The organism is Gryllotalpicola protaetiae (assembly GCF_003627055.1).
GTDB classification, from domain to species: Bacteria; Actinomycetota; Actinomycetes; order Actinomycetales; family Microbacteriaceae; genus Gryllotalpicola; species Gryllotalpicola protaetiae.
In genome coordinates this window covers 1,411,072-1,524,953 of record NZ_CP032624.1, presented here as the reverse complement: position 1 = coordinate 1,524,953, position 113,882 = coordinate 1,411,072, and the positions used below count along the sequence as shown (strand labels likewise).

At 69.9% G+C, this 113,882-nt stretch carries 101 protein-coding genes, 1 tRNA gene and 2 pseudogenes (2 of these 104 only partly in view); 53 read left to right on the top strand and 51 right to left on the bottom strand.

The annotated features are described in order from the left end of the window. On the top strand, positions 1-1,548 hold the 3' portion of the coding sequence (locus D7I44_RS07420) for a GAF domain-containing sensor histidine kinase (protein ID WP_120788909.1). Its footprint begins 99 nt before the window's first position; 1,548 of the gene's 1,647 nt are visible here — the last part of the coding sequence; its start codon lies off the left edge, out of view; the stop codon is at positions 1,546-1,548. A gap of 86 nt (positions 1,549-1,634) precedes the next feature. Here D7I44_RS07420 and D7I44_RS07415 read toward each other — a convergent pair whose 3' ends face one another. After that, entirely contained in the window at positions 1,635-3,086 is a 1,452-nt protein-coding gene (locus tag D7I44_RS07415) for an MDR family MFS transporter (protein ID WP_120788908.1), read from the bottom strand. Positions 3,087-3,146: 60 nt separating this feature from the next. Here D7I44_RS07415 and D7I44_RS07410 point away from each other — a divergent pair, with 60 nt between their 5' ends. Genes D7I44_RS07410 through D7I44_RS07400 form a run of 3 tightly spaced genes read left to right on the top strand, consistent with a single transcriptional unit; the run spans position 3,147 to position 4,904 of the window. Then, positions 3,147-3,746, top strand: a complete 600-nt coding sequence (locus D7I44_RS07410) for a TetR/AcrR family transcriptional regulator (protein WP_120788907.1) — start codon at positions 3,147-3,149, stop codon at positions 3,744-3,746. 16 nt (positions 3,747-3,762) lie between these two features. Then, positions 3,763-4,377, top strand: a complete 615-nt coding sequence (gene dcd / locus D7I44_RS07405; RefSeq protein WP_120788906.1) for a dCTP deaminase — start codon at positions 3,763-3,765, stop codon at positions 4,375-4,377. 20 nt (positions 4,378-4,397) lie between these two features. Then, the gene (locus D7I44_RS07400) at positions 4,398-4,904 is read left to right on the top strand and encodes a hypothetical protein (protein WP_120788905.1); all 507 of its coding nucleotides are present in this window, start codon (positions 4,398-4,400) and stop codon (positions 4,902-4,904) included. Between the two features lie 132 nt (positions 4,905-5,036). Here the strand turns inward: D7I44_RS07400 and D7I44_RS07395 are convergent, their stop codons facing one another. Together D7I44_RS07395 and D7I44_RS07390 are read right to left on the bottom strand one after the other, a co-directional pair. Then, positions 5,037-5,795, bottom strand: coding sequence for an SDR family NAD(P)-dependent oxidoreductase (locus tag D7I44_RS07395; protein WP_120788904.1), 759 nt, complete (start codon positions 5,793-5,795; stop codon positions 5,037-5,039). Then, entirely contained in the window at positions 5,792-6,667 is an 876-nt protein-coding gene (locus D7I44_RS07390) for a fumarylacetoacetate hydrolase family protein (RefSeq protein WP_120788903.1), read from the bottom strand. The genes D7I44_RS07395 and D7I44_RS07390 overlap by 4 nt, the downstream gene beginning before the upstream one ends. A 126-nt stretch (positions 6,668-6,793) precedes the next feature. On the opposite strand from D7I44_RS07390, the gene D7I44_RS07385 reads away from it, so the two are divergent. Beyond that, entirely contained in the window at positions 6,794-8,074 is a 1,281-nt protein-coding gene (locus D7I44_RS07385; protein ID WP_162940115.1) for an L-fuconate dehydratase, read from the top strand. Positions 8,075-8,224: 150 nt separating this feature from the next. Here D7I44_RS07385 and D7I44_RS07380 read toward each other — a convergent pair whose 3' ends face one another. Further along, positions 8,225-8,902: a FadR/GntR family transcriptional regulator gene (locus D7I44_RS07380; RefSeq protein ID WP_120788902.1), complete on the bottom strand. Its 678-nt coding sequence runs from the start codon at positions 8,900-8,902 to the stop codon at positions 8,225-8,227. Between the two features lie 116 nt (positions 8,903-9,018). Between D7I44_RS07380 and D7I44_RS07375 the strand changes: the two genes are divergently transcribed. Beyond that, positions 9,019-15,909, top strand: coding sequence for a hypothetical protein (locus tag D7I44_RS07375; protein WP_120788901.1), 6,891 nt, complete (start codon positions 9,019-9,021; stop codon positions 15,907-15,909). Then, positions 15,909-19,691 carry a hypothetical protein gene (locus D7I44_RS07370; RefSeq protein ID WP_120788900.1) on the top strand — a complete coding sequence of 1,261 codons (3,783 nt, stop codon included), beginning with the start codon at positions 15,909-15,911 and terminating at the stop codon, positions 19,689-19,691. Before D7I44_RS07375 ends, D7I44_RS07370 begins: the two co-directional genes overlap by 1 nt. 19 nt (positions 19,692-19,710) lie before the next feature. Here the strand turns inward: D7I44_RS07370 and D7I44_RS07365 are convergent, their stop codons facing one another. Further along, entirely contained in the window at positions 19,711-20,298 is a 588-nt protein-coding gene (locus D7I44_RS07365) for a GTP pyrophosphokinase (protein WP_181445622.1), read from the bottom strand. A gap of 200 nt (positions 20,299-20,498) precedes the next feature. Further along, positions 20,499-21,833, bottom strand: coding sequence for an MFS transporter (locus tag D7I44_RS07360; RefSeq protein ID WP_181445608.1), 1,335 nt, complete (start codon positions 21,831-21,833; stop codon positions 20,499-20,501). 22 nt (positions 21,834-21,855) lie between these two features. On the opposite strand from D7I44_RS07360, the gene D7I44_RS07355 reads away from it, so the two are divergent. The 4 genes and pseudogenes from D7I44_RS07355 to D7I44_RS07330 all read left to right on the top strand — a co-directional run bounded on the left by D7I44_RS07355 (position 21,856) and on the right by D7I44_RS07330 (position 25,773). Then, the gene (locus tag D7I44_RS07355) at positions 21,856-22,662 is read left to right on the top strand and encodes a class I SAM-dependent methyltransferase (RefSeq protein ID WP_120788898.1); all 807 of its coding nucleotides are present in this window, start codon (positions 21,856-21,858) and stop codon (positions 22,660-22,662) included. A 19-nt stretch (positions 22,663-22,681) separates the two neighbouring features. Beyond that, positions 22,682-24,085, top strand: coding sequence for an MFS transporter (locus tag D7I44_RS07350; protein WP_162940114.1), 1,404 nt, complete (start codon positions 22,682-22,684; stop codon positions 24,083-24,085). Between the two features lie 52 nt (positions 24,086-24,137). After that, positions 24,138-25,033, top strand: a pseudogene (locus tag D7I44_RS18730) (IS701 family transposase); the annotation flags it as partial. A 119-nt stretch (positions 25,034-25,152) separates the two neighbouring features. After that, positions 25,153-25,773 (top strand): hypothetical protein, encoded by a 621-nt coding sequence (locus D7I44_RS07330; protein ID WP_120788893.1) that lies wholly within the window; start codon positions 25,153-25,155, stop codon positions 25,771-25,773. A gap of 845 nt (positions 25,774-26,618) precedes the next feature. On the opposite strand, the gene D7I44_RS07325 is transcribed toward D7I44_RS07330, so the two are convergent. Continuing rightward, complete coding sequence (locus D7I44_RS07325; protein WP_120788892.1) at positions 26,619-27,158, bottom strand: NUDIX domain-containing protein; 540 nt, start codon at positions 27,156-27,158, stop codon at positions 26,619-26,621. A gap of 111 nt (positions 27,159-27,269) precedes the next feature. On the opposite strand from D7I44_RS07325, the gene mscL reads away from it, so the two are divergent. The 3 genes from mscL (at position 27,270) to D7I44_RS07310 (ending at position 29,879) form a co-directional block, all read left to right on the top strand. Beyond that, positions 27,270-27,707 (top strand): large conductance mechanosensitive channel protein MscL, encoded by a 438-nt coding sequence (gene mscL / locus D7I44_RS07320; RefSeq protein WP_120788891.1) that lies wholly within the window; start codon positions 27,270-27,272, stop codon positions 27,705-27,707. Positions 27,708-27,862: 155 nt separating this feature from the next. Further along, positions 27,863-28,189, top strand: coding sequence for a hypothetical protein (locus D7I44_RS07315; RefSeq protein WP_120788890.1), 327 nt, complete (start codon positions 27,863-27,865; stop codon positions 28,187-28,189). Between the two features lie 82 nt (positions 28,190-28,271). Further along, positions 28,272-29,879, top strand: coding sequence for a sigma-70 family RNA polymerase sigma factor (locus D7I44_RS07310; protein ID WP_120788889.1), 1,608 nt, complete (start codon positions 28,272-28,274; stop codon positions 29,877-29,879). 108 nt (positions 29,880-29,987) lie between these two features. On the opposite strand, the gene D7I44_RS07305 is transcribed toward D7I44_RS07310, so the two are convergent. The 4 genes from D7I44_RS07305 to D7I44_RS07290 all read right to left on the bottom strand — a co-directional run bounded on the left by D7I44_RS07305 (position 29,988) and on the right by D7I44_RS07290 (position 33,671). Next, positions 29,988-30,716: a hypothetical protein gene (locus tag D7I44_RS07305; protein WP_120788888.1), complete on the bottom strand. Its 729-nt coding sequence runs from the start codon at positions 30,714-30,716 to the stop codon at positions 29,988-29,990. Between the two features lie 144 nt (positions 30,717-30,860). Then, entirely contained in the window at positions 30,861-31,865 is a 1,005-nt protein-coding gene (locus D7I44_RS07300; RefSeq protein ID WP_120788887.1) for a magnesium transporter CorA family protein, read from the bottom strand. A 49-nt stretch (positions 31,866-31,914) separates the two neighbouring features. Next, entirely contained in the window at positions 31,915-33,264 is a 1,350-nt protein-coding gene (locus tag D7I44_RS07295) for a permease prefix domain 1-containing protein (RefSeq protein WP_120788886.1), read from the bottom strand. Then, a complete protein-coding gene (locus D7I44_RS07290; protein WP_120788885.1) occupies positions 33,258-33,671 on the bottom strand; it encodes a PadR family transcriptional regulator in 414 nt (137 codons plus the stop codon). Before D7I44_RS07290 ends, D7I44_RS07295 begins: the two co-directional genes overlap by 7 nt. Positions 33,672-33,860: 189 nt before the next feature. Between D7I44_RS07290 and dnaK the strand changes: the two genes are divergently transcribed. The 8 genes from dnaK (at position 33,861) to D7I44_RS07250 (ending at position 43,265) form a co-directional block, all read left to right on the top strand. Beyond that, complete coding sequence (dnaK, locus tag D7I44_RS07285; RefSeq protein WP_120788884.1) at positions 33,861-35,723, top strand: molecular chaperone DnaK; 1,863 nt, start codon at positions 33,861-33,863, stop codon at positions 35,721-35,723. Between the two features lie 4 nt (positions 35,724-35,727). Continuing rightward, entirely contained in the window at positions 35,728-36,324 is a 597-nt protein-coding gene (locus D7I44_RS07280; protein WP_120788883.1) for a nucleotide exchange factor GrpE, read from the top strand. Positions 36,325-36,391: 67 nt separating this feature from the next. After that, the gene (locus D7I44_RS07275) at positions 36,392-37,387 is read left to right on the top strand and encodes a DnaJ C-terminal domain-containing protein (RefSeq protein ID WP_120788882.1); all 996 of its coding nucleotides are present in this window, start codon (positions 36,392-36,394) and stop codon (positions 37,385-37,387) included. Between the two features lie 94 nt (positions 37,388-37,481). After that, positions 37,482-37,925, top strand: a complete 444-nt coding sequence (locus D7I44_RS07270; RefSeq protein WP_425459324.1) for a heat shock protein transcriptional repressor HspR — start codon at positions 37,482-37,484, stop codon at positions 37,923-37,925. Between the two features lie 9 nt (positions 37,926-37,934). Beyond that, positions 37,935-38,399, top strand: coding sequence for a hypothetical protein (locus D7I44_RS07265; protein WP_120788880.1), 465 nt, complete (start codon positions 37,935-37,937; stop codon positions 38,397-38,399). Between the two features lie 117 nt (positions 38,400-38,516). Next, positions 38,517-41,267, top strand: a complete 2,751-nt coding sequence (locus tag D7I44_RS07260) for a DEAD/DEAH box helicase (protein ID WP_120788879.1) — start codon at positions 38,517-38,519, stop codon at positions 41,265-41,267. Continuing rightward, entirely contained in the window at positions 41,264-42,463 is a 1,200-nt protein-coding gene (locus D7I44_RS07255) for a class I SAM-dependent methyltransferase (RefSeq protein WP_120788878.1), read from the top strand. The genes D7I44_RS07260 and D7I44_RS07255 overlap by 4 nt, the downstream gene beginning before the upstream one ends. A 31-nt stretch (positions 42,464-42,494) precedes the next feature. After that, on the top strand, positions 42,495-43,265 hold the full coding sequence (locus tag D7I44_RS07250) for an NAD(P)H-hydrate epimerase (protein ID WP_120788877.1): 771 nt from the start codon (positions 42,495-42,497) through the stop codon (positions 43,263-43,265). A 58-nt stretch (positions 43,266-43,323) separates the two neighbouring features. On the opposite strand, the pseudogene D7I44_RS07245 reads toward D7I44_RS07250, so the two are convergent. Next, a pseudogene (locus D7I44_RS07245) lies at positions 43,324-44,380 on the bottom strand (zinc-dependent alcohol dehydrogenase family protein). Between the two features lie 102 nt (positions 44,381-44,482). On the opposite strand from D7I44_RS07245, the gene D7I44_RS07240 reads away from it, so the two are divergent. Next, a complete protein-coding gene (locus D7I44_RS07240; RefSeq protein WP_120788876.1) occupies positions 44,483-44,782 on the top strand; it encodes a hypothetical protein in 300 nt (99 codons plus the stop codon). Here D7I44_RS07240 and D7I44_RS07235 read toward each other — a convergent pair. Genes D7I44_RS07235 through D7I44_RS07225 form a run of 3 tightly spaced genes read right to left on the bottom strand, consistent with a single transcriptional unit; the run spans position 44,775 to position 47,995 of the window. Then, complete coding sequence (locus D7I44_RS07235) at positions 44,775-45,692, bottom strand: carbohydrate ABC transporter permease (protein WP_120788875.1); 918 nt, start codon at positions 45,690-45,692, stop codon at positions 44,775-44,777. The genes D7I44_RS07240 and D7I44_RS07235 overlap by 8 nt on opposite strands. Continuing rightward, the gene (locus tag D7I44_RS07230) at positions 45,689-46,624 is read right to left on the bottom strand and encodes a carbohydrate ABC transporter permease (protein WP_120788874.1); all 936 of its coding nucleotides are present in this window, start codon (positions 46,622-46,624) and stop codon (positions 45,689-45,691) included. Before D7I44_RS07230 ends, D7I44_RS07235 begins: the two co-directional genes overlap by 4 nt. Before the next feature lie 9 nt (positions 46,625-46,633). Further along, the gene (locus D7I44_RS07225; protein WP_120788873.1) at positions 46,634-47,995 is read right to left on the bottom strand and encodes an ABC transporter substrate-binding protein; all 1,362 of its coding nucleotides are present in this window, start codon (positions 47,993-47,995) and stop codon (positions 46,634-46,636) included. A gap of 189 nt (positions 47,996-48,184) precedes the next feature. Here D7I44_RS07225 and D7I44_RS07220 point away from each other — a divergent pair, with 189 nt between their 5' ends. Beyond that, positions 48,185-49,672 (top strand): mannitol dehydrogenase family protein, encoded by a 1,488-nt coding sequence (locus D7I44_RS07220; protein WP_120788872.1) that lies wholly within the window; start codon positions 48,185-48,187, stop codon positions 49,670-49,672. 176 nt (positions 49,673-49,848) lie between these two features. Here the strand turns inward: D7I44_RS07220 and D7I44_RS07215 are convergent, their stop codons facing one another. The 3 genes from D7I44_RS07215 to D7I44_RS07205 all read right to left on the bottom strand — a co-directional run bounded on the left by D7I44_RS07215 (position 49,849) and on the right by D7I44_RS07205 (position 52,202). Beyond that, a complete protein-coding gene (locus D7I44_RS07215) occupies positions 49,849-50,616 on the bottom strand; it encodes a DeoR/GlpR family DNA-binding transcription regulator (protein WP_120788871.1) in 768 nt (255 codons plus the stop codon). Positions 50,617-50,671: 55 nt separating this feature from the next. Beyond that, on the bottom strand, positions 50,672-51,550 hold the full coding sequence (locus D7I44_RS07210; protein WP_162940111.1) for a hypothetical protein: 879 nt from the start codon (positions 51,548-51,550) through the stop codon (positions 50,672-50,674). 61 nt (positions 51,551-51,611) lie between these two features. Then, positions 51,612-52,202: a winged helix-turn-helix domain-containing protein gene (locus D7I44_RS07205; protein WP_120788869.1), complete on the bottom strand. Its 591-nt coding sequence runs from the start codon at positions 52,200-52,202 to the stop codon at positions 51,612-51,614. 80 nt (positions 52,203-52,282) lie between these two features. Between D7I44_RS07205 and D7I44_RS07200 the strand changes: the two genes are divergently transcribed. Then, positions 52,283-53,554: an MFS transporter gene (locus D7I44_RS07200; RefSeq protein WP_120788868.1), complete on the top strand. Its 1,272-nt coding sequence runs from the start codon at positions 52,283-52,285 to the stop codon at positions 53,552-53,554. On the opposite strand, the gene D7I44_RS07195 is transcribed toward D7I44_RS07200, so the two are convergent. Together D7I44_RS07195 and D7I44_RS07190 are read right to left on the bottom strand one after the other, a co-directional pair. Next, positions 53,551-55,086, bottom strand: a complete 1,536-nt coding sequence (locus D7I44_RS07195; protein ID WP_120788867.1) for a sensor histidine kinase — start codon at positions 55,084-55,086, stop codon at positions 53,551-53,553. The two genes, D7I44_RS07200 and D7I44_RS07195, sit on opposite strands and share 4 nt — an antisense overlap. Before the next feature lie 121 nt (positions 55,087-55,207). Then, positions 55,208-55,948, bottom strand: a complete 741-nt coding sequence (locus D7I44_RS07190; protein ID WP_120788866.1) for a response regulator transcription factor — start codon at positions 55,946-55,948, stop codon at positions 55,208-55,210. Between the two features lie 85 nt (positions 55,949-56,033). Between D7I44_RS07190 and D7I44_RS07185 the strand changes: the two genes are divergently transcribed. From D7I44_RS07185 to D7I44_RS07175, 3 genes are all read left to right on the top strand, one after another. Then, the gene (locus D7I44_RS07185; RefSeq protein WP_120788865.1) at positions 56,034-57,614 is read left to right on the top strand and encodes a cation:proton antiporter; all 1,581 of its coding nucleotides are present in this window, start codon (positions 56,034-56,036) and stop codon (positions 57,612-57,614) included. A 337-nt stretch (positions 57,615-57,951) separates the two neighbouring features. Then, on the top strand, positions 57,952-58,197 hold the full coding sequence (locus tag D7I44_RS07180; protein ID WP_120788864.1) for a hypothetical protein: 246 nt from the start codon (positions 57,952-57,954) through the stop codon (positions 58,195-58,197). A 95-nt stretch (positions 58,198-58,292) separates the two neighbouring features. Continuing rightward, positions 58,293-59,321 carry a hypothetical protein gene (locus tag D7I44_RS07175; RefSeq protein WP_120788863.1) on the top strand — a complete coding sequence of 343 codons (1,029 nt, stop codon included), beginning with the start codon at positions 58,293-58,295 and terminating at the stop codon, positions 59,319-59,321. 94 nt (positions 59,322-59,415) lie between these two features. Here the strand turns inward: D7I44_RS07175 and D7I44_RS07170 are convergent, their stop codons facing one another. The 3 genes from D7I44_RS07170 to D7I44_RS07160 are packed head-to-tail and all read right to left on the bottom strand — an operon-like array spanning position 59,416 to position 61,984. Next, positions 59,416-60,417: an LLM class flavin-dependent oxidoreductase gene (locus D7I44_RS07170; RefSeq protein ID WP_181445607.1), complete on the bottom strand. Its 1,002-nt coding sequence runs from the start codon at positions 60,415-60,417 to the stop codon at positions 59,416-59,418. Next, on the bottom strand, positions 60,414-60,986 hold the full coding sequence (locus D7I44_RS07165) for a flavin reductase family protein (protein WP_120788861.1): 573 nt from the start codon (positions 60,984-60,986) through the stop codon (positions 60,414-60,416). Before D7I44_RS07165 ends, D7I44_RS07170 begins: the two co-directional genes overlap by 4 nt. A gap of 35 nt (positions 60,987-61,021) precedes the next feature. After that, positions 61,022-61,984, bottom strand: a complete 963-nt coding sequence (locus D7I44_RS07160; RefSeq protein ID WP_162940110.1) for a DMT family transporter — start codon at positions 61,982-61,984, stop codon at positions 61,022-61,024. Positions 61,985-62,146: 162 nt separating this feature from the next. Between D7I44_RS07160 and D7I44_RS07155 the strand changes: the two genes are divergently transcribed. Further along, positions 62,147-62,220 (top strand) — tRNA-Met (locus tag D7I44_RS07155). Between the two features lie 30 nt (positions 62,221-62,250). Then, positions 62,251-63,078 (top strand): oxidoreductase, encoded by an 828-nt coding sequence (locus tag D7I44_RS07150; RefSeq protein ID WP_120788859.1) that lies wholly within the window; start codon positions 62,251-62,253, stop codon positions 63,076-63,078. A gap of 105 nt (positions 63,079-63,183) precedes the next feature. Here the strand turns inward: D7I44_RS07150 and D7I44_RS07145 are convergent, their stop codons facing one another. Continuing rightward, complete coding sequence (locus D7I44_RS07145) at positions 63,184-63,732, bottom strand: TetR/AcrR family transcriptional regulator (protein ID WP_120788858.1); 549 nt, start codon at positions 63,730-63,732, stop codon at positions 63,184-63,186. Positions 63,733-63,815: 83 nt separating this feature from the next. Between D7I44_RS07145 and D7I44_RS07140 the strand changes: the two genes are divergently transcribed. Then, positions 63,816-64,508 (top strand): SDR family oxidoreductase, encoded by a 693-nt coding sequence (locus D7I44_RS07140; protein ID WP_120788857.1) that lies wholly within the window; start codon positions 63,816-63,818, stop codon positions 64,506-64,508. Between the two features lie 16 nt (positions 64,509-64,524). Here D7I44_RS07140 and D7I44_RS07135 read toward each other — a convergent pair whose 3' ends face one another. From D7I44_RS07135 to D7I44_RS07125, 3 genes are read right to left on the bottom strand one after another with little or no spacing between them, the layout of a single operon-like run. Then, the gene (locus D7I44_RS07135; protein ID WP_120788856.1) at positions 64,525-64,893 is read right to left on the bottom strand and encodes a type II toxin-antitoxin system VapC family toxin; all 369 of its coding nucleotides are present in this window, start codon (positions 64,891-64,893) and stop codon (positions 64,525-64,527) included. Next, the gene (locus tag D7I44_RS07130) at positions 64,890-65,093 is read right to left on the bottom strand and encodes a type II toxin-antitoxin system VapB family antitoxin (protein WP_245980100.1); all 204 of its coding nucleotides are present in this window, start codon (positions 65,091-65,093) and stop codon (positions 64,890-64,892) included. The genes D7I44_RS07135 and D7I44_RS07130 overlap by 4 nt, the downstream gene beginning before the upstream one ends. Positions 65,094-65,114: 21 nt before the next feature. Further along, on the bottom strand, positions 65,115-66,338 hold the full coding sequence (locus D7I44_RS07125; protein WP_120788855.1) for an MFS transporter: 1,224 nt from the start codon (positions 66,336-66,338) through the stop codon (positions 65,115-65,117). 86 nt (positions 66,339-66,424) lie between these two features. On the opposite strand from D7I44_RS07125, the gene D7I44_RS18100 reads away from it, so the two are divergent. Together D7I44_RS18100 and D7I44_RS07110 are read left to right on the top strand one after the other, a co-directional pair. Continuing rightward, positions 66,425-67,078, top strand: a complete 654-nt coding sequence (locus tag D7I44_RS18100; RefSeq protein ID WP_162940109.1) for a GntR family transcriptional regulator — start codon at positions 66,425-66,427, stop codon at positions 67,076-67,078. Then, positions 67,075-68,325 carry an MFS transporter gene (locus tag D7I44_RS07110; RefSeq protein ID WP_220093844.1) on the top strand — a complete coding sequence of 417 codons (1,251 nt, stop codon included), beginning with the start codon at positions 67,075-67,077 and terminating at the stop codon, positions 68,323-68,325. Before D7I44_RS18100 ends, D7I44_RS07110 begins: the two co-directional genes overlap by 4 nt. Positions 68,326-68,334: 9 nt before the next feature. On the opposite strand, the gene D7I44_RS07105 is transcribed toward D7I44_RS07110, so the two are convergent. Then, on the bottom strand, positions 68,335-69,108 hold the full coding sequence (locus D7I44_RS07105) for a helix-turn-helix transcriptional regulator (RefSeq protein ID WP_162940108.1): 774 nt from the start codon (positions 69,106-69,108) through the stop codon (positions 68,335-68,337). Between the two features lie 126 nt (positions 69,109-69,234). Between D7I44_RS07105 and D7I44_RS07100 the strand changes: the two genes are divergently transcribed. Beyond that, complete coding sequence (locus tag D7I44_RS07100; RefSeq protein ID WP_120788853.1) at positions 69,235-70,029, top strand: class I SAM-dependent methyltransferase; 795 nt, start codon at positions 69,235-69,237, stop codon at positions 70,027-70,029. A gap of 123 nt (positions 70,030-70,152) precedes the next feature. After that, positions 70,153-70,920 carry a hypothetical protein gene (locus D7I44_RS07095; RefSeq protein WP_120788852.1) on the top strand — a complete coding sequence of 256 codons (768 nt, stop codon included), beginning with the start codon at positions 70,153-70,155 and terminating at the stop codon, positions 70,918-70,920. Positions 70,921-70,971: 51 nt separating this feature from the next. On the opposite strand, the gene D7I44_RS07090 is transcribed toward D7I44_RS07095, so the two are convergent. The 7 genes from D7I44_RS07090 to D7I44_RS18095 all read right to left on the bottom strand — a co-directional run bounded on the left by D7I44_RS07090 (position 70,972) and on the right by D7I44_RS18095 (position 74,237). Then, on the bottom strand, positions 70,972-71,169 hold the full coding sequence (locus D7I44_RS07090) for a HigA family addiction module antitoxin (protein ID WP_120788851.1): 198 nt from the start codon (positions 71,167-71,169) through the stop codon (positions 70,972-70,974). Between the two features lie 49 nt (positions 71,170-71,218). Beyond that, positions 71,219-72,061, bottom strand: coding sequence for an aminoglycoside phosphotransferase family protein (locus D7I44_RS07085; RefSeq protein ID WP_120788850.1), 843 nt, complete (start codon positions 72,059-72,061; stop codon positions 71,219-71,221). Positions 72,062-72,236: 175 nt separating this feature from the next. Beyond that, the gene (locus D7I44_RS07080) at positions 72,237-72,905 is read right to left on the bottom strand and encodes a cation efflux transmembrane domain-containing protein (RefSeq protein ID WP_120790837.1); all 669 of its coding nucleotides are present in this window, start codon (positions 72,903-72,905) and stop codon (positions 72,237-72,239) included. After that, a complete protein-coding gene (gene cmtR / locus D7I44_RS07075) occupies positions 72,902-73,276 on the bottom strand; it encodes a Cd(II)/Pb(II)-sensing metalloregulatory transcriptional regulator CmtR (RefSeq protein WP_120788849.1) in 375 nt (124 codons plus the stop codon). Before cmtR ends, D7I44_RS07080 begins: the two co-directional genes overlap by 4 nt. A 44-nt stretch (positions 73,277-73,320) precedes the next feature. Beyond that, positions 73,321-73,761, bottom strand: coding sequence for a PIN domain-containing protein (locus tag D7I44_RS07070; RefSeq protein ID WP_162940107.1), 441 nt, complete (start codon positions 73,759-73,761; stop codon positions 73,321-73,323). After that, positions 73,758-73,964 carry a type II toxin-antitoxin system VapB family antitoxin gene (locus tag D7I44_RS07065; RefSeq protein ID WP_120788847.1) on the bottom strand — a complete coding sequence of 69 codons (207 nt, stop codon included), beginning with the start codon at positions 73,962-73,964 and terminating at the stop codon, positions 73,758-73,760. The genes D7I44_RS07070 and D7I44_RS07065 overlap by 4 nt, the downstream gene beginning before the upstream one ends. 15 nt (positions 73,965-73,979) lie before the next feature. Further along, entirely contained in the window at positions 73,980-74,237 is a 258-nt protein-coding gene (locus D7I44_RS18095; RefSeq protein WP_162940106.1) for a hypothetical protein, read from the bottom strand. A 120-nt stretch (positions 74,238-74,357) separates the two neighbouring features. Between D7I44_RS18095 and D7I44_RS07060 the strand changes: the two genes are divergently transcribed. Together D7I44_RS07060 and D7I44_RS07055 are read left to right on the top strand one after the other, a co-directional pair. Continuing rightward, a complete protein-coding gene (locus tag D7I44_RS07060) occupies positions 74,358-75,050 on the top strand; it encodes a helix-turn-helix transcriptional regulator (protein WP_120788846.1) in 693 nt (230 codons plus the stop codon). A gap of 58 nt (positions 75,051-75,108) precedes the next feature. Beyond that, the gene (locus tag D7I44_RS07055; protein WP_120788845.1) at positions 75,109-75,483 is read left to right on the top strand and encodes a VOC family protein; all 375 of its coding nucleotides are present in this window, start codon (positions 75,109-75,111) and stop codon (positions 75,481-75,483) included. Here D7I44_RS07055 and D7I44_RS07050 read toward each other — a convergent pair. After that, on the bottom strand, positions 75,464-76,954 hold the full coding sequence (locus D7I44_RS07050) for an MFS transporter (protein WP_220093843.1): 1,491 nt from the start codon (positions 76,952-76,954) through the stop codon (positions 75,464-75,466). The two genes, D7I44_RS07055 and D7I44_RS07050, sit on opposite strands and share 20 nt — an antisense overlap. 182 nt (positions 76,955-77,136) lie before the next feature. Here D7I44_RS07050 and D7I44_RS07045 point away from each other — a divergent pair, with 182 nt between their 5' ends. The 3 genes from D7I44_RS07045 (at position 77,137) to D7I44_RS07035 (ending at position 80,808) form a co-directional block, all read left to right on the top strand. After that, entirely contained in the window at positions 77,137-77,736 is a 600-nt protein-coding gene (locus tag D7I44_RS07045) for a TetR/AcrR family transcriptional regulator (protein ID WP_120788843.1), read from the top strand. 162 nt (positions 77,737-77,898) lie between these two features. Further along, complete coding sequence (locus D7I44_RS07040; RefSeq protein WP_120788842.1) at positions 77,899-80,097, top strand: ATP-dependent Clp protease ATP-binding subunit; 2,199 nt, start codon at positions 77,899-77,901, stop codon at positions 80,095-80,097. Between the two features lie 84 nt (positions 80,098-80,181). Then, positions 80,182-80,808, top strand: a complete 627-nt coding sequence (locus D7I44_RS07035) for a DUF2076 family protein (protein ID WP_120788841.1) — start codon at positions 80,182-80,184, stop codon at positions 80,806-80,808. Between the two features lie 6 nt (positions 80,809-80,814). Here the strand turns inward: D7I44_RS07035 and D7I44_RS07030 are convergent, their stop codons facing one another. Continuing rightward, on the bottom strand, positions 80,815-82,689 hold the full coding sequence (locus D7I44_RS07030; RefSeq protein ID WP_120788840.1) for a gamma-glutamyltransferase family protein: 1,875 nt from the start codon (positions 82,687-82,689) through the stop codon (positions 80,815-80,817). 109 nt (positions 82,690-82,798) lie between these two features. Here D7I44_RS07030 and D7I44_RS07025 point away from each other — a divergent pair, with 109 nt between their 5' ends. Next, positions 82,799-83,848, top strand: a complete 1,050-nt coding sequence (locus D7I44_RS07025; protein WP_120788839.1) for a zinc-dependent alcohol dehydrogenase family protein — start codon at positions 82,799-82,801, stop codon at positions 83,846-83,848. A gap of 167 nt (positions 83,849-84,015) precedes the next feature. Here D7I44_RS07025 and D7I44_RS07020 read toward each other — a convergent pair whose 3' ends face one another. Further along, entirely contained in the window at positions 84,016-85,521 is a 1,506-nt protein-coding gene (locus tag D7I44_RS07020; protein WP_120788838.1) for a DHA2 family efflux MFS transporter permease subunit, read from the bottom strand. A gap of 140 nt (positions 85,522-85,661) precedes the next feature. On the opposite strand from D7I44_RS07020, the gene D7I44_RS07015 reads away from it, so the two are divergent. The 3 genes from D7I44_RS07015 (at position 85,662) to D7I44_RS07005 (ending at position 92,236) form a co-directional block, all read left to right on the top strand. After that, positions 85,662-86,237 (top strand): TetR/AcrR family transcriptional regulator, encoded by a 576-nt coding sequence (locus D7I44_RS07015; RefSeq protein WP_162940105.1) that lies wholly within the window; start codon positions 85,662-85,664, stop codon positions 86,235-86,237. A 204-nt stretch (positions 86,238-86,441) separates the two neighbouring features. Next, positions 86,442-91,562, top strand: a complete 5,121-nt coding sequence (locus D7I44_RS07010) for a Spy0128 family protein (RefSeq protein ID WP_162940104.1) — start codon at positions 86,442-86,444, stop codon at positions 91,560-91,562. A 149-nt stretch (positions 91,563-91,711) separates the two neighbouring features. Continuing rightward, positions 91,712-92,236 (top strand): class F sortase, encoded by a 525-nt coding sequence (locus D7I44_RS07005; protein ID WP_245980098.1) that lies wholly within the window; start codon positions 91,712-91,714, stop codon positions 92,234-92,236. Between the two features lie 8 nt (positions 92,237-92,244). Here the strand turns inward: D7I44_RS07005 and D7I44_RS07000 are convergent, their stop codons facing one another. From D7I44_RS07000 to D7I44_RS06970, 7 genes are all read right to left on the bottom strand, one after another. Next, complete coding sequence (locus D7I44_RS07000) at positions 92,245-92,883, bottom strand: signal peptidase I (protein WP_120788835.1); 639 nt, start codon at positions 92,881-92,883, stop codon at positions 92,245-92,247. 22 nt (positions 92,884-92,905) lie between these two features. Continuing rightward, positions 92,906-94,294 carry a hypothetical protein gene (locus D7I44_RS06995; protein WP_120788834.1) on the bottom strand — a complete coding sequence of 463 codons (1,389 nt, stop codon included), beginning with the start codon at positions 94,292-94,294 and terminating at the stop codon, positions 92,906-92,908. Positions 94,295-94,387: 93 nt separating this feature from the next. Next, positions 94,388-95,032, bottom strand: coding sequence for an alternate-type signal peptide domain-containing protein (locus tag D7I44_RS06990; RefSeq protein ID WP_120788833.1), 645 nt, complete (start codon positions 95,030-95,032; stop codon positions 94,388-94,390). A gap of 364 nt (positions 95,033-95,396) precedes the next feature. Further along, on the bottom strand, positions 95,397-95,984 hold the full coding sequence (locus tag D7I44_RS06985; RefSeq protein WP_120788832.1) for a nitroreductase family protein: 588 nt from the start codon (positions 95,982-95,984) through the stop codon (positions 95,397-95,399). 279 nt (positions 95,985-96,263) lie between these two features. Beyond that, complete coding sequence (locus D7I44_RS06980) at positions 96,264-97,355, bottom strand: threonine aldolase family protein (protein ID WP_120788831.1); 1,092 nt, start codon at positions 97,353-97,355, stop codon at positions 96,264-96,266. A 45-nt stretch (positions 97,356-97,400) separates the two neighbouring features. Beyond that, positions 97,401-98,501, bottom strand: a complete 1,101-nt coding sequence (locus D7I44_RS06975) for an epoxide hydrolase family protein (protein WP_120788830.1) — start codon at positions 98,499-98,501, stop codon at positions 97,401-97,403. 102 nt (positions 98,502-98,603) lie between these two features. Further along, positions 98,604-99,419, bottom strand: a complete 816-nt coding sequence (locus tag D7I44_RS06970; RefSeq protein WP_120788829.1) for an alpha/beta fold hydrolase — start codon at positions 99,417-99,419, stop codon at positions 98,604-98,606. 92 nt (positions 99,420-99,511) lie between these two features. Here D7I44_RS06970 and D7I44_RS06965 point away from each other — a divergent pair, with 92 nt between their 5' ends. Then, the gene (locus tag D7I44_RS06965) at positions 99,512-100,432 is read left to right on the top strand and encodes an AEC family transporter (RefSeq protein ID WP_120788828.1); all 921 of its coding nucleotides are present in this window, start codon (positions 99,512-99,514) and stop codon (positions 100,430-100,432) included. 22 nt (positions 100,433-100,454) lie between these two features. Beyond that, on the top strand, positions 100,455-100,994 hold the full coding sequence (locus D7I44_RS06960; RefSeq protein WP_120788827.1) for a GNAT family N-acetyltransferase: 540 nt from the start codon (positions 100,455-100,457) through the stop codon (positions 100,992-100,994). On the opposite strand, the gene D7I44_RS06955 is transcribed toward D7I44_RS06960, so the two are convergent. Beyond that, a complete protein-coding gene (locus D7I44_RS06955; protein ID WP_120788826.1) occupies positions 100,991-101,833 on the bottom strand; it encodes an exodeoxyribonuclease III in 843 nt (280 codons plus the stop codon). The genes D7I44_RS06960 and D7I44_RS06955 overlap by 4 nt on opposite strands. Positions 101,834-102,081: 248 nt before the next feature. Between D7I44_RS06955 and D7I44_RS18090 the strand changes: the two genes are divergently transcribed. The 5 genes from D7I44_RS18090 to cofC are packed head-to-tail and all read left to right on the top strand — an operon-like array spanning position 102,082 to position 105,358. Continuing rightward, entirely contained in the window at positions 102,082-102,312 is a 231-nt protein-coding gene (locus D7I44_RS18090; protein WP_162940103.1) for a hypothetical protein, read from the top strand. Positions 102,313-102,334: 22 nt separating this feature from the next. Continuing rightward, positions 102,335-102,967, top strand: a complete 633-nt coding sequence (locus tag D7I44_RS06950) for an MOSC domain-containing protein (protein ID WP_120788825.1) — start codon at positions 102,335-102,337, stop codon at positions 102,965-102,967. Next, complete coding sequence (locus tag D7I44_RS06945; protein WP_120788824.1) at positions 102,964-103,965, top strand: TIGR03557 family F420-dependent LLM class oxidoreductase; 1,002 nt, start codon at positions 102,964-102,966, stop codon at positions 103,963-103,965. Before D7I44_RS06950 ends, D7I44_RS06945 begins: the two co-directional genes overlap by 4 nt. Continuing rightward, a complete protein-coding gene (gene cofE, locus D7I44_RS06940; RefSeq protein WP_120788823.1) occupies positions 103,962-104,732 on the top strand; it encodes a coenzyme F420-0:L-glutamate ligase in 771 nt (256 codons plus the stop codon). Before D7I44_RS06945 ends, cofE begins: the two co-directional genes overlap by 4 nt. After that, a complete protein-coding gene (gene cofC, locus D7I44_RS06935) occupies positions 104,729-105,358 on the top strand; it encodes a 2-phospho-L-lactate guanylyltransferase (protein ID WP_120788822.1) in 630 nt (209 codons plus the stop codon). Before cofE ends, cofC begins: the two co-directional genes overlap by 4 nt. Before the next feature lie 73 nt (positions 105,359-105,431). On the opposite strand, the gene D7I44_RS06930 is transcribed toward cofC, so the two are convergent. After that, positions 105,432-106,346, bottom strand: a complete 915-nt coding sequence (locus tag D7I44_RS06930) for an NADP-dependent oxidoreductase (protein ID WP_120788821.1) — start codon at positions 106,344-106,346, stop codon at positions 105,432-105,434. Between the two features lie 73 nt (positions 106,347-106,419). On the opposite strand from D7I44_RS06930, the gene D7I44_RS06925 reads away from it, so the two are divergent. Continuing rightward, positions 106,420-107,943: an MptA/MptB family glycosyltransferase gene (locus tag D7I44_RS06925; RefSeq protein WP_162940102.1), complete on the top strand. Its 1,524-nt coding sequence runs from the start codon at positions 106,420-106,422 to the stop codon at positions 107,941-107,943. A 68-nt stretch (positions 107,944-108,011) separates the two neighbouring features. Here the strand turns inward: D7I44_RS06925 and D7I44_RS06920 are convergent, their stop codons facing one another. The 3 genes from D7I44_RS06920 to cofG form a co-directional block, all read right to left on the bottom strand. Continuing rightward, on the bottom strand, positions 108,012-108,878 hold the full coding sequence (locus D7I44_RS06920) for an aldo/keto reductase (protein WP_120788819.1): 867 nt from the start codon (positions 108,876-108,878) through the stop codon (positions 108,012-108,014). Between the two features lie 74 nt (positions 108,879-108,952). After that, on the bottom strand, positions 108,953-110,401 hold the full coding sequence (locus D7I44_RS06915) for a flavin-containing monooxygenase (protein WP_120788818.1): 1,449 nt from the start codon (positions 110,399-110,401) through the stop codon (positions 108,953-108,955). Beyond that, a complete protein-coding gene (cofG, locus tag D7I44_RS06910) occupies positions 110,394-112,730 on the bottom strand; it encodes a 7,8-didemethyl-8-hydroxy-5-deazariboflavin synthase CofG (RefSeq protein ID WP_120788817.1) in 2,337 nt (778 codons plus the stop codon). Before cofG ends, D7I44_RS06915 begins: the two co-directional genes overlap by 8 nt. A gap of 205 nt (positions 112,731-112,935) precedes the next feature. On the opposite strand from cofG, the gene D7I44_RS06905 reads away from it, so the two are divergent. After that, the gene (locus D7I44_RS06905) at positions 112,936-113,784 is read left to right on the top strand and encodes a hypothetical protein (protein WP_120788816.1); all 849 of its coding nucleotides are present in this window, start codon (positions 112,936-112,938) and stop codon (positions 113,782-113,784) included. On the opposite strand, the gene D7I44_RS06900 is transcribed toward D7I44_RS06905, so the two are convergent. Continuing rightward, positions 113,735-113,882, bottom strand: the end of a protein-coding gene (locus D7I44_RS06900; protein ID WP_120788815.1) for an alpha/beta fold hydrolase. Its footprint extends 683 nt past the window's final position; only the last 148 of its 831 coding nucleotides appear in the window; the start codon falls outside the window, past its right edge; the stop codon is at positions 113,735-113,737. The genes D7I44_RS06905 and D7I44_RS06900 overlap by 50 nt on opposite strands.

Sequence of the window (113,882 nt, the reverse complement as noted above, 5' to 3'; positions counted from 1 at the left end):
ATCGTCGAGCTCGCGATCGAGCTCTCGGGCGCGCAGTACGGCGCCCTCGGCGTGCTCTCGTCGACCGCGCCGACGACGCCGAGCGGCAAGCGCCTCGAGCGTTTCATCTACGTCGGCCTCGACCCCGACGAGGCGAAGGCGATCGGCCACCTGCCCGACGGGCACGGTCTGCTCGGCGCACTGATCGACAGCCCCGAGCCGATCCGCATCGACGAGATCGGCGTCGACGCCCGCTCCGTCGGGTTCCCGGCGCATCACCCGCCCATGCGCGAGTTCCTCGGCGTCCCGGTGCATTCGCGCGACACGATCTTCGGCAACCTCTACCTCACGAACCACGACGGCGGGTTCACTGCGGAAGATCAAGAGGTCGTCACGGCGCTCGCGGCCACCGCCGGCCTCGCCATCCAGAACGCGCGCCTGTTCACCGAGACCGCGCGTCGTCAGGCCTGGACGGCCGCCACCGCCGAGATCACCGCCGCCCTGCTCGCCGGCGACGGCCGCGACCCGCTCGCGCTGATCGCCGAACGCGTGCGCGACACGGCCGACGCAGCGGTCGCGCTGGTGCTCGTCCCGACAGCCACGGCCGATACGACGGATGCCGGTGGCGCCGGCACCCTGCGCGTGGCCGCCGTCTCGGGCGGCGCGTGGGGCGCGGCCGTCGGCGACGAGCTCGCCGTCGCCGACACCCTCGCGGGACACGCGTTCACGAGCCGGCAGGTCGAGTTCGCCGCGACCCTTCCGAATCCATATGCCGACGGAGGCATACTCGGCCCGACCCTCGCCCTGCCGCTCACCGCCGACGGCGCGAGCAGCGGGGTGCTCGTGATCGGACGCGCGACCGATCAGGTCGTCTTCAGCCCGGCGACGCGTGAGATGGCCGCCGAGTTCGCCGCGCAGGCGAGCCTCGCCCTCGCGCTCGCCGAGGCGCGCGAGGCCCGCCAGCGCATGGCCGTCGTCCGTGACCGCGGGCGCATCGCACGCGAGCTGCACGACAACGTGATCCAGCAGCTCTTCGGCTCCGGCCTCGAGCTGCAGGGGCTGCTCGGCACGGGCATCCGTGAAGATGTGAGCGAGAGCATCACCCGGGTCACCGACCAGCTCGACGATGCGATCAGCCAGATCCGGCTCGCGATCTTCGCGTTGACGGCGACGCAGACGGATGCGTCATCGCTGCGTCATCGCATCATCGACGTCGTCGAGCAATACCGGCACGAGCTGCTGCGCAGCCCGCGCATCGACTTCCGTGGCGCGCTCGACTCGACGGTGACCGCCGGCCTCGCCGATGACGTCGTGGCCGTCGTGCGCGAGGCCGTGTCGAACACCGTGAAACATGCGCGCGCCCGCACGGTCAACGTGTCGGTCGCGCTGGCCTCGGGGCGCCTGCGCGTAGAAGTGGCCGATGACGGCCAGGGCGGGGTGGATGCGTCAACCCGCCGCTCGGGACTCGCGAACCTGCGCGCCCGCGCCGAGGCGCGTGGCGGCACCCTCGCCGTCGACTCGACGTCGTCGGGCACCCGCGTCATCTGGGAGGTTCCAGCTCCGGCCTAGCGGCCCCGCCGCCGCGTGCGCGGGAGTTGCGACGCTTCCGCGGGAGAAACTCCTCCCGCGGAAGCGACTTTTCACCCGCGCACGCGCTAGGGCTTGGCGGGGGCGGCGGATGCCGCGACCGCAGCCCCCGGCGCGGCGGCGACAGGCGCCTTCCCCGGCAGCAGGAACGCGAGCCCGACGCCGACCGCGGCGAAGCCGATCGACCACCAGAACGCGCCCTGGAACGCGGCGACCGCCCCACCCGACGACGTCGCCGAGTTGAGCGCGCCCTCGAGGATCACGGCGAGCACGGCGGTGCCGAAGGCGCCGCCGACCTGCGTGGCGATGCGGCTGATGATGGAGGCATCCGGCACCTCGGCCCGCTCCAGACCGCGGAAGGCCAGGGCCATCAGCGGCACTGTCACGATGCCGAGTCCGAAGCCGCGCACGAGCAGCGCCGCCATCAGCCAGATCTCATTGGTGTGCAGCCCGGCGAACGCGAACGGCAGAGTGCCGAGCGCGACGATGGCGAAGCCGGCGATCGCGAGCCAGCGCGAGCCGATGCGGTCCGACAGCCGGCCGGCGAACGACCTGCTGATGAACGTGCCGACGCCCTGCGGGATGAGCAGCAGGCCAGCCTCGAGCGGCGTCATGCCGCGCAACTGCTGGAAGTAGAGAGGAAGCACCAGCATCGCGCCGTACAGCGTGATGCCCGACAGGAACAGCAGGATCGACGACGACGACAGCGGCCAGTGCTTCAGCAGCATCAGGTCGATGAGGGCGCGGGCCTTGCGGCGCAGCGCCCAGGCGACGAACGCGACCAGCAGCACAACGCCGATGACGAGCGGCCAGATCACGTCGGCCCGCGAGAATCCGCCGTCCTTGCTGGTGTTCGACAGCCCGTCGAGCAGGGCGACGAGCGCAGGCGCCATCAGTACGAAGCCGACGAGGTCGAATGGCGCGCGGCGCACGGGGCCGTCCTTCGGCAGCATGATCGCGGCGAGCACCAGGCCGACGACGCAGAACGGCACGTTTACCCAGAACAGGAACGACCAGTGCAGGTGAGACAGGATGATTCCGCCGATCACCGGGCCGAGGATCGGCCCCAGCACCGCGGGCAGGCTCACGACCGACATGATCTGGCCGAGGTTCTTGCCGCCGGCGGCCTGCATGACGATGGTCGACATCAGGGGCAGCATGATGCCGCCGCCGACGCCCTGCACGATGCGGAAGGCGATGAGGCTCGGCGCGTCCCACGCGAGGCTCGAGAGGATCGAGCCGATGAGGAAGACGGAGAGCGCGATGATCCAGAGCCGCTTGGCGCCGAGAATCCGCTGCGCCCAGCCCGTGATCGGAATCGTGACACCGAGGGCGAGCAGATAGCCCGTGCTCACCCACTGGATCGTCGCGACCGAGGTGTGCAGATCGGTCGCCAGCGTGTGCAGTGCGACGGCGACGATGGTCGTGTCGAAGATGACGGCGAGGGCGCCGACGAGAACGGCCCATACGCTGCGCCAGGCAGCGGGGTCGATCTTCGAGTCGACAGTGGCAGTGGACATCACAGGCTCCTTTAGAATCACTCTGTATCTAAACGATAGAGCGCTAGAATAAGAAACGCAATGTCTCTTAAAGAAGATTCGCAGACTCCGCAGCGCCGCCGCGGCGAGGCGCTCGAGAACGCCCTGCTGGATGCCGCGTGGGACGAGCTCGACGAGAAGGGCTACGACGGATTCACCATCGAGTCCGTCGCCGAGCGGGCGAAGACCAGCCGGGCGGTCGTCTACCGCCGCTGGGCCTCGAAGCCCGAACTCGTCACCGCTACCGTCGCCAGGTGGGCCCAACAGGGCCGGGCGATCGTGCCCGACACCGGCACCCTGCGCGGCGACCTGCTCGAGATCTTCCGCCGCGCCAACGAGACCCGCGCGCCCTACGCGGTTCTCATGAGCGCGCGCCTCGGCGCCTACTACGCAGAGACGGGCACGAGCTTCGCCGACCTGCGCGAGACGTTCCTCAGCGGCCGCACCAGCACGCTCGACACCGTGCTGAACCGCGCCGCGGCGCGCGGCGAGATCGATGCGGCCAAGCTCACCCCTCGCATCCGCGCCGTCGCATTCGACCTGTACCGCCACGAGCTGCTGATGACCCTCAAGCCCGTGCCGGAGGACGTCATCGAGTCGATCATCGACGAGGTCGTTCTGCCCCTGATGAAAAAGGGATAGCCGATAGGCTGGCCGCGTGCTGCTCAGCGACCGCGACATCAAGTCCGAACTCGACAGCGGCCGGATCGCACTCGAACCGTACGAGCCCGTGATGATCCAGCCGTCGAGCATCGACGTGCGCCTCGACCGCTTCTTCCGGCTGTTCTCGAACCACAAGTACCCCTTCATCGACCCGGCCGAGAACCAGCCCGACCTCACGCACCTGGTCGAGGTCGAGGGCGACGAGCCGTTCATCCTGCACCCGGGCGAGTTCGTGCTCGGCTCGACCTATGAGCGCGTCACGCTGCCCGACGACGTCGCGGCCCGCCTCGAGGGCAAGAGCTCGCTCGGCCGCCTCGGCCTGCTGACGCACTCGACCGCCGGCTTCATCGACCCGGGATTCACCGGGCACGTGACCCTCGAGCTGAGCAACGTCGCGACCCTGCCGATCAAGCTGTGGCCCGGCATGAAGATCGGGCAGATGTGCTTCTTCCGCCTGTCGAGCGCGGCTGAGAAGCCGTACGGCTCGGCCGACTACAGCTCGCGCTACCAGGGCCAGCGCGGCCCGACGGCGTCGCGCAGCTACCTCAACTTCCACCGCACCGACATCAGTGGCGCCACCGCCACCGAGAGCGGCCGACCAGAGAACTGACTACGACAAGGGGGCTCACGATGGAACTCGACGCTGCGACAGGCCAGTTCGTCGAAGCCCTGCTTGCCGAGGGGCACCACAGCCTGCGCAACTTCCGCAAGCTGGTCGGGTCGTGGCACGTGACGGGCGAGCGGCTCGACGAGGCGACAGGCGACTGGATGCCGCGCGAGTTCGACTACCTCGTCGCCTGGGTCCTCGAGGGCCGCGCCATCCAGGACCTCGAGGTCGTCACGTTGCCCGACGGCACGCGGCGCACCGTCGCGATCGGCCTGCGCGTCGCCGATCCGCAGGCGGGCGTCGCCCGGGTGAGCTTCTTCTCGCCGGACGCCAACGAGTACACGAGCATGATCGCCTCGACCTGGCGCGGCGGCGTCCGGCAGGACGGGTCGCAGAACGACGGACGCCCGATCAGGTGGAACTTCACCGACATTCGCGAAGACGGCTACGACTGGCAGGGCTGGGTCTCCGACGACGAGGGCGCCACCTGGCACCTCGTCGAGGAGCTGCACGGGCAGCGCACGGCGTAGCTGGCACCCCTCGCCCACACCGCGTGATCGGCGCCGCCTCGCGTCGTCGAGACGTTCCAAAGTGGGCTTTCAGCGACTCAAAGGGCCGATTCGGAACGTCTCGTCGCGGGTGCGGATGACCGGCGAGCGTGCTCAGTCCTCCGCAGGCCGGAGCCTCAGCGACTCCATACCGCCGTCGACCGTGAGGCTCGTTCCCGTCGTTGAACGCGAGCGCGGGCTGGCGAGGTAGGCGACCGCATCGGCCACCTCCGCCGCAGAGACGAGCCGCCCGTGCGGCTGCCGCGCCTCGAGCGCGGCGCGCTCGGCGGCGGGGTCCGCAGCCGACGACAGCAGGCGCGCGACCCACGGCGTGTCCGCGGTGCCCGGGTTCACGCAGTTGACACGGATGCCTTCCCGCAGGTGGTCCGCGGCCATCGCCCGCGTCAGGCCGAGCACCGCCCCCTTCGTGGCCGAGTAGAGCGCGCGCTGCGGCAGCCCGACGTTCGCCGCGACGGAGCAGGTGTTCACAATGGCGGCCGCAGGCGACTCACGCAGGTGCGGCAGCGCCGCGCGCGCGACGCGCACCATGCCGACGACGTTCACGTCGAAGACGCGGTGCCATTCGGCATCCGCATTGTCCTCAACGCCGCCCTGCGCGCCGACGCCCGCGTTGTTGATCACGATGTCGAGCCGCCCGAACCGCGCGACGACCGACTCGATGGCGGCGCGAACGGATTCATCATCCGTCACGTCCGCGACCACGGCGAACACGTCGCTCGACGCCCCGGAGACGTCGCGGTCGAGCACCGCGACGCTGCCGCCACGCGCGCCCAGCTCGGCCGTGATCGCCGCGCCGATGCCCGATGCGCCACCCGTCACTACCGCGACGAGCCCGTCGAATTCCCCGCTCACCGCGAGCCCGCGCCCGCGCCCGAGCCCGCCGCGACGAACACCTGCCGCTGGTGCCCGAGCCCCTCGATCTCGAGGTCGACGACGTCGCCGGCCCTGAGGTACGGGAAGCGCCCGGACAGGGCCACCCCCTGCGGCGTGCCGGTGAGAATCAGGTCGCCCGGCTCAAGCGCGAGGTACTGGCTGAGCTGCCACACGATCGTCTCGACGCCGAAGATGAGGTCGGCGGTCGTTGAGTCCTGCCGGGGCTCGTCATTCACGAAGCTGCGCAGGCGCAGGTCGGCGTGGTCGACCTCATCGGGCGTCACGAGCCACGGCCCGACTGGGCAGAACCCCGGCGCGGACTTGCCCTTGCCCCACTGGCCGCCGGAGATCTCGAGCTGCCAGGTGCGCTCGGACAGGTCGTTGGCGAGCACGAAGCCGGCCACATGCGCGAGCGAATCGGCCGGCGAGTCGAGGTAGAGCGCGCGCTGCCCGATCACGATGCCGAGCTCGACCTCCCAGTCGGTCTTCTCGCTGCCGCGCGGGATCTCGACGTCGTCGTTCGGCCCGACCACCGTGTTCGGCGTCTTCAGGAACACGATCGGCACTGCGGGCGGCGCCGAGCCCGACTCGGCGGCGTGCGCCGCGTAGTTCATGCCGATGCACAGCACGGCGCTCGGCCGGGCGATCGGCGCGCCGATGCGCAGCCGATCGGCGCCGTCGAGCGGCACGAGTTCGCCCGCTGCCAGCGCCTCCGCCGCACGCGCCGGCCCGCGGCCCGACAGGAATCCCCCGTCGATGTCGACGGCGACGGGTCTCAGGTCGTACGCGACCCCGCCATCGATCAGCACCGGGGTCTCGCTGCCCGCTGGGCCGAGTCGCGCGAATCTCACGTCTGCTCCTTTGCATTCGAGGTGTCGGATGCCTGAAACATCCGATCTGAGCCTAACCAGTCGCCGCCCCGAGGCCCAGGGGCCATCATTGACACCGCAGACATCCGATGTCTAGGCTCGCCAGTCGTGAGTCTCATCGCCGAGTTCGACACGCACGACGTGCGCTTCCCGACGTCCCTCCTGCTCGACGGCTCAGACGCCATGAACCCCGACCCCGACTACTCCGCGGCGTACGTGCGCATCGGCACGGACGCCGGCGACAGCGGTCACGCGTTCGTCTTCACGATCGGGCGCGGCAACGACGTCGAGGTCGCGGCGATCAAAGCCCTCGCCCCCTACGTGCTCGGGCAGAGCGCAGAAGAGCTGCTCGCCGACCTCGGCGGCGTCTGGCGCCGACTGCAGCACGACTCGCAGCTGCGCTGGCTCGGGCCGGAGAAGGGCGTTATGCACATGGCGATCGGCGCGGTCGTGAACGCCCTGTGGGACCTGCGCGCGAAGCGGGCGGGCAAGCCGCTGTGGCGACTGCTCGCCGAGCTGAGCCCGGAGGAGCTCGTCGACCTCGTCGACTTCCGGTACCTGAGCGACGCGCTCACCCGCGACGACGCGCTCGAACTGCTGCGTCGCGCAGAGCCCGGCCGCGCCGAGCGCATCGCCCGCCTCGAGGCCGAGGGCTACCCGGCCTACACGACCACCCCCGGCTGGCTCGGCTACACCGACGAGAAGCTCGCGCGGCTCAGCCGCGAGGCCGTCGCCGAGGGGTTCCCGCAGATCAAGCTCAAGGTCGGGGCGAGCCTCGACGACGACCGGCGGCGACTCGCCATCGCGCGCGAGGCGGTCGGCCCAGGCATCCGTATCGCCGTCGATGCCAACCAGCGCTGGGACGTCGACGAAGCGATCGAGTGGATGCGCGCGCTCGCACCCTTCGACATCGCCTGGATCGAGGAGCCGACGAACCCCGACGACGTGCTCGGGCACGCGGCCATCGCGCGCGCCATCTCGCCGATTCCGGTCGCGACCGGCGAGCACGGCGCGAACCGCGTGATGTTCAAGCAGTTCCTTCAGGCAGGCGCGCTGCAGGTGCTGCAGATCGACTACACGCGGGTCTCGGGCGTGAACGAGAACCTCGCGAATCTGCTGCTGGCCGCGAAGTTCGGGGTGCCGGTGTGCCCGCACGCGGGCGGCGTCGGTCTGTGCGAGGCGGTGCAGCACCTCGCGATGTTCGACTTCGTGGCGCTCTCGGGCACATTCGACGACCGCATGATCGAGTTCGTCGACCACCTGCACGAGCACTTCGTCACGCCGGTCGATGTGCACGACGGGCGGTACTGGCCACCCGCTGCGCCGGGGGCCGGCACAGAGATGCATGCCGCCTCGATCGCCGAGTATGAGTTCCCTGCGGATGTCTGACCCGGCCCTCGTATGCCCGAGCAGCGGGACCTCTACACAGGCGCCGCGAGCCCGCTCGCGCTGCCTCATCCGCGCGTAACGGCGGCATCCGCGCGAGCTGCGGCCGCATACCGCGCGGCAATGCGGGTATCGCGCGGATGAGCCTCGGCGTCATCCCCGCGCCGCTCGGCGCAACCAGTCCTCGACGCCCGCGATGTGCACCGCGGCGCGCGCCCGGGCGAGCTCGGCGTCGCCCGAGGCGAGGGCGCCGACGATCGCGGCATGCTCGGCGAGGGTGCGTTCGACCACGTTCTCCTGCGTGAGCCCGCGCCAGACGCGAGCGCGCATGGTGCCCCCGGAGAGGCTGTCGAGCAGACTCGTCAGGTAGCCGTTGCCGGCGAGCTCGGCGATGCCGTGATGGAACGCGACGTCGTGCTCGACAAGGTCGTCGAGAGAGGCCTCGGCCGAGACGGCAGTGACCATGGCGCGCAGACGCTCGGCATCGGCATCCGTCGCCCTCACCGTCGCCATCGCAGCCGCCGCGGGCTCCAGAATCCGCCGCACGGCGAACAGCTCGAGCACCGACGCGTCCTCGTGCAGGTCGACGACGAACGACATCGCCTCGAGCAGCAGCCCTGGCTCGAGGCTCGTCACGAAGGTGCCGTCGCCGCGGCGCACATCGAGCACCCTGATGATCTCGAGCGCCTTCACCGCCTCCCGCAACGAGCTGCGTGAGAGGCCGAGCGACTCGCTGAGCTCCTTCTCGGGCGGCAGGCGATCGCCGGGGCGCAGGTGGCCGTCGATGATCATGTTCTTGATCTTGAGGATCGCCTCATCCGTGACGGCCATGGCACGAGCCTAGAGCGGCGCATGGCGCGGCTACGTCTACGTCATTCCGCGTATATCGGCAGGCGCAGAACCACTCGAGTGTCAGCGGCAACCGAGCACCCTGGCGGGAGACGCACATGTCGCTGTGGGATCAATTGCCGGGCTCCGCACAGAACGGCGGAGCCCTGTCCGAACTCGAGAACGTCCTGAACGACGTCGACGACGACGGCACCCCTGACACCGTCACCGATGACGATGGCACCTGGAAGAGCTGGACGAAGACGTACAGCGCGCAAGACGGGCTCAGCCTGCTCGGCTTCGGCGGCGAGGCGGGTTCGGGCAGCACGACCCCGATCGAGTTCCTCGACCCGAACATCACCATCGAGGTGGGGTTGCACCAGGCCGGCGGGGCCGACGACGGCGGCTGGCGGGTCACGCTGACGAGCCCGATCGTGGCGATCCATGCGCCGTTCCTCACCCCTGCGATGTACGACGTCGCGAACGCGCGCCTCACGCAGGACACCAGCACGAAGAACGTGTCGTTCATCGTGCCGGCGCTCAAGCTGCGGCTGAAGCAGCTGGCGGGGGCGTCGGTCGATTTCAAGGTGCTGTCGGCCGCGACGACGAGCACGCAGGTCGACGACGTCTACGACCTGGTGCGGATGGACCCGCCATACGCCCTGATCGGGCCGAGCGACGCGGTCGGCTTCGGATTCCGCAGCGCCGTGCTCGACCTGAGCGGGGTGGCAGGGCCGAGCGGCGTGCCCGCCGGCGCGCGGGTGATGCCGGACGACTGGCAGGGCCTCTACCTGCCCGAGGTGCGCCTCTTCGTGCAGCCGAACGGGCTCGACGGCCTCGCCGTCACCGCGGCGGCCAAAGACCTCTGGATCGGCATCGGCGCCTCCGCCGGCGTCACCGGTGTCTTCGAGGCCGAGGTCGTCAACGCGCTGAAGCTCAGCGTCTCGGCGCATGTCCTCAACCAGACCGGCGGCTACGTGCCGGTGAGCATCAACGACGACGGCTCTGACGACCTGAGCGGCACCGCCACCGTGCCGGCCGACTGCACCCTGTTCATCGACACACACGGCGGCAGCGGCGCGAATTCGGTCACGATCACGCCCGGCGGTGCGGCTGCGGTCATCGGCACGAGGGCGAGCATCCACACGGATGCCGGGGGTCAGACCATCACCGTCACGGTCAACGACGCTGCGGCCGGCCTCACCAAGCACCTCACCCTGCACTTCACGCTCGACACGAGCGCGGCGGGCGGCAGCGGCGGCTCGGCGAAGGCCTACGGCGTCACGCCGACCGGCACGAACACCCAGTTCCACCTGTTCCTCGACTCCAGCGACCCCGTGCGGGTGGGCGTGCGCGAGACGCTGCCCGTCGGCGCGACGTTCGCGTGGACGAGCTCGAGCGTTCCCATCACGGGGCCGACGAACGAGGCATCCGTCACCCTCGATGCCTCTGCGCTGACCGCCGGAAATCCGCTCCGCAGCGATCTCACGCTCACGATCAGCGGCGCGCCATCGGTCGTGAGCGACTGCTTCTTCGCCTTCGACCATCCGAAGCCCGCCGAGATGCCGGGCACGAACGTGAACTGGGCGCTGAACCCCGCCAACACGAAGGACTCGAAGTCGCCGTCGCACACGCAGCAGGCGTCGAGCCGCTCGTACAAGGAGGCGGCGGCCGACCTGGCGCAGACGATCCCGCTGTCGACGGCGCTGACGGTCGACGGCTACGCCTCGTGGGAGAACGAGCAGGACCAGTACAACCTCGACCTGAGCAACCGGCGGCGCGACGCCCTCATCGCGATCCTGCACGATGCGGGGTTCACGGCCGTCACGGCGACGAGCACACCCGGGCAGGGGTTCGGGTCGGCGAACGCGCACGCGGGCACGGCGCCCCGGCCGGGCGCAGACACCGTGCCGGAGGAGGGCGACGGATTCTGGTGGCTCGCCCGCGCCTGGGCCCAGCCGGGGCCCGGCCAGACCGTGACCGGCACCTTCACCGCAGACGAGACCGATTGGGCCGGCGACGTCCAGCAGCAGGACCAGACGCCGCAGAAGCCCCCGCAGCCGAGCTGCTTCCACCGCATCGGGGTGCGGGTCGAGCTGCTGCGCTCGACGTTCATCCGCGCCGAGGTGTGGGGCGAGTTCGACCTGTCGGGCGCCGCCGATCAGTCGGCGCCCGGCCTCGGCCTCACCGACCAGCAGCACCAGGACAACCCGGCCGACGGCATCGTCGACTTCCTCGTGCGGCTGCGCATCAGCGAGGACCGCGAGGCGTGGGAGGTCGACGCCGAGTTCAAGGCGCACGACAAGGACAAGGACGGGCTCTACCAGCGCAAGCGCGGCGACGGCATCCCCGATCTTGTGCTCGACGCCGTCGGGGCGCTCGCGATCCTCGCACCGCTCACCGCCGCGGTCAGCTCGCTGTCGCCCGCGGGCGGGGCGGTCGTCGCGCTCGGCGAGATGGTACTCGGCGGCGCCGGCCTCATCAGTACGCAGCAGCTCACGCTCTACGGCGGCTCGCTCGTGGTGAGCGACGGCATCGTGAGCGCCGACGGTTCGACGGGGGATGCCGCGGCGGGCTACAAGGTCAGCGTGTTCTTCGACGTCGAGACGAAGTTCGCGTTCGACCTCAAGATCATCCGCACCGCGGACGGCAAGTTCATGAGCACCCGCTACAAGGCGATCGGCGTCGCGGCGGAGTGGGGTGCGGCATCCGACCCTGATTTCAAGCCGCTCGCCGTGTTCGACCCCAGCAAGGGCTACACGATCGACGCGCCCGACGGGTCGCTCACCGCGGTCTCGCCGCTCGACGAGATCCTGCGCATCTTCGGCTTCAAGGTGAGCCACGACAACCCCTTCTTCGTCGAGGTGCAGTTCGGTCTCGGCATCGAGCTCGGCATCATCACGATCGACACCGCGACGGTGCGCGCGGACTTCCACGGATCGGGCGCCCCCGACATTTCGATCTCGCGCCTGTCCGCGACGCTCGACGTGCCGAACGTGCTGCACGGCACGGGGTACGTCTCGATCACGGACCAGCAGATCAGCGGCGGATTCGACGTTCAGGTGACGTCGGTCAACATCCGCATCGCGGCGACGCTCACGATCCACCCCGACCCCGACGGCGGCCCCGCGATCGGAATCTTGTTCGGCGCAGAGGTCGACTTCCCCGCGCCGATCCTGCTCGGAAGCTCGGGCCTCGGCATCTACGGTTTCCTCGGCGGCATGGGCATCAACTTCGCGCGCAGCTACGACGAGACCGCAGAGCTGCCCGCGCTCGACTGGGCGATGACCCACCTGCGCCAGAACGACCTGTTCACCGACCAGGCGTGGCACTACGACAAGGACAACTACTCCTTCGGCGCCGGCATCGTGCTCGGCACGGCCGACGGCGGCTTCACCCTGCACCTCAAGGGGGTGCTGCTCATCTCGGTGCCCGGCCCCGACATCACCCTGCTCGCGAAGGCTGACATCATCTCGGCCGGCCTGCCGTCGGTCACGGGCGACACGACCGCGACGATCGTCGCCGTCATCGACGTCGACTTCGGCCGCGGCACGATCCTCATCGCCCTGCGCGTGCAGTACGACGTGGGCGGCCTGCTGTCGGTCACGATCCCGGTGACGGCGTTCTTCGACACCAACACGAACGGCCACTGGTACGTCGAGCTCGGCAGCTACGAGCACCCCGCAACGGTCAAGGTGCTCGACGCCTTCACCGGGTCCGGCTATCTCGAGGTGCACGGGGACGGCATCCATCTGCCCACCCAGCCGCCGCTCGGCGCCGACGGGCTCGCCTTCGCGACGGGGTTCCACTTCGACGCCGTGCTGATGGGCAGCAAGGCCATCGGGCTGTATCTCGAGTGCGCGGCCGGCTTCGATGCGATCCTCGCGCCCGACCCGCTGTACATCGGCGGCATCATCTACGTCAGCGGCGAGCTGCGGCTGTGGATCATCGGCATCTCCGCGAGCGCCAAGCTCGTCGTGATCTACCAGGGCAAGGACGACAGCCTGTACGTGCACGGCGAGGTGCACGGCAAGGTCGACCTGTTCTTCTTCTCGATCGAGGGCTCGGTCGAGCTGACGATCGGCACCGACCCTGGCGACCCGCCGCCGACTGTGCAGCCGCTCGTCACGGGCGTCGAGTTCGTGGCGCGCACGATCCAGGTGATGGTCGAGGGCTCGGCCGATCTCGACACGGGAAAGCCCGTCGACGGCATCCTCTCAAAGGCCGTGGAGAACGACGCGAGCGCGCTGCCCGTTGTGCCGATCGACGCGATCCCGGTGCTCTCGTTCCTGACGCCTGCGAAGACGGATGCCGCGAACATCCTCGGCGGAGTGCTGGGCTCCTACGCGGGCGCGCCGTCGAACCCGTGGCTGCAGATCGGCGACCATTGGTGGCGCTACGAGGTCACCGCGGTGCGGCTCACGGGCGGTGCTCTGATTCCGCCGCTCACGCCCGGCGACAGCGCGGCCAGCGTCTGGTGGGTGCAGCAGCCGGATGCCGGGCAAGGCATCCAGCTGCAGCTGGCGCTGCTCGACTGGATCCCCGACCCGCACCCGTCCGCCGTGCCCTACGGCGAATCGCTCACCAAGACGGTCGACCACCGCTGGGGCCTCTTGTGCGCGAAGGCGGCGGACTCGGCGCCCGTGCTGTGGACCTTCGACGAGCAGCCGCTCGGCGCGAGCGCGAGCGGCTGGCACCTGACCGGCATCCCGTGGCCCGATGACCCGGGCACCGTGCGCTCGAGCGCGCCGCGCACCCAGCTGTTCGTCCACGAGCTGTGGCGCATCGCCCCGGCGATCGACCAACTGCAGGGCACCGGGCCCGCGCTCGTCATCGGCGACGCGGTGCCGTGCTTCAACCGGGCGCGCCTCGACGGTGTCAAGGCCGTGTCGGCGTGGGGGCAGAACCAGCCCGTCGGGCTCAGCACGCACGCCGCCCTCGACGGCACGGCGGCGCTCGATGCGCTCGACGCGCACCTCGCCGCGGGCGGCACGCTGCAGGACTTCCCCGCCGCGTTCCAGGCGACCGCGTGGAAGCCGAGCACGGTGTCGGCGTTCGCGCGGGCAGCCGCGAGCACCACGCGACTGACCCCTATGACGGCCGCGGCAGGTGCGGCAGGTGCGGCACGCGCTGTTGCGGTGCCAGACGCCGGATGCTTCGGCGAGGTGCTGCGCTCGCCGCAGCACGACCTCACCGAGCCGGCGCCCGGGCGCTCGCCCGAGATCGTCGAGGCCGTGAAGCAGGCGTGGGCCGCGGCATCCTTCACCCCCGATGCGCTCAAGGACGCCGTCGCGCTCGACGCGGGCACGCGTCTCGGCGATGACACCTTCGAAGACGTGGGCGTCCTGCTGCTGCTGCCGCGCATCGGCCTCGAGTACGGCCTCGTCGTCTCGAGCCGCGACGCGGAGGGCAACGAGGTCGCCTCGCACCGCGTCAGCCAGGCCGACATCGTGTCGAGCTCGAACCCGATCCCCGCGCACTGGCTCGATCCGAACGGCCCGTGGGCCGACCCGGTGAGCCGCGCGGGCTACCTCGGCGCGCGGCTCGCGCAGGCCGGCGGCCTGCTGTTCGCCTACGTGCACCTCGACAAGCTCGACGGGAAAGTGGCGCGCGTCGTCGTCGGCTGGAAGCGCAACGACGTGAAGCTGCCGGTCATGCCGCCGTTCTACGTGGTGGCCGCGCAGGCCGTGCTGCTCTCCGAGGTCGAGGGGCACTCGTGGGACATCGAGACGCTGAACTCCGACCAGCAGGCGCTCGACACGGCGCTCACCCAGCCCGCCGGCAGCGAGCCGCTGCTCACGCCCGGCCAGACCTACCACGTCGAGATCGACTGGACCGCCGCCTGGATCTCGGCCGCCGCCCACCCCGGGCAGCCGGCGCCGGGTGACACACCCGACGACTCGACCAGCACGACGCAGAGCTTCGGATTCGTCACGGAACCCGTCGCGACGAAGCCGTCGGACGTCGCGACCGACCTCTCGCCCTGGGTGCTCGGCACGGTGCCGAGCAAGAACGAGACGGGGCTGTTCACGCACGCCGGTGTCTCCCTGACGTTCTCGTCGCAGCGGGTCGCCACGTTGTTCGACGCCTACGGGCTCGAGCTCTACGCGGTCGTGCACGCGGCCTCGGGCATCCACCCCCGCCTCGCCGACCAGCCGGACGTGAGCGTGCCGCAGGTGCCCATCGGCGGCGACTCGCCCTACGCGACGATCGGCGAGGTCTTCGGCGTGACGACCGCCTGGCAGGAGGCGGCGGAGAACACCGCGACGCAGGCGGGCTGCCTCGATGAGGACAACTTCAACCACGACGAGTTCACGATGACCCTGCCGTACGTGTTCGAGCCGCTCACCGAGTACCTGCTCGACGTGCACGCGCGGCTGAAGGGCGACACCGGGGCGGGCGACATCGTCTACCGCGTGCCGTTCAAGACCGGCCGGTTCAGCGACGAGGCCGACTTCGCGGCCTTCGTCGGGCCGGCTCCCGCCGAGGGACGCGGCGTGCTCACCCCTGCCGCGCTCGGCACCCTGCACGACCAGGTCACCGGCACCGACCTCGACCAGGCCTTCGAGTCGGCCGGCTTGGGCGCGCCGCAGGTGCCCGGCTTTCCGAGGCTGCAGGTCTTGTGGTCGACGGATGCCACCCCGCAGCCCGTCGCCGTCGTGATCGAGTCCAGTGAGGAGCTCGTACGCGCCCGCCTCGCGCCGCAGCAGGCGACGCCGACCCCGAACCCCGACCCGAGCCATCACTACTGGAAGATCTCGCCGTACGAGTGGCTCGAGGTCGCGGCATCCGTCACCCCGCCGCTCGGCGGCGAACTGCCGGCCGCACCGGTCGACCGCGTCGCGGTCGGGCCTGGCGGCACCCGCGTGATCGTGTTCCTCGGGTCGAGCGCCCGCGGCACACGCCTGAAGCTCGATCTCGTCTCGACGCCGCTGCCGGGCGGCACGAGCACACGTACGCCGCTGCTGTCCGTCGGCCTGCTGGCCGCCCCGTGGGAGGACGAGGACTGATGGTCACCTTCATCGCAGACCCGGGTTTCTTCCGCGCCGACGCGGTCGCGATCGACTGGGCGTCGATCGCGAAGTCGCAGTCGGCCATGGGCGTTCGGGTCAACCGCCCGGTGCCCGCGCTCACCGACGACCAGCTGCAGTTCCCGCTGCGGCTCAGCTGGGCGTGCCGCGCCGAGCTCGGTGTGCCGCACGGCGTGTTCACCGTGTGGGAGCGCGCGGTGCCGCGGGTCGACCTGAAGCCGGTGGACGCCGCGCACTCGCCGATCGACGGCGGCACGCTGGTCACCTTCGGTCAGGCGGCCGGCCGCGTCGTCATCTCGGGAACGGCGAGCAACGTCGGCTCACCGTCGACTGTGAAGTTGAGCTGGGGCACCCCGACGGCGCAGTCGATCGTCGCTGCGCAGTCGCAGACGAGTTCGGCCGCCGCCACGAACCTCGTCTTCGACCTGCGCTGCCCGGGCGCCGACTGCGCGGTCGTCTCGAACCTGACGAATCTCAGCGTCGCGATCGTGCCGCTTGCAGAGATCGTGAACGCCTCGGACTGGAAGGAGGTCGAGTACGTCGGCCTTCCCGTGAAGCCGGGCGGGCTCGCCGGCACGGACTACGACGGCGACAAGCAGGGGCTGGTGTCGGCGTTGACGTCGGCGAGGGATGCCGCGATCTCACGCCTCACGCGCGGCGCGCCGCCGCTCGGATGGTTCCCCGTGCTGCCCTCGGGCGTCGCCGCGCCAACGTGGGCCGCGCCCGACCTCGACAAGCTCGTCGAGGTCATCGAAGGCACCCTGCTCGACCGCGTCGCCGCGCTCTACCGGCCGGGGCTGCCCGAGCACGACCAGGCTCTGCTCAGCGATGTGCAGGCTGTCGACGGCCCCGGCGCCGGCGTGACGCCGCCGCCTGCCGTGGTGCGCCCGGCGACGGTCGACGCTGCGCCCTGGCCGCTGCTGGTGCTGCCGGCGGCGACCGACCCGTTCTACAACCTCGCGCTCGGCTTCGGCACGGCGCTGCCGCGGCCCGCGCTGCGCCAGGGGCCGCTCACTCACGTCGACGCGAGCGCGAGCGCCCTGCCCGAGTTCATGGTCACGGCGCGGTATGCCGACGGACCCGTGCTGCGCTTCCCCGAGCTCAACCTCGAGATTCCCATGTACAGCGGCGGCGACTGGGCCGCCTACTGCCCGCTCACCCCGCACGCGACGACGCCTGCGCCGGTGCCGTTCACCGCGGGCGTCTCCGGCCGCACCGGTGCACCCGTGCCGAGCCCGTACTCGCTGCAGCCACCCACGACGATCGACCAGCCCTGGCGCGAGAACGTGCGCTCGACGTGGAACCCGGCGCCCGCGGGCGCGGCGTTCGCGCACGTCACCGAGTACGCGCCGGTGCGCTACGCGGCCGGGGCCGCACAGGCCGAGGCGCTGTTCGACGAAGACCTCGACTACGGCGGCTGGAAGGTGCCGACAATCCCCGCCGCCGACGACGCGGGCGTGCTTGCGACGGTCGACCGTCTCGCCGACATCCCGCTCGGCTCGGGTGGCCGGCACGAGGGCTACGGCGCCGCGCACTCGGACCTCTACGGGGTCTGGTCGCCGTGGTCCGAGAGCGTCTACGCGGGCACTGAGCCCGCCGCTGAGCCGCCGATGCTCGCGAACCTCAAGCTCGCGACGCACTACGCGGGCACGCCGCAGTGCCCGGCGACGCTCGAGATCGACGCGTTCGTCGAGTGGCGCGAGCGCTCGACGACGTCGGTCGAGTTCGCCGCCGTGTTCTACCCGATGGCGGCACTGACCGACGGCCCGCCGAGTGGCGCGAGCCCGACGAGCGCGCCGGCCGGAAGCATCCTGCGCACTTTCTCCGCCGCCTTCGCCGGCGACGTGCCGACCGGCGTCGGCTGCACCGTCACGCCGTACGACGCCGACGGCGCCGCGCCCACCCCGGCCGGCCCCGGCCAGGGCGAGCCGCGCCGGTACCGCGCGCACGTCGACCTGCCGCCGCTCGACTTCTCGACCACCTTCCGCTGGGGTGTCGAGGTCTGGGCGCGCCGCGCGCTCGCCGTCGGCCCGAGCCCCAGCGCGTGGGCGCCCGCCGATGAGGCGCATGCGATGCGGGCATCCGTCGGCAGCCCTGTGCCCGTGATCCCCGCGACCGTGCCGCTGCCCGGCGTGCCGCTCGCCAGCCTGCCCGACTCGAACGGCTGCTCGCACGTTCAGGTCGCCTGGGGCGCACCCGGCGGCACCAACGTCGCCAAGTGGGTCATCTGGCAGGCGAGCGAGGAGTACCTGCGCGAGCGCTGCGGCGTCGCCGACCCCGACCCGCGAACGGTGCCGGGGCGGCGGCTGGTCGACGTGCGGCAGCTGCTGGTCGACCACCCCGAGCCCACGCGCCTTGCCTTCCGGCGCGTTCTCGAGGCGCCGGCTGCGGCTCGGGCTGCGGATGTGGCGCTCGCGCGCGGATCGAACAGCATGCAGTTCTTCGTCGTCACTTCGACGACGGACGCCGGGGCCGACGCACCATGGCCGTACAACTCCTCGGGCGTCGGCGGCGACCACACGCAGGTGTTCATCGCGCCGCGGGTGCTGCGCCCGAGCCCGCCGCTCGCCCGACCCGCGGCGACCGTTGCCGGGCTGCAACTCGACCTCGAGGTGCCGAGCGACGTGCCGGTGTCGACGTTCCGGGTGTACTCCGTGAAGAACTTCGACGCCGCGCGGCACGCGGACTCGATGGGCGCACCCGTGCTGGTCACCGCCCTCGCGCCCGTGACCGGAGACACCGATCTCGTCACCGGGCAGCAGCTCTACCGGGCGTCCACCGTGCTCGCCCTCGCGCCGAGCTGGAAGCCGTGGTACCTGCGAGTCGTCGCGGTGCCCGACGTGAGCGGGGTGCCCGAGCTCGGCGTGCGCGGGCTGCTCTCGCCCGAGTCCGACATCGTGACCGCCGTCGTGCCTCCGACCACGCCACCGGACCTCGACGCGCTCGTCATCACGCCCCTGACCGCCGACCACACCGGGATGGTCGCGCGCACCGCGACGACGGCGCCCGAAGCGGCGACGCCGTTCGGAACCCACCGCCTGGGGGCTGTGGCCGGCAGCGCTGCGGCGATCGACACCGAGGAGCAGGCGCAAGCCATGGCGCTCGCCGACTTCTCGGCTCTGTCCGCGACTGACCCCTCGCCGCTTCCTGCCGCCGGCACCACCGTGCTCGTGCGCGGACCGCGCGCGGGCGGCGAGACGCCGCTCGCCGCGTTCTTCACCCGGGCGGATGCCACCCAGCCCATCGACGTGCTCGTGCGCATCGTCGACCCGATGGGCCGCATCACCGAGCAGCGGGCGACCGCCCCCGGCTGGAGCCCCAACCCGCCCAACCTCACGCTCGTCTCCGTCACGGCGAGCTCGGCGACCGCCACCGTCGTCACCGTCTCGAGCACCGAGAACCGGGTGGCCGAGCCGCCGTTCGTGCTGTCGGTGAAAGCGACGACCCGGCCGCTGCTCGTGCCGCGGCTGCCGAGCCCGCTTCCGGGGCCCGCACCGCTGCCGCTGCCCCGGCCGACGACGCTCACCGCGCAGATCGATCTGCCCGACATCCCGCGCGCGGGCGGGTTGAGGCCGCCGCGACCCCTGCCGAGCCCGATCCCGCTGCCGCGCCCCACAGGCTCCGGCATCGAGTTCGCCTACCGTCTGAGCGGGCACATCGTGCTGTACGACATCCTCATTCCGCTGGGCGGCCGGCTCTCGGCATCCGTCACCCTGCGCTCGCCCGACGGCACGCAGACGACCGTGACCGCGTCGGCCTAGGCGCCGCCCCTCTTCGCGGCTAGACGCGACGCGTGTCGCGGCGCACCTGCCGGTGCAGCTCTTCCATCTTCGAGTCGAGCTCGGCCGCGACATCCGCCGCATCATGCAGGCCTGCCAGCATCTCGGCCGGGACATCCGCGTCGTACTTGTAGTAGATCTTGTGCTCGAGGCTCGCCCAGAAGTCCATCGCGACGGTGCGCAGCTGCACCTCGACGGTCACGGGCACCGGCCCGTCCGACAGGAACACGGGGATCTCGATGATCGCGTGCAGGCTCTTGTAGCCGTTGGGCTTCGGGTTCGCGATGTAGTCCTTGACCTCGATCACACGCACGTCGGACTGCGCGGTCAGCGCGTCGAACACCCGGTAGACGTCGCTGACGAACGAGCACACGACGCGGATGCCGGCGATGTCGGTGATCGTCGTGCGGATCGCCTGGTATGACGGGGCGATGCCCTTGCGCGCCACCTTCTCGAGCACCGACTCGGTCGACTTGAGGCGGGAGTTGACGTGCTCGATGGGGTTCTCGGAGTGCAACGCCGCGAACTCCTCGCGCAGGATCGAGATCTTCGTCATGACCTCGTCGATCGCGAACTTGTACGGCATCATGAACCGCGCGAAGTCGTCGCGCAGGGCGTAGATCTCGCTGAGCGCGCTGTCGCCGAGCTGCTCGATGACGGCCTCGGTCGACTCCGTCACGATGCGCTTGTCGGCGGCGTCGCGCTGATCTAGGGGAACCACGTCGCTGGACACGCTCTTCAACCTATGAGTGCAACTTGAGCGGATGCCGCGAGTGGGTCATGCGCTCGCTAGCGCGCCCGCGCCGCCAGCTTCTCCTGCCCCGGCTTCACCGGGATCATGACCAGCAGGCCGATGAGCAGCACCAGCACGATGCCGATGATGCCGTAGATCTGGTGGCCGAACAGGCTGACGAAGATCGCGAACGCGGTCGGTGCGAGGAAGGTCGCCGCGCGTCCGGTGGTGGCGTACAGCCCGAACACCTCGCCCTCGCGCCCGGCCGGGATGATGCGCGCGAGGAAGGTGCGCGACGCCGACTGCGCGGGGCCGACGAAGAGGCAGAGGATCAGCGCGAAGATCCAGAAGACCGTGGCACCGCCCGTGTGCAGGGCGAACACGAGCGAGCCCGCGACGACGAGCCCGATCAGCGAGGTGATGATGACGGGCTTCGGCCCCACCCGGTCGTCGAGCGGGCCGGTCGCGATCGTCGAGATGCCGGCGACGATGTTCGCGGCGATCGCGAAGATGATGACCTCGCCGCTCGAGAACCCGAAGCTGCCGGCGGCGAGCACCCCGCCGAAGGTGAAGACGCCGGTCAGGCCGTCGCGGAAGATCGCCGAGGCGAGCAGGAACCAGATCGTGTTGCGGCTGGTCTTCCACAGGTCGGCGATCGTGCGGCCGAGGGTGACGTACGCGCCGAAGAACGAGCGGCGCTCGCGGGCGATCTCGCCCGGCACGTGCGGCTCCTTCACCGCGATGAGCACCGGAATCGCGAAGACCGCGAACCAGATGGTCGCGATCAGCATGGAGATGCGGATGTTCCAGCCGCCCTCGGTGGACACGTGCAGCGCCCCGCCGTCGCCCGAGATGAAGAGGATGTACACGATCAGCAGCAGCACGATGCCGCCGACGTAGCCGAGGCCCCAGCCGAGACCCGAGACCCGGCCGATCGTCTTCGGCGTCGACACCTGGCTGAGCATCGCGTTGTAGTTGACCGCCGCGAGCTCGTAGAAGACCGTGCCGACGGCGATCGCGATGAGGCCGAACCAGAGGAAGCCCGGCTCCGCCTTGACGAACACCGTCGCGAGCAGCGACAGGGCGACCAGGCCGGAGAAGATTGCGAGCCAGAGCTTGCGGCGACCTGCGGCATCCGACAGCTCGCCCGTCACCGGAGCGGTGAGCGCGACCAGCACGCCCGCGATGCCGAGCACCCAGCCGAGCAGCGCCGAGGTGTGGTCAGTGTCGCCGAAGCTTGTGCTCGTCAGGTAGACGGTGAAGACGAAGGTCGTCGCGACGGCGTTGAACGCGCTCGAGCCCCAATCCCATGCACCCCACGCGAGGATCTTGCGGGTCGGGATCTTGGGCTCGTCGAGGGCGAGTGCGTCGGGGGCAGCGGCAGTGCTCACGCGCAAACCATAGTGTGGTCAGGTGGCCTTCGCGGAATGGGCGGGTATCGCCGCGCCGTACGACCGCTCCTTCGGAGCGCTCTGCGCCTGCACGGTCCCCGAGGTGCTCGTCGAGCTGGCCGCTGCGGGCCGGTTGCTCGACGTCGGCACCGGCACCGGCTCGGTCGCGATCTCGGCGGCGCGCGTCGGGTGGGCGGTCGACGCCTTCGACGCCGAGCGATCGATGGTCGACTTCGCGATGCAGAGGGCGGATGCCGCAGGCATCCGTTTCGTCACCGCCGCTCTGCCCCATCTGCCGTACCCCGATCAGGCTTTCGACGCCGTCACCGCGAACTTCGTGCTCAACCACATCGATCACCCGCGCGCCGGCCTCGCCGAGCTGCGCCGCGTGCTGCGGCCGGGCGGCCGACTCGTCGCGACCGTCTGGCCGTGGGAGGCCACGCCGACCGGCCGCCTGTGGCGCGAGTTGCAGGACGAGACGGGCGCCTACCCGCCGCCCGGTACCCGGCTGCCAGAGGGCAGCGACTTCGACCGCAGCGAAGAGGGCCTCGCCGGCCTGCTCGCCGAGTGCGGCTTCGCCGAGGTGCGCGCTCGCCGCGTGCACTTCACCTGGCGCGTCGACGCCGACGAGCTGTGGTCGGGTGTCGAGGCGGGCATCGCGGTCATGGGCTACGCCTATGCGGCGGCGGATGCTTCGACCCGCGCCGCCCTGCGCGCGGCCTACGACGCCCGCACCCCCGCACTCACCGGTGACGACGGGCTGCTGCACTTCGGGTTGTCGGCGGTGCTTGCTTCGGCGGTACGTCCGGTCCAGAAATCCGATAGTTAGCAAAGCTAAACTAATCACGATGTCAACCGCAGCCCTCGCCCTCACCTCGTCGCCGCTGCGGCGCAACCTGGCCGTCGTCTCAATCCTGCTGTCGACCCTGATGGCCACGATCGACACCTCGATCGTCAACGTCGCGCTGCCGAAGCTGTCGCGCGAGCTGCACGTCGCCCCATCGGAGACGGTGTGGGTCGCGACCGCGTTCCTGCTCGCGGTGGCGTGCGCCGTGCCCGCCACGAGCGCGCTCGGCGACCAGGTCGGCAGGCGGCGGCTCTACCTCTTCGGCGTCCCGGTGTTCACGCTCGCGTCGCTCGGCTGTGCGCTGTCGCCGACGCTCGGGGCGCTGGTCGCGTTCCGCGTGCTGCAGGGGCTGGGTTCCGCCGTGATCCTCGCGGTGGCGCTGCCACTGTTCCGCAACATCTTCCCGCCCGAGAAGCTGGGCCAGATCTTCGGCATCAACGCCATGACGGTCGCCCTCGGCACGTCGATCGGCCCGACGCTCGGCGGCGTGATCCTGCAGGGGCTGAGCTGGCCGTGGCTGTTCCTCATCAACGTTCCGATCGGCGCGATCGCGATCGTGCTCGCGATCTTCTTCGTGCCAGGCCGCAGCAAGGAGCGCGGTGATTACGACTGGCAGGGCGCGGTGTACGCCGCGATCGCGATCGCCGGATTCCTGATCGGAGTCCGCCAGCTCGCGGCGGTCTCGACCCTGTGGCAGGCCGCAGTGCTGCTCGTGGCGAGTGCCGCGTTCGCGTGGCTGTTCATCCGGCGCGAGCGGCGCGCGGTGCGGCCGCTCATTCCCCTTGGACTCTTCACGGGGGTGTTCAGCCTCACTGTCGGCACCGCCTGGGTCTCGTTCCTCGGGCAGGGCATCGCGTTCATCGCGCTGCCGTTCCTCTTCCAGAGCGCGTACGGCGCGACGCCGCTGCAGTCGGCGCTGCTGTTCACCCCGTGGCCGCTCGTGATCGTCTTCGTCGCACCGCTGTCGGGGCGGATCGCCGACCGGGTGCGCCCGGCGTACCTCGCCGTGACCGGGCTCGTGATCTTGACGATCGGCCTCGCGATGTGCGCGTTGCTCGGCGATCACCCGCCGGTGTGGCTCGTGCTGCTGTCGACTGCGATCTGCGGCCTCGGCTTCGGCACCTTCCAGAGCCCGAACAACCGTGACATGCTGGGCGCTGCGCCGCTGAAGTACGCCGCATCGGCGTCCGCGGTGCTCAACACGAACCGCACCATCGGTCAGTCGGCCGGGGCCGCCGCCGTGTCGATGGCGCTCGTGCTCTCCGGCGCCGCCGCGGGCTCGGTCGCCGAGCAGGCCTCTGCCGCGACGCTGGTGCTGTGGGTCGCGGTCGCGGCGGGACTCGGCGCGGCGGTGCTCTCTTTCGTGAAGCTCCGCACGGTGGTCGCGGGGGCCGGCGCGGCCTAGTAGTACTTGGTTAGGTCTTTTAGTCGATGCGGGTTTCTGTTAATTTCGCGGGGTGCGGCGGGATGAGATCACACGGGTGCGGGCGGAGTTGGACGACTTCGTCGGCGAGGTGCTCGCGTCGCTGGCCCGGAAGGACCAGCGTTCCGAGGGCGGCTTGTATCTGCGGGGGCTGATGCTGGAGGGGCGGCGGCAGTCGATGCAGCCGATGGGCGAGCGGCTCGGGGTCGACTAGCAGCAGTTGCAGCAGTTCGTGTCCTCCTCGCCGTGGCCGGTGGAGCCGGTGCGCCGTGTGAGGACGCCGAAGAGACCGCCGAGCGCCGGGTGAGGGCGCAGGTCCCGGACACGGTCCGGCACCGGCCGAAGCGGGAGCTCGCGCTGGAGATGATCGACGAGCTCGCCACCTGGGGCCATCGGCCGCCGGTCCTCGTCGCGGACGCGGGCTACGGGGAGGTCGGCCTGTTCCGCACGGCCCGTACGTGGTCCAGGTGAAATCCGACACCAGCGTGCACCCCGCCAGCGCGCCCTTCGAGCTGCCCGCCTACGTCGGCACCGGCCGGCCGGCGGCGCGCGCCCGGTACCGCGACGCGCCGATCCGGGCCAGCGCCCTGGCCGCCGCCCTGCCCGACGCCGCGTTCCAGGACGTCTCCTGGCGGCGGGAACGAAAGGGATCATGACCAGCCGGTTCACCGCCGTCAAGGTGCGCCCCGCGAACCGGAACATCCCCCGCGAGAAGGACGGGTCCCTGCCCGAGCGGTAGCTGCTGATCGAATGGCCGAACGACGAGGCGGAGCCCACCGACTACTGGATCTCCACCCTCCCCGAAGACACCCCCCGTCAGCGAGATCGTCCGGGCTCGGGAAGATCCGCTGGCGCATCGAGCACGACTACCGCGAACTCAAACACGGCCTCGACCTCGACCACTTCGAAGGCCGCACCTGGATCGGCTGGGACCCTCGTTTTGGGTCGCTTGCAGGACTAGTCGCACGACTAGTTTCGGCCTTGGGGGTTCGTCACGAGCCGGGCAATTTGCGTTGGCGAGGCGCGAGCAGAGCAGGCGGAGGTCGGGGATGAGCAGCGACACCGCGAGTTGGGCCGAAAACGCCGAGCAAGTGCAGCGAGAACGGAACAGCCGCGTGCAGGTGTGCTTGTTCCTGGCCGTCCTCGCGGTCGCGATCATCGGAGGGTGTGTTCTCATCTCAGGCGCTCGCAACACCGGTCTGTCTATCCCCCCGGCATTCGCGCGCCTGGGAATCGGCACGTTCGATGGCATCAACTTCGTTGCGCTGTTCATGTGGGCGTGGAGCTTCCAGGCCCTGAGCATCCACGACGGGGCGAATTACCCGCTCCGATTGCGCAATGCGAGGGTGCGACGGAGCAAGACATCCGACGTTCTCATCCTGATCGTCTATCCCCTCGCCGCCGTCCTGTGGGGTGAACTTGCCGTCCATCGCACCTTCGCAAGCCGCGCCACCGACGCCGGGTACGCGGGCCGTCTGCCCCACGGCACACCGGCTGAGTCCCTCCAGCACGCCGCAGTCGAGGTCACGATCGCGTATTTCGTCGTCGTGGGCCTGGTGGTCGCTCTCATCCTGGTCGCGCGCTTGTTCAATCCGATCGACTTTGACGAATACGACGAGTATCTCCGCCGGGTCCTGCACGTGCGGAGACCCCAGAAGCCTTTCTCGTAGCACTCGCACAATTACGAAGGGAAACTCAGATGAATATCGCTTGAAAGCTCTCTGCCGTTCTCACCGGTGCCCTGGTAAGCACCGGTTTGGCGGCCATCCCCGCCTCCGCACAGCCAGCGGCTACCTCTTCCGCCTCCACTGCCACGACGAGCGGCGCGCTGACTGCAGCGGGAGCGCAGGCGTTGACCCAGTCCGGCCAGATCGTCGACTTCTACAAGACGCTGGGCGTCGCCTCGACCGACATTCCTACCGCCTCTCAGACGCAAGCCTCGACTCTCAGCGGTGTTCTCGACCTGGTGGCGGGTTCGCCGTCCGGCGCCCCGTCGCTGCCGACGCTGTCAGCGCCGCCGACCGATTGCTCCGACACCGGCGCACTCGTCTCGTACTCGCAGCAGGTGGCTGAGATGAACGACGCGATCGACCCCGACGTCTCGCGGGATCGGGCGCACTCCACCGGCGTCGAGTTCGCCACCCACACCGTGTCCTGCGCGAGACCGCCTGGGCGAGTTCGGTGCCGATCCACTGCAGCGTGCCGGCGGCCGCGAGCTTGCGCAGCCGCTTGTTGTAGCCGGACTGGCCCGGCAGCTTAGGGAACATGGTCTTCAGCCGGGCGCGGGCGAAACGCACCCAGCGCGTCTCGCTGGTGAAGCCGAGCAGCGCCTGCATCACCGACAGCGTCACGATCTCCGGGTCCGAGATCTGCGGCGCGAACCCGATCCGGGGCCGGTACGGGAGACGCTCCGGGTGGGCTTGGAACAGATCGGCCGGGTTAGCAACACCGACTCTCGGACGCCCTCAGCCCGTCACCGGCCCGCCACACCGCCGAACACCTTGGACTTACTCATCTAGACGAGCCGCCCCAGCCTGATCGCCGCGAGCGACACCGCAGCGACCGTCTCGTTGTCGGTGATCTGCCCGGACCCGATCATCGTGAGTACCTCGCCGAGCGGAACGAACCGCACTCCCGAGATCCCCTCTTCGAGCTGGTGATGCGAGGCATCCGCCGCCTCGCTCAGACCGCGCGCGAGAAACACGTGCTCTGGGGCGAGGGCGGCCCCGTTGAGTGCGAACAGCGAGCCCAGCTCAAGCCAGTCGGATGCCTGGAGCCCCGTCTCTTCGAGCAGCTCCCGCTTCGCCGCGACCAACGGCGGCTGGCCGTCGCTGCCACCAGCCGGCACCTCGAGCGACGCACCGACGGTGTACCGGTCGATCTCGATCAGCGCCACTCGGCCGAAGCTGTCGAGCGCCACCACGAACACGGCGGGCTGCAGCTCGACGACGCCATAGAGGCTCTCCGACCCGTCGGGATGCACGACCTGGTCCTCGCGAATTCGGATCCACGGGTTCTCGTAGGCGGTGCGGGTGCTGAGCGTCTGCCAGGCCATGAATCGACCCTAGGAAAAAAGATCGGGAAAAGTTCGCCGAGCCGCGTCACGATCGTGCGAACCCCGGGTCTTCCTCCGATGTAAGGCACCACAACCTAACTGGAGGATTGCATGCTGAAGGGGTTCAAAGAGTTCCTCTCCCAGGGGAACGTCATCGACCTCGCGGTCGCCGTGGTCATCGGCACGGCGTTCACGGCACTGGTCACAGCGGTGGTCACGAAGATCATCAACCCGCTGATCAGCGCCGTCTTCAACGCGAACAGCCTCGACAAGGCCCTGGCGGTTGACATCCCGACCGCCTCCGGCGGCCACTCGACGCTGTACTTCGGCGCCGTGATCGGAGCGGTGGTCAATTTCGTGATCATCGCGGCGGTCGTGTACTTCGCCTTCGTGGTCCCGCTTCAGGCACTTCTGAAGCGGCGCGCGGCGGCGGTCGAGCCGGCGGAAGGGGCGCCGACCGGGCCCAGTGACATCGAGCTGCTGACGCAGATCCGCGATCTTCTCGCGATCCGCACCGATTTCAGCACCAACCGTCACCGGGCCGACTGAGACCGGCCGGGGGGTGCCCGTATCGACGACTGGGAGCGCGTACGGGCATCGGCCGAGAGCGGCCGCCATGGGGGTGGCGGCCGCTCGTGTCTTCCGTTTCCCGTGCGGTGCGCGGGGGCATCCGCTGAGCAGAGCAGAGCAGAGGGCGAGAACACGTGAACGAGATCATCGAACTCGATGAGCTGCGCGTCGCGCGCGCGCTCGCGGAGCAGAAGGCGCCGGATGACTGGCGGTGGTTCGTTCACGCGGTGGCGCGCGACGTGGTCGAGCACCTGCCGGACGTCGTGCTATGGACGTCGGCCGCTGCCCTGCTGAATGTCGCGTCAGGCACCTTGTCGGCCGCGGCGCTCAGCGGCGGCCTCATCGTGCAGCGCATCGACGGCGCCCTGTGCCTCATGGTGCGCCAGTGCGAGCAGATGCTCGTCGAGCTCATGTCGGTGCGGCTCGCCGTTCCGCGCCCGCTGGTGACCCCGCCCGTCTAGCCACGCGGAGCGCCGATCGCGTACCGTACCAACGCACCACCCAGTCCACCCCACTTCTCTCGCATCGCGACCCGGAACCGTCATGACAGCCCTTCCCGAGCCACTCGAGGCCGCCGACAGCGCCGCGAGTGCGCCCGCCGCGAGCGACGCCGAGCTGCTCGAGCAGGTCCGCGGCGGCGACAAGCGGGCCTACGGCGCCCTCTGGGACCGGCATCACCGCGCCGGCTTGAACGCAGCCCGCGCCATCACCTCGGCGTTCGAGGCGGACGATCTCGTCTCCGAGGCGTTCGTGCGCGTGCTCAAGGCGATCGAGCGCGGCAACGGCCCGACGGCGGCGTTCCGGCCGTATCTCGTCACGACGATCCGCTCGATCGCGGCCCGCTGGGGTGCGCAGCCCGCCGAGCTCACGCCTGAGGAGTTCGAGGCCGTCGACCCCGAATCGAGCGATGAAGCCTTCTCAGACCGGTTCGATCAGAGCCTCACCGTGCGTGCGTTCAACACGCTGCCGCAGCGCTGGCAGGAGGTGCTCTGGTACACGGAGGCCGAGCAGCTGCCGCCGCGCGAAGTCGCCGCGATGATCGGCATCAAGCCGAACGCGGTCTCCGCCCTCGCGAAGCGCGCGAAGGAAGGCCTGCGCCACGCCTGGGTGCAGGCGCACATCGAGACCGTGCCCGCCGATTCGGAGTGCCGCTGGTCGATCGACCGCCTCGCGGCCTCGACCCGCAAGCCGCTTCCGACTCGCGAGCAGGAGCGCCTCGACGCGCACCTCGATGAGTGCGACCGCTGCCCGCTGGCCGCCGCCGAGATGACCGAGGCGTCGCACCGCCTCGGTGCGCTGATCCTGATCGGATTCCTGGGCGCGGGCGCCGCCACCGCGTACGCCGCGTTCACGCCGGCTTCGGCGACCGCCGCGACGCTGGGCGCCGGCGCGCTGTGGCCGCCGAAGCCCACGCACGTGCGCAACTTCGCGATCGGGGCGGGTTCGACGGTCGCCGCAGGCGCGATCGCCGTCGGCGTCGCGTTCGCCGTGACGGGCGGCTCGGCGCCGCCCCCGCAGAAGCAGGTCACCGCCTCCGTCGCGCAGTCTTCCGCCACCGCGCAGAGCGCGACGACGGATGCCTCCCCGCCGACCTCTGCCCCGGAGCCGTCGCCCCCCGCGCCCGCGCCCTCGCCCTCGCCGACCGACGTCGCCGCTGTGACAGCGCCGACGTCGCCCGCGCCGTCGCGCCGCTCTGCACCGACCGCTCCGACCCCGGCATCCGCCCCCGCCTCGTCGCCCTCGCAGTCGCCGAGCGCCGGCTCATCGCCGTCGAGCACCCCGGCGCCGAGTTCCCCGCCGACCCCTGACGCGCTGCCGCAGATCGTCTTCACAGCGTGCACCGTGTCGGGCAGCAGCATGATCCTGACCTGGAACTACGACGGAGCTCCCGTCGCCGGGCAGACGGCGGAGTTCACCGCCGTGGCGGCGGGCATCGCCCTGAGCGACGCCGCGGTGACCACCACCGGGCCGAGCGGCGGCTCGTACATCACCACCGTCAACGTGGGAGCGCTCGCGCTCGCCACCTACACGGTGACGGGGAGCTCGACAGCCGGAGGCGCGGCCGGCGGTGCGGCGAACAGTGTCTCAGCCACGGCGCTGGCGATCGGCGTCGCCCTGTGGAGCCCCTGCACCATCTCGCCGACCAACTGACCGGCACCGAGAAGTGCGCTGATGTCGTCGGCATCGCCCTCTGACGACATCGCGGCACTTCTCACGGTTGGCCGTCGCCGGGAAGGGCGACAGTGCCACCCGCGCGGGTCACCCCCAGGCTGAGGCGGGCGCTGCCACGATCGGCACGTTCACCGCGTGGAAGCGTGCGCCGCCGCCGTAATGGCTCGACGCCCACGGCGAGGCGACGATCGCCTGCTCGGTGACGCCGGGCGCGGAATCCGCGGCCAACGCCGCATGGATGCCCGCGAACAGCGAGCGGTCGAGCTGCTGCGCCACGTATGAGGCGGCGATGCGCAGGTTCGCGTAGCTGCCGAATCCGCCGCCGCCGCCCGAGCCGAGACCGTTGTTCAGCGGGTTGTTGCGCAGGTACCAGGTCTTCGGCGAGTTCTCGGAGTCCATCCACTGCAGGATGACGGTCACGTTGTTCTGCGTGACGGGCAGCCCGGCGTCCTGCAGCACGAGCGCCGCCCAGTCGGCGTTGGTGACGCCGCCGACGGTCAGCGCGGGCGAGCCGCCGGGGCTCGTGAAGGTGGACGAGTCGAAGCTCGTGTTCTCGACGGCGTCGCCCTTGACGTCGGAGCGCACAGTGAGACTCTGCGAGTTCGCGAGCAGCTCGCTCGCGTAGAGGGTGTGCGAGCTCACGGTCGCGGCATCCGCCGGAATCGCCACCATCGCACTGCCGACCAGCAGCAGCGTCGCCGCACCAGCCGCAGCCACGCGCCGCCGCGAATGCGGGCCGCGGTCGGCCGCGTGCTTGCGGGCTGCGCGCGCGCCTGAGGCCTCACGGAGAGAACGGCGAGAGGGGAAGTCGGTCATGAATTCAGCACGGGTGCGGCGACGGGTCGGAGCCGCCACGAAGGTAGAGGTGCACCCCGAACGGGGGAAGGGGTGCGCGACCCAGGCAGGGTAACAGGCGGGCCTTGGCAGCGGCCACAGGGATGCCGGGAGCCGCCGATGTTCCTAAATCCAGTTCTTGCGGCGGAACACCATGTAGAGGATGACGGCGGCGACGACGATCACGCCGCCGCTGACGAGGAAGCCCCACCACTGGCCGAAGCCGGGGTACGGCACGTTCTGGCCGAAGTACCCGGTGACGGCGGTCGGCACCGCGATGATGGCGGCCCACGCGGTGAGCTTCTTCATGACGTTGTTGAGCCGGGAGTCCTGCAGCGACAGGTTGGTCTCGAACAGGGCCGAGACGATGTCGCGCAGGGACTCCGTCCATTCCGTGACGCGCAGGACGTGGTCGTAGAGATCGTCGTACGAGGCATCCAGCTCAGGGCCGGAGCCCGCATCGCGGCGGTGCCGCAGCACGCCGTTCACCACCTCGCGCATCGGCAGCACGATGCGGCGCAGCTCGACGAGCTCCTTCCGCAGGCGGTACGTCGCGCGCTGCACCCGGGTGGCGAGCACCTTCTCGTCGAACAGGATGTCCTCGAGTCCTTCGATCGCGTCGTCGAGCACCTGCACCGCCTCGAAGTGGCTGTCGACGACCGCGTCGAGCAGGCCGTGCACGAGGGCCCCGACGCCGTACTGGAGAAGATCGGCGTTGTCCTGCCAGCGGTCGGCCAGCGCGTCGATGTCGAATTCGGGGCTGCGCACGGTGATGAGCCCGGTGTGGAACACGAACGCCGAGATCTTGTGCAGCTGCAGCCGGGCGGCGAGATCGTCGTCGTCCAGTGTGTTGTCGGTGTCGTAGCCGGCCGAGTAGACGGTGAAGAAGGTGTGCGTTGCATAGCGGAGGGCCTTCGGACGCTCGACCCGGGCGATCGCGTCTTCGACGGCGAGCGGTTCGAGGCTGAGTTCTTCGGCGAGGCGGTCGAGGTCGGCGTGGTCGGGCTCACACAGATCGACCCAGGTGAGGCCGTCGGTTCGCGCGAGGTGGTCGGAGATCTCCCCGAACGGGAAGTCCTCTGCGACGACGCGGCCGCTGCCGTCCCAAACGCGCGAGCGCACCGTTCCCATGCGGGCAACGCTACCTGCGGATCTGCCCTCCCGTCTCCGGGCGCGGCAGCTAGGCGAAGGCGAACAGCGGCGGCAGGGCGACGGCGGCGACCAGAGCCCACGCTCCGTACACCGGCAGGTAACCGGTCTGCCAGGCGACGAGGCGCCTGGTCGAGGCATCCCCTGCGAACACCCGCCGCCCGAGCAGCCAAGCCGACCCGGCCAAGCCGACCAGCAGCACGGCGTTCACCCCGAGAGCGACGACGCGATTCGGCGTGAAGCCACCATCGGCGGTGCGGCCGATCATCGCGGTCAGGGCGAAGCCGTTCAGCGCGAACGCGGCGAGAACGAGCACGAGCTGCAGGCGCTCCGTCCAGCCGGCGCGCGCCGTCGGCTGCTGGGCGGAGAGCACGTAGAGCACCAGCCCCGTGACGACCACCAGCAGAACATCGACGACGATCAGCACTTCGCGGTATGCACCGAACCCGCCCGTCACGATCGCGCCGACGAGCATCGCGAGCACGGCGACCGTGAACAACGGTGTGAACACGCGGCCGAGCACGGGCGCCATGTTCTCGATGACCTCCTGCTTGGAATCCACCAGCCAGGCCGCGACGACCGCCGCACCCGCCGCGCCGCACGGCCCGACCCACTCGAGCAGCACGACCGACGGGTCGGCCCCGAGCGCCGAGAACACGGCGGCCGTGATGCCCATCAGCACACCGCCCCCGATCCCGATGAGCGCGAGATAGATGACCCACTCGCCGCTGAAGCGCACGAAGTCCATGCGACGAGCAGCGGTGCGCCAGTCCGCGCCTGCGTACAGCAGGCCGACGAGCAGCCAGAGCGCGACGGGTGCATGCAGACCGAAGATGATCACAGTGTCGCCGGCGTCGTCGCCGAAGGGATAGGCGAAGGCGAGCACGAAGAGCAGGGCGAAGCCGAGGGCGGATGCCACGATGAGCGCGCGCGGTGGCCGACTGCGCCAGGCGATCGATGCGCCCAGCGTCGCCAGCGCGAGGATGCCGCCGCCGAGCAGCGTTGGTATGAGCTCAGCGCCGAGCAGGCCGGGAAGCTTGGCGAGCAGCGCCGCGAGGGCGGCGAAGCCGAAGACGACACCGCCGCCATCGAGGCGGCGACCGCGGGTGTCGCCGCCGACGACCAGCTGCTTCCAGAGGCGGCGCGAGTTCTCGCGGGCGAACTCGCCCGCGATCTCGTCTTGCCGGCCCATGCGCTTGATGGCGATGAGCACGGCCTCGTCGGCGTCGAGGCCGGCGGCGTGCAGCGCGTCGATCTGAGAGCGCAGGTGGTCTTCGAGCTCGTCGGCGTCGGTGTCCGAGACCGAGCCGCGCGAGACGAGGTACGCGCGCCACGAGGCGATCGCGCCCTCGGGGTCGATGAGGTCGGTGCGGTTCACCATGCGAGCGTTCCCTTTCCCTGTGCGCTTCCCTGTGCGACGACGTGTGCGACGACGTGTGCGCGGAGGTGCGCGACGGACTGCGCGAGGACGCGGGCCTGCGTCAGCGCACCGACGGCGGTGGCCCACTGCCGGCGGTGCTCGGCGAGCTCGTCACGTCCGGCATCCGTGATCTCGTAGTAGCGGCGCTTGCGGCCGCTTTCCGCCTGGCCCCAGCGCGACGCCACCAGCGCCGAGCCCTCGAGGCGATGCAGCAGGGGGTAGAGCAGCCCGTCGGTCCACTCGATCTCGCCGTTCGACAGCTCGCGCACGCGGGCGATGATCGCGTAGCCGTAGCTCTCGCCCTCGGCGAGGATCGCCAGCACGAGCGGCGCCGACGTCGCCGCCATCAGGTCCTTCGCCAGTCGCATGCAGGAACTATACCTGCCAGCTCTAGGTATGGGAAGAGATTCGCATTCTGAGAAGTTGATACGAGTGGACTCAAGTTTGTGGGAATCAGATTGACAGGCATCCGCCCATAGGGAAAAGTTGAGTCTGCGCGGCTCAAGCAGTCGCGCCCACGAACTTACGCAACAACGCAAAAGCAGGAGGGCCAACACATGGCACGTGCAGTAGGAATCGACCTCGGAACGACGAACTCCGTGGTCTCCGTCCTCGAGGGTGGCGAGCCGACTGTCATCGCGAACGCCGAGGGCTTCCGCACCACCCCGTCGGTCGTCGCGTACACGAAGGACGGCGAGGTGCTCGTCGGCGAGACCGCCAAGCGCCAGGCCGTGACCAACGTCGACCGCACCATCTCCTCCGTCAAGCGCCACATGGGCACGGACTGGAAGCAGGAGATCGACGGCAAGCAGTACACCCCGCAGGAGATCTCGGCGCGCATCCTCGCCAAGCTCAAGCGCGACGCCGAGCAGTACCTGGGCGACACCGTGACGGATGCCGTCATCACCGTTCCCGCGTATTTCAACGACGCGGAGCGCCAGGCCACGAAGGAGGCCGGTGAGATCGCGGGCCTCAACGTGCTGCGCATCATCAACGAGCCGACCGCTGCGGCCCTCGCCTACGGCCTCGACAAGGGCAAGGAGGACGAGCTGATCCTCGTCTTCGACCTCGGCGGCGGCACCTTCGACGTCTCGCTGCTCGAGGTGGGCAAGGACGACGACTTCTCGACCATCCAGGTTCGCGCGACGGCCGGCGACAACCGCCTCGGCGGCGACGACTGGGACCAGCGCGTCGTCGAGTACCTGATCAAGAAGTTCAAGGACTCGACCGGCGTCGACGTCTCGAAGGACAAGATCGCGCTGCAGCGCCTCAAGGAGGCCGCGGAGCAGGCGAAGAAGGAGCTCAGCTCCTCGATGAGCACGAGCATTCAGCTGCCGTACCTGAGCCTCACCGAGAACGGCCCGGCCAACCTCGACGAGACGCTGACCCGCGCGCAGTTCGAGCAGATGACCAGCGACCTGCTCGACCGCACCAAGAAGCCGTTCCAGGACGTCATCAAGGAGGCCGGCATCAAGGTCTCCGACATCGCGCACGTCGTGCTCGTCGGCGGCTCGACCCGCATGCCTGCGGTCTCCGAGCTCGTCAAGCAGGAGACCGGCGGCAAGGACCCCAACAAGGGCGTCAACCCCGACGAGGTCGTCGCCGTGGGTGCCGCACTGCAGGCGGGCGTCCTCAAGGGCGAGCGCAAGGACGTGCTGCTCATCGACGTCACCCCCCTGAGCCTCGGCATCGAGACGAAGGGCGGCATCATGACCAAGCTCATCGAGCGCAACACGGCCATCCCGACCAAGCGCAGCGAGACCTTCACGACCGCCGACGACAACCAGCCGTCCGTGGCTATCCAGGTGTTCCAGGGCGAGCGCGACTTCACGCGCGACAACAAGGCGCTCGGCACCTTCGAGCTCACCGGCATCGCGCCGGCCCCCCGCGGCATCCCGCAGATCGAGGTCACCTTCGACATCGACGCGAACGGCATCGTGCACGTGTCCGCGAAGGACAAGGGCACCGGCAAGGAGCAGTCGATGACCATCACCGGCGGCTCGTCGCTGCCGAAGGAGGACATCGAGCGCATGGTCAAGGAGGCGGAGGAGCACGCCGCAGAGGACAAGCGCCGCCGCGAGTCCGCCGAGACCCGCAACACGGCCGAGCAGCTCGTCTACTCGATCGAGAAGCTGATCAAGGACAACGAGGACAAGCTGCCCGAGGACGTCAAGTCCGACGTGCAGGGCGACGTCGACGCGCTCAAGACCGCGCTCGCCGGCGAGGACGACGAGGCCGTGAAGACCGCGTTCGAGAAGCTCTCGCAGAGCCAGCAGAAGCTGGGCGAGGCGATCTACGCGCAAGGTCAGGCCGAGCAGGCAGCCGGTGCGCAGCAGGGTGCGGATGCCTCCGCCGACGACGCCTCTGACGAGGACGTGGTCGACGCCGAGGTCGTCGACGACGAGGACGAGAAGAAGTAAGCGGATGACGGACGAGAAGCCCGAAGGCCCCGAGTCCTCTGAGGACAAGAACCCGGAAGAGCCCATCGTCCCCGCCGAGTCCGAGGGGGCCGAGGCGGACGCTTCGGCCCCCGAGGGCGCCGGCGACGGGGACGATCTGTTCGTCGAGGACATCCTCGCGGCCGCCGAGGCGGAGGAGAACGACCCGAGCGCCGAGCACCTCGCCGACCTCAAGCGCGTGACCGCGGAGTACGCCAACTATCGCCGCCGCACCGAGAGCGAGCGCGAGGTCGTGCGTGAGCGCGCCGTCGGCGACGCTGTGCGCGTGCTGCTGCCCGTGCTCGACGACCTCGACCGTGCCCAGAAGCACGGCGACCTCGACGGCGACGGCGCCTTCCCGACCATCGCGGCGAAGCTGCGCGGCGCGGTCGAGAAGCTCGGCGTGAAGCCGTTCGGCGAGGTCGGCGAGGTGTTCGACCCGCAGCGGCACGAGGCGATCTTCCAGCAGCCCACCCCCGGTGCGACCGAGACCACCGTTCTCGACGTCGTCGAGACCGGCTACACGATCGGCTCGACGCTCGTGCGTGTGGCCCGCGTGGTCGTCGCCACCCCGGCCGACTAGTTCCGTTCGTTGAGGAGCGGCCGCAGGCCGCGTCTCGAAACGAACTCCATTTCTCTAAGGAGGCGCGTTGGCCAGTCAGGACTGGTTCGACAAGGACTTCTACAAGGTCCTCGGCGTCAGCAAGGACGTCTCGGAGGCCGAGCTGAAGAAGACCTACCGCAAGCTCGCGCGGCAGTACCACCCGGATTCGAACCCGGGGGATGCCGCGGCCGAGGCGCGCTTCAAGGAGATCAGCGAGGCGTACTCCGTGCTCTCCGACAAGGAGCAGCGCCAGGAATACGACCAGATCCGTGCCATGGGGTCCGGGGCGCGGTTCACCGCCCCGGGCTCCGGCGGCGCGGGCGGCTTCGAGGACGTGTTCGGGTCGATGTTCGGCGGTGGCGCGGGTGGCCGCCCCGGCGGTTTCACGTACCAGGGCGGCGGCGCCGACCCCAATGACATCTTCGGCGGACTGTTCGGCGGCGGCCGCTTCGGCCAGTCGTCCGGCGGCTTCCGCGGCTACGGCGGCCCGACCAAGGGCCAGAACCTCGAGGCGTCGACGACGATCGAGTTCCTCGCGGCCACCCGCGGCGAGACGCTCACGCTGACCGGCGCCGGCGGCAAGCCGATCAAGGTGAAGATCCCGGCGGGCGTCGCGGACGGGCAGAAGATCCGCCTGCGTGGCCGCGGCTACCCCAGCCAGGACGGCGGGGAGGCCGGCGACCTGATTCTGCACGTGACCGTGCGCAAGCATCCGGTCTTCGAGCGCGACGGGCTGAACCTGCGCCTCAACGTGCCGGTGACCTTCGTCGAGGCCGCGCTCGGCGCGACCATCGAGGTGCCGACGCTCGAGGGCGCCCCGGTGAAGCTAAAGGTCGCCCCCGGCACACCGTCGGGCCGGGTGCTGCGCGTCAAGGGCCGCGGCGTCAAGACCGACAAGGGGACGGGCGACCTGCTCGCCGTCGTGCAGGTCGCGGTGCCGTCGCACCTCTCGGCCGACGCCGAGAACGCGCTGCTCGACTTCGCGGCGAAGCTGCCGAAGGAGAACCCCCGCGACGACCTGCTGGCGCGGGCGCGGGAGTGAGTCCGCGCCGCGAGACGCGCCGAAGCGGCGGAATCCCGCAGGAGAAACCCGTTTTGGAACGTCTCGGCGGCGCGAGGTGAGAGGAGGCGGCCGAATGGCCTCGATGGATGTCGATCAGGACACTCCCCTGTTCGCGATCGCGGCGGCGGCCGAGCTCGCCGAACTGCACCCGCAGACGCTGCGCCAGTACGACCGGCTCGGCCTCGTCGAGCCGACTCGCACGGCCGGCAAGTCTCGCCGCTACTCCCTGCGCGACATCGCGCAGCTGCGTGAGATCGCGCGGCTCTCGGCCGAAGGGGTGTCGCTCGAAGGCATCCGTCGTGTGCTGTCGCTCGAGAACGAGGCGCGCGCGCTGCAGCAGCGGGTGCGCGAGCTTGAGTCGGCGCTCGCCGATGCCCTGCTGCAGCAGCCCGGCCGTCGCGTCTTCGCCTCCGGAGCGAACGGCGAGGTGCTGTCGATGCGCGCTGGCGCCCGGGCCGAGCGCCGCAACCAGATGGTCGTGTGGCGGCCGTGGAGTTCGTCCAGCGAGGACCGTTAGGTTCGAATCATGACCGATGCCGCCCGCGAGACCGCCGCGCCGCTGCCCGCTGTGCTGCGGCACCCGCTCTCGAATGTGAAGGCGGTGCGCGAGGTGTGGACGCCGTTTATGGGTGAGGACCTCGCGAACCGCTTCGCCAACGGCCAGCTGTATTGGGTGCTGTCGGTCAACTTCATCGTGTGGGGCTTCGTCGGCGGAGCGGCCGTCGCTCTGATCGGCGGAATCGTGCGGGGAATCAGCACGGGCCCCGTGTTCGGCATCACGCTCGGCATCGTCGTGATCATCGTCGGGCTGATGCTCTCGGTCATCGCGGGCAACTCGCAGCGCCGCATCGTCTGGATGTACCTGCCCTACGTGCGCGAGCTGCGCTCCACGATGCGGGTCGGGCGCCTGCTCGCGCTGCTGCGCCAGGGCTCGCCAGAGCTGCAGGAGCTGTTCCGCCTGCACCCCGAGGTCTTCCCGAAGCCGCGCTGACCCTCCCGCCCTCGTGCCGGCGAGGGGTGCGAAACGCACGCTGGATTGCGAACGAGCGTGCATTTCGCACCCGCGGAGCGCGGCATGCGTGTCAGCGGCGCGTGAAAGCATGGGCGCGTGGCTGAGAGCGAGTGGAAGCGCAAGCTGCGCGGGCTCGCGCGTGCCGATGCGACGACGGATGCCGCGGGCGAAGCCGCCCCGCCTCCGCGCACCCCCCTCGGCGTGCAGTTCGAGGTGCGCGAGGTCGTCCGCCGTGGCTCCGGTCGCTGGCAGCACACGAGCAACACCACCGTCGCCGCGACGGCCGAGTCGATCGGCGCGTTGAGGCTCGCGGTGCGGCCCGTCATGCCGGGGCGCTCGGCCGCCAAGCCCTCTGGGACCAATTGGGTCGGCGCGAACCTCACCTGGGCCGGCCTGCAGTATCAGGTGCACCAGCTCGGGCTCGACCCGGCGCAGGTGCGCTGGTTCACCGAGTTCGCGGCCCTCGCGCGGGCCGCCTCCGGCGGGTTCCTCGGGCAGGACGGAGCGCGCATCGCCCTCGACGAGTTCGGTTCTCCGCTGCTCTGGCCGCTGCTTCGACAGGCGCGCGAGCTCGGTGTCGCACTGGTCGGCGTGGGGCGCGAGCCTGTGCTGCGGGTTGGCGGGCAGGCATCCGCCCGCCTCGACGCCTCTGCGGCGAGCGACGGCACCGTCACGTTGTCGCCGGTGGTCTCGATCGACGCCGTCGACGTGTCGGGGCTGCGCCTCGGCGCGATCGGCGCGCACGGGCTGTGGGCAGTCGAGTGGCCGGGGCCCATCGTGCGCCTGGCCCCCGCCGAGCAGGCGATCACGGCCGAGACGCTGAAGCTGCTGGCATCCGACCCACTCGTCGTGCCCGGCGCCGAGCGAGCCGAATTCTTCGCCGACTTCGCCCCGTCGCTCCCCCTCCCGATCACGAGCGCCGACGCCTCAGTCTGGCTGCCCCGCCCCCCGGCCGCCCCGGAGGACGGCGAAGCCGCCCGTCTCGAAACGATCACCCCTGGAGAGCCGCCTGCCCCAGAGGACTACCTCACTGCCACGCCCGAGCTCGAGGTCACCCTCGTCCCCAGCGAAGACCGTGACTGGCTCGACCTCGGGTTCACGGTGCACGTCGAGGGCCGCGAGGTGCCGTTCTCGACGCTCTTCGAGGCGCTCGCCGGCGGCCGGAAGTCGCTGAGGCTTGTCGACGGCTCCTACCTGCGCCTCAACCAGCCCGTGTTCGCGCGCCTGATGGACCTCATCGCCGAGGCGGACGCGTTGCGCGAGTGGGAGGCAGGTCCGCGCATCCACCGCACTCAGCTCGCGCTGTGGTCCGACTTCGAAGACCTCGCCGACCAGGCGAGCGCCGCCGTCGAGTGGCGCGAGCAGGTCACGGCGCTGACGGATGCCCCGGCCGAGGCCGCCCCCGTGCCCGAGGGGCTCACGGCTGAGCTGCGCGAGTACCAGCGGGCGGGGCTGACCTGGCTCGCGTACCTCTACGACCACGGGCTCGGTGGAATCCTCGCCGACGACATGGGCCTCGGGAAGACGCTGCAGACCCTCGCCCTGATTCTTCATGCGCAGGCCGATCGGCCCTGGCTGGTCGTCGCACCGGCGTCCGTCGTGTCGAACTGGGTGGCCGAGGCGGCGAAGTTCGCGCCGACGCTGCGCGTGGCATCCGTCGCCCGCACCCAGCTGCGCGAGAAGCGCAAGCTCACGGCGCTCGCCAGGGACAATGACGTGATCGTCATGTCGTACAACCTGTTCCGCCTCGACTTCGACGACGTCGAAGACGTGCGCTGGGCGGGGCTCGTGCTCGACGAGGCGCAGTTCGTGAAGAACCACCGCAGCCGCGCGCACGAGTGCGCGAAGGCGCTCGACACCCCGTTCAAGCTCGCGATCACGGGCACCCCGCTCGAGAACAACGTGCTCGAGCTGTGGTCGATCCTCGACATCGTGGCGCCGGGGCTGTTCCCCAGCATCCGCCGCTTCACCGAGCAGTATGTGCGCCCGCTGTCGCACGTGCGCGAGCCCGACGCGGTGCCTGCCGGCATCAGCGCGGCTGATGCGCAGCGGGTGATCGCCCGGCTGCGGAAGCGGGTGCGGCCCTTCCTGCTGCGGCGCACCAAGGCGCTCGTCGCGCCCGAGCTGCCCGCCAAGCAGGAGCAGGTGATCAGGGTCGAGCTCACGCCCAAGCACCGGCGGCTGTACGAGCAGTTCCTGCAGCGCGAGCGGCAGAAGCTGCTCGGGCTTGTGAAGGAAGATTTCGACCGGCAGAAGTTCATCCTGTTCCGCTCGCTCACGCTGCTGCGCATGCTCGCGCTGGATGCCGCGCTGATCGACGAGCAGTACGAGGGCGTGCCGAGTGCGAAGCTCGACGCGCTGCTCGAGCAGCTGGCCGAGCTCGTCGATGAGGGCCATCGCGCCCTCGTCTTCAGCCAGTTCACGTCATATCTGCGCCGGGTCGAGGCGCGGCTCGACGACGCGGGCATCGCGTACGAGTACCTCGACGGCTCGACGACGAATCGCGCCGACGTCATCGCACGGTTCAAGTCCGGCGCGGCGCCCGTCTTCCTGATCTCGCTCAAGGCGGGCGGCTTCGGCATCAACCTCACCGAGGCCGACTACGTCTTCCTGCTCGACCCGTGGTGGAACCCGGCGTCCGAGGCGCAGGCGGTCGATCGGGCGCACCGCATCGGGCAGGCGTCCGCCGTGAACGTGTATCGACTCGTCGCCGACGGCACCATCGAAGACAAGGTGATGAAGCTGCGCGATGAGAAGGCCGAGCTGTTCGGTCAGGTGCTCGACGACGACGGCACGTTCAGCGAGCTGCTGTCGGCCGACGACGTCAGAGGGCTGCTCGAACTGTGACCGACTTCGCGTTCCTCGCCGAGCTGCGGCGCCGGCCTGACGTCGAGGCGCCGAACCTCGTCGCCGTCGACGCGGCGGACCGGCTGCTGCTCGACACCGCCGCCAAGGCGGTGCGGAAGGCGTCGCACGGGCCGACGGTGGCGGTGATCGGCGACGCGTACGGGGCGCTGACTCTCGGCGCTCTTGAGCTGGGGGCGCGCGACGTGCGGGTCCACCAGGACGCGCTGCTCGGCGAGCGCGCGCTCGCCGCCAACGCGGCGCTGCTCGGGCGGGCGGGGTTCAGCTCGCTCGAACTGGTGCCCGAGTTGGTGGCGGACGCCCGGGTGATCCTGCTTCGCCTGCCCAAGTCCCTCGACCAGCTCGACGAATGGGCCGGATTGATCGCGGCGCATGCGGCGCCCGACGTCACCGTGTTCGCCGCCGGAATGGTCAAGCACATGACGCTCGCCCAGAACGAGGTGCTCGGGCGCTGGTTCGGCGAGGTGCGGGCTGGCCTGGCCCGCCAGAAGGCGCGTGTGCTGACGGCGCGCGGCCCGCAGAAAAGCGGAAACATGCCTTCAACCGCCGGCGCGGCGCCGTCGTTCGGGGTCTCGCGGGCCGAGATTGCCGCTTTTGTGCAGAGCAGTTGGCCCAAGACCGCCCTCATCGACCCACCCGGCATCACCGTCTCGGCCCATGGCGGAGTCTTCGCGGGGGCGTCCCTCGACATCGGCACCCGGTTCCTGCTCGAACACCTCGCCGACGCCAAGCCCGATGCCGTGACCGCGATCGACCTCGGCTGCGGCACCGGCGTCATCGCGGCGGCGCTCGCCCTCGCCCGGCCGGGCCTGCGGGTGCACGCCACCGATCAGTCGGCTGCGGCCGTGGCATCCGCCCGCGAGACCATGCAGCTCAACGGACTGGACGATCGCGTCATGGTCGTGCGCGACGACGCGCTCGGTTCGCTGCCCGACGCGAGCGCCGAGCTCATCGTGCTCAACCCGCCGTTCCATTCGGGCACGACGGTGACGGCCGATGTGGGTATCAGATTGATGGCGGATGCCGCACGTGTCCTCGCCCCCGGCGGCGAGCTGCGCGTCGTGTTCAACTCGCACCTGCGCTACCAGCCGACATTGCGCCGGCTCGTCGGTGAGACGCGGCAGGTGGCGCGCAACAGCAAGTTCACGATCACGAGTTCGGTGAAGGGAGACCGGTGAAGGCTTCCGTGTCGGTCAAGGTGCTGCCGTCATGAAGGGCTATGGCGCCCAGCAGGTCCGCGACGCCGAGGCGCCGCACCTGGCGGCAGGCGAGCCTCTGATGGCGCGAGCGGCCGCGGCCCTGGCACGCGTGTGCGAAGAGCTGCTGACCGACGGCGGACTCGCGCTCGCGCACGCGCGCGTTGTGATGATCATCGGAGGGGGGAACAACGGCGGCGACGCGCTCTACGCCGCGGCGCATCTCGCCACGGCGCGGGTGACGGTTGAGCTCGTGCGCACCTCGAGCCGGGTGCACGAAGAAGGACTGACCGCTGCCCTCGCCGCAGGGGCGACCGAACTCACAGGCCCGCCCGCGAAGCTTGCAGCCCGGGCGAAGTCCGCAGACCTGATCGTCGACGGAATCCTCGGAACGGGCACGAGCGCGAACCCGCGGCTGCGCGGCGCCGCGCGAGACCTCGTCGCAGCGCTCGCCCCGATGGTCGAGAGCCGGCGCAGCCGCGACTCCAAACCGGGGTCGCCTCAGGATCGTTTCGAGACGACGCCTGCGGCGCCTCCTCAACGACCGGGGTGGCCGAAGGTCGTCGCGGTCGACATCCCGAGCGGAATCCACCCAGACACCGGCGAGGTGCCCGACCCCGAGGCGGTGCTCACAGCCGACGTCACCGTGACGTTCGGGGGCGCGAAAGCGGGGCTGCTCATCGAGCCGGGTGCGAGCTTCGCGGGAGGCATCCGCCTCTTCGAAATCGGGCTCGCGGCAGATCTCGGGAAGCTGACTCCCCTGCTTGACTCACCCGAGGGGTGAGTCCGGGTCCCCGTACCCAGGCCGTGACGACCTCAGCTCACCCTTCGGGGAAGCATCCTCATGCGGTCAAGATCACCTTCAGTGCCTTCGTCTCCGCCGCCCGGCTGAAGGTGTCGTAGGCCGAGACGATGTCTGACAGCTCGAAGTGGTGCGACACGAATCCCGCGACGTCGAGCTTCCCCTGCGCGAGCAGCTTGATCAGCATCGGTGAGGTGTCGGTGTTGACGAGACCGGTGGTGATGGTGAGGTTCTCGATCCACTTCTGCTCGAGATGGAACTCGACCGGAGTTCCGTGGACGCCGACGTTCGCGACGTGGCCGCCGGGGCGCACGATGTCGAGCGACATGTCCCAGGTGGCGGGAATGCCGACGGCCTCGATCGCGACATCCACCCCGAGCCCATCGGTGAGCGCGAACACCTGCTCCTTCCAATCGGGGGCGGATGCCACGACGCCGTCGGTCGCACCGAAACGCTTGGCCTGCTCGACGCGGTTGGCATCCGTGTCGATCGCGATGACCCGCGACGGGCCGTAGAGCCCGGCGGTCGCCATCGCTGCGAGCCCCACGGGCCCGGCCCCCCACGACCGCCACCACGTCGCCCGGCGAGACGGCGCCGTAGCGCACCCCGATCTCGTGCCCCGTCGGCAGGATGTCGCTGATCAGCACAGCCAGCTCGTCCGGCACGCCGTCAGGCACGCGGTACAGCGAGGTCTCCGCGAACGGCACCCGCACATAGTCGGCCTGCGTGCCGTCGATGAGGTGCCCGAAGATCCAGCCGATGCCGGGCGCGCCCTCGTCGGCGCGGCAGTGCGAGTAGACGCCCTTCTTGCAGAAGTCACATTTTCCGCACGCCGAGACGCACGAGATGATCACGTGGTCGCCGACGGCCAGATCGGTGACGGCCGAGCCGACCTCGGTGATCGTGCCGACGCCCTCGTGCCCCAGAATCCGGCCGGGTGTCACCGCCGGCACGTCACCTTTCAGGATGTGCAGATCGGTGCCGCAGATCGTCGTCGTATCGATTTTCACGATCGCGTCGGTGGGCTTGAGGATGACGGGGGCAGGCACCTCCTCCCACGACTTCTCACCAGGGCCGTGGTAGACGAGTGCCTTCATTGCAAGCCTCCATGGCGGGCGGTTCGGTGGTACCCGCTCAAGCCAAGAAATTACGCCGTCAACCCCGGCGCGGATAGGGCCGAACGGTCCTAACATCACCGCATGAATACCGTCAAAGAGAACGTTCGGAAGGCCACGGCCGCGCTCGATGACACGCTGGTGCCGCTCATCGGCCCGGCCATTCGAGGGCCCTACGGGGTCGACGAGCGGCGCGAGGACCCGCACCCCGGTGTCACCGACGGGCTATGCCCCGTCTGCTACCACGCCATCAGCCGCCACGACGTCGACGTCGATGCGCACACGCATCACACCTATCTCGTCTGCCCTGATCTCGGCACGGCCTTGGGCGTCGAGCGCCACCCGCATGAGGCGGGCACGCTCGACCACGCCGTGCTCACTTGATCGCGCCGAGGCTCAGCCCCTGCACGAGCTTGTCTTGAGCGGCGAAGCCCGCGGCCAGCACGGGCAGTGAGATCGCGATCGAGGCGGCGCACACCTTTGAAAGGAACAGTCCCTCCGAGGTCACGAACGACGTCAGGAACACGGGCGCCGTGTACGACGTCGTGCTCGTGAGCACGCTCGCGAACAGCAGCTCATTCCAGCTGAAGATGAAGCAGATCAGCGCGGTCGCGATGATGCCGGGCGACGCGAGCGGAATGATGATGCGCCGGAAGGTCAGCAGCAGCCCGGCCCCGTCCACCTGCGCCGCCTCGATGACCTCGAGCGGGATCTCGGCGAAGAACGACCGCATCATCCACACCGCGATCGGCAGGTTCATCGAGGTGTAAATGATGACCATCAGCCCGACGGTGTCGAGCAGCCCGAGCTGTTTGGCGATCAGGTAGACGGGCAGCAGCCCGGCCACCATCGGCAGCATCTTCGTCGTGAGGAAGAAGAACATCACGTCCGACCACTTCCGCACCGGCCTGATTGCTAGTGCGTATGCGGCCGGAATCGACAGGATCAGCACGATCGCCGTCGACCCGAGGCTCATCGACACCGAGTTGATGAGCGGCGGCCATGGGCTCGCGCCCGAGGATGCGCCGAAGAAGTTCGCGTACGACGACAGCGTCAGCGGCGCGAACAGGTTGGGCGGATTCGTCGCCGCGGTCGTCTCGCTGTGCAGCGAGGTGAGCAGCATCCACACGATCGGCCCGAAGAAGATCAGCCCGATCACCCACGCGATGATGCCGAGCGAAACCGTGCGACGCCGTTCGCGGGTGCGCATGGAGGCCGTGCGCCCTACGGGCGCACCGGCGCGGCGACGGATGCTTGCGGCATCCGCCCGCTCGCCTGTGATGGTCGCGCTCATCGCTTCTCCTCCTTCAACAGCGACGAAACGGTGCGCAGCACGAACGTCGCGATGATCATCGACCCGATCACGACGACGACACCCGCGGCGGATGCCTGCCCGTAGTCGTGCGCCTCGAAGAAGGTCTGATAGATCGTGTACGGCAGGTTGGCCGTGCCGAGGCCGCCGCTCGTGATCGTGAACACGGCGTCGAAGTTCTGCACCAGGTAGATGCAGCCGAGCAGTGCGGCGAGCTCGAGGTACTGACGCAGGTGCGGCAGCGTCATGTGACGGAAGATCTGCCACTCATCGGCGCCGTCGATGCGCGCGGCCTCGATGACGTCGAGCGGCCGCCCCTGCAGCCCGGCCAGCAGGATCAGCATCATGAACGGGGTCCACTGCCACACGAGCGCTGCGATGATCGCGCCGAGCGGCTGCGAGCTGACCCAGTCGGGCTGGGGCGCGCTCGCCGCGTGGCCGAACAGCCCCCAGATCCACGTGAGTGTTCCGTTCAGCAGGCCGTACGACGGGTTCAGGATCGCGTGCTTCCACACGAGCGCGGCCGCCACCGGCACGATCAGGAACGGCGCGATCATGATGGTGCGTACGAAGCCGCGGCCGAAGAACTTCCGATCGAGCAGGATCGCGATGACGAGCCCGAGGATCAGGCTCACGAGCACCACGGCGACCGTCAGGATGACCGTCGTGATGACCGACTTCAGCATGGCCTGGTCGGTGAACACCGCCGCATAGTTGGCGAACCAGCCGAAGCCGATGTCATTCGGGTAGAGCGCGTTCCAGCGCACGAACGAGATGACGAGCGTCGCGACGAAGGGCAGCTGCGTGACGATGATCATGAAGATCAGCGCCGGCAGCAGGGGCGCCCGCCTGGCCCAGGCGGACGCCCTGCTCAGTGTCTGGTGCGACGCGTTCAGAGTGACCGCTGTCGACATCAGGTGCTCCTACTTCTTGTACTTGTCGCCGACTTTTTGGGCTTCGGCCTGAACCGACTTGATGGCGGCCTCGACCGTCGTCTTGCCGGCGATCGCGTCGCTGAACTGCTGCGAGGCATCTGTGCCGAGATTCGCGAACTCAGGGATCGCGACGAACTGGATGCCCGCAGCCGGTCGCTTCTGCGTACCGGGGTCGTTCGGCTTGGCGCTGTCGATGGCGGTCTCGACCTGCTTGTAGAAGGCCGCGGCGCCCTTCTGGTAGTCGACGTTCTCGTAGAGCGAGGTGCGGGTGCCCGGGGGAACCTGCGCCCAGCCGTACTTGTCGGCGACGAGCTTCGCGTAGTCGGGGCCAGACGCCCACTCGATGAACTTCTCGGCGTTCGCCTGGTTCTTGCTCGCCTTCTCGATGCCCCACGCCCAGCTGTACAGCCAGCCCGAGCTCTCGGTCTGGTCGACCGGCGCGGGCGCGTAGCCGATCTTCCCGGCGACGGGCGAGTCGGATGCCTCGAGCGAGCCCGCGGCGGCCGTCGCGTCGTACCACATGGCCGCCTTGCCCTGCGTCATGTCGTTGAGGCACTCGGTGTAGCCGGCCTGCGGGGCGCCGCTCTCGCCGTCCTTCTTGACGAGGTCGACGTAGAAGTTGAGCGCCTTCGTGAAGCCCTCGCCGCTGACCTGCGCGTTCCAGTCGTCGTCGAACCAGGTGCCGCCCATGGTGTTGACGACCGTGGTGAGCGGCGCGACCATCTGGCCCCAGCCCGGCTGGCCGCGCAGGCAGATGCCCGCCATGCCCTGTTCCTTCTGCTTCACCTGGTCGGCGAGCTGCGCGACCTGGTCCCAGGTGGGGTTCGCCGGCATCGTGAGGCCCAAGTCCTTGAAGACGTCCGCGCGGTAGTAGAGCATCGACGACTCGCCGTAGAACGGCTCGGCGTAGATCTTCCCGTCGGAGCCGGTCAGTGCGTCCTGGATCGGCTTCAGCACGTCGGACTGCTTGAAGGCGGCGTCTTTCGCCACGTTGTCGGACAGCGACAGCAGCCAGCCGTTCTTCGAGTAGAACGGCACCTCGTAGTTGCTGATCGTGGCGACGTCGTACTGCCCGGCCTGCGAGGAGAACTCCTGGCTCGCCTTGGCGCGCAGCGAGTCTTCCGGCAGCACCGTGTAGTTGACCTTGATGCCGGTCTGCTTGGTGAAGTTGTCTGCGGTGAGCTTCTGCAGATCGACCATCTGCGGGTTGTTCACCATCAGCACGTTGAGCGTTCCGCCCGACTTGCCGGCGCTGCCGGCGCCTGCGCCGCTGCAGCCCGCGAGTGCCAGTGCTGCTGTGGCGGCCACGGCGACACCCGTGATCGCCTTGGCCAGGTGTCTCCTCGTCATCGTGGGCACCGTTGTCCTCTCCTGCCTGCTCCGTCGCAAGCAAGCACACAATATTCACGCATCCCCACATCTTGCAAGCTAAATCGGGCAATCAACCACACAAAACTTGCAAAACCGGGCATAGCCGGGCAATCATGAGATCGCGAATGCCGGTTCGGGCATCGTCGACGAAGACGAGAGAGGTTTCTGATGGTCCGTCTTTCCGAGGCCGCACTGGCTGGGCTGCCCGCAGCGGTGGCCGTTCCGCGCTACGACCGCTCGAAGGTCAACGCGGGAATCGTGCACTTCGGGGTCGGCGGCTTCCACCGCGCGCACCAGGCGATGTACCTCGACCGGCTGCTGAACGCCGGCGAGGCATCCGACTGGGGCATCTGCGGGGTCGGCGTGCTCGAGGTCGACCGGCGCATGAAGCAGGCGCTGGAGGAGCAGGACCACCTGTACACGCTCGTGCTCAAGCACCCCGACGGGACGCTCGAGCCGCGCGTGATCGGCTCGATCGTCGACTACCTGCTGGCGCCCGACGACCCGCAGGCCGTCGTCGAGAAGCTGGCGGACCCCGGCATCCGCATCGTCTCGCTGACCATCACAGAGGGCGGCTACAACTTCGATCAGATCACGCGCGAGTTCGACGCCTCGAATCCCGCGGTGCAGGCCGATCTCGTTCCTGGCGCGCTGCCGCAGACCGTCTTCGGGCTCGTCGTGGCGGGCCTCGCGCTGCGGCGCTCGCGGGGTATCGAACCGTTCACGGTGATGTCATGCGACAACATCCCGGGGAACGGCGAGCTGGCGCGCAAAGTGTTCGCGGCGTTCGCCCGGCTCAAGGACCCCGAGCTGGCGGACTGGCTCGAGGCATCCGTGCGCTTCCCCAACTCCATGGTCGACCGCATCACGCCGGTGACGACGGATGCCGACCGGGTGCTCGTGCAGCGGGAATGGGGCATCGACGACGGCTGGCCGGTCGTGGCCGAGCCGTTCGAGCAGTGGGTGCTCGAGGACTCGTTCGGGCTGGGGCGACCGGCGTACGAGACGGTCGGCGTGCAGGTGGTCGACGAGGTCGAGCCGTACGAGCTGATGAAGCTGCGGCTGCTCAATGTCGGTCACCAGGCGATCGCCTACTTCGGGGTGCTCGCCGGCTACACCTTCGCGCACGAGGCCGCGCGGGACCCGCTGTTCGTCGGGCTGCTGCGGCGCTACTGGGATCGTGAGGCGCGGCCCACCCTGCGCCCGGTGCCCGGCGTCGACCTGGACGCCTACACCGCGGAGCTGGTCGAGCGGTTCGGCAACGAGCACGTGCGCGACACGCTCGCGCGGCTCGCCGCCGAGTCGTCCGACCGCATTCCGAAGTGGCTCGTTCCCGTGATCCGCGCACGGCTCGACGCGGGCGGCGAGGTCGACGCGTCGGCGGCTCTCGTGGCCAGCTGGGCGCGATACGCGGAAGGCGTGGACGAGTCGGGCAATCCGATCACGATCGTCGACCGCCTCGCCGACTCGCGGCACACGGCGGCGCTCGCGCAGGCATCCGACCCGCTCGCGTTCCTGCGCGACGAGAGCCTGTTCGGTTCGCTCGCCGCAGAGCCCGCCTTCACCGTGCCCTACTTGCGCACCCTCGATGCGCTGCACGCGCGCGGCGCCCGCGCCGCCCTCACCGAGCTGGTCGGCGAGCCCGCCGCGAGCTGACCCCTCGCCCGGCCCCTCGCCCGGTCGTCAACAAGTCCGGTTCTCCAGCTCGTTCGGCCGACTTTGCGACGACTCGCCGGCACGGGCGCTCGCCGGTCGTCAATAAGTCGTCCCACAGACGGGCATAAGCCGACTTTGTGACGACCGGGCGGGTGCGCGACCCAGGCGGCGAGTGCTCAGGCGAGGTCGAGCTCGAGGCCCGACGCGCGCAGCTCGTCGGCGTGCTCGGGGCTCACCCCGTCGTCGGTGATGAACAGCTCGAAATCGTCGAGGGCGGCGAACCGCACGAACGAGTCGGCGCCGACCTTCGAGTGGTCGGCGATCAGGATGCGCCGGCGGGACTGCTTGATCGCTGCCGCCTTCACCTCGGCGATCGCGGCATCGGGCACCGTCGCGCCACGCCGCACCGAGATGCCGTTGGCCCCGATGATCGCGAGGTCGAGCACCATCGTCTCGAGCATCTCGATCGCCCAGAAGTCGACGGCCCCCAGGGTCTTCGCCCGCACCCGACCACCCAGCGAGATGACCTCGACGTTCGGTCGCCCGGCGAGCGACACTGCGATCGCGAGCGAGTTCGTGACGACCGTCGTCGGGCTCTCGGGGTACAGCCGGTCGGCGAGCAGCTGGAAGATCGCGCCCTCGTCGATGTAGATCGCCTCGGCGTTCTCGAGGTGCTTCACCGTCGCCTCGGCGATGCGGCTCTTCTCTTCGATCATGCGCGTCGAGCGCGTCGCGAGGTCGGACTCGAACCCCAGCCGCTCGACCGGCACCGCCCCGCCATGCACGCGCCGCAGCAGCCCGGACTTCTCGAGCGAGGTCAGATCGCGCCGCACGGTCTCGGCCGAGACCTTCAGCAGCTTCGACAGCTCGCTGACGTCGGCGCGCCCCGTCTCGCGGGCATGGTCCACGATGACCTTCCGCCGTTCGATGGAGAAGAGCGACATGTGTGGATCCTACCGACCGCTTCCGGGTACCTCGGCCTGAAACCCACAGAAACGGTCAAACGAGGGCGGTCTGCCTGATCACGCTGCCGGTGCCGCCGAGCAGCAGCTCGAGCGTGGTGGAGGCGCTCGTCTGCAGCGACACCAGTTCGATGGGGCGACGGATGCCTGCGAGCACCAGCTCGACCGGCAGCCCCGTCTCGAGCACCCTCACGCCAGGCATCCGGCGCACATTGTCGAGAACGTGACGCAATTCGCGTCGGTGCGGCAGATAGACGACGGATGCCTCGCGTGCCTGCCCCGCGACCCAGCGCAGGTAGTCGGGAGTCGCGACGTGGCCGTCGGTCGGCAGCGCGCTGCCGAGCAGCACGCGATCGCCCGGCAGCTCGAGCGGGTCGGCAGCACCGCGTGTCCACGCGAAGGAGTGGTGCCTGGTCGCGATGCCGCGGGTGCCGAGCGCCTCGACCCGCTGCTCGCCGAGCGGGAAGACGGTGAAGACCTCGACCGCCTCGCGGTCGGCGAGCGCGTGCAGCCGGTGCTTTGCCAGATCGCCGAGCAGGCGGGCGGCGCGACCCTCGTGCCGGCGCGGGCGGCGGAACGGCGTGCGATCGAGCAGCGCGTCAGCGAGAGCGAGCGTGTTGGCGCCGTCATCCAGCAGGCTCACGCTGCGCGGGCGCAGAACGGATGCCGCCATGCGGAACTGCCCGCTGAAGCCGTCGCCGACGGCCCAGTCGCGCTCCTCGGCGAGCTTCCCCCACGGAATGCCGACCCACGGCGTGACGTCACTGAACGGCGCGCCGCGGCGCAGCAGCTCGGCGGCGGTCGTCTCCATCTGGGGCCCCGAGAGGCGCATGGCGACCGAGATGCGGCGGCCGGCGGCGTGCGCCCATTCGGCTGCACTCAGCAGCTGGAACGGTGACTCCACCCAGGCCAACACGCGGGGCAGTCAACACGGCCGAGGTGAATCGCCGGTTGCCCCGGGGTGAACCGAGCCGGGCTCAGTCCTGGGAGGCGGCTGCGGGCGGCGCGGACCGCCCGAGCGCGAAGGCGACGTCATAGGCGCGCCGCTGCGTGTCGGCGGGGTCGCGCTCCGCTGCCTCCGCGCCGTGCTTGCGCCACTTTGTGAGCAGTTCGCCGAGTTGTTCGGAGAACTCCTTGGCCTCGGCCTTCGTCAGCAGCGCTCCGCCGAACTGCACGGTCGACACAGACTGCTCGTCGTCGAACTCGCGTGCGAGGAGCCGGCGCAGCCAGTCGAAGCGCTCTGCCACGAAGGATGAGACGCCGGGGTCGGCGATTGGATCCTCGAAGGTGTAGCCGCCTTGATTGGCGAGCTCCCACACCCGGTCGCGCTTGTCACGCCCCTTCTCGGGCAGTTCGCGGATCAGGCCGGCGCTCGCGAGTGTGCGCAGGTGGAAGCTGAGGGAGTTCGCCGGCTCCCCCGTCCAGCGGGCGAGGTCGGCGGCGCGGGCATGAGTGCGCACGGCCAGCTCGCGAAGGATCCGCTGCCGCGTCGGGTGCGCGAAGGCCCGCAGCGTCGCCGGCTCCGTGACCTGGAGCGGCGGCTGATTCCAGGTGTCCTCTGCGGCCATGTCCACAGCCTACCGGCTTGCGCACGAAGAAGTGCGCAATAAATATTGCGCAATTAGCGTTGCGAAACTAATCTCGCCCCATGACCACTCCTCAGGCCTCTGTCTCGGCGCCGGCGCAGCCGCAGATCTCGCTCTGGCGCAACCGCCCCTACCTGCTGCTCATGTCGGGCAAGACGACGCAGATCATCGGTGAGGGTGTCGGTACGTTCGCCGTTCCGCTGGTGGCGTTCGGCCTCACTCACTCGGTCGTGCTCGCGGGTGTCGTCGCCGCCGTGGGCGAAGCGGGCAGCCTGCTCGCCACCCTGCCGGCGGGCGTGCTCGCCGACCGAGCCGACCGTCGCGGTCTGCTCATCGCCGCCGCCGTGGTGGGAACGGCGCTCTGGTCGTTCGCAGCGCTCGCCGGCCTGGCGGGAGCGCTGACCGCATGGCAACTGGCGATCGTGCTGTTCGGCGCGTCGGTGGCGACCGCGGTCTTCAACCCGGCCGAGGTCGGGGCAATTCGCGCGGTCGTCGCCACTGATCAGCTTGCTCCCGCGATGGCGGCGGTGCAGGGCCGCAGCGCGGCCGCGGCGCTCATCGCCAGCCCGATCGGCGGCGTGCTCTACGCCGTGTCGCGTGCGCTGCCGTTCGCAGCGACGGCGATCGGCCATCTTGCGGTCGTGGTCTGCACCGGGCTTGTTCGGGTGCCGCTGAACGGCGACCGCGTGCAGGCGAAGGCGGCACACCCGGTCGAGCAGCTCAAGGAGGGCATCCGCTTCGTCGCGAGGCTTCCGCTGCTGCGCAACTCGCTGTGGCTCATCATGCTGATCAACTTGACCGTCAACGGCACGCTCATCGCGGTCAATCTGCAACTGGTGCGCACGCATACGGCCCCGCTGCTGATCGGGTTGCTCGACACCGTCGCGGGGGCGGTCATGCTGCTCGGCTCCGTGATCGCCGGGCCGCTGCTGAAGCGCGTGCCGTCCGGCCTGCTAGCCATCGTGGGGCTCGGGGTCACCGCGGCTGCCTTCCTCGGCATGTCGGTCGTGCACGACTACGTCGGCTACCTCGTGTTCCTGGCCTTCGCATTCGTGCTGATCCCCGCGGTGAACTCGGGAATCGGCGGGTACGTGACCGCCATCGTGCCGGACGAGCTGCAGGGCCGCGTCAATTCGGTCAGCTCACTCGGCTACCTCGCGGTGGCTCCGCTCGCCCCGGTCGTCGCCGGCGCGCTGCTGGCGCAGCTGGGAATCGTGCCGACGCTCTGGATCTTCTCGGCTGCGCTCGCCGCGGGCGTCGTCGGCACCGCGTTCGTCAAGGAGATCAGGCGCATCGGCTCCCCCGACACGTGGGCGGCCGACGCGCGTCCCTAGGCGGCCGGCACCATCACGGTGAAGATCGTGCGGCCGGGCGTGCTCTCCAGGGTGACGCGCCCGCCGTGCGCCTCAGCGATGGCGCGCACGATCGCGAGTCCCAGGCCCGTCGACCCGGCATCCCGGTTGCGGGCCGAGTCGCCCCGGGCGAAGCGGTCGAACACGGTCGGCTGAAGTTCTGCGGGCACGCCCGGCCCGTCATCCGCCACCGTCAAGGTGTTCATGCCGTTCGAGGCATGCAATCCGATCGCAACGTGCGTGCCGGCCGGCGTGTGGGCGGCGGCGTTGGCGAGCAGATTGGAGACGAGACGTCGCAGCTGCCCCTCGTCGCCGGCGGCGAGGACCGGCTCGGCATCGAGATCGAGCGACCAGGCGTGATCGGATGCCGCAAGCCGGGCATCCCCCGCGGCCTCGGCCACCAGGAGCGAGAGGTTGACCTCGGTGCGCTGCACGCCGGGCTGGCCCGTGCCGGCATCGGCGTCGAGCCGGGCGAGCAGCAGCAGCTGGTCGACCAGCTCGCCCATGCGCACCGACTCGCGGTCGATGCGGCTGATGTTGCGCTCGAGGTCCTCGGGCAGTTCCGGGTGCTCGCGCGCCGAGAGCTGCGCGTAGGCGCGCACCGTCGCGAGCGGAGTGCGCAGCTCGTGGCTCGCATCGGCGACGAAGCGGCGCATGGTCTCCTCGCTCGCCTGGCGCACGGCAAGCGCCTCGTCGACGTGCGCCAGCAGGGCGTTGAGGGCGCCGCCCACCTGACCGACCTCTTCGGTGGACGCCAGGTCGGCAGGTGCGACCCGTGCCGACAGGCGGACATCGCCGCGATCGAGCCGGACCCCGGTAACCGACGCAGCGGTCGACGCGACCCTTCCCAGCGGGCGCAATGAGCGGCCGATCACGACGGCGGCGACGCCGGCGCCGGCAACGGTCGCGAGGATCGCGACGGCGAGGATCACCCAGGTCACCTGCCACATGGTCGAATCGACAGACGTGAGGGGCAACCCCGTGACGATCGTCGCGCCGCCGGGCAGCTCGCTGCTCGCGACGCGGTAACGACCGAGGTCGCCGCCCAGATCGACGGTCGTCGGCTCTGTGCTGTGACGGAAATCGGCGAGCTTGCCCTGCTGCGCGTCGCTCAGCTGGTGTCGGTTGCCGCTCGCATCGACGAAGCCGTTCACGACGATCTCGCCCCCGTCGATCACCGCGACGATGGTCTGAGGCGCCTGGCCGGGAACTCCCACGAAGTCACCGACGAAGTCGCCGCCCGACGGCCGCGGCGCCGTGGTCCGCCCCGGCCCGGGTCCCGTGGTGCCGGACCCGCCGCCGTTCAGGTCGGCGCCCGGTTGCAGCCGGTCGAGCTGACCCCCGATGCGGTCGACGCGCTGCGCCGACGAGACGAGCCGCGTGTCGAGCTGGCCGACCAGATAGCCGCGCAGCGCGAGCACAGTGACGCCGCCGATGACGAGGCTCGCCGCGGCGACGAGCGCCGCTGCGATCAGCACGATGCGCCACCGCAGGCTGCGCAGCCCGAAGCTCATCCGACCCGACCAGCCGGTTCAGCGCACCCGAGGGGTGCGAAAGGGCGCCGCCGTCGGCGAAGAAGCAGCTCGAACACACCCCTGGGGTGCGCAAGGCGGGTCGTGGCGCGCCGCACGAGCGTCACGACCCGACCTTCAAGATGTAGCCGACACCGCGGATGGTCTGAATGGCGACCCCGCAGTCCTCCGGCAGCTTGCGCCGCAGCGTCGACACGTACATCTCGACGAGGTTCGACTCCGCGCCGAAGTCGTAGCCCCACACGGTCGTGAGCAGCTGCTCGCGCCGCAGCACGCGGCCCGCGTTGCGCGCGAAGCAGCGCAGCACCTCGAACTCGGTGGCTGTGAGCTCGAGTCGAGCCTCGCCGAACCTCGCGACCCGTTCGCCCTCGTCGAGCACGAGGGCGCCGACGGTCAGAGACGTGCGCGGTGTGGCATCCGTCATCGACGGGGCAAGCCGCACCAGCGCGCGGGCGCGCGCGAGCAGTTCGGAGATGTCGAAGGGCTTCGTGACATAGTCGTCGCCGCCCGCGCGCAGGCCGGAGATGCGGTCGCTCTGCCCATCCCGAGCGGTGAGGAACAGCACGCGCACCTCGTCGCTCACAGCGCGGATGCGATCGAGCACCTCGAGCCCGTCGAGGTCGGGAAGCATGATGTCGAGCACCACGACGTCGGGGCGCCAGTCGCGCACGGTGAGCGGCACCTCGCGGCCGCGGTACGCCGTCTCGACGTCCCAGCCGTCGCTGCGCAGCGCGATCGCGACCGCGTCGGCGAGCGCCTGCTCGTCGTCGACGACGAGCGCGCGGGCGGGCGTGCCGTCGGCCCGGCGCACGGGAGGCAGGTCGAGCGGGTGCGTGCTGCTCATTCATCCATTGATACAGCGCAGCCCGAGAGTTTCCTATGGCGTGGCCCAGGCCCCGATAGTTGCTGAGTTTTGGCAAAATCACCGCATGGGGTCGGATGCCGCACTCGTCGTTCTTGCGATCGTGACGGCCGTCGTGCTGGCGGTCGTCGTCACCGTCGTCGCGCGCCGCTCCGGCTGGTCGGCGCCGCTGATGCTCGTCGCGCTGGGCGCGATCATCGCGCTCTTCCCCGGCGTGCCGGCGTTCACCATCGACCCCGACATCATCTTGTACGGCGTGCTGCCGCCGCTGCTGTTCTCGGCGGCGATGCGCGCCTCGCTGATCGACCTGCGCACGCGACGCGACCCGATCCTGCTCAGCTCGGTCGGCCTCGTCGCGTTCACGGTGCTCGCCGTCGGCGGGGTGGGCTGGCTGCTGGTGCCGGGGATCAGCGTTGCGGCGGCCATCGCCTTCGGCGCCGTCGTCGCCCCGACCGACCAGGTGGCCGTCGAGGCGGTGACCCGCCGCGCGGGCATGCCTCGCATGCTCTCGACGATCCTCGACGGCGAGAACCTGCTGAACGATGCGACCGCGCTCGTCGCCTTGAACTCGGCGATCATCGCGATCACCGCGACGATCACACCCGTGCAGATCGGCGTCTCCTTCGTGCTCGAGGTCGTGGCCGGCCTCGCGGGCGGTCTTGTGGTCGGCTTCGTGCTCGGCTTCGTGCGCGGCAAGCTCGCGGCACCGGTGCTCGACACGAGCCTCTCGCTGGTCGCGCCGTACGCCGCCTTCCTGCTCGCGCAGGTCGCGCACGGCTCCGGCGCGCTCGCCGTCGTCGTCGCCGGACTGTTCCTCGGCTATCGGGCTCCCAGCTTCCAGTCGGCTCAGGCGCGCGTCGCGGAGGAGCTCAACTGGCGCACCATCCAGTTCATCGTCGAGAACCTGGTCTTCCTGCTCATCGGCCTGACGCTGCCGCATGCGGTGCGCGCGGCGGTCGACAGCGGCATCCCGGCCTGGCAGCTCGTCGGCATCGCCTTCGCGCTGCTCGCCGCCGTTCTGCTCAGCCGCCTCATCTGGGGTGTCGTCGTCACGCCGCTGTTCCGGTACGGCCCCGCCCGCATGCGCCGGGTCGGGTGGCCGTGGGTGACGGTCGTGCCGTGGACGCTGTCCGGGGTGCGCGGGGTGGTCACCCTCGCGGCGGTGTTCCTGCTGCCGGCATCCACCCCCGACCGCGCGATCCTGCAGCTGTTCGCCTTCGTCATCGTGATCGGCACCCTGCTGCTCGCCATTCCGATCCCGCGCGTGCTGCGCGCGGCCGGGCTCGTGGTGACCGCGTTCGACCAGGAGCGCATCGAGGCTGAGCTGCTGATGGCGGAGGCCAAGTCGGCAGGCCTCGAGCTGGTGCGCACCTGCGCCGACGAGAACACGGACCCGCGGGTGCTCGAGCGGCTCACGGCCGACGCCGAGTTCGTCTCCGCCTCGGTCGACGCGGGCCCGACGCCGACCGGCGACAGCCTCAACATCGCCTACGCCGAGCTGCGTATCCGGCTCTTCGAGGCCGAGCGGAAGGCCGTGCTGCAGGCGCGCGCCGAAGGCCGCTATCAGGAGGCCGCGGTGCGCAAGGTGATGCATGTGATCGACGCGGAGGAGACGGCGGCCCGCGTGCTGCGCCACGGCGACAGCTGAGGCCAATCCGGATTTCCCGGCCTTTTGGCTTGTGGCGAGGGTGGCTACCTGGCTAACCTGTAAATCCACCGAGAAAGTTAGGAGGCTCCGCAATGTTCTTCATCGACCGAACGATGCGTCGAGCCCCTGGTCTCGGAATGCGCTTCGGCGCCGTGGGCATGGGGCTGTAAGCCACACGTCTGCCCGGACCTGGCCGACGGCCGTCTGATCGCCTTCGCGATCCGGCCTCTCCACTTCCGCTAGGCGACTCGTCCTCCGCCCGTCGGCCGCGCCCGGCATCCGTCTTCTCTTCTGCCATGTCTGTCGGCGTCCCTGCCGCCATCTCAAAGGAATCACCGTGATCACCATCGAATCGCACCCCCCTCAATCGACCGTGACGACGCTCACGATCGACCTCGCCGAGCTTCCCAAGCTCAACCTCGCCCGCCGGCTCGCCCTGGCCTTCAGCCTCGTGCTGATCACCAGCGTCGAGCCCCGACAGCGCCGCGCTCCGCAGCACCACGACCACCTCGAGTGGCTGGCCCGCACGGAACGCGAGCGACTGGCTGAGCGCCTTCTGCTCAGCACCATCCCGCGGCGATGATCGCCGCACTCATCCCAACCCTTCCCCTCACGTGGCCCGCCGGCCCTGCCGGCGGGCCACCTCGCTTAACCCGGTCTGCTGGCTAGGGTCGAAGCGTGCCGTTCGTTCCGCCCACCGCGACGACGCCCGAGTACGCGCTGGTCATCTTCGATGCCGCTGGGCGCGAGGTGGCAGAGGCCGACGGCTCGGCGCTGAGCACCACGGTCGCCGCGAGGGTCGCGGCCGGGGGTGACGCCGACGTCGTGCTCATGTGCCACGGCTGGCTCGACGACCTGACCGACGCGAAGAACACCTACCGCGGGTGGCTCACGACCGCGCACGGGGTGGGCTGGCCTGAGGCATCCGCCCCGCTCGTCGTCGGCGTGCACTGGCCCAGCGTTCCTGCTGCGGGCGGCGAGCCGCCGGACGTGCCCGCGCAGATGCAGGCGCGCCTGGCCGACGGCACGCTGCTCGAGTCGCTCGAGAACGCGGGTGTTGAGCTCGCCGATTTCCTGAGTTTCTGGGGCATGCGCGAGCGCGCGATCTCACTGGGGGCGACGGATGCCGGGCTCGGGCGCCTGCTCGCCCGCATCTTCGCCGCTCGGCCCGGGGTGCGCGTGCACCTCGTCGGGCACAGCCTCGGGTGCGTCGCGCTGTCCGGGGCGCTGGTAGCCGCTGGTGCTGCTGGCGGGCCGCACGCCGCGAGCTTCTTCCTCGTGCAGGCAGCCGAGTCGTCATGGGCGTTCTCGGCATCCGCGCCGTTCTTCACCGGTGGCGCGGGGAAGTACGCGGCCGTGATCTCAGACGGGCTCGTAGACGGACCGCTCGTCGCGACGCGCTCGAGCCACGACGGGGCGCTCGCCGTGCTGTACCGCCTGGGGATGGAGTTCGTGCTTGAGCGCAGCTATGCCGCGGCATCCGTCGCCCGGCCTGCGCGCAGCGCCGCGATCGGCGCCGAGGGGCTCGGCTTCGACCCGCCGGTCGCCTCGGCGGGCGCGCTTCCGGCGCTCGAGCCCGGCGCTGCTCACTTCGCGGTGGAGCCGGGCCATCAGTACTCCATCGACTGCTCGGCGGTGATCACCGGTCACAACGACGTCGACCACGCTGAACTCGCACGTCTCTTCGCCGCGATGGTCGCTGCCTAACGCCGTCGACGGGTGCGAAAGGTATGCCCGATCGCCCGTGAACGGACTTTTCGCACCCCTCCCGAGCAGCGTTGGCCAGCGGTCGGTGCCGGGCTCAGAGCTGTGGCGACCACCCGAGCAGCGGCGCCAGCGAGGCGGCGATGTCGGTGAGCAACTGCACGTAGTCGTCGTGCTCGAAGCTGAACGGCAGGGCGAAGGCCACCTCGTCGACGGCCTGGAACGCGGGGTCGTCGTGCAAACGCGAGGCGATCTCGGCAGACGGCCCGACGAGGTCTGCCGCGAAGAGCATGCCGCGCGGCCCCTGCGGTACCCCGACGCGATGGGCGCGGGATGCCGCGTAAGACCGGTACCGCTCGACCTGAGCCGCTGTCGCGGAATCCGTCGGGATCACCACGAGCCCCTGCGACACGCGGCCGCCCTCGCCGCGCGCCTCGCGGTATGCGTCGATCTGCGCGCGCTGCACGGCGCCGAAGTCGGTCACCCCGTTCTCGCTCTGCACGACGGACGACGTGAGCAGGTGGAATCCGTTGGCCCCCGCCCAACGCGCAGAGCGCGTGCTGCCCGCGCCGTACCAGAGCCGCTCAGCCAGCCCGGCGGCAAACGGCTCGACGCGCTCGCTGTAGTCCTCGATGCCCTCGCGCCCGGTGAACGAGCTCACCTGGTCGCCGCGCACGAAGCCGCGGAACCGCAGCAGGCGCGCGTAGCTCAGATCCTCGTCGCGCCAGGTGCCGGGGTAGAGCGCCTCTTTGTAGTCGTCGAAGTGCATCGGCGTCCCGGTCGAGAACCCGGGATTCAGCCGCCCGCCGGAAAGCACGTCGACGGTCGCCAGATCTTCCGCCAGCCGCAAGGGGTTCTCCGCGCCGAGGGGAATGACGGCGGTGCCGAGCGAGATGCGCGAGGTGCGCTGCGAGGCGGCGGCCAATACCGTTGCCGGCGATGAGATGCCGAACTGGAGGTGCCGCTGGCGCACCCAGGCCGAGTCGAAGCCGAGCCGCTCGCCCAGCTCGATGAGCTGCAGGGTTGTCTCGTGGCCGCCGCGCGGCTGTGCGGGGTCGAAGAGGCCGATCGTCAGAAAGCCGAGCCGGCGCAGGGTCACTGTCTGCCGATCTCCGACCGGTCGGTCAGCTCGTGCCAGGTGCGACGGTAGTAGACGAGCGGCGCGGCCGCCTCGGCCGCCTCGCTCTCGGGGAGGCGCGCCTGCAGCGCGTGCACCGCCACGACGGTCGATGAGCCGGCGCGCATGCGGTCGATGACGCGGCCACGGATCCAGGTGCGCACGGCCGGGAAGTACGGTTCGCCCGTGATCAGGCGGTCCCAGATGGAGGTGTCCGCGAAGCGGTCGATGCCGCTCGTCGCGCCCAGCTTGGCCAGGTCGAGCTGATCGGCAGACAGCAGGTGCACGATCAGCGTCTCGGCCTTCGTGATCGTGGCGGAGGCCGACGACTGGTCGGAGATCGAGAAGACGAACAGCGGCGGCTCGGCGCTCACCGAGAACACCGACGTCACGGTCATGGCCACGGGCCCGTCGCCGGCGTCGGCGGTGATCAGCGCGGTTCCGGCCGGGTGGTGGCGGAAGGCGAGCTTGAACTCGTCGGCCGAGAGACCCCCGAGTGCGGTCGCCTGCTCGTCGTTCTCAAGCCGGTGGACTCGCTCCGATTCCGCCACTTGGTCCTCCTTCTGCGTCGGCGCCCTCGCTGCCGTCAGCGGCGCGCCCTATTGACATTCTCAGCCTGTTTGCTCACCGCGCCCTGTGGCAAAAAGTATTGCCCTATGTGACTGAGCACGACGGCGAGCAGAAGCAGGGCGATGCCGAGGGATGCTGCAGGCGTCAGCGGCTCGTGCAGAATCGTCACGGCGAGCAGCGTCGCGGTCACCGGCTCGATGAGTGACAGGATCGCCGCGGTCGTCGACGGCACCCCGCGATGCAGCCCGCCGAAGAACGCGAGGTACGCGAGCGCCGTCGGGACGACGGCGAGGAACGCGATCCAGGCCCAGCCGACCGGGTCGGTCGACGCGAGGTCGAACCCCGCGAACGCGCCCCAGATCGCGATCAACAGGCCGGCGAGCGTGAACGAGGTCGCGATCAGTGCTCCGGGCGTGAGGCCGGGAACCGTTCGGCGGTTCACGACGGTGGTCGCGGCGAACGACAGCCCGGCGATCAGCGCGAGCAGCACGCCGAGCACGGTCTTGCCGGGGTCGGATGCCGCGGCCGGCGCGCCCGACACCAGGACCAGACCCACCACGGCGGCGATCAGCGCGGCGATGACGGCCCAGCCGGGCATCCGCCGGCTTCTGATCGCCGTAGCCAGCGCGACCGCGACTGGCGCCGCGCCGAGCGAGATGACCGTCGACACCGCGACGCCGACGAGCGCGATCGACTGGAAGTACGCGCCCTGGTAGATGGCCGAGAGCACCGCGGTGAGCGCGACGTGGCGCACGGCTTCGCGGGTGCGTGGGATGCCGCGCAGCTCGCCCGTCGCCGCGATGACGACCAGCATGAGAACCCCGCCGCCGACGAGCCTGATTGCCGAGAGCGCCGGCCACGACAGCGCGCTGTGGTCAGCCGCGAAGGTCGCGGCCAGGCCGCCCGTGCCCCAGAGCGCGCCCGCGAGCGCGACCAGCCAGAAGCCCGACGAGCGGGCGGGGGCGGGTGTGGTGATCATGGGGATGCCTCGACTGTAGCGCCGCCTCTCGTTCGCGCCGAGACGCGCGGAACGGGGCGAATTCCGCGCCGAGGGGCCGTTCCGGCGCGTTTCGTCACGCGGCGTAGCCGGGCGCAACACTTGTCGACTCGGCGGCGGGGCCCCGCTTACGGTGTGGGGCATCGCGGCGTATCCAAGTGGTCGAAGGGAACGGTTTCATACCCCGTTTGTCGCAGGTTCGAATCCTGCCGTCGCGTCTTCGGCACCCAGTGGGCGAGGATCGAAGCATGACGACGTGGTTCATCACCGGCTGTTCGACGGGCTTCGGGCGCGCGCTCGCCGAGGCGGTTCTCGAGAGGGGCGACAACGCGGTGATCACCGCGCGCAACGCCGACGTGCTGGGTGAGCTGGCGGCGAAGCATCCGGCCACCGCTCTGGCGCTCGCCCTCGATGTGACCGATGCGGCGCAGGTCGCGGCCGCCGTGCGCGCGGCAGAAGACCGCTTCGGTGGCATCGACGTGCTCGTCAACAACGCCGGGCACGGCTACCGCGCGGCGGTCGAAGAGGGTGAGGATGCCGCGGTGCGCGAGCTCTTCGAGACGAACTTCTTCGGGCTGGTCGAGGTGACGAAGCGGGTGCTGCCCGGTATGCGCGGCCGCCGCTCCGGCGTGATCGTGAACCTGTCGTCGATCGCGGGGCGCACGGCGCCGCTGGGGTCCGGCTACTACGCCGCGTCGAAGTACGCGGTCGAGGGTCTGTCGGGGTCGCTGCGCCTCGAGGTCCAGCCGCTGGGCATCAGGGTGATCGTGGTCGAGCCCGGCGGGTTCCGCACGGACTTCGCGGGGCGGTCGCTCGGGCAGTCGGCCGAGCCGATCGCCGACTACGCCTCGACGGCGGGCACGCGGCGCAAGAGTGCGGCCGAGGACGGCAGCCAGCCGGGCGACCCCGCGAAGTTCGCGCAGGCGGTGATCGACGCGGTCGAATCGGCCGAGCCGCCGTTCCGGTTGCTGCTCGGCAGTGACGCGCTCGCGCGCACCCGCGCCGAGCTCGCGGCGCAGACCGCGGAGGTCGAGGCGTGGGCGGACGTGAGCGCGTCGACGGACTTCCCGGACTGAGGCGGGGCGGTACGGCCTCGCCGGCGCCGCCCCGCCGGCGCCCGGGGGGGCGAAAAGTACGTTCGATCGCTCGGGAACGTACTTATCGCACCCGCCGAGGCTGAGTCAGAGGGCGAGGCGCGCGCGAGCCGCAGCGAGCAACTCGTCGGAGAGCGGGGTTCCCGCGGTGGCCCGGGCGAGCTCGATCGCGCCGACCATGAGGGCGACGTCGGCGAGGGCGGCCTCGCGATCGGCGGTGCCTGAGGCGCGCGCCGCGATCAGATCGTCGAGCGCTCCGCGGAAACCGTCGCCGAGTGCGCCGTGAGGGTCGACGGACGCCTCGCCGGCCAGGCCCGCGACGACGCAGCCGCTCGCCGGGGCGTCGCGGTGGGCGGCCGACAGGTACCAGTCGAGCAGCGCGGCGCGGCCGCCCTCGCGCGCGCTCACCGCAGCGGTCGCCTCGCGGCGCTCACGCGCGGCCTCGTCGACGGCCTCGGCGATGAGCGCGTCCTTCGAGGCGAACTGCTTGTAGAACCCGCCGTGGGTGAGCCCGGCCCGCGCGGCGACGGCGTCGAGCGTGAGGCCCGCGGCGCCGCGCTCGCGCACCAGTGCGGCGGCGGCGCGAACGACCGCTGCGCGGTTGGCCTCGGTCTGTGCGCGTGATGCCCGTGGCATCCGTTTCTCCACTCTTCGGAATCTTTCGGCCGCATCCGGCCTTCGCTATAAATGTTAGTCGACATCTAAACGAAAGGACCGTTATGGTTCAGATCTCCGGGCGCACCGCCCTCGTCACGGGCGGCCAGCGCGGCCTCGGCGCCGCATTCGCCGCCGAGTTGTTGGAACAGGGCGCTGAGCGCGTCTATGTCACGGCGCGCAACCCGCAGCCGACGAGCGACCCGCGCCTCGTGCCGCTCGAGCTCGACGTGACCTCGCCCGAGTCGGTCGCGAAGCTTGTCGACGCGGTCGGCGACGTGTCGATCGTGTTCAACAACGCGGGGACGTCCGCGCCTCTGGGAACGCTCGACACCCCGGTCGACGTCATGAAGGATCTCTTCGAGACGAACGTGTGGGGCGCCGTTTGCGTCGCCCAGGCGTTCGCCCCGGTGCTCACGGCGCATGAGCAGAGTGCGCTCGTCGACGTGCACTCGGCCCTCAGCTGGCTCGCCGGCTTCGGCGCCTACGGCGCCTCGAAGGCCGCGTTCTGGTCGTTCACAAACTCGCTGCGCGCCGAACTCGCGCCGAAGGGCGTGCAGGTGCTCGGTGTGCACCTCGGCTACGCCGACACCGACCTGATCGCCGAGCTCGACGTGCCGAAGATCTCGCCCGAGTTCGTCGCCCAGCGGGTCATCGGCGCGCTCAAGGCGGGCGACGACGAGGTGCTCGTGGACGACACGAGCGTGTGGGCGAAGTCGAAGCTCGCCGGCCCCGTCGCGGAGCTGCGCGGGCACTGAGCCCGACCGGTTGGGCTCAGCTCGGCGACCACGCGACGCCGAGCTGAGCCGCGGCAGACGCGAGCCGTTTGTCGCGAGTCCAGAGTTGGGTGCCCGGGGTGATGAGGGCGGATGCCAGCAGGTGGGCGTCCACGGCACTGAGGCCTTTCGACCAGAGCGTGCGCGCGTCGATGAGCTCGAGCAGTTCGTCATCCACGGCGCGGAACGCGAACGGCAGCGCGGCAAGTCCTTCCAGAATGCCGCGCCGGTTCGCGAGCGAGCCGAGGGCGAGTTCGGCGACCACCATCGGGTGCGTCGCCACATCGTCGGAATCGAGCAGCTCGATCAACCGGGCGTCGGCGCGGTGCAGGTGGTCGACCCACACCGACGTGTCGACGAGGATCACTCGCCGCGGCGCCTGGGCGCGGCCGTCGCATGCGGATCGGAACCCCCCAGTGCCGCGAGCCGTCGCCCGGCCTCGTGTTGAACCAGACGCTCCAACGCGTGCCGTACAAGGGCGGAGCGCTCAGTGATTCCGGTCATTTCCATTGCCCGCGCGATGAGTGCATCGTCGAGGGTGACCGTCGTGCGCATGTCATCAATCATGACACTGAATGATGCGCTCTTCTATGCTCGGGTGTGCTGACCTTCCACAGCGTCTGTGTCGGGCGACTGAACGCGCGCGGCCGCGAACAGTGTCGCGGCGACGAGCGCCGCGACGCCGCAGAGTGCGAGCGTGCCGACGTAGCCGAGGAAGTGGTTCGAGAGACCGGCCAGTACGCCCGCGACCAGGCCGCCCGCCGTGGTCGCGTTGGCGAACAGGGTCGTCGCCCGTCCGACGGCACCGCCGCTCACGTCCTGGAAGTAGCGCATTCCTGCCGCGCCCACGACGGCGATGCCGATGCCGCGCGCGAGCTGACCGACGGCGACCAGCTCGAATCGGCCCGTGATGGTCAGGGCGAAGTACCCGGCGAACACGACCATCGACGCGACGATGAACCACTTCTGACTGATGCGAGCCGGCATCAGCGTGAGCCCGATCGCTGCGACGACCTCGACCGCCGCGCACGCGCTGTACAGCAGGCCGATGTCGCTCTCAGGCCGCCCCATCGTCCTGGTGACGAACAGTGGAAGCGCTACCGATCCGGCGAACATCGCAGCGAAGAAGAGGGCGACGCTCGCCGTCAGCAAGACGAGGGCGACCCCACTGGGTGGGGATGCCGCGGCTGCTTGTGCTGGGCCATCGACGTCGGCCTGGCGAGCCGGCGTCGCGGGGGCGGCGGCCGCCGCGACCGCCGTGATCACGAGCACCCCCGCGCTGATCGCGAGCACCGGCCGCAGGCCACCATGCGACACGACCAGGGCGGCGAACAGCGGGCCGATCGCCCACGACAGCGACCAGCCCGAGCGCAGCAGCGGCGCGGCGCGCGGTTCGAGCGGGCTGCCCGCGAGCTTCAGTCGCGCCTGGGCGAACAGCAGTGGGAACGCGGCCCCGACGGCGCCGGTGAGAACGACGCCGATGGCGAGCATCAGCGGGAACGACGAGGTCAGCAACAGTGCCGCGTAGCCGGCCGCGCCCGCGAGCGCTGCGACCACGGCGTAGACCCTGCTCGGCCGGTGGTCGAACCGCCGCCCGGCGAGGAAGCTCGCGATGATGCTGCCCGCGGGCGCCGCGGAGACGAAGACACCCGTCTGCACGGCGTTCAGCCCGGCCGTATTCGACGCGTAGAGCACGATGTATGAGTTCGCCATCGAGTCCGCGATTCCGAGCAGCATCACCGCGGCCGCGACGGGGCCGAGCGCGCGCAGCGACTCCCGTGCGCCGATGCGGCTGGGTCGGACCGAGGTCATACCCACATGGTGCCGTGCACCACCGACGCTTCGTCAGTCACCACTCTTACTCATGCATCGTTGCATGCAAGGCGTATCATCGGCTCATGAGCGCGCTCACCACCTCCCACCTCGACATCGGGAGCGCTGCGGAGCGCGCCTACGACTACACGAAGGACGCGATCATCCGCGGCGAGCTCGCCCCCAGCGCGATGATCAGCGAGAACCTGGTCTGCGAGGCGCTCGGTGTCAGCCGCACTCCCGTGCACGAGGCCTTCCTGCGGCTCGACGTCGAGGGGTTCCTCACGCTCGCATCGCGCAAGGGCGCCGTCGTGCGCCCGATGTCTCCGCAGGAATCCCTCGACGTGCTCGAGATGCGCGAGGCGGTCGAGTCGTCTGCGGCCGCGCGCGTCATCGCCGAAGGCCGACACGGCGAGTTGAACACGGAGCTCGAGCGACTGCTCGCGGTGCAGAGCGCGGCGCTGGATGCCGACGAGCTCGACCGCTTCGTCATCGCCGACGACGACTTCCACCACGCGGTGGTCGTCGCGTCCCGGAATCCGGTCGCCTTGCAGTTCTCGGGAATCCTGCACGACCGCCAGCAGCGACTGCGGCACCAGCTGTACCGCGTCGCCCCCGCCCAGATCACGGCGGGGCTCGCGCAGCACCGCCAGCTCGCCGCAGCGGTCGGCGCGGGCGACGCTGCGGCCTACCGAGCGGTGCTGCTCGAGCACGTGTCGCTGCACAAGGGCGCGCTGTGAGCGCGGGGGTCGCGGAGCAGTTCGCGACAGGCTCGCACGAGCTCGCCCTGCCGCGCACCGGCCACCGCCGGGCATGGCTGGGCCTGTGGGGCGCCGTGCTGGTGTGCTCATGGGGCGGCAACCAGTTCAGCCCGCTGCTGTTGATGTACGAGAACCGCGACCACTATTCGGCGCTCACAGTCAACGCGTTCCTCGGCGTGTACGTGCTCGGCCTGGCGCCGGCGCTGCTAGTCTCGGGCGCACTCTCCGACCGGCACGGGCGCCGGCCCGTGATGCTCGTCGGCATCGCCGCCGCAGTCGCGGGCAGCGGGCTGCTCGCGCTCGGCCCGTTGGGTGCGGGATTCCTCGCGGCCGGCCGTCTGCTCTCCGGCGTCACCGTCGGCGTCGCGATGGCCGTCGGAAATGCGTGGATCAAGGAGCTTTCCGGCCCGCCGTTCGAGCACGCCGATCGCGGTGCGGGCGCCCGGCGGGCCGCGCTCGCCTTCACCCTCGGCTCGGGCGGTGGCGCGGTCGTCGCCGGGCTGCTCGCCGAGTGGGGCCCGATCCCCGAAGTCCTGCCGTTCCTGCTGCACATCGCCGTGACCGCGCCGTTCGCGCTCGTCGTCGCGCGCCTGCCGGAGACGCAGCGCGGCGGCGGGCTGCCCGGCCCGTGGTGGCGCCAGCTGCGCATCCCGAGCGCGGGCCATCGCCGCTTCCTGCGCGTGGTCGCGGTCGCCGCGCCGTGGATCTTCGCCGCAGCCGGCATCGGCTACGGCTACCTGCCCACTGCGCTCCGCGGCGTGACCGGCACGTGGGGTCTGGTCTTCGCCACCGCGGCGACCGCCGTCGCGCTCGGCACGTCGAGCCTGATGCAGCCGATCGCGCGCCGTCTGCACTCCACCGACTCTGCGCGCGGGCTGTCGACGGCGGTGCTCATCATGATCGCCGGAATCGCGGTGGTCGGCCTTGCGATCTGGCAGCAGTCGATCTGGATCGGGCTCGTCGCCAATCTGCTGCTCGGCGCGGGCATCGGCATCGCGCTCGTCTCCGGCCTGCTCGAGGTGCAGGCGATCGCCGGGCCGAAGGACCTGGCAGGCCTCACCGGCGTGTTCTACGCCATCGCGTACGCCGGATTCCTGACCCCGGCCCTCATCGCGGCGATCGCGGGCGCCGCGCCGGTCCTCGCGATCCTGGCCGTGATCGTGGCGATCGGCGTGGTGAGCTGGGTCGCGCTGCTCGCGGCGTCGCGGAAGCACCTGCCGCAGTAGGCGCGCGAGCTACGCGCCGGGCAGCCAGATCGTCATCCGCAGCTCCTCCTCGGGCAGGTGGAGGACCTCATAGCGTCGAGCGACCTCGCCGGCCGCGGTGCGCAGATGCTTGATCGAGGCGCGACGCCGCTCGACGAGGTGCCCGCCCCACCATTCGGCGAAGAGCGGGCTCTCGCCACGCAACTCTTCGATCAGCGCCCGCAGTGCGGGGTCGTCGAGCCTGCCCGCGTTGGCCGCGCGCAGCTGGGCGACGGCGCCGCGCGCGAGCTCCTCCCACTCGACGAAGATCCGCGGCGCGCGCGGGTCGGTCATGAGGTAGCGGCACGTGTTGCGCTGCTCGGGCGGCAGCTCGCCGAAGCCGGCGTAGAGCGCGAGCCCCTCGGTGTTGGCCGCGACCATGTTGCTCAGCCGGTCGAGCACGTAGGCGGGGTTCGGTCGGACGGCGTCGACCAGCGCAGACATCCGCTCGGCCACCGCGCTGCCGTCGTCGCGCTCGCCGCGGGCGGCTGCCGCGCTCACGCCGCGCAGACGGGCGAGGTGCGCTCGCGCATCCGGGGTCAGGCGCAGCACGCGGGCGAGCGCGTCGACGACGGCGTCGCTCGGATGCCGCTCGCGGCCCTGCTCGAGCCGGGTGTAGTAGTCGACGCTGATGCCCGCGGCGGCGGCCACCTCTTCGCGGCGGAGTCCGGGGTTCCGACGTCGGCCGACCCCGTCGCGAGCGGGCGGTTCCAGTGCGGCATCCGCCCGCCGTGCGCGCAGGAAGTCGCCGAGCTCATTCGACACGTGCGGCCTCCCTCGAGCCGGTCTGCGCTCCGGTGGGTGCGCGACTCCTATGAAGATTACGGTCTTCCGCCTCGCTGCCCGGCCCCGCAGTCTGGTTGCAGAGCCCCACTCTCGGAAGGACGCGCCATGACGGCATACACCCACGGTCATCACGAATCGGTCCTGCGCTCGCACCGCTCGCGCACCGCGCAGAACTCGGCCGCCTACCTGCTTCCGCACTTGAAGCCGAGCGACCGCCTGCTCGACGTCGGCGCCGGTCCCGGCACGATCACGGCCGATCTCGCCGAACTCGTCGCCGACGTCACCGCGACCGAGATCGGTCCCGACGAGTTGGCGCTCACCCGTGCGACCGCCGCCGAGCGCGGCAGCCAGAACATCGCGTTCCAGGTCGCCGACGTGCACGCGCTGCCGTTCGACGACGACAGCTTCGACATCACGCATGCGCACCAGGTGCTGCAGCACGTCGCAGACCCGGTGCAGGCGCTGCGCGAACTGGCGCGGGTCACGAAGCCGGGCGGCATCGTCGCGGTGCGCGACAGCGACTACAGCGGCTTCTGCTGGTGGCCGCAGGTGCCCGCGCTCGACACCTGGCTCGACCTGTATCGCACTGCTGCGCAGGCGAACGGCGGTGAGCCGGATGCCGGGCGCCGCCTGCTCTCGTGGGCGCACGCCGCCGGCCTCACCGAGGTCACCGCCACCTCGAGCACGTGGTGCTACGCCACGCCGGCCGAGCGCGAGTGGTGGGGCGGAATGTGGGCGGAGCGCATCGTGAACTCGGCGATCGCCCGCCAGCTCGCGGGCAGCGGGCTCGCGACGACCGCCGAGCTCGAGCGGATCAGCGCCGGCTGGCAGGAGTGGGCCGCTGACGCCGACGGATGGATCTCGATCCTCCACGGAGAACTCATCTGCCGCGTCGATTGACTGCCGGGCGGTTCAGCTCGGCGGCGAAGCGAGCGCTCCGCTCGGCGATCCTGTCGACGAGGCCGGTCGCGTGACTTCGTGGCGTGCCGAGCGTGAGCGGCACGCCGTGAGACGATCACTGCCATGGTGCGACCCGACGAGAGCGAGCTGCGCGAACTGCAGTCGCGCGCGTACGGGCCGGATGCCGACATCCACCTCGACCCCGTCGCCCTGATCCGGCTGCGCGAGCTCGAGGGGAAGGTTGGCGGCCAGGTTGGCGCCAGGCCGGCTGCCGATGCCCCGGGTCCAGGCGCGCCGGTGGCTCCAAGCGTGCCGGTGACCCCGAGTGTGTCGGCCGATGCCGACGAGGAGGCTCCGGCACAGGCATCCGCCCCCATCGAATCAGGCGCTCTGCGCCCGTTGCCGCGACGCCGAGGAGCGCTCATCGCTGCCGCCGCCATCGTGGCGCTGGTGCTGATCGGCGCGGGGGCGCTCATCGCCCATCGGACGCAGAGCGACCCGTTGCAGACCGGTGCGCGGCAGGTCGCCAGGCTGAGTGTGGACCGCGGGTATCAGGTGCCTCGCGCCATCGGCGGCGACGGCGTCAAGGCCAAGGGGTTCGTCGACTTCCATGGGCTCCGAGCGGTGGTGGTCGACCTGCCGGCCGAGGGCGGTGCGGCGGACGACGTCTTCATGGAGATCTACCGCGATGACGACATCACCGACCCCGACTCGACAGAGTTCTCCGGCCGCATGTGGGGCGGCAACGCCGCCGGATCATTCCCCGCAATGGTGCAGTTCGAAGTGTCGAGCGACACGCCCGCCAAGCTTCGATCCGTCTACGGCGGTCGTTCGCTGCAGTTCGTCTACGACAAAGCGCATCGCGAAGTCATCGTGTTCGAAGGGAAGTGAGCGTCGGCGGGTGCGCGCACCTGAGGACGGCTTGTCAGAAACATCTCCCGCTCAGGCGCTCAACGGCTGGATCGCACCGAGCTCTTCGCGCGCATTCGCGCGAGCCAAGGCGAGGTCGTAACCCTCCTGCAGGCGAAGCCAGAATTGCGGAGTGGTGCCGAAGAAGGCGCCGAGACGCAAGGCGATGTCCGCGGTAATCGCCTGCCGACCGTGGACGATCCGCGAGACGCGTGACGTAAGACTGATCATCTGGCGTGGGACGAAAATATACGGTCGCTGCGTTGAGGCCGCGGGGAACCTAGGCGACGAAGTCGGCGAGCACCCGCGCGGCGGCCTCGGCCGTGCGCTCTGGCATGAGCGGCTGCGTGTGTCGGCCGTGGATGAACTGCAGGCCGGCGATCGTGATCCACGCGCGCAGCACAGGCTCGCTCAGCTCGTCTGCGAGCGTTGAGCGTTCCAGATATCCGCGGATGACAGCCGCGGCGAGCAGGTCGGGAATCCCTGTGCCGCGCAGGTCGAGCAGAGCGATGAAGGCCGAGCGACCGAGATCAAGGCCGAAGGGTGAGACGGATGCTGTCTCCCAATCGAGCAGAACGCCGGGCACGTCGTCTCGCCCGCTGTCGAGATAGTTGCCCGTTCCCGGGTCGCCGTGGGTGACGAGCAGGCGATCCGTGGCGGAGATGAGCGCGATCGCCGCGTCGATCTCGCTCGCGAGTGCCGTCGCGAGTAGCGGGCGAACCAGGTCGAGACGCGCGCGATGGTCTGCGGTGAACTGTGCCGCGGGCACGACCGGGAACGGGCATCCGTCTATCGAGATGTCGGCGAGCCGCGCAAGATCGCGGCCGAACCGGGCCCACCCGCCGGGCGTGCGCGTGTCGGCGCCCTCTTCGCGCGAGATGACGAGGAACGGCAGGCCGTCAGGCGTCGTTCCCGAGGCGATGACGCGCGGCACGCGCACCTCGGCATCTGCGAGAAACTCGAGCGCGCGTGCCTCGTCGGCGAGCCGACCGTGCGAGCGCTGCAGCTTGACGACCACCGGCAAAGCGCCGATCAGGGCGTAGCGAGTCTCGTTCTTGGACCCGCCGCGGGTGCGCTCGCCGAGCTCGACGATGCGGCCGGCGGGGAGCTCGAGCGTGTCCATGCGCCCACGCTAGGGCGCGAGTTATTCCGCGGGATTCATGGACGCGAACAGCGGCTCGGCCGCTAGCCGGGATGTCAACTCAGTGACGGCACCCGTGCTCTGCGGCATCCGTCATGGGCTCATGGTGGAGCGCGAGTCACATCGCATTCATGGATTCGAGGGCGCGGATCAACGCTCAGCCATGATGCTCGTGCCCGAACTCCTGCTCGCCGGTGAGCACCGAGACGGGCACCGCGCAGGCTTCCCCGCGCCAGGCCTCGAGTCCCTCGCGCACCGCGAAGTAGACGATCACGAGGGCGGCGATCGGGTCGGCCCACGTCCACCCGAAGAGCGTGTTCAGCAGCAGGCCGAGCAGCACGGCGCCCGAGAGGTAGCTGCAGATCAGCGTCTGCTTCGAGTCGGCGACCGCAGAGGCAGAGCCGAGCTCGCGGCCGGCGCGGCGCTCGAGAAAGCTGAGCACCGGCATGACGATGAGGCTGAGCGCGGCCAGCACGATGCCGACGGTCGAGTGCTCGGCCCTTTGCACCCCGGCGAAGGCGAGCACAGCGTCGACGGTCACGTAGGTCGCGAGCCCGAAGAAGGAGATCGCGATCACCCGTAGCGCAGCCTTCTCGCGCGCCTCGGGGTCGGGCGCCGCGAACTGCCACGCGACCGCGGCCGCCGAGAGCACCTCGACGATCGAGTCGAGACCGAAGCCGACGAGAGCGGCCGAGGAAGCGGCGGCACCGCTCGCGATCGCCACCACCGCCTCGATCACGTTCCAGCCGATGGTGACGGCCACGATCAGGCGGATGCGTCGGCGCAGCACGTCTCGACGCGCCGGGGCCAGCTGGGCGGTGCTCATGGCGCGACCGCTGCGGCCGCGGCGCCCGGCCCGCAGCACAGCGGAACATCGCAGTCCTCGTCGAGGCAGGGCGCACCGTCATCGACCGCGAGCACCGTCTCGAGCAGAGTCCCGATCGCGCGCGTCAGGTGCGGGTCCGCGATCTCGTATCGCGTCCGGCGCCCTTCGGACTCGGTGACCACGATGCCGCAGCCGCGCAGGCAGGCGAGATGGTTCGAGACGTTCGTGCGCGTGAGTTCGAGTTCGCGCGCAAGCTGTGCCGGGTAGCCGGGCCCGTCGAGCAGCGAGAGCAGGATGCGCGAGCGGGTGGGGTCGGCCATCGCACGCCCGAGCCGGTTCATCACGTCGATGCGGGAAGCAATGGTCAGCACACGCTGACTATACAGTCATGGCTGAAGCATACGGAGAGTGCCTCTCAGCCGTCGGCGGTGCCGCGCGGGACGATCCACTCGGCGCGGAAGCGTGAATCAACCCGTGCAACAAAGTCGAAGTCGGCGTCGTAGTGGACGACGACGACCGGTGTGTCGGGGCTGGAGTGGTGGATCGCGGTCGCGGCGATCTGCAGGTCGCTGACGCCGACTGCGCGGCCGATGCCGGCCGCGAACAGCGCGGCCTGAATCTCGAGTGCGATGTCGACCATCTCCGGCGCGGGCGGCAGGACGATCTTGGCACCGCGCTCAAGGCGCGTCAGCGCCGAATGGTCGGTCGCCGAACGTGCCGAGAACCCGGCCTCGAGCAGCGTCGGCAAGCAGGTGGCGATGTCTCCGCGTTCACGAAGGGCCGCCCATGCCGCCCGGATCGTCGGCTTGCGTAGCCGTTGAATGACCGAGTTGTCGGCCAAGAACAGGATGCTCACCGTTGCGCCGAACGGATCACCTCGGCATCCGATAGATCATCGACCGCGCCCGAGGTGACGAAGCGCTCGTAGTCGTCGAGTTCGAGGCGGCGCACGAGCTGCTCAAGCGCGGTGGTGATGACGCCCTTCTTGGTCGGGATTCCGGAGAGTTTCACCGCTCGCTCCAGCAGTGCGTCGTCAAGGTCCACAAGGGTCTTGCTCATCAGGCCTCCGTATATCTAACAATGTGCAATCAGTATATCTAGCTTGCCGCGACCGTTCGGCGCAGCCAGTCGACGATGAGGGCAACGGTGTCTGGGTGGGTCGGGCAGTTCGGTCGGGGTATCCATCGGCTCGCCTGCCTCCGCCGCCAGCGCCTCGACCGCGCCGGCCACGAGCACCACACCGGGGCACGGCCCGTCACCGTCGGGCACGAGCAGTGTGCCGAACAGAGTGATGCCCTCGAGCTGCCAGCTGACCTCGGTGGTTACCGTCACGATCGCAGTCTGACGGATGCCTCGGCCCGCGTCACCCGTCGGCTACGCTGATCGACTCGAGGAGGACACGCAGATGCCCCACACGCCAGTTGCGCCCAGGCCGGGCGGCGGCGCCCCCGCGTGAACCGCACCGACCGTCTCTACGCGCTCGTCGAAGAGCTCAGGGCCGCGGCGCCCGGGCGGCGCAGCACGAAGCGGCTGGCCGAGCGCTTCGAGGTGAGCGCGCGCACCATCGAGCGCGACATCAGCAGCCTGCAGGCCGCCGGCGTCCCGATTTGGGCGGATGCCGGGCGCACCGGCGGCTACACGATCGACGCGACCCACACCCTGCCGCCGCTCGGGCTCACACTCGACGAGGCGCTCGCCATCGCGATCGGGCTCGGGACCCTCGCCCGCAGCCCGTTTCGCAGTGCGGCCGCAAGTGCTGCACAGAAGATCACGGCGGTGATGAGCGATGAGGATGCCCGCCGCACCGCCCTGCTCGCGAGCCGCGTCCACCTGCTCGAGGACGATCGGGAGCAGCCGCCCGCCGCGCTCGCCGAAGCGCTGCGCGTGAACAGCGTCATCGAGCTGCGCTACCGCGACGCTCAGGGCCGGGTCACCACCCGTGAGGTCGAGCCGCTCGGCTACATCGGCAAGGGGCAGGACTGGTACCTCGTCGCCTGGTGCCGACTGCGCGACGGCGTGCGGGCGTTCCGCGGCGATCGTGTGCTCGAGGCGGCGGCCACGGGCGAGCGGCCGCCGGCGCGAAGCATCCGCGCCGATGATCTTGCGATTCCCTATGGCGAGCTGCGCCCCGTCAGGTCTGAATAGCGCGGGTTCCGGAAACCCCGACAGCACGCTGTCGCGAGGTGTGCGGATGCTTGAGCGCATGAGCTTCGCATCGATCCGCATCATCACCGCCGACGTCGACCGCCTCGCCGCCTTCTATGAAGAGGTGCTCGGCGTTCCGGCCAGCCGACCCGCGCCCGTGTTCGCCGAGTTCCGCACCGGGGCGGTCGCGCTCGCCATCGGCAGCACGGCCACCGTCGCGATGCTGGGCGCGAACGTGCCGGCGCCTGCCTCGAACTCGAGCGTCATCGTCGAATTCATCGTCAACGATGTCGACGCGGAGTTCGCCCGCCTCGCACCGGGGCTCACCGACATCGTGCTCGAGCCGACGACGATGCCGTGGGGCAACCGCTCGACACTCTTCCGCGACCTCGACGGGAATCTCGTGAACCTGTTCAGCCGACCCGTGAGCTGAACTCCGCGCGACGCGCCGGCTCACGTCGGCCTGGCAGGAAGATCAGGGTGGCGATCGCGCCGAAGACGGAGATCCCCGCAGAGGCGAGGAGCGACGCGGTGAGTCCGTGGAGGAACGCGTTCTGGATGGCCGTCTCGAGGGCCGGCGAGCCGAGCCGCTGCGCCGCGGTGAGGCCGGCGAAGACGCTTTGGCGGGCTGCTCCGGCGGCGGCAGCGGGGAGAGCGACCTCGTTCAGGCGCGCTTGGTAGCCGGTGAGTAGAACACTGCCGACGATCGCCGCGCCGAACGGCGCCCCGAGCTTCTGGATGGCCTGCATGGCCGCTGAGCCGACGCCGCTGCGGTCCGTGGGCAGGTCGGAGAGGGCGGCCGAGGCCGCGGTGGAGATCGCGAGCCCGGTTCCCACGCCGACCAATGCCATCCACGCGGACACGAGCAGGACGCTCGAGGCCCGAGTGGTGGTCGTGCCGAGCAGCATGCCGGCGGCGATGAGCGCGAAGCCGGCGGTGACGGTGAGTTTGGCGCCGATTGCGGCTGCGAGCCGGCCTGAGGGGACGAGGCCGACGACCATGCCGCCGATCAGGGGCAGCAGGCGCAAGCCCGAGCTCATCGCAGTCTCGCCGAGCACCGCTTGGAAGTACTGCGGCATCGTGAACAGGATCCCGCTCATGCTGAGCAGGGTAACGGCGGCGAGCGTGGCGCCCCAGGTGAACGATGCCGATCGAAACAGGGCAGGGTCGAGCAGCGGGCTCGCCTCCGGTCTGCTGGCGAGGCGGGACTCCCACAGGAAGAACGCGATGAGGGTCAGGATGCCGGCGGCAATCCACCCCAGTGCGGCAGGGGTGCCCCAGCCGTGCTGGCCCGCGTCGATGACCCCGTAGGTGACGGCGACCAGCCCCGCGCTGGACGCGACGATGCCGGTCGCGTCCAGCCCGGGCCGCTCGGGTGCGCGGGATTCGGGGATCAGGATCACCGTCGCAACGAGGCCGATCAGCGCGACCGGAACGTTGATGAGGAACACCCACCCCCACCAGAAGTGGCTGAGCAACCACCCGCCGAGGATCGGACCAAGCGGCAGGGCGAGGAAGTTCGCGCCCGCCCACACCGCGATCGCCCTCGGCCGCTCCTGCTCGGAGAACAGCACGGTGAGAGCGGAGACCGCCATCACGGTGATTCCCGCTCCGGCGAGCCCCAGCGCGAGGCGGGCGGCGAGGAACAGCCCGGGCCCCGGCGCGAAGGCGCAGGCCGCGGAGCCGGCGACGAACAGCGCGAGGGCGATCACGAGGACTCGCTTGCGACCGAACCGGTCGCCCAGCAGGCCAGCGGGAAGCATCGCGGCGGTCAGGGCCAGGGCGTAGCCGGAGGTGAACCACTGCAGCTCCGACTCCGAGGCGTGCAGCGCGCCGGCCAGGGTGGGCAACGCGACGCTCAGCACCGTGGTGTCCAGGCCGATCGTCAGGACCGACAGGGTCACCGCACCCAGAGCCCACCACCGTCGCGCATCCGGGGTTGCAGGCCCGGCCGAAGAATCTGTCTCGCCAACGCTCATGACCGCTCCCTCAGATGTCAACGACCGTTGATGTCATCGCATGTTGATCTTAGCCGCGTGGAGCAGGATGTCAACAAGCGCTGACCTCACTGTGTTAGCGTCGGCGCATGACCACGAAGGGTGCCCAGCGGCGGCGCACCGGGCGACCTGTCGGATCGCCGCCCAATCGTGACGCGATCCTCGCGTCCGCGCGTCGGGAGTTCAGCGAGAACGGCTTCGAGGGCACTACCATCCGCAAGATCGCGGCCGGCGCGGGCGTCGACGTCGCGCTGGTTTACCACTACTTCACCTCGAAAGACCAGCTCCTGCTCGAGTCGCTCCACGACGCCCGCACCTACGAACTCACGCACGTGCTCGACGGCGACCCGGCGCGAATCGGCGAGCGGCTGCTCCGCCAGGCGCTGACGGTCTACGACGACGGCGATGCGCTCGTCGGCCTGATCCGCGCCGCCGGCACCCACGAGGAGGCGGCGAAAGCCCTTCGCGAGGGTATCGGCGAAGGCGAGCTCATCCAGCTCCTGAACGCCCTCGGCCAGCCGCAGTCGGAGGTCAGGGCCGCGCTGATCGCGTCGACCCTGGTCGGCCTCACCACCACTCGTTCCATCGTTCGCGCGGGCGCACTCGCGGACGCCGACCACGACACACTCGTCGCCTGGTACGCCCCCACCATCCAGCGCTACCTCACCGAGCCGCTTCCCGGCGGCTGAGTCTGTGCTTCGGTCGGTGATCTCCGGTCGCAGCGCAGTACGCCTCGGGCGGAATAACCGCTGGTCAGGTGAAGTTGAGCCAAGTAGACTCAACTTTGAGAGGCGAGTGCCGTCTGGCATCCGCCGCCACAAATCCCAGACCAGAAGGACGAACCGCACAACATGGCCAACATGCAGGGCGTGCCGCCGACGACCGACGAGGGGAAGAGCGCCCTCGAGCAGTTCGGCATCAACCTGACCGAGATCGCGCGTCAGGGCAAGCTCGACCCGGTGATCGGGCGTGACTCCGAGATCCGGCGCGTCAGCCAGGTGCTGACCCGGCGCACCAAGAACAACCCCGTGCTCATCGGCGAGCCGGGCGTCGGCAAGACCGCCGTCGTCGAAGGGCTCGCGCAGCGCATCGTCGCGGGTGACGTCGCCGACTCGCTGAAGGGCAAGGAACTGGTGTCGCTCGACATCTCCGCCCTCGTGGCCGGCGCGATGTACCGCGGCCAGTTCGAGGAGCGGCTCAAGGCCGTGCTCAAGGAGATCAACGAGTCCGACGGCAAGATCATCACCTTCATCGATGAGCTGCACACGCTCATGGGCGCCGGCGGCGGCGAGGGTTCGGTGGCCGCGGCCAACATGCTGAAGCCGATGCTCGCGCGCGGCGAGCTGCGCCTGATCGGCGCGACCACTTTGAACGAGTACCGCGAGTACATCGAGAAGGATGCCGCGCTCGAGCGTCGCTTCCAGCAGGTGTACGTCGGTGAGCCGACCGTCGAGGACACCGTCGCGATCCTGCGCGGCCTGAAGGAGCGCTACGAGGCGCACCACAAGGTCGCCATCGCCGACTCGGCATTGGTCGCGGCCGCGGTGCTGTCGAACCGGTACATCACAAGCCGCCAGCTGCCCGACAAGGCGATCGACCTGATCGACGAGGCGGCCAGCAGGCTCAAGATGGAGATCGACTCGTCTCCCGTCGAGATCGACGAGTTGAAGCGCGCCGTCGACCGGCTGCGCATCGAAGAGCTCGCCCTCAAGAAGGAGAAGGACGACGCGTCTCGTGAGCGTCTCGCGAAGCTGCGCGAGGACATGGCAGAGAAGCAGGGCCAGCTCGACCAGCTGCAGGCCAGGTGGGACGCAGAGAAGGCCTCGCTGCACTCCGTCGGTGACCTCAAGACGCAGCTGAACGAGGCCCGCATCGACCTCGACCGCGCGATGCGCGAGGGCGACTACCAGAAGGCGTCGAAGCTCAACTACGAGACGATTCCGGGCATTGAGAAGGCGCTTGGCGCTGCCGAGAACAGTGAGGGTGCGGCATCCGGCCCCCGCATGGTGAACGAGCAGGTGACCGATGAGGACATCGCGGCCGTCGTCGCGCAGTGGACCGGGATTCCGGTCGACCGCCTCACCCAGGGTGAGACCGAGAAGCTGATCAACCTCGAGAGCGAGCTGCACCGCCGCTTGATCGGCCAGCAGGCCGCCGTGACCGCGGTGGCCGACGCGGTGCGCCGTTCGCGCTCCGGCATCGGCGACCCGAACCGTCCGACCGGCTCGTTCCTGTTCCTCGGCCCCACGGGCGTCGGCAAGACCGAGCTCGCGAAGGCGCTCGCCGAGTTCCTGTTCGACGACGAGAAGTCGATCGTGCGCATCGACATGAGCGAGTACGGCGAGAAGTTCTCGGTGTCGCGGCTCGTCGGCGCTCCCCCGGGATACGTCGGCTACGAGCAGGGCGGCCAGCTGACCGAGGCGGTGCGTCGCCGGCCCTACTCGGTGATCCTGCTCGACGAGGTCGAGAAGGCGCACCCCGAGGTGTTCGACGTGCTGCTGCAGGTGCTCGACGACGGGCGCCTGACCGACGGCCAGGGGCGCACGGTCGACTTCCGCAACACGATCCTGATCCTCACCTCGAACCTGGGGTCTCAGTTCTTGACGGATGCCGCGCTGAGCGACGCCGAGAAGCGCGAGGCCGTTCAGGCGATGGTGCGCCAGGCGTTCAAGCCCGAGTTCATCAACCGCCTCGACGACATTGTCATCTTCGACGCGCTGTCGGCCGAGCAGCTCGGCGAGATCGTCTCGCTCTACGTCGACCGGCTGCAGAAGCGCCTGCAGGAGCGCCGCCTCGACCTCGGCGTCACACCCGACGCCAGGGCGTGGCTCGCCGAGCGCGGCTACGACCCGACGTACGGCGCGCGCCCGCTGCGCCGCCTGATGCAGCACGAGATCGACGACAAGCTCGCGACTGCGCTGCTGAAGGGCCAGATCCGCGACGGCGACGTCGTGCGGGTCGACGTCGCGCCCGACGGCGAGGGCCTCACGGTCACGGCGGGCGAGAGCCTGCCGCCGCTCGACCTCGACGAGCAGGCCCACGCGAGCTAGCCGTTTCCTTTACGCCTGCTGAGCGGATGCCGCCGACTCCCTGAACCGGGGTCGGCGGCATTCGTCGTCGTGGGAGAAATAACCATGGACAACAACGACCGTCGCTTGATCGACGATCTCGCCACGGAACTCAGCAAGGCTCAGCCCGTCACCAAGGACCCCGAGGCGGCCCAGGTGATCGCCCACCGCGTCGCGTCCCAACCCGACGCGGTCTACCTGCTTACGCAGGCTGTTCTTCTTCAACAGGAGGGGCTGCGTCAGGCCCAGACTCAGATCCAGCAGCTGCAGGCGCGGCAGCGTGCGCAGCAGCAGAACCGCGGCGGCGGGCTGTTCTCCGGCCTGTTCGGGGGCGGGTTCGGTCAGCAGCAGTACGCGCCGCCGCAGAATCAGCAGTACCAGCAGCCCTACTACGCCCAGCGTGGCAGCTCGAGCTTCCTTGCGCAGGCCGCGTCGAGCGCGGTCGGCATCGCCGGTGGCCTCTTCCTGTTCGAGGGCATCTCGAACCTCTTCGGCGGCGACGGCTTCGGCGGCGGGCAGGACCAGGCGTTCGAGCAGGGCTACGACCAGGGTTACGACAGCGGCTTCGACCAGGGTCAGGGTCAAGACCAGGGCCAGTCGGATGCCGGTCAGGGCTTCGACCAGGCCGGATGGGACAACGGCGGCGGCTTCGACGGGGGCGGCTTCGACGGCGGCGGCGACTGGGGCGTGTAGTGGGATTCAGCGTCCGGCGGCGTAGCCCTGCGCGCCGCGCGGGTTCGCCGCCGCCCAGAGCGTGCCCGTCGACGGCGCGCGGCCGACGGCCGAGAGCCGGCCGAGCGACCAGTCGCCGGGCACGGTGACGCGGTGGCCGCGCGCTTCGAGCTCGGCGATGACAGATGCCCCGACGCGGCCTTCGACGATGAGCCCGGCCGGCTCCCACACCCGCGGCCAGAAGCTCGAGAGGTGGCTCGTGGTGTGGAAGGCGGGGGCGTCGATCGCCTGCTGGGCATCCCACCCGCCGACGATCATCCGCAGCAGAGCGGGAAGCTGCCATTGGTCCTGCTGGTCGCCGCCCGGGGTGCCGAGACTGAACAGCGGCGACCCGTCGGACCCGATCACGAGCGTCGCCGACAGGGTCGTGCGCGGCCGCGCGCCTGGGCGAAGCGCGCTCGGCGAGGACTCGTCGAGCCACGACATCTGCAGGCGGGTGCCGAGGCAGAAGCCGAGCTCCGGGATCGTCGGGGACGACTGCAGCCACCCGCCCGACGGCGTCACCGTGACGAGGTTTCCGGCGGCGTCGATCACGTCGAGGTGGCAGGTGTCGCCGCGGGTCTGGCCGTTGGCGTCGGTGGCGAGCTCGGCTCCCGGGTCGTCGCCGGGGGCTGCGTCTTCGGCTGAGGCATCCGTCTCGTCGATGTCATCGACCAGCCCGGTCTTGCCCACGCCCTGCGCGCCGGTCAGCGCCACAGGAACGCGCCCGTCGGGCGAGCCGGGGCGCAGCTCGGCGCTCGCGCGCTCGCCGATGAGCGCGGCGCGCTCTTCCGCATAGGCCGGCGAGAGCAGCGTCGCGAGCGGCACATCCACGAACGCGGGGTCGCCGTACCAGGCGTCGCGATCGGCGAGGGCGAGCTTCTCGGCCTCGGCGATCACGTGGATTCCGAACGCTGTCGACGGGTCGAGGTGCTCGTCGGTGAGTCCGTGCAGGCGGCCGTATGCCTCGAGGATCGCGAGCATCTGCAGCAGCACCGGCCCCTGCCCCCACGGGCCGGTCTTGGCGATCGTCAGCCCTCGGAAATCAAGGGTGACCGGCTCTTCCGCGCCCGGCTCGAAGAGTGCCAGGTCGGATGCCTGCAGCACACCCGCGTGCTCCCGCCCGTCGCTGTGCCAGTGGGGCTGTGCGGCGAAGGACTCCATGGCCTGGGCGACGAAACCCGTCTTCCAGACGGCGCGCGCCGCGTCGATGCGGTCGACCCGAGTGCCGTCGTCGGGCCCGGCGGCGATGAGCCGCAGCAGAACCTGTGCGTAGGCAGGGTTCGTGACGACGGCGTGCGGGCGTGGCGCGTTGCCCGCCTCGTCGAGCCAGAGCGCGGCCGACGACGGCCAGTGCGCGCGGAAGTGCGGCGCGATGCGCTCGATGGTCGTGACGACGCCGGGGGCGACCGGATGTCCGTCCTGGGCGTACCCGATCGCGTAGCGCAGCACCGCGTCGAGCTCCCAGGTGCCGTGCGCGGCGAGCAGCCACAGCCAGGCATCCACCGCCCCGGGTACCGCGGCGGCGAGCGCGCCGGAGCCGGGGATCTCGGTCAGCCCCTCGACGTCTCGGTAGTGCTCGATCGTCGCACGCGCGGGCGCGGCGCCCTGGCCCATGAAGACGCGGACACCCTCGGCATCCGTCGCGAACAATCCCGTGAGATCGCCGCCGGGCCCATTCAGATGCGGCTCGACGACGTGGAGCACGAAGCCCGCGGCGACCGCCGCGTCGAAGGCGTTGCCGCCGCGCTCGAGCACCGACTGCGCCGTGGCCGTCGCGAGCCAGTGCGTGGAAGCCGCCATTCCGAAGCTGCCGCGCAGGGTGGGCCGGGTCGTGAACGCGTCGGGCGTCGAGAAGGGCATGCCCCTCACGCTAGCCGCTGTGTGCGCGGGTGAAACGGCACGTCCGCGGGCGAAGCTTCTCCCGCGCAAGGAACGTTTTTCCCGCGCACGCGGTCGGTACGCTGACGGCATGCATGCGACGACGATCTACGGCAAGAACGACGTGCGATACGAAGAGGTTCCGAAGCCCGAGCTGATCAGGGGCACCGACGCCATCGTGAAGGTGGTCGCCGCCTGTGTCTGCGGCTCTGACCTCTGGCGCTACCGGGGCATCTCGCCGGTGCCGCGGCCGGCGCGCATCGGGCACGAGTTCGTCGGTGTCGTGGAATCCGTCGGCTCCGAAGTGTCGAGGATCGAGGTGGGCGACTTCGTCATCGCCCCGTTCTACGACTGCGACATGACCTGCGTGAACTGCCGCAACGGCTTCACGACCTCGTGCCTCGAGATCGGCTGGTGGGGCGGCCATGACCATTGGGGCAACGCGCTGCCCGGCGCGCAGGGCGAGTACGTGCGCGTGCCGCACGCCGACGGCTCGCTCGTCGCGACGCCGTCCTGGCCGGCCGACGAACTGGTGCCGCATCTGCTGACCCTCGCGGACGTGTTCGGCACCGGTCACCACGCCGCAGTCTCGGCCGGTGTGAAGCAGGGCTCGAACGTGGCGGTCGTCGGCGACGGCGCCGTCGGGCTGCTGGGTGTGCTCGCCGCGCACCGCCTGGGCGCGGCACGCATCGTGCTGATGTCGCGCCACGAAGACCGGCAGAACCTCGGCCGCGACTTCGGCGCGACAGACATCGTCGCGGCGCGCGGCGACGAGGGCATCGCGGCGGTCAAGGAGCTGTTCGACGGTATCGGGGCGGATGCCGTGCTCGAGTGCGTCGGAACGAAGGACTCGATGGACCAGGCGCTGCGCGTCGCCCGCCCCGGCGGCCAGGTCGGCTTCGTCGGCGTGCCGAGCGGCGGCCCCGAGCTGCCGGTGCGGCAGCTGTTCGACTCGAACGTCGGGGTGCGCGGCGGCATGGCTCCCGTGCGCAACTACATCGAGGAGCTGTTGCCCGAGGTCTGGAGCGGCGCTCTCAAGCCCGGCCGCGTTTTCGACCTCGAGCTGCCGCTCGCCGAGGTCGCCGAGGCCTACGCTGCGATGGACGAGCGCCGCGCGATCAAGGTGCTGCTGCGCCCGTAGCCCAGCCGCCGGTCGTCAGTTTGTCGGCGAATCCGCTGCGGCGGGATGACTTTGTGACGACCGGGCTGGCGCGACGCCGCCCGGTCGTCACAAAGTCCGCCCAGAATTCAAGATCGAGCGACAAAGTGACGACCGGGCTGCGGGCCGGCCGGGCTACCGGGCTACCGCTAGTGAGTGACGACCGGTGCGGCATCCGTCTGCACAGCCGGGGCGTTCGATCCCCACAGCGCATAGAGCACGAACGCGACGCCGACGAACACGACCCCGCCGATGATCGCGGTGGTCAGGCCACCCGCGAGCCCGGCGGTCGCGGCCGCCGAGACGAACACGGTCGACAACACGGCGACTCCGATCGACCCGCCGAGCTGCTGCATCGTCTGCAGCACCGACGACGTCGCGCCGACGTGGCCCTCGGGCGCGTGCGCCATGATGAGCCCGGTGATGGGCGCGAACGTCAGGCCGGCTCCGACGCCCATCACGACGATGGGGCCGAGGATGCCTGCCGCATAGCTCTCCGACGCCTGCAGCTGCGACAGCCAGCCGAGCCCGATCACCAGGGCGGCCAGTCCAACCGCGCCGACGAGTCGCTCGCCGAACTGCGGCAGGAGCCGCGGGGCGAACTGCGAGACGACGATCATCACGGTGACGAACGGCAGCAGCGAGAGGCCGGTGCCGAGGGGGCTGAAGTGGTAGACGTCCTGCGTGAACAGGGTGATCAGGTAGAAGAACGCGAACATGCCGGCCGGCACGAGCAGCATCGACACGAGCGGCACGGCCGAGCGGGATCGGGTGAACAGCTGCAGCGGCACCACCGGTGAGCGGTGCCCGCGCTCGATCAGCACGAGGGCGGTGAGCGATGCGACAGCGACCGCGAACGACACGATCACGACGGGGCTGCCCCAGCCCGAGGTGGCCGCAGAGGTGAAGCCGTAGACGAGCGCGACCATCGCGATCACGCTGGTGGTCGCGCCGCCGAAGTCGAGCCGCTCGCCCGTGCGCTCCGTCTCGCGCAGGAAGAACGCGGCGCCGAGCGCGATCAGGATGCCGATCGGCACGTTGACGAACATGACCCACTCCCAGCCGAAGCCGGTGGTGAGCACGCCGCCGAGGATCAGCCCGATGGCGCCCCCCGAGCCAGCCGCGAGCACGAACAGGCTCATCGCGCGGTTGCGCTGCGCCCCGGGGGTGGTGTTCTCGATGAGCAGCACGAGCGTGCTCGGCGCGGCGATCGCAGCGCCGATGCCCTGCACGACACGGGCGACGATGAGGGCGGATGCCGTCGGCGCGAGCCCCCCGGCAGCGCTGGCGACGATGAAGACGAGCGTGCCGATGATGAGCGCCCGCTTGGCGCCGATCTTCGAGCCGAGTTTGCCCGTCAGCAGCATGAGCCCCGCGAACGCGAGCGCATAGCCGGTGACGACCCAGCTCAGGCCGCTCGGCGTGAAGTGCAGCGCCTTCTGGATGTCCGGAAGCGCGACGTTCACGATGCTCGCGTCGACGACGAGCATGAGCTGGGTGATGAACACGGTGACGAGGGCAAGTGCGGAAGCCTTTCCGCGCTTGCCGCTCGCCGCGGCCAGGCCGCGGCTCGAAAGTGAGGATGCTTTGCCCGCCGCGCGCCGCGGGGCATCCGTCGTCTCGGCTGTGAGATCAAGGGAAAGAGTGTCGGTCAAGGGTTGTCCCGTCACGAGAAGGTGTATGGTCTTTCCGAATCCGGAGGAAGTCTCCGTCTCTCGGAATCCTCAATATATGGAGACTGGCTCCGCTTTGTCAACAAGCGGAGGATGAATCCGGTTCGCTGGGAGTGAACGAGATGAGTACCGACGCCGCGACGGTGAGGCGGCCCCTGCGCGCGGATGCGCAGCGCAACTACGACAAGATCGTGCAGGTCGCCACGCAGGCCTTCGCCGAGAACGGCACCGGGGCGTCGCTCGACGACATCGCATGCCGCGCGGGCGTCGGCCCCGGCACGCTGTACCGCCACTTCCCCACCCGCGACGCTCTGCTCGCAGCCGCATTGCACGGCGCGCTCACCGACCTCGGCGATACTGCGCGTCGGCTCATCGCTGAGCCCGACGCCGGCGAGGCCCTCGATGAGTGGATCCTCGAGCTCGCGCGCCACCTGCGCACCTACGGCGGGCTTCCCGAGTCGATCGCGATCGCGCTGCAGGACCCGAACTCGCCGCTCGGCACGAAGTGCCAGCCGATGCGCACGGGAACCGACACGCTGCTCGCGCGGGCGAAGGCCGCGGGGGCGGTGCGCGCCGATGTGCAGGCATCCGATCTCAACGCCCTGATCGGATCGCTCGCGTGGGCCGCCGAACGTCGTGGCGATTCCGACGCCGCGCTGCAGCGGCTGATCCGGCTCGCGACGATGGGCCTGCGCTAGGCTCCAGCGGCACCCCGGCCATCGGTGTTGCGCGCGTGCTGCAACAGGCCGGAGTCTGGCGCGTGGCCACCGCTGCGCGCTAGTTTGTGCCCTGGGGGCGGTATTTCCCCACGATTCGCGCTGATACGCGGGTGACCGCAAGCGCTGCACTGATGACCGATCAATACCTCATCACCGGGAGCCGCAGTGGGGATCAAGAGGGTCGTGGCCGCCGCATTGGCGGTCGGATTGCTGACGTCGGGACTCGCGGCGCTCGCCCCAGCTGCGCACGCAGCACCCGTGGGCCCCGCCCCGGCGACCAAAGCAGCCGACCCTGCGACCTATCGCGAGTTCCCCGGGGCGCACACCGTCGGCAACGACCAGCTCTCCAGCGATCCCGGCCGCATCTGGACCGACAAGACGGTCTTCGACAGCAGCACACTGGCTGGCGGGAGCGGCGGGCCTGACGAACTAGGCGTCGCGCTTTCCGCGCTCGGTTCCACCCGTCACGTCATCGGCGAAGAGCAGGTGCCGATCGACGTCTCGATGGTGCTCGACAACTCGTACTCGATGCTGCAATGCGTCGGCAGCACCTCGACCTGCACGAGCGCGTCCGGAACGACCTCGTACACCAACTCCCGCGCGTATGCGATGGTGCAGGCGCTTGACGTCGCGATCGGCATCATCGCCGATGACAACCCCGAGAACCGCATCGCCATAGTCCAGTTCGGCACGAACTCCGGTGTGCTGCAAGCGCTGGGTGCGCCGGTACCGCTTTCGGGAACGAGCAACCCGACCCATTACGTCAGGATGACGCGGACTCAGGTGGGCAATACCGTCACCCTGACGATCACGCTCGGCAACGGCCAGACTCTGACCGCAGGAACGGTGAGCGGCTCCGTCCAGAGCACGAACATCCAGCGCGGCATCGTCACGGGCATGAACCAGCTGGCGAACCAGCCCAGCGCCGCGGTGACGGGTGAGAACCAGCGCGTCCCCAACGTGATCGTCTTCACCGACGGCGAGCCGACGTATTCGGCAGCGCAGCCTGCGTGGTGGGCCGTCGCTGAGTCCGGCCTCAACCAGGGCCCGTCCTCGCCGACGACGACGCAGTACTACGGCAACGGATTCCTCGCCGCGATGGCGGCGTCGTTCCTCAAGAAGAAGATCGCGTCGGTGTACAACGACGCCGACCCCGCGCTCGCGGTCAACCCTCGCGTCTACACGATCGGCCTCGGCATTCAGGGCCTCTCGGCGCAGGGCCGCGACCTTGCGCTCGCAACGCTGAATCCACGTGAGCTGCTTGGAACGACCGGCAACACCATGACGGCGGGTTTCACGAACGCGTTCAACACCTATCGCACCGGGGGAACGCCGTCGGTCCCGGTCAACAGCGGTGGCCAGAGCTTCACCGTCACCCATCCGACGAACCCGGCAGACACGCCGTTCAACCCCACCGGTGCCGATGACCTGCGCTACAACGACCAGTACTTCTCCCCCGTCACTCAGGACGACCTGATCGCTGTGTTCCGGCAGATCGCCCAGCAGATCATCGACGCCGCCCCGAACCACCCGGTGGAGATCGAGAACGGTCAGGACACGACCTCCGGCTATGTCACATTCACCGACCCAGCAGGCGAGTTCATGCAGGTGAGCAGCATGAACAGCATCACATTCTGCTCGGCGCTGCCCGCTGGTGGCGGCGAGGGCGCGCCGACCGCCTGCGTGCCTGCGACGTTCACCAACCCCACCTCCAGCGTCTCAGGCGCCGTCACGACGTATACGTTCCAAGGCACCTACGCGGCGAACGGGCTGTCGGGCCCAACGAACGTCGCGAACATCAGGATCAACGTGGAGCGGTCCAGCAACCTCGCCGTCGGTGACGTTGTGACCGTGCAGATCCCCGCAGCGCTCCTGCCGCTCAACGACACCTGGGTCCACGAGGACGCCGACGGCGACCCCGTGTCGATGAACGTGTACGCGTCCGAACCTGTGCACATCATGTACACGGTCGCGCCTAAGCCCGGTGTCACCGCGGCGCTCGCCGATCCGTTGTCGCTCAACACCGGCGGCTCCGATGCGGGCGACGCCCTGGTGTCGTACATGCACGCGCACACGGACGCCGACGGCCACGTGCGCTTCTACTCGAACGACTGGAACTCGTCGGCGAAGGCCGCAAACGAGCCGGACGTCGCGCGCACCTCGGCCACCTTCGTCCCCGCGGCGCAGAACGACTTCTACCGCTTCGGGAGCGCGACGCCGATCTACACGGACTCCGCCGGGACGACGCCGCTGACCGTGGCCGCGTGGAACGGCCTGGCGCCAAGTGCGGCGCTGAGCTTCCGCACGGTGGCGTACCACCTGATCGGCAGCAGTATCACCAAGGAATTCGACGTCAACACGACGACCAAGGCGGCGCTCGTGGCCGCCGGGCTGACGGTGGACGACGCGGTCGACGGTGAGATCGTCGCCCCGGCCGGAATGGCCGACTACTCGAGCCGCGCCACGAGCCTCGACCACGAGAAGTGCCTCAGCCTGAGCTGGGTGGGCAACAACCCGGTCTGCAGCGACCCGGCCCGCGGCAACGTCACCGCCACCGATGACTGGGCCCGCCGTACGACGTGGGGCGACGTGGGCGCGGCGGGGCCCCTCGCCGTCGGCACGGGCGCGGTCGCGGCGGCGCTCGGCAACAACGGCTATCTGTCGTACGAGGTGCCGGGCCGGCTGATCATCAGCAAGCAGACGCAAGCGGATGCCGGGTTGAACCCGAACCCCGACACGCTGTTCGGCTTCACGGTGACCCTCGGCAACATCTCGAGCGGAGCCACGTTCCCCTACTCGGTGTTCAACGCATCTGACCCGACGACCGCGGTCAGCAGCGGCACGGTCGGCAGCGGGGGCACGATCCAGCTGAAGGCGGGGCAGCTCGCGGAGATCCTGGGCCTGCCGAACGGTGCGACCTGGTCGGTCGCAGAGCCGACGCCGCCGCCGGGCTACACGCAGACGTCGCCGGCGCCGTCGTCGCCGCAGTCCGGCACCATCGCGCTTCCGCAGACGACGCCGGCGCGTGCAGACTTCGTGAACACGTACAGCCCGGCCCCGACGCCCGCCGTTGCCGGACCGGCCATCGAGAAAGTGCTCAACGGCCGCGACTGGTCGCCGACCGATACTTTCGAGGCGCGGTTGTGCCCCGTGAACGGTCCCGAGACCTGCGAGTCGCTGACATTGACGCAGGCGGCGCAGTCGGGCGTGTTCGCCGCGCGGGCGTTCGACACTCCTGGCACCTTCGACTTCACGATCACCGAGACGCGAGGCGGGACGCCGGGCATCACCTACTCGGCGGCCGAGTACCGATGGCGGGTCGTGGTCACCGACAACGGCACGGGCACGCTCGCTGCCAGCTCGACGCTGACGCAGCTCCGCAATGACGACGGCGCGGCGGGCGAGGCGGGGGCCACCACGGCGACCTTCACCAACACCTTCGACGCTACGGAAGTCGGCGTGCGCCTGACCGCCGACAAGCTCATCACCGACCTGACGCTGCCCGCCGGTGAGCAGGAGCGCGCCCCGAGCGTCGCGTACAACTTCGAATTCCGCTTCCTCGGCTCGGCGCAGCTGAATGCGCCGACGGCTCCGACCTTCAACGGTCAGCCATCGGCGGTCGCGAGCAACCAGCCCGGCGGGACATCCGTCATCTCCCCGGAGCTGCTGTTCACGAGCGGCCACGTCGGCTACACGTACTACTACTCGGTCGTCGAGCAGCCCGGCAGCCTCGGGGGCGTGACCTATGATGATGCCGCCTTCGTGTATCGCCTGACGGTCGGCGCCACCGGCGATCCCGCCGTGGTCCAGGTGACGCAGGATGTCTGCCGTACCACGGCGGCGGCGCTCACCGGCGCGTCTGACGGCGGCTGCACGGCCTTCGGCGACACTGCCGTGCAGTTCATGAACACATACGACGCCGCCCCGGCGACCGCCGCTCTGTCGGGCACCAAGGTGCTCGAGGGCCGTCCGTGGGCCAGCGGGGACACGTTCAGCTTCGACCTCGCCGCGAGCGGCGCTGACACCCAAGCAGCGGTTACCTCGGGTGCTGTCATCCTGCCGACACAGACTACGGTGACGGTCGGGGCGGCGCAGGCTTCAGGCGCCTCTGCGCCGTTCTCCTTCGACACGATCACGTTCACGAGGCAGGGCACCTTCCAGTTCCGGGTGAGCGAGGCGACTGATCCAGCCCCCGCTGGCGTCACGATGGATGAGCACTGGATGATCGCCGATGTCGTGGTGACCGACAGCGACCTCGACGGCCAGCTGGAGGCGACCGTGACGATCCAAGGCGGCGAGGCGGCCTCGACGTTCACCAACCGCTGGTCGGCTGGGCTCGTGTTCAACGGCGTCGACCTGATCAAGACGCTCACGGGTCGGGAGTTGAGGCTGGGTGAGTTCGAGTTCACGGTCGTACCGGCTGATGCGGCATCCGCCGAGATCGCCGGGATCCCGACAACGGGCGCGACGATCGCAAACGGCGACCCCACCGGGGCACCCGGGCTCAGCAGGCTTCTCGAGGGAATCGTCTTCTCGAGCACCGACATCGGTTCGTCCTTCGTGTTCCACATCAGCGAGGCGGGCGGCTCGCTCGGGGGTGTGACCTATGACCCCACGCAGTGGACCGTGACCCTGACCCCGGGTCTGTCGGCCGCCGGTGACGAGCTCGACGTTGTGGCGACCGTGACCGATGGTACGACCACGACGTCGACGTCGGCGCTCGCAGGCGAGACACCGCAGGTGTCGTTCGCCAACACCTACGCCGCCGACCCGGTGACGGCGACTCCGGAGTTCTCCAAGACGCTGATCGGGCGCGCGTGGTCCGCCGACGAAGTGTTCACGTTTCAGCTCACCGCAGTGACGCCCGGTGCCCCTCTGCCTGCGCAGACCACGGTGAACGTGACTCAGGCGAACGCGGAATCATTCGGATTCGGCGCGATCACGTTCACGGAGCCGGGTGAGTTCTCGTATCTCGTGAGGGAAGGGATCCCATCCGATAAGCAGGGTCTGACCTTCGACATCAACCAGGCGATGGCGACCGTCACCGTCACTGACGACGGCGAGGGCGCGCTCGCCGCGCAGATCGTGTACGACGGCGACGAGAACTTCGTGAACTACGTGCAGCCCGTGCCGCCGTGCCCTGGTCAATCCGACTGCCCGGAGGTGGCCGGTCCGAGCGTTGGCACGGGCGGAACGCTCGCCGAGCCCGATGCGCCGTGGCCATGGCAGCTCGTTCTCGGTGGTCTCGCCGCGGTTGCCGCTGTTCTCTCGCTCGTCTTGTTCCTGCGCCGGAAGCGAGGCTGACCTCGCGACAGCGCATTACGACGATGGCTCCACGGCGCCGTCGGCTGTGGGCCGCGATAGCACTCGGCGCCATTGCGCTTGTGCTCGCTGCTGGCGCGATCACCGCCGCGGTCCTGTCGCGAGCTCCAGAAGACGCTACCGGGAAGGACATGCGCGGTAACTCGGTTCGGCTCGAACCGGGTTCCGGGCTGACCCCGCAGGTCATCCACGACATGAACGCCGTTGCGGATTCCGGTGACCGATTCCGCGTGCCCTCCGTCGGGCTCGATGTCCCCCTCGGTGCGCTCGACATGACGCACGGCACGATCACGCCTCCGGGCTTCGCGTCGGCATACGACGTGCGCAACCTCGGCGTGCCGTTGTCCCAGGCGCCGACCGGCACGGTGTTCGTCGCGACGCACTCGTTGCGCAACGGTGCGGTCGGCCCTGGCAACTATCTGATCGATGTGAAAGCGCAGAAGGCGAAGGTCGCGGTCGGTGCGACCATCGATGTCGCGGACGTCGCCTACAGCGTGACGGGCGCGAAGGCGATCGGCAAGCTCGATATCTCGAGCGATGCGGATGTCTGGGCGAACGTTCCCGGCAGGCTTGTCGTCATCACCTGCCTGCAGCGCCGAGATGGCCGCGCTTCGACGCAGAACATGGTCATCACGGCGCAGCTCGACGCCCACTGAGCAGAGACCTACGCTGCGCCGCGATTCTCCTCGCCCCTCGCGTGGTCCGCGCGCTTCTTCTTGACCGCTGTGACGGTGGTGGAGATCGCAGTGTAGGCAGCATAGGCGAACAGCAGTCCGGCGGCGGTTGGAATGATCCAGACGCGGTTGCCCTGCCCGTTGATCGCGTCGCTGACCCAGCCGAGGCCCGGCAGGGAGTACCAGAGCACAGCACGTACCTGGTAGTCGTGCACGGGCGCGTCGACGGTGGCGTTGGCATCGCCCTGGGTGGTGAAGATCGTCCGGCCATCGGTGACGTGGCTGATTCCGACGACGCGGTGGGTGATCAGGGTGGGGTCCTGCGGGCTCGGCTGGAACGAGATGATGTCGCCGATGCGCACCTGGTTCATCTGGTCCTGTGCGAGCGGGCGCACGATGAGCATCGTGCCGGGGGGCAGGCTCGGCTCCATCGAGGCGCTGAGCACCGTGAGGGGCACCGCGCCGGCGAATCGCGGAACGGCGATCGCGGCGACGCCGATGCCGAGGATGACCGCGAGCAGGCCCGCGCTGATGCCGAACCAGAGCCATGCCCACACTCCGCGCTCGCGGCGTGGGCCACGCTCAGGTGCCGTGGCGGTGAGCGGCGCGAGTGCTGCTGTCGTGCTCATGGCGTCCTTTTCGTAGACCGATTCAGGCGGCGGGGTTCGTGGCGTGCAGGGTGAAGGTGCCGTTGGAGGCGGTCGTGACCCAGATGATGGTGTGTGCGATCGGTTCGCCGGGCCCGTCAGTCAGCTCCGGCACGATTGTGACGACCACCTCGCGGGCGTCGTTCTCGGTGGCCCACAGCTCCGCCGAGATTCGTGTCGGTGTCAGAATGAACACCGGGTTCGTGGTGTCGGTCTGGTCGCCCGTCGGCTGACCGTTGAGGTACAGCGTGTGGCTTGTGTCGTCCGGAATCTCAACCGGGTTCTGCCAGGAGAGCTCCAGGGTTCCGTCTCCCCGATCGCTTACGCGCAGTTCGACCTCCTCGATGGTGTTGGGGGCGACTTCGGCATCAGGTTCTGGCGTGGGCGCAAGCGACTCTGGCCCATGCCCAGACGCAGATGAGATCGCCGGGTCAGTTGGGAAGAACCAGAAGCCCGAGTTCGTCTGCTGGAGCCAAAAAGTTCCCCGCGCGATGACGAGCTCACTTGCGGTGCCCCGATCAGCGACAACTTCGATCACGATCGGAACCGCTGGGCTGTTCACCGCGGGAGGGCCGCCAGGGATGCTCCAAGGGCTGAGGCTGGCGTGGTAACCGTCCGAAATTCCTTGACCAGGTGGGTCCAGGGCCACATCGTTGATCACGAGCGTCATCCTGGTATGCGCATTGGGTACCTCCCAAGACCAGTGAACGTAGATGCTGTATGTCTCAACACCGGCCGGAGGAAGTGGCGTGTTACCCGCCGGATCCGTCATGAACCTCATGTTGAAGTCATCCGTGGGGACGTCAGGACCCGGCGATTCCGTGACCGTCTGAGTGAAAGCGTTGGAGTCCGATGCCGTCCATGACGTGCCGGCTTGCGCGGAGACCGTCACGTTCGTCGTCATTTCGAGCGCAGAGAGGCCCGCGAAGTCGTTGGCGGCAAGCGTGGTTCTCACCGTATAGACGACGTGCTCTCCGGGCGCGAGGGTGACGTCGCTGAGCCAGGTGTCCCATTCGGAGCTGCCGGTGGCGTCGACCGGGGTGAATGTCGTCGAGACCGCGTTGTACAGAGCCCCCGCGCCGGAATGCGAGCGTTCTACGGCGAAGCTGTGCAGGCGGGTATTCCCGTCATTGGTGACGGTCACCGTCGCTTGAGCTTCGAGATACCCTTCGCGATATTCGTGATCGAGGTCTTCGAAGCCCTGCACGCTGAGGCTCGGCGAGCCGGCGGTGATGGTGGCCCCACTTCCGATGTTGACGGTGTCGTTCCAGAGCGCGTAGGTACCGCCGTTCCCGCCGAGGCCCGCCGTGATCACAGCCATAGCCCCGACCGCGACCGCCGCCAGGACGCCGAACCTGCGGCGGTGCGCGGAGGCAGTTGTCGTGGTGGACATCAGCGGTTCCTTGAGTCGTGTCGAAGCGTCAAAAGGGATGTTGACGCGGGCGCCTGAAGTCGTGCGGCGCCCGCGCCGACTGGCCCGAGATAATCAGCCGTTGCCGTTGCCGTTGCCGTTGCCGTTGCCGTTGCCGTTGCCGTTGGCGCCCGGAATGACCTGCGTCACGGTGATCGGAATGCCGTCCCCAAGAGTGACCTTGCCGTTCATGGCCTCGTTGTCGTCACCTGCGGCACCGCTCGGGAACGACACCACGACGGCGACGTCGACGTGCGACGGGTCGCCTGGGCTGATCGCGACGGGATCACTGGAATTGGTGACTCCGTTCACTGTGACTTCGGCCGTACCCAGGGCGGTGGCGAGAGCGGCGCCGGCGCCCTCGGCGTCGGGGGTCGCGGCTGTGATGGCGCCTTCCAGGGCAGTGGGATCGACGCTAAATACAGCGGAGACAATGCCGCCCTCTGCGGTGGCCGCGACCGTGGTCGAGTACCGCAACTGATCGCCTGGCACGATCACGCCCGTCTCTGGCTCGAAGTCAACCCAACCGTTGTTCGTGTCGGCTCCTAGTCGCTGCCAGCTGCCATCGCCCAAGTGTTTGATGCTGAGGCTGCCCGCCTGGATCTGCTGCTGGGCGCCGATTGTGGTGTCGGCGTTCCAGAGCGCGAAGGTTCCGGCTCCGCCGAGGAGAAGTGCCACGCCGGCCGCGCCGGCAAGGGTTCCTTTGAACAGTTTGTTCATCAGGTGTTCCTGCCTTTCTTGTCAGTGCAGGCACTCGCGTCGTGGGCGGCGCCGGCGTGTCGTTGTTCGCGCCCGGTTCGGGGCGATCAGCGGCCTTCCTCGGGTGGTGCCCTCGGATTCAACCTTGCTTATATACTACAGGGATACAAGCCAGATTGATGAAGAATCCATCAACTCCCACGTTGTGGTCAGCAACGGCGCAGACGCGCTCGCCGACGGCCTCCGGTGTCGCCACCCGAGGTGGCGGCCGGCGGCTGCAGAAATGGAAAGAGCCCCGCTGACCTTCAGGTCAGCGGGGCTCTTGGCGGTCGCTTCGAAATGCGCCTTTCTGGCGCTCGGCGACGATCGCGCGAGGGCGGCTCGGCTACTCGTTCACGAGCACGATGTCGTCGAGCGCCAGTCGCGTGCGCGGCTGGCGCTCTCGCTCCGCGAGTGCCTGGTCGAGGTCGTCCGGCGAGCCGACGGTGCCGACTGCGGCGACGACGAAGGGCTTCACGTCTGCCGGAAGGTCGAACGCCGCGGCGAGCTCATCGCCGACGAAGCCGGTCATCTGGTGCACGTGCAGGCCGTCGTGGTGGGCCTGCACTGAGAGGTGCGCCATCGCCTGGCCCAGGTCGTAGACGGGTGTGGGGCGCAGGTTCCCCTGCTGGTCGCGCAGCTCGGTGTAGAGGCCGACGAGCAGCACCGACGCGGTCGGCGCCCATACCTGGTTGAAGCCCATCAGGCTCGCGGCGACCTTCTCGAATGCCGGCGTGCCGCGCCGGGCGACGATGAAGCGCCACGGCTGCGAATTGCCCGCCGAAGGGCTCCAGCGCGCTGCTTCGAGGGCCGATGCCAGCTTCTCCTCGTCGATCACCTCGTCGGTATAGGAGCGGGGGCTCCAGCGTTCGGCGAGCACCTCGAGGATCGGGGCGGTGGTCTGCGCGGACTTCAGGTCAGTGATCAGCGTCATGGCGCTGACTCCTCTCGAACTCGATCGGGTTCGGCGCCAGTGCCGATGTTATCTACAACACCATGCGAACACATGAAGCCGGGCGGCTATTCCAGAAGACGCGGAAACTCGGCCGACGGATTCATTCAGGGGGGTGGAGACGAGCCCGCCGACCGAGGCCGGGTGGTCGGCAGCGACCGCCGAGCGAGCTGATCACAGCTGCTGCCGTGCATCGCGGGAACCCTCGCTCGATGCATCCATTCTATCTTAGATGCAACAAAGATGCAAAACGGATGCCGGTTACACGACCGCCTGCAGTCCCTCGACGATCGCGTCGGCGAAGGACTCGACGTCTTCCTCGGTGGTGTCCCATGCGGTCATCCAGCGCACCTCGCTGAAGCCATCGGTGCGGGTGGAATCCCAGTCGTAGAACGCATAGCGCCCGCGCACGATGTCGGCCGCGACCTTCGGCAGCAGGGCGAACACGGCGTTCGACTGGGTGGGCTGCGTGAACGAGAGGCCGGGGGCCGCGGCATCCGCCACTGCCTCTTCGAGCTGCTCGCGCAACTGTGCCGCCATCGCGTTCGCGTGCTGGGCCGCGCGCAGCCAGAGGCCGTCCTCGAGCAGCGCGACCAGCTGCGCGGCGATGAAACGCTGCTTGCTGGGCACCTGCATGTCGGCCTTGCGCAGGTACTCGATGCCGAGCGTCGTCTCGGGGTCGACGATGACGATGACCTCGCCGAATGCGCCGCCGTTCTTGCTCGCGCCGAAGCTCACGATGTCGACACCGGCGTCGCTCGTGAACTCGGCGAGCGGCAGGTTCAGCGCCGCTGCGGCGTTGGCGAGCCGGGCGCCGTCGACGTGCAGCGTCATGCCGCGGTTGTGCGCGTGGTCGGCGATCTCCTCGATCTCGTCGGCTGTGTAGATCGTGCCGAGCTCGGTCGCCTGTGTGATGCTCACGACGCTCGGCTGCGCGCGGTGCTGGTCGCCCCAGCCCCACGCCTGGCGATCGATGAGCTCAGGGGTGAGCTTGCCGTCCTCCGTGCTGACCGGCAGCAGCTTGAGGCCGCCGACACGCTCGGGGGCGCCGTTCTCGTCCGTGTTGATATGGGCGGATTCCGCGCAGATCACGCCCGACCAGCGCTCGGTGATGCTCTGCAGTGCGAGCACGTTGGCGCCCGTGCCGTTGAGCGCGATGTGCGCCTCGGCCGACGCGCCGAACTGCTCCTTGATCAGGGCGTCGAGGCGGGCGGTGTAGGCGTCGCCGCCGTAGCTCGCCTGATGGCCGCCGTTCGCGATGAGCATCGCGTCGAGCACCTCGGGGATCGCGCCCGCGTAGTTGTCGCTCGCGAAGCTCGTGATGGACGGATCGTGCAGACGCTCGAAGGCCATGGGTCCATCATGTCCTGCTCGTCGGCCCGCGGCGAGGCTCAGTGCTCAGACGAACGGCCCGAAGAAGTCGCGCAGCTCTTGCGCGTAGAGCTCGGGGACCTCGTACGGGGCGAAATGGCCGCCGCGTGGCGGCTCGACGTAGCGGACGAGGTTCGTCGCACGCTCGAGCCAGGCGCGCGGGGTGCGCACGATGTCGCCCGGGAAGCTCGAGAACCCCGAGGGCACCTCGACGCGGCGCGCGTACTGCTCGGGCGGGATCAGGGCGTTCGCGTGATACATCCGCATCGACGAGCCGATCGTGCCCGTGAACCAATAGATCGAGAGGTTCGTCAGGATGTCGTCCCTCGAGTACGCCGAGAGACCGCCGTCGCTCCACGCTCGCAGCTTCTCCACGATCCAGGCGGCAAGTCCGACCGGGGAATCCGTGAGCCCGAACGAGGCCGTGTTCGGCTTCGTTCGATGCATGGCGGCATACGCCCCCTCCGCGCCGAGCCACCGTGCGGCGCCCGTGAGCCACTGCTGCTCCTCAGGAGTGAGCTGCGATGCGTCGACCGAGGGGCTCGGTGGCCCCGCGCTCATGCGGTGCAGGGCGATCACGCGCTCGGGCTGGTCGACCGCGAGGAACTGGCCGACGCCCGAGCCGATGTCGCCGCCGGCGGCGAAGAAGCGCTCGTAGCCGAGCTTGGTCATGAGCTCGGCGTAGAGCGCCGCGACCTGACGTGAGTCGAGAGCCGTCGCGGGAATGTCGGAGTAGCCGTAGCCCGGCATGTCAGGAATGACCAGGTCGAAATCGGGCGCGAGCAACGGAATCACCTTGAGGTAGCGCCAGAACGAGTCCGGCCACCCGTGGAGCAGGAGCAGTGCCGGCGCCGGGCCCGCGCGATCGGCGCGGTCGGCGATCGAGTGGATCACATGGATGCCCGTGCCGCCGACCTCGACGAAGGACCGCGGCAGCTTGTTGAGCTCGGCCTCACGCGCTTCCCAGTCGAAGCCGTCTGCCCAATAGGCGACCAGCTCGCGCAGATACTCGGGGTCGGTGCCGAGCGACCACTCCGGGTCGGCGGCGATGGCGGGCCATCTCGTTGCGAGCAGCCGTGCGCGCAGCTCGGCGATGGCGGCGGGACTTGTGTGCGGCGCGAAGTCCATGGCGCTCACGCTACGCGCCCGGCGTGATCGCCTCGAGACGTGTCGCGATGTCGTCGGCGGTCGGCACCGAGGACATGCGCGCACTTCTCGGCGTGGCGCGCATCACAGACCATGCCGTTCGAGCCACGCAAGTGCGAACGCCTCGAACTCCGCAGGGTGCTGCACGCTCGGAAGGTGCGCGGCGCCGGGGAAAACGTGCCCCTCGGCACCCGGGATCAGCTCGGCGAGCGCGCGCTGGTGCTCGCGCTCGGTCGTGAGGTCCCACTCGCCGACGGTCACCATGACCGGCATCGTCAGCGACCCGAGCCGCTCGTATGCCGGCGGGTCGACCGGGGTCGGCTGCGCCTGGAAGCCCGCGTGCGCGAGGTTCGCGGCGTTCAGCGCGTACGCCCGCTCGACGAAGACCGGATCGAGCGGCGTCGACGCGTCGCCGGTGCGCAGGTTCCAGATCTCGACCATGCGTCGGTTGAGCGCCGGCCAGTCGGCCGCACCCCAGAGGGCCCACAGCTCGTCGAACTGCTCCTTCTCATCCGGAGCGAGCGAGAGCTCGGGGAAACCGCTGCACTGCGAGCCGATCGTCATCAGCCCGCGCACGCGCTCCGGCGACTCGACGGCGAAGTCGAACGCGAAGTTCCCGCCCTGCGAGTTCGCGATGATGGTCACCGCCGCGACGCCCAGATGATCGAGGAGGGCGCGGATGTCTGCCGCAGGGCTGAATGCGACATCGTCGGCCTCGGTCGCCCCGAAACCTCGTGCGTCATACCTGATCACGAAGTGCCCCGCGGCGAACGCGGGCACCTGCTCGTCCCACATGCGCAGCGTGGCCACGCCCTGGTGGACGAGCAGCAACGCGGGCGCGCCGGCCTCGCCCTCTGTCTCGAAGTACAGACGGGCACCGGGAACCTGGACGAACGGCATACGTCAACGCTATTCGGCACGGCCGACATCGGCTCAGGCATCCGTTTGCTGCAAAGGCGTCCGCGCACTGGTATACCAATAGGCTGACAAGCGTGCTGGGCGTGCTGACGGGCTTCGGGATCATCGCCTTCGTGATCGCCGTCGGCTACGTCGTGGGCCGCATCGGGGTCGGCGGCCCGCAAGCCGGCTACGTGCTCAACCGCATCGCGTTCTTCGTCACGAACCCGGCGCTGCTGTTCACGGTGCTCGCGAAAGAGGACATCCGCACAGTCGGCTCGGGGGTCGGTCTTGCCGCGAACCTCGCCGCCGTCGCCGCCGGCGTGCTGTTCCTGCTGCTCAGCCGCCTGTTCTTCCCGCGTCCGGCGGCGCGCACGACCATCGGGGTGCTGTCGGCGAGCTATTCGAACTTCAACAACATCGGGATTCCCGTGGCGGTCTACGTGCTGGGCAGCGCGGCGTATGTCGCGCCTGTGCTTCTCGTGCAGCTGATCATCTTCGCGCCGATCGCTCTCACCGTGCTCGACGTCACGAGCCGCGGGCGGGTGAGCCTGCGCGACATCGTCCTGAACCCGGTGCGGAATCCGATGATCATCGCGTCGCTCGCGGGCGTGGTGGTCGCCGCGCTCGGCTGGAGGATCCCGGGCCCGGTCGACAGCGCCTTCACCCTGCTCGGCGGGGCGGCGGTGCCCGTTGTGCTGATGGCGTTCGGAATGTCGCTGCACGGCTCGGCGCCGTTGCGTGCGCGCGGCGCACGCGCGGAGGTGATCGTCGCGAGCGCGTTCAAGGTCATCCTGATGCCGCTCGTCGGCTGGGCCATCGCGCGCTTCGGCTTCCACATCACCGGCCACCAGCTGTTCGTCACGGCTGTGCTGAGCGGGCTGCCCGCCGCGCAGAACGTGTACAACTTCGCCGCGCGCTACGAGCGAGGCGAGATCGTCGCGCGCGACGCCGTGCTGCTCACGACGATCTTCTCTGTGCCGGCGATCTTCGTGATCGCGCTGCTCTTGACCTAGCGCGACCGAAGGCGGCGGGCGGATGCCGGGCACAGACGTCCCCGGCACAATGGTGCGCATGGGGTTCACCGTGCGGCGCAGCACCCGCGAGGACTGGCAGGCGATGCGCCGACTGCGCCTGGAAGCTCTGCAGGACACCCCGATGGCGTTCGGCCAGACGTACGAGAACGCGCTGCTGATGAGCGAGGCGGAGTGGCGGGCGTATGCGGGGCGCGGTGAAGAGCGGAACCGCCTGTTCGTCGTGGCGGTGGACGAGGCATCCGACGAATTCATCGGCATGATGGGTGGCGCACTCGATCACGGCGGCGGTGCGCCGTTCCTGGTGGCCGTGTTCGTGTCTTCCACGCATCGCGGCGCCCGCCGTGGAGTGAGCGACGCGCTGCTCGAGGCGATCGAGGACTGGGCGCGCGGGTTCTCCGACCGGCTGCAGCTCGACGTGCACGAGGACAACACACGGGCGCGCCGTTACTACGAGGCCCGCGGATTCGTCGAGACCGGCCACACCATGCCGTACCCGCTCGACCGCACCCGGCTCGAGCTCAACATGGTGAAGCGGCTCTAGAACACCATCGGGCGGTCGTAGTCCTCGTCCTCCGCGTCGACCGACAGCTCGACGACGACGGGCACGTGATCTGACGGAGCGTCGCCCTTGCGTTCGTCGCGGTGGATCGCGGCATCCGTCACCAATTCTGCGAACGCCGACGACCCCATGATGAAGTCGATGCGCATGCCCTCGTTGCGCGGGAAGCGGAGCTGCTTGTAGTCCCAGAACGTGTAGCCCGACGGCACGCGCGGCCGCACCACGTCGGCGAGCCCGGCGGTCTCGAACGCGGCGAAGGCGGCCCGCTCCTCGGGCGAGATGTGGGTGGAGACGCCGGGGACGAACGACGGGTCGCCGACGTCCGAGTCGAGCGGGGCGACGTTCCAGTCGCCCATCAGCGCGAGCGGCAGCGTCGGGTCGTCGGCGAGCCAGGCGCGCGTGTCGTCGGCGAGCACACGCAGCCAGTCCAGCTTGTAGGCCAGGTGCGGGTCGCCGAGCGCGCGCCCGTTGGGCACATACAGCGACCAGAGGCGGATGCCGGCCGCGGTCACGCCCAGCGCGCGGGCCTCCTGAGGCTGGTCGGGGCCCTCGGCCCCCTTGAGGAAGCCGGGCTGGCTGGGGAATCCGACCTCGACGTCCTCGAGGGGAAGCCGCGAGGCGAACGCGACCCCGTTCCACTGGTTGAGGCCGTGGATCGCGAGCTCGTACCCCGCCTCTTCGAACGCCTCACGCGGGAACTGCTCGGGCTTGCACTTGATCTCCTGCATGGCGAGCACATCGATGTCCTCGCGCAGCAGCCAGTCGACGACGCGACCGTAGCGGGTCCGGATCGAGTTGACGTTCCAGGTCGCGACGCGCATAGCGCCAGCCTATGGGGGCCGCGGAGGCGCGCGGGCTGTCGCGTTCCCTTCGGTTCATTTCGATGAGGGAACAGATCTGGTGATGCGTCGCGCCGTACCGGATCTGTTCCCTCATCGAAGTGCTGTGAGAGAAGGTTGCCAGCAGATTGCTGGCCTCATGGTGACTTGGGGCTCCGAAACACGTGCCGTACACGTCGGCTGCCGAGAACCAGCCAGGCGGACCGTGCCTGCGTGGCAGACTGGCGCGCATGTCGGGGGGACCGCGGAGTCGTAAGAGGCGCGGCGTCGCTTATTGGCTGTCATTGGCGATCGGATGCCTGATCGTGATCGTGCTCGCGGGGTTGGCGTACGAGCGGATAGCGTCGGTGCGCGGCGGCCCACTGATCATCCCGACGCCGGTGTACTCGACCGGCCCCGGAGGGCTCTACAACCCTGGGGTCACGCTCGAGCCGAACCCACCGGTGACGCAGGTGCCGTAGCCCGCGCGGGTGAGAATGGAGCATGGCCACCCTGCTCCAGCTGTGTCGTGTCGAGAAGCTGCTGCCCGATGAGGGCTCGGTCGGCGTGACCGCGATCCACAAGCAGCCAGTCGGCGAGGCGCTCGCGGTGAAACCCTACGGCGTCTACGGCGACGTGCAGGCGGACCGCAAGAACCACGGTGGCCTCTTCCAGGCGGTCTACGCCTACGCGCAGGAGGACGCGGACTGGTGGGCGGCCGAGCTCGGCCGAGACATCCCGCCCGGGCTGTTCGGTGAGAACCTGCGTACGCAGGGCATCGAGGTCTCGAACGCCGAGATCGGCGAGCGCTGGCGCATCGGCGCGAAGCTCGTGCTTGAGGTCACTTCGCCACGAACCCCGTGCGCGACCTTCCAGCGCTACGTCGACCAGCCGCAGTGGGTGAAGCGCTTCACGCAGGCGAACCGCACGGGCGCGTACTTCCGCGTCGTCGAGAAGGGCGCGATCGTGGCGGGCGACGAGATCGAGATCGTCCACCAGCCGGGGCACGGCATCACCGTCAGCCGGTTCTTCGCGACGGGGCGGAAGGGAGAAGCGCTCGACTTCGCGCGCACCCTCGCCGACCACCAGCCCGTCGAGACGCTGCACCCCGAGATCGCGGCGCTGGTCTCGGCGTGAGCGGCCTCACCATCGGGTACAGCGCCGCGCTCGAGCAGTTCGATCCGGCAGAGGCGGTCGCGCTCGCCGCGTATGCGGAGCAGCACGGATTCTCCGGCACGGCGGCCACCGATCACTTCCAGCCCTGGGTGCCGCAGCAGGGCAACTCGTCCTACGTGTGGAACGTGCTGACTGCGGTCGCCGAGCGCACCACCGGCGACTTCGGCCCGGGCGTCACCACCCCGACGTTCCGCCACCACCCGGCGCTCGTCGCTCAGGCGAGCGCGACCCTCGGTCTTATGTACCCCGGCAGGCACTGGCTCGGCATCGGCGCCGGCGAGGCGCTGAGCGAGCACGTGGTCGGCCAGTACTGGCCGGAGGCGCCGGAGCGCATCAACCGGATGTTCGAGGCGGTCGAGGTCATTCAGAAGCTGTTCGCGTCAGGCATCCGGCACAGAGATGTGAAACATGACGGGCGCTATTTCAAGCTCGAGTCGACCCGTCTGTGGTCGATGCCCGCGACCGCGCCCGAGATCCTGATCGCGACAGGAGGGCCGGTCACCGCGAAGCGCGCGGGCCGCACCGCCGACGGGCTCATCACAACGGGCGCGCCCGTCGACAAGCTCGGCCCGCTGCTCGAGCGCTTCGCCGAGGGCCGCCGTGAGTCCGGCCGTCGTGCCGACACCGCGTCGAAGGTGCTGCAGCTGCACCTGTCGTGGGCCGCCACCGAGGAAGAGGCGGCGCGCAACGCGCTCGCCGAGTGGCCGAACGGGGGCATGCACTTCCCGAAATCCGACGTGCGCAGCCCGTGGGAGTTCGAGCAGCTCGCCAAGATGGTGCGGCCCGGGGACTTCGAGGGGCGCCTGCTCATCTCGGCCGATCCCGATGTGCACCGGGCGGCGATCCAGCGCTACGCGGACCTCGGCTTCGACCGCATCTACCTGCACAACGTCGGCCGCAACCAGCGCGAGTGGATCGACGTGTTCGGCCGCGACGTCCTTCCGAAGGTGGTGCGATGACTGAGCGCGTGAGCGCGTGGGCCCTTGACGGCATCCCCGAGATCGAGCCCGGCGCGGATCTCGCGCAGCTCATCGGCGACGCGATCGTGAGCGATGGGGGCGGATGCCTGGACGGCGACATCCTCATCGTGACGAGCAAGATCGTCTCGAAGGCGGAGGGGCGCATCGTCGAGGCATCCGACCGGGAGGACGCGATCACCGCGGAGACCGTGCGCGTCGTCGCGACACGCGCGTTCGAGGGCGGCGTGACCCGCATCGTCGAGAACCGCCTCGGAATCGTGGGGGCCGCCGCCGGCGTCGACGCGTCGAACACGGCCGACGGCACCGTGCTGCTGCTGCCGGTCGACCCCGACGCCTCGGCGCGCGGGCTCACCGCGGCGTTGCGGGCGCGGTTCGGGGTGCGGCTCGGCGTGATCGTGTCGGACACCCTCGGCCGCGCCTGGCGCATCGGCCAGACCGACGTCGCGATCGGTGCGGCGGGTGTTCAGGTGGTCGACGATCTGCGTGGGTCGACGGATGCGCAAGGGCGGCCCCTGAACGTCACGGTGCCGGTCGTCGCCGACGAGCTCGCCGGGCTCGGCGACCTCGTGAAGGGCAAAGCGTCCGGCCGGCCGGTCGCGGTCGTGCGCGGCATGGGGCGACTCGTCACCGACGAGGTCGACACCCCCGGCGCGCGCACGCTGCCCCGCACGGGCCCGACCGACATGTTCCGCCTCGGCACCGACGAGGCGTACCGGCTGGGGTTGGCAGGCGAGAAGCTCGAATGACCTGGCGCGTCGTCATCCCCTTCAAGGGCGCGCCGAGCTCGAAGTCGCGCCTCGCCGCGCGCTTCGACGACCTCTCACGTCACGCCCTGGCGCTCGCGTTCCTGCAGGACGTCGTGGCTGCGGTCCGAGAGACCCCGGGCGTCGACGGCGTGACGCTCGTCTCGAGCGAGCCCGGCCTCGCGGCGCTGTTCCCCGAGACGCCGGGGCTCGCGCCGGTCGAGCTCACCCCCGACCCGCGGCACGGGCTGAACGGTGCGATCGCGCACGGCATCCGGGTGACGCGCGCCGCCGACCCTGCCGCCCACGTGGCCGTGCTGCTCGGCGACCTGCCCGAGCTCACGGCGACTGAGCTGGGCGATGCGCTGGGCGCTGCGGTCCGGCATCCGCTCGCCTATGTGGCGGATGCCGCGGGCACCGGCACCTCGCTCATCACCCTTGCCCCCGGAGCCGTCGCGGAACCGCGATTCGGGGCGGGGTCGGCTGCGGCGCACGCGGCCGCGGGCTTCGCGCTGCTCGACGTGCCGGCCGCATCGGGCCTGCGCCGCGACGTCGACGCGCCGGACGACGTCGATGTGATCGTGGCCCCCGGACAGTTCACGCGGGCGGTGCTCGCCGCGCTGCGCTGACGGCTCGCACGATTCGTCACCCCGATCGTCGCGTTCGGGGTGACATATCGTGCGTCGTGCCGCCCGCGCCGAGTCACCCGACGGCCAGCACGAGCTTTCCGCCCGCGCGGCCGCTCTCGCCGACCCGGTGCGCCTCGGCGATGTCGGTGAGCGGGAACGTCTGGACGGGCGGCACCGCGAAGCGCCCTGATGCCAGCAGCTCGGCGAGTTCGCCCAGCACGTAGAGCGCGCGCCCGGCGTCGCCCCGGCTGAAGCGCACGCCGTTGTCGCGCGCGCCGAGGAAGTCGGCGACGGTGATGACGTTCTGCGCGCCGCCCGCGAGCTCGATCAGCTCGGGCAGGATGCCGCTGCCTGCCACGTCGAGCGCGAGATCGACCCCGCCGGGGGTGAGGGCGCGCACCCGCTCGCCGAGGCCGTCGCCGTAGACGACCGGCTCGGCGCCGAGGGAGCGCACGTAGTCCTGCTTCGCAGCGCTCGCCGAGCCGATCACGCGGGCGCCGCGGGCGATCGCGAGCTGCGTCGCCGCACCGCCGACGTTTCCTGAGGCGCCGCTGATGAGCAGGGTCACGGGGCCGGCGCTGCCGTCTCTGCTCACGCCGAGCTGGTCGAGCGCCCGTGCCGCGGTCTCCGCCGAGGCGGGGAGGGCGGCGGCCTGGGTGAAGTCGAGGCCGTCCGGAATGGGCGCGTAGCTCGAGAGCACGGCGAGCTCGGCCTGCGCAGCCCCGCCCGAGAACCCGTAGACGCGATCACCCAGGGCGACGTCGACGACGCCATCGCCGAGCTCGTCGACGACTCCGGCCGCCTCGTAGCCCAGCGTCTGGGGAAGCTCGGGGTCCATCTGCCCCAGCCGCTTCTTCCAGTCGCTCGCGTTCACCCCGGCGGCGCGCACCGCGATTCGCACCTCGCCCGGGCCCGGGTGCGGCTCGGGCAGGTCGACGATTTCAAGGACCTCGGGGCCGCCGAAGCGGCTGAACTGCGCAGCCTTCATAAGGGGAACGCTAGTCGGCGAGGTGGCGTGCGGTCGGACATCCGTCGTCGCCGCCGCGCACTAGCGTTGCCTCATGGCTCAAGGTGGGGCTGCCGTGCCCGCAGGCGCCTTAGGGCGCGCGCGACTCGTCGTTGAGTTCGCCGCGCTGGCGGTGCTCACGCTCGCCGCGTACACAGCGCTCTGGCTCACCCAGAACGCCCTCTGGACGAACGGGCTCGTCGCCGGCATGACCGCCCAGACGCCGCGGCCCGGTTCCGACCCGGTCGTGGGGCTCGACGCGACGGTGCGGGTGATCGTGCTCGGCGCGGCCGTCACCGGCCTCGCGGTCTGGCTGTTCGTGCGCGCCGAGCGCTTCGCGGCGGCCGGGCTCACCTGGGCTCTGATCACGCTGCCGCTGGTGATCGCCGTCGCGCTCTACTTCCTGCCGCCGACGCTGTCGATCGACGCGTACTCCTACCTGTCGCACGGCTTCCTGGCGGCGACGCCGGGGCTCAACCCGTACGTCGACGCGTCGTCATCGGTGGCGTGGCTGCCCTATGGGCAGCTGTTGCTCGACAGCGGCTGGCAGGCGGTGCATCCGGTCACTCCGTACGGCCCGCTGTGGACCATGTTCGAGAAGGGCGCCTACCTGCTCTCCGGGAACAACGTCGGCCTCGGCATCCTGCTCATCAAGCTGCCGTCGTTCCTCGCCATGCTCGGCACGGCAGCCCTGATCTGGCGCCTGCTCGCCCGCATCGCGCCCGATCGGCGCCTGCGCGGGGTGCTGCTGTTCCTCGCGAACCCGCTGATCCTGATCGAGCTCGCGGGCGAGGGGCACAACGACGCGGTGATGATCTTCTTCGTCGTGCTCGCGATGTTCGCGACGGTGCGCCGCTGGGCGTTCGTCGCCGTCGTCGCGATCGCGCTCGCCGTGCTCGTGAAGGCGAGCGCCGCGCCGCTCGGGCTGCTCGTGCTCGTGGCGCTCGTGCTCTGGCGGCGGTCGGCTCGTCGGCTCGCGCTCGAGCTGGTCGCCGGCGTCGTCGTGAGCGCGGGCGCGGCGGTTGCGCTGTTCGCGCCGTTCTGGGTCGGGCCGGCGACGCTCAACGGGCTGTTCACTGAGGCCGCCGCGCCGCCGGGGCTGTCGATCGCGGGCATCGTCTACGGCATCCTGCGGCCCGGGACCGCAGAGATCGTTCTGCTGGCTCTGCTCGTGCTGCCGACTGTCGCCGCGTGCTTCCTGGTGCGCACCGTGACCGGGTTCATCCGCGCGTGCAGCATCGTCTCGCTGCTGATCTTCGTGCTGCTGCCCCTCGAGTGGCCGTGGTATGCGGCGCTGCCATCGGCGCTGCTCGCGCTCGGCGCGGCCGAGATCGAGACGGTCGTGATCGTGCTGCTCGCGCTGGGTTCGCGGGTCGTCGCGCCCTTCGGTGACGCGAGTGCGATCGGCTCGGTCTACTACACGATCTTCTACACGGCGCAGGCGTTCTTGGGGCAGGCCGTGCCCGGGCTGGTCGGCCTGTTCGCGACGGTTGCGCGGGTGATCAGGGAGCGGGGCTGGCGAGCGGATGCCTCCGCCGAGGCCGCCCGCGAGCTCGCCCCCGCACGTTCCGGCAATTAACGCACGATTCGTCACACGGAACCCGCGTTCTCGTGTGACGAATCGTGCGTCTTGCGTCCGTTCCTGGGCTAGACGGCCGCCTCGATGGCCGCGAAGTCCTCGTCGGACAGTTCGACGGACGCGCCCGCAATGTTGTCCTCGAGGTGCTCGACGCTCGACGTCCCGGGGATCGGCAGCATGACGGGCGAGCGCCTCAGCAGCCACGCCAGTGCCAGCTGCGACGGGGTCGCTCCGGTCTTCTCGGCGAGTCGCGCCAGCGGGCCGCCCGGCTGCGAGAGCTTGCCGGTCGCGAGCGGGAACCACGGGATGAATCCGACGCCGTGCGCCGTCGACCAGTCCAGCAGCTCTTCGGACTGGCGGTTCGCCACGTTGTAGAGATTCTGCACCGACACGATCGACGCGACCTTCTGGGCGGCCTCGACCTCTGCGACGGACACCTCGGAGAGGCCGATGTGGCGGATCTTGCCCTCGTCCTGCAGCTTCTTCAGCTCGCCGACCTGGTCCTCGAGCGGCACCTCGGGGTCGATACGGTGCAGCTGGAACAGGTCGATGGTGTCGAGGCCGAGGTTGCGCAGACTGAGCTCCGCCTGCTGGCGCAGATAGGCCGGGCGGCCGACCGGAGTCCAGATATTCGGACCCTGGCGGGTCAGACCTGCCTTGGTCGCGATGACCAGGTCATCGCGGTACGGGTGCAGCGCCTTCTTGATGAGCTGCTCGGCGATGACGGGCCCGTACGAGTCGGCGGTGTCGATGAAGTTCACACCCAGCTCGACGGCGCGCTGCAGCACGCGCACGGCGCCCTCGGGGTCACGGGGTTCGCCCCAGACGCCCGGCCCGGGAAGCTGCATCGACCCGAAGCCGAGGCGGTTGACGGTGAGGTCACCGCCGATCGCGAAGGTTCCGGATGCCGCGGCGGTCAGTTCTGTGTCAGTCATTCACATCTCCTCAGATGGTCCTTCTGGGTCAAGGTGCCCCGGTCGTCGGTCATTCCCCGCCACGCGCCGGTCAGCTATGCGCGAACTTCCTGCGGAATCGGCTGTGCGAACGGCGCTGGGTCGAAGGTGCCGTAGCGGTCGCGGAACTCCGAGACGCGGGCCGGCCACAGCAGGGTGAGGCGACCTGATGCCTCGTCGCGGTACCAGCTCGAGCATCCGCCCGTCACCCAGACCGTGCGTGCCGCGAGCCGGTCGATCTCGGCCGAATAGGCGGCCTCGGCGTCTGCGGTGACTTCGAGCGGGGCATCCGTCGCATCGAGCCGCTCGAGCGCGCCGAGCACGTAGCCGAGCTGGGCCTCGATCACCTCGAACGCCGAGTGGTGGCCGAGCGCCGCGTTCGGCCCGTCGAGCACGAACAGGTTGGGGAAGCCGTGCACGACCGTTGACGCGTGGCTCGTCATGCCGTCGGCCCAGTGGGCGGCGAGGGTCTCGCCGTCGCGGCCGGTGACCAGGCGGGCGAATGGCGGCCGCGTGGTCTCGAACCCGGTGGCGAAGACGAGCACGTCGAGTTCGTAGCGGGCACCGGATGCCGCGACCGCCGTCGTGCCGTCAACAGTGGTCAGTGCGCTGGGCTCGAGCGTCACGTTCGGGCGCTGCAGCGCCGTGAAGTAGTCGTCGCTGAACACGGCGCGCTTGCAGCCGAGCTCATAGTCGGGGGTGAGCTCGGCGCGCAGCCGCGGGTCGGCGACGTGCGCGCGCAGGTGGGTTTCCGCTTTGGCGCGCAGGGCGGCCAGCTCGGGCGAGCCCGAGAGGCGCGAGTCGAACAGCTGCTCGGCCTCTGCCGAGAGCGCCGCCCGATCGGGTTGCGGCTCGCCCGGCGCGAGCGCGCGATCGCCGCGCGGCAGCACCCACGCGGGCGTGCGCTGAAAGACGGTGACGGATGCCGCGACCTTCGCCACCTCGGGCACGAGCTGCACCGCGCTGGCCCCCGTGCCGACGATGCCGACGCGCAGGCCGTCGAGCGGCGCGTGGTCCCAGCGGGCCGAGTGGAAGGCGCGGCCGGGGAAGGTTTCGAGGCCGGGGATGCCGGGTGTCTTCGGCTCGCTCAGGCGGCCGGCGGCCATGACCAGAGCGCGGGCGGAGTACTCCCCGCGCGGGGTGGTCAGGCGCCAGCATCCGCTCTCGTCGTCCCAACGGGCGCTCGTGAGAGTCTCCCCGAGCCTGAGGTGGGGCGCGAGGCCCTCTGCCTGCGCGGTGTCGCGCAGGTACTCCAAGATCTCGGCGCCCGGTGCGAACCGGCGCGACCAGTGCTGCTTCGGGCGGAACGAGTAGGAGTACAGCCGGCTCGGGATGTCGCACGCGACACCCGGATAGGAGTTGTCGCGCCACGTGCCGCCGAGGTCGTCGGCGCGCTCGAAGATGAGGAAGTCGTGACGACCGGCGCGCTTCAGCTGCGCCCCCATGCCGATGCCGGCGATGCCCGCGCCGATGACCGCCGTTCCGAGCGCCGAACGCTCAGCCATCGGAGCGCACCTCGCCGTAGGTGGTCGTGCGCTGGCGCACCGGTCGGCCGAGCTCGGCGGCGAGCCGGGTCACATCGGCGACCGTGAGCTGGCGGCCCTGCTCGGGGCCGGCGCTCGGGTCGACGACGCCGTCGAGCAGGACCCCGCCGAGGTCGTCGGCGCCGCCGGCGAGCACGAGCTGCGCGCCGCGCAGGCCGAGCTTCGTCCAGGCCGCCTGGATGTGGTCGATGCGCCCCGCGAGCATCAGCCGCGCGACGGCGTGGACCGCGCGCGACTCGCGCAGGCTCGGGCCGGGGCGGGCGCCCGGCACGTCGACCGGCGATTCGCTGGGCAGCCAGGGCATGGCGATCAACTCGGTGAAGCCGCCGGTCCGATCCTGCAGCGCGGCCAGCGTGCGCAGGTGCTTCACCTGGTCGGCGGCGGTTTCCACGTGCCCGTAGATCATCGTGGCGGTGGAGCGCAGGCCAGCGCGGTGTGCGTTCTCCACAGTGTCAAGCCAGACGGATGCCGGAATGTCGGTGCCCCCGGTCAGGATGCCGCGTATGCGATCATCAAGAATCCGCGCCCCGGTGCCCGGCACGGTGTCGACACCGGCTGCGCGCAGCCGCTCCAGCCAGCCGGCGAGGGCGAGCCCTGCCCGGGCGGCGCCGTCGAGCACTTCGGCGGGCCGGAAGGCGTGCAGGTGCAGCCCCGGCTGCGCGCGCTTGATGGCGCGGGCGAAGTCGAGGTAGCCGTCGGCGCCGAGCTCGCGAGGGACCGCGCCCTGGGCGCAGATCTCGGTCGCGCCGAGTGCCGCCGCCTCGTCGGCGAGTGCGGCGATGTCGCTGGCCGGCAGGCCGAGCGAGGCGTCGAGGTTGCGGTTGATCGCGTAGGTGACGGTGTCGCCGACGCGCTCGTGCCGGACCCGATCGGCGAGCGCGGCCAGCGTCTCGAGGTCGTCGCCGTCGGCGTGCAGCAGGGCGACGTACTCGGCGTCGGTGAGGCCCGTGGGGTCGGCCTCGGCGCGCTTCAGCACCGACTCGAGGTAGGCGTCGTGCTTCGCGAGCCCGTAATCGTCGGCGAGCTCGAGCAGGCGCGGACTCAGGCGGTCGTCGAACCAGTCGGCGCCACGCCCCGCGTCGCCGCCGGCGGCGACGGCCCCGCGCGCCTCACGGAGGTAGTGCGGGTGCGCGGTGAGGCGCTCGCGCAGCGTGTAGCCGCCCTCGGCGGTGAGCCGGGCGAGCTCCTCGATCTGCGGCCAGGGGCGCTCGGGGTTCACGTGGTCGGGAGTGAGGGGTGAGACGCCGCCCCAGTCGTCGATGCCTGCACGTACGAGAAGCGCGAGCTCGCCGGCATCCGTCAGATTCGGCGGTGCCTGCACGCGCATGCCGGGGCCGAGCAGCACGCGGGTGACCGCGACGGCTGCCGCGTACTCCTGCGTCTCGAGGTCGACGGCGCCCATCATCGCGGTGGCGTTCTTCGCGCGGAAGTTCTGCACGATCACCTCTTGGATGTGCCCGTGCTTCTCGTGCGACGCCCGCAGTGCGAGCACCGCGTCGATGCGGTCGGCCGCCGTCTCGCCGATGCCGAGGAGCACCCCGGTGGTGAACGGGATGCGCGAGCGCCCGGCGTCGTCGATCACCCGCAAGCGCACGGCCGGGTCCTTGTCGGGCGAGCCGAAGTGGGCCTCGCCCGGCGTCTCCCAGATGCGCGACGAGGTCGTCTCGAGCATCATGCCCATCGACGGCCCGACGGGCTTCAGCCGCTGCAGCTCGGCCCACGACATCACGCCGGGGTTGAGGTGCGGCAGCAGCCCGGTCTCGGCGAGGATCAGCTCGGCCATCGCCTTCACGTAGTCGAGGGTCGACTCGTAGCCGTGCTCGTCGAGCCACTGTCGCGCGATCGGCCAGCGGTTCTCCGGCCGGTCGCCGAGGGTGAGAAGCGCCTCCTTGCAGCCGAGCGCCGCGCCCTGGCGGGCGACCTCGAGCACCTCCTCGGGCTCCATGTACGGCGAGATGCCGGCCTTCGTGAGCTTGCCCGGCGTCTGCACGAAGATGCAGTAATGGCAGCGGTCCTGGCACAGGTGCGTGAGCGGGATGAACACCTTGCGCGAGTACGTGATGACTCCCGGCCGGCCGGCCGCCGCGAGCCCGTCGTCGCGAATGCGGCCGGCCACGAGCAGCAGCCGGTCGAGGTCCTCATCGCGGGCGGCGAGCAGGATCGTGGCATCCGCGTGCGAGAGCGAGACCCATGGCTCGCGCGCGCTTTCCAGACGGTCGAGGGCGCCGTCGAGTTCGTCGGGGCGGGCATAGGGGGCTGCGGGGGTGCGCAGCATCAGCGGAACGGCCATGGGTCACCTAGACATGGGTGGGCGAATACGGATGCCGAGCCGGAACGCCATCAAAGCCAGATGCGCGCAGCTCGGCGGCCAAAATCCAGGCCGCTGCCGATGGAACCAGCCTAAACCGAGTCGCAACGATTCGACTGAACGGATTCCTGGCACAGCGACGACCCGCCCACTAGCGTGAGTCGACACGACTCAGCGAGGGGCGCCCATGGGTTTCGACACGAGCTGGCTCGGCGCGAGCGACGCGAAGGCGTTCGCCGCAGCGCCGCCCGGTTGGCCCCGCACCCGGTTCCCGCGTGTGCGGCTGATCGTGTGCGCCGCCGCCGTGATCGTGGCTGTCGCGCTGATCGCGCTCAACACCTCGGGCAGCGCAGCGCTGGCCCTGCTTGCGGGCGCCGCGATCCTCACCGCGGTCATCTGTGGCGCCCTCGCGGGCGCGGCCCTGATCGCGCGTCGGGCCGAGCCGAAGTTCCTGCGTCTGCATCTCGCCGCCGAGGCCAACGGCTTTACCTTCGCCGAGTCGGGGCTCACCGCCGTCGACTTCGCGCTGCTGCACGCAGGGGACGACCTCGAGGGCACGAGCTACTTCCGCGACGACCGCGGCACCGAGTTCGGCTCGCTCACCTACACGACGGGAACCGGGAAGCCGAAGACGACGCATCCGTGGCACTACGTCATCGCCCGGCTGCCCGCGGCGCTGCCGCACCTGATTCTCGACGCACGCTCGAACGACTTCCTCGGCAGCGACCTGCCCGACAGCTACGACCGGGTGGGTCGGCTGTCGCTCGAGGGCGACTTCGACAAGAGCTTCCGGCTGTACGCCCCGATCGCATACCAGCAGGACGCGCTCTACGTTCTGACGCCTGACGTGATGGCCCTGCTCGTCGATCACGCGGCCGACTACAACGTCGAGATCACCGGCGACCGAGTGGTGTTCTTCAGCGAGATCGAGTACGACTTCCTGCGCCGAGCCGACTGGGCAGAGGTCGACCGCCTGCTCAGCACGGTCATGCCGAAGCTGGCCGATCGCGCGGCCCGTTGGGCGCATCAGCTCTGAACGCGGCGACGCGGTCGAGCCACTCGCCGACCGCGGCGGCGACCAGACCGAGCTGCTCGCCGATGATGTTGTGGCCAGCGGCGTCGAGCACGAGGAAC

Excerpts from the sequence above, each read along its gene's own strand:
- D7I44_RS07415 (WP_120788908.1), bottom strand. The coding sequence starts at position 3,086 with ATGTCCACTGCCACTGTCGACTCGAAGATCGACCCCGCTGCCTGGCGC.
- D7I44_RS07410 (WP_120788907.1), top strand. The coding sequence starts at position 3,147 with ATGTCTCTTAAAGAAGATTCGCAGACTCCGCAGCGCCGCCGCGGCGAG.
- D7I44_RS07400 (WP_120788905.1), top strand. The coding sequence starts at position 4,398 with ATGGAACTCGACGCTGCGACAGGCCAGTTCGTCGAAGCCCTGCTTGCC.
- D7I44_RS07380 (WP_120788902.1), bottom strand. The coding sequence starts at position 8,902 with ATGGCCGTCACGGATGAGGCGATCCTCAAGATCAAGAACATGATCATC.
- D7I44_RS07375 (WP_120788901.1), top strand. The coding sequence starts at position 9,019 with ATGTCGCTGTGGGATCAATTGCCGGGCTCCGCACAGAACGGCGGAGCC.
- D7I44_RS07370 (WP_120788900.1), top strand. The coding sequence starts at position 15,909 with ATGGTCACCTTCATCGCAGACCCGGGTTTCTTCCGCGCCGACGCGGTC.
- D7I44_RS07365 (WP_181445622.1), bottom strand. The coding sequence starts at position 20,298 with ATGATGCCGTACAAGTTCGCGATCGACGAGGTCATGACGAAGATCTCG.
- D7I44_RS07350 (WP_162940114.1), top strand. The coding sequence starts at position 22,682 with ATGTCAACCGCAGCCCTCGCCCTCACCTCGTCGCCGCTGCGGCGCAAC.
- D7I44_RS07330 (WP_120788893.1), top strand. The coding sequence starts at position 25,153 with ATGAGCAGCGACACCGCGAGTTGGGCCGAAAACGCCGAGCAAGTGCAG.
- D7I44_RS07325 (WP_120788892.1), bottom strand. The coding sequence starts at position 27,158 with ATGGCCTGGCAGACGCTCAGCACCCGCACCGCCTACGAGAACCCGTGG.
- mscL (WP_120788891.1), top strand. The coding sequence starts at position 27,270 with ATGCTGAAGGGGTTCAAAGAGTTCCTCTCCCAGGGGAACGTCATCGAC.
- D7I44_RS07310 (WP_120788889.1), top strand. The coding sequence starts at position 28,272 with ATGACAGCCCTTCCCGAGCCACTCGAGGCCGCCGACAGCGCCGCGAGT.
- D7I44_RS07305 (WP_120788888.1), bottom strand. The coding sequence starts at position 30,716 with ATGACCGACTTCCCCTCTCGCCGTTCTCTCCGTGAGGCCTCAGGCGCG.
- D7I44_RS07300 (WP_120788887.1), bottom strand. The coding sequence starts at position 31,865 with ATGGGAACGGTGCGCTCGCGCGTTTGGGACGGCAGCGGCCGCGTCGTC.
- D7I44_RS07295 (WP_120788886.1), bottom strand. The coding sequence starts at position 33,264 with ATGGTGAACCGCACCGACCTCATCGACCCCGAGGGCGCGATCGCCTCG.
- D7I44_RS07290 (WP_120788885.1), bottom strand. The coding sequence starts at position 33,671 with ATGCGACTGGCGAAGGACCTGATGGCGGCGACGTCGGCGCCGCTCGTG.
- dnaK (WP_120788884.1), top strand. The coding sequence starts at position 33,861 with ATGGCACGTGCAGTAGGAATCGACCTCGGAACGACGAACTCCGTGGTC.
- D7I44_RS07280 (WP_120788883.1), top strand. The coding sequence starts at position 35,728 with ATGACGGACGAGAAGCCCGAAGGCCCCGAGTCCTCTGAGGACAAGAAC.
- D7I44_RS07270 (WP_425459324.1), top strand. The coding sequence starts at position 37,482 with ATGGCCTCGATGGATGTCGATCAGGACACTCCCCTGTTCGCGATCGCG.
- D7I44_RS07265 (WP_120788880.1), top strand. The coding sequence starts at position 37,935 with ATGACCGATGCCGCCCGCGAGACCGCCGCGCCGCTGCCCGCTGTGCTG.
- D7I44_RS07250 (WP_120788877.1), top strand. The coding sequence starts at position 42,495 with ATGAAGGGCTATGGCGCCCAGCAGGTCCGCGACGCCGAGGCGCCGCAC.
- D7I44_RS07240 (WP_120788876.1), top strand. The coding sequence starts at position 44,483 with ATGAATACCGTCAAAGAGAACGTTCGGAAGGCCACGGCCGCGCTCGAT.
- D7I44_RS07235 (WP_120788875.1), bottom strand. The coding sequence starts at position 45,692 with ATGAGCGCGACCATCACAGGCGAGCGGGCGGATGCCGCAAGCATCCGT.
- D7I44_RS07230 (WP_120788874.1), bottom strand. The coding sequence starts at position 46,624 with ATGTCGACAGCGGTCACTCTGAACGCGTCGCACCAGACACTGAGCAGG.
- D7I44_RS07225 (WP_120788873.1), bottom strand. The coding sequence starts at position 47,995 with ATGACGAGGAGACACCTGGCCAAGGCGATCACGGGTGTCGCCGTGGCC.
- D7I44_RS07220 (WP_120788872.1), top strand. The coding sequence starts at position 48,185 with ATGGTCCGTCTTTCCGAGGCCGCACTGGCTGGGCTGCCCGCAGCGGTG.
- D7I44_RS07215 (WP_120788871.1), bottom strand. The coding sequence starts at position 50,616 with ATGTCGCTCTTCTCCATCGAACGGCGGAAGGTCATCGTGGACCATGCC.
- D7I44_RS07205 (WP_120788869.1), bottom strand. The coding sequence starts at position 52,202 with ATGGCCGCAGAGGACACCTGGAATCAGCCGCCGCTCCAGGTCACGGAG.
- D7I44_RS07200 (WP_120788868.1), top strand. The coding sequence starts at position 52,283 with ATGACCACTCCTCAGGCCTCTGTCTCGGCGCCGGCGCAGCCGCAGATC.
- D7I44_RS07195 (WP_120788867.1), bottom strand. The coding sequence starts at position 55,086 with ATGAGCTTCGGGCTGCGCAGCCTGCGGTGGCGCATCGTGCTGATCGCA.
- D7I44_RS07190 (WP_120788866.1), bottom strand. The coding sequence starts at position 55,948 with ATGAGCAGCACGCACCCGCTCGACCTGCCTCCCGTGCGCCGGGCCGAC.
- D7I44_RS07185 (WP_120788865.1), top strand. The coding sequence starts at position 56,034 with ATGGGGTCGGATGCCGCACTCGTCGTTCTTGCGATCGTGACGGCCGTC.
- D7I44_RS07160 (WP_162940110.1), bottom strand. The coding sequence starts at position 61,984 with ATGATCACCACACCCGCCCCCGCCCGCTCGTCGGGCTTCTGGCTGGTC.
- D7I44_RS07150 (WP_120788859.1), top strand. The coding sequence starts at position 62,251 with ATGACGACGTGGTTCATCACCGGCTGTTCGACGGGCTTCGGGCGCGCG.
- D7I44_RS07145 (WP_120788858.1), bottom strand. The coding sequence starts at position 63,732 with ATGCCACGGGCATCACGCGCACAGACCGAGGCCAACCGCGCAGCGGTC.
- D7I44_RS07140 (WP_120788857.1), top strand. The coding sequence starts at position 63,816 with ATGGTTCAGATCTCCGGGCGCACCGCCCTCGTCACGGGCGGCCAGCGC.
- D7I44_RS07130 (WP_245980100.1), bottom strand. The coding sequence starts at position 65,093 with ATGATTGATGACATGCGCACGACGGTCACCCTCGACGATGCACTCATC.
- D7I44_RS07125 (WP_120788855.1), bottom strand. The coding sequence starts at position 66,338 with ATGACCTCGGTCCGACCCAGCCGCATCGGCGCACGGGAGTCGCTGCGC.
- D7I44_RS18100 (WP_162940109.1), top strand. The coding sequence starts at position 66,425 with ATGAGCGCGCTCACCACCTCCCACCTCGACATCGGGAGCGCTGCGGAG.
- D7I44_RS07100 (WP_120788853.1), top strand. The coding sequence starts at position 69,235 with ATGACGGCATACACCCACGGTCATCACGAATCGGTCCTGCGCTCGCAC.
- D7I44_RS07095 (WP_120788852.1), top strand. The coding sequence starts at position 70,153 with ATGGTGCGACCCGACGAGAGCGAGCTGCGCGAACTGCAGTCGCGCGCG.
- D7I44_RS07090 (WP_120788851.1), bottom strand. The coding sequence starts at position 71,169 with ATGATCAGTCTTACGTCACGCGTCTCGCGGATCGTCCACGGTCGGCAG.
- D7I44_RS07085 (WP_120788850.1), bottom strand. The coding sequence starts at position 72,061 with ATGGACACGCTCGAGCTCCCCGCCGGCCGCATCGTCGAGCTCGGCGAG.
- D7I44_RS07080 (WP_120790837.1), bottom strand. The coding sequence starts at position 72,905 with ATGAGCACCGCCCAGCTGGCCCCGGCGCGTCGAGACGTGCTGCGCCGA.
- D7I44_RS07065 (WP_120788847.1), bottom strand. The coding sequence starts at position 73,964 with ATGAGCAAGACCCTTGTGGACCTTGACGACGCACTGCTGGAGCGAGCG.
- D7I44_RS07055 (WP_120788845.1), top strand. The coding sequence starts at position 75,109 with ATGAGCTTCGCATCGATCCGCATCATCACCGCCGACGTCGACCGCCTC.
- D7I44_RS07045 (WP_120788843.1), top strand. The coding sequence starts at position 77,137 with ATGACCACGAAGGGTGCCCAGCGGCGGCGCACCGGGCGACCTGTCGGA.
- D7I44_RS07040 (WP_120788842.1), top strand. The coding sequence starts at position 77,899 with ATGGCCAACATGCAGGGCGTGCCGCCGACGACCGACGAGGGGAAGAGC.
- D7I44_RS07035 (WP_120788841.1), top strand. The coding sequence starts at position 80,182 with ATGGACAACAACGACCGTCGCTTGATCGACGATCTCGCCACGGAACTC.
- D7I44_RS07030 (WP_120788840.1), bottom strand. The coding sequence starts at position 82,689 with ATGCCCTTCTCGACGCCCGACGCGTTCACGACCCGGCCCACCCTGCGC.
- D7I44_RS07025 (WP_120788839.1), top strand. The coding sequence starts at position 82,799 with ATGCATGCGACGACGATCTACGGCAAGAACGACGTGCGATACGAAGAG.
- D7I44_RS07015 (WP_162940105.1), top strand. The coding sequence starts at position 85,662 with ATGAGTACCGACGCCGCGACGGTGAGGCGGCCCCTGCGCGCGGATGCG.
- D7I44_RS07005 (WP_245980098.1), top strand. The coding sequence starts at position 91,712 with ATGCGCGGTAACTCGGTTCGGCTCGAACCGGGTTCCGGGCTGACCCCG.
- D7I44_RS07000 (WP_120788835.1), bottom strand. The coding sequence starts at position 92,883 with ATGAGCACGACAGCAGCACTCGCGCCGCTCACCGCCACGGCACCTGAG.
- D7I44_RS06995 (WP_120788834.1), bottom strand. The coding sequence starts at position 94,294 with ATGTCCACCACGACAACTGCCTCCGCGCACCGCCGCAGGTTCGGCGTC.
- D7I44_RS06990 (WP_120788833.1), bottom strand. The coding sequence starts at position 95,032 with ATGAACAAACTGTTCAAAGGAACCCTTGCCGGCGCGGCCGGCGTGGCA.
- D7I44_RS06985 (WP_120788832.1), bottom strand. The coding sequence starts at position 95,984 with ATGACGCTGATCACTGACCTGAAGTCCGCGCAGACCACCGCCCCGATC.
- D7I44_RS06980 (WP_120788831.1), bottom strand. The coding sequence starts at position 97,355 with ATGGCCTTCGAGCGTCTGCACGATCCGTCCATCACGAGCTTCGCGAGC.
- D7I44_RS06975 (WP_120788830.1), bottom strand. The coding sequence starts at position 98,501 with ATGGACTTCGCGCCGCACACAAGTCCCGCCGCCATCGCCGAGCTGCGC.
- D7I44_RS06970 (WP_120788829.1), bottom strand. The coding sequence starts at position 99,419 with ATGCCGTTCGTCCAGGTTCCCGGTGCCCGTCTGTACTTCGAGACAGAG.
- D7I44_RS06960 (WP_120788827.1), top strand. The coding sequence starts at position 100,455 with ATGCCGGGCACAGACGTCCCCGGCACAATGGTGCGCATGGGGTTCACC.
- D7I44_RS06955 (WP_120788826.1), bottom strand. The coding sequence starts at position 101,833 with ATGCGCGTCGCGACCTGGAACGTCAACTCGATCCGGACCCGCTACGGT.
- D7I44_RS18090 (WP_162940103.1), top strand. The coding sequence starts at position 102,082 with ATGTCGGGGGGACCGCGGAGTCGTAAGAGGCGCGGCGTCGCTTATTGG.
- D7I44_RS06950 (WP_120788825.1), top strand. The coding sequence starts at position 102,335 with ATGGCCACCCTGCTCCAGCTGTGTCGTGTCGAGAAGCTGCTGCCCGAT.
- cofE (WP_120788823.1), top strand. The coding sequence starts at position 103,962 with ATGACTGAGCGCGTGAGCGCGTGGGCCCTTGACGGCATCCCCGAGATC.
- cofC (WP_120788822.1), top strand. The coding sequence starts at position 104,729 with ATGACCTGGCGCGTCGTCATCCCCTTCAAGGGCGCGCCGAGCTCGAAG.
- D7I44_RS06930 (WP_120788821.1), bottom strand. The coding sequence starts at position 106,346 with ATGAAGGCTGCGCAGTTCAGCCGCTTCGGCGGCCCCGAGGTCCTTGAA.
- D7I44_RS06925 (WP_162940102.1), top strand. The coding sequence starts at position 106,420 with ATGGCTCAAGGTGGGGCTGCCGTGCCCGCAGGCGCCTTAGGGCGCGCG.
- D7I44_RS06920 (WP_120788819.1), bottom strand. The coding sequence starts at position 108,878 with ATGACTGACACAGAACTGACCGCCGCGGCATCCGGAACCTTCGCGATC.
- D7I44_RS06915 (WP_120788818.1), bottom strand. The coding sequence starts at position 110,401 with ATGGCTGAGCGTTCGGCGCTCGGAACGGCGGTCATCGGCGCGGGCATC.
- cofG (WP_120788817.1), bottom strand. The coding sequence starts at position 112,730 with ATGGCCGTTCCGCTGATGCTGCGCACCCCCGCAGCCCCCTATGCCCGC.
- D7I44_RS06905 (WP_120788816.1), top strand. The coding sequence starts at position 112,936 with ATGGGTTTCGACACGAGCTGGCTCGGCGCGAGCGACGCGAAGGCGTTC.